A 115,343-nucleotide genomic window follows, 5' to 3' on the forward strand; every position below is an offset into this window, starting at 1 on the left:
GGATGCCCGGCCCCTCGTCCACCACTTCGAGGTTCAGCGACTCCGGCAGCGGCCCGCGCCGGGCCCGTACCGTCACCCGGCCGTGCGGCGGCGAGTGCTTCACGGCGTTGTCGATCAGGTTCGCCACCACCTGGTGCAGCCGCTCGCTGTCCGCGTGCGCCGTGAGCTCGGGCGGCGACACGTCCAGGTGCAGATGCACATCGGTACGGGTGTGGCTGCCCGAGTTGGATCCCAGTCCGCGCTGCGCGGCGGCCAGATTGGCCTCCTTCAGCACGCCCGACAGGTACGGCCACACCTCGAAGCGCTGCGACCGGAGCGGTACGACACCGTTGTCGAGCCGTGACAGGTCCAGCAGCGTCTCCACCAGCCGGCCCAGCCGCTCGGTCTGCTTCAGCGCGGTGCGCATGGTCTCCGGATCGGCCGCCGAGACGCCGTCCACGACGTTCTCCAGCACCGCGCGCAGCGCCGCGATCGGCGTACGCAGCTCGTGCGAGACATTCGCCACCAGCTCCTTGCGGTGCCGGTCCACCGCCTCCAGGTCGTCGGCCATGCGGTTGATCGTGGAGGCCAGGTCGCCCAGCTCGTCGCGGCGGTCGGCGCCACGCACCCGGCGCGTGTAGTCACCGTGCGAGATGGACTTCGCGACCGTGTTCATCTCGTCCAGCGGCGCGGTCAGACCGTGCGCCACGAACTGGGTGATCAGCAGCGTGGCGATCACCGAGAAGACGGTGATGAAGCGCAGCTCGGTCTCCGTACGCAGGGCCACCATCAGCAGGCCGGTCGTGATGAAGACCGAGACGACGACGAGGGTGCCCAGTTTGGTCTTGATCGAGATCGAGACCGAGCGCAGCCGGGACCGGAGCGATCTCATGGCGCGGGCGTCTCCAGGGCGTAGCCGACACCGTGCACCGTACGGATCCGCTCGGCGCCGATCTTGCGGCGCAGCGCCTTGATGTGGCTGTCCACGGTCCGGGTGCCCGACGCGTCCGCCCAGTCCCACACCTCGGCGAGCAGCTGTTCGCGCGAGAGGACGGCGCGGGGCGTGTTCGCCAGGCAGACCAGCAGGTCGAACTCGGTCGGCGTGAGGTGGACGTCGTCGCCCTTGACGCGTACGCGCCGCTGCGCGTGGTCGATCTCCAGCTCGCCGAGCCGCAGTATGCCGCTGCGCGGCGTGACAGCGGCCAGCGCGGCCCGCTCCACGCGGCGCAGAAGCACGTGCACCCGGGCCGCGAGCTCCCGCATCGAGAACGGCTTGGTCATGTAGTCGTCCGCGCCGACCCCGAGGCCGACCAGCATGTCGGTCTCGTCGTCGCGGGCCGTCAGCATCAGCACCGGCACCGGCCGCTGGGCCTGCACCCGGCGGCACACCTCCAGGCCGTCGAAGCCCGGCAGCATGACGTCGAGGACCATCAGGTCCGGCTGCCACGCCTCGGCGGCATCGACGGCCGCCGGGCCGTCGGTGGCCGTCTGCACCAGGAAGCCCTCGGCCCGCAACCGGGCGGAGATGGCCTCGACGATGGTGGTGTCGTCCTCGACGACCAGCACGCGGCGCTGTGTACCCGGCGCGACCGCCGTGCCGTTGTGGCTGGTGTGTGTCTGCTCCATCGCCCCGCCCCTGTCGCGTCCTGCGCGAGCGTGTAGATCCGTGTGTTCGGTCAGCAGCGTAAAGGCACCGACCGCGTCCCGGCTACGCAGGGCGAACAGCGAGGTGGACCACGTCCGGTACGCCCCGGGCAACGGGGACCTCTTCGGTTCTTACCCCGCTGAACCCGGCATTCCGCAATGACTCTTCGAAATCGGCGGACGGCTGGGCGGACCACACGGCGAGGACTCCGCCGGGGTTCAGCCGGGCCGCGCAGGCCGCCAGACCGGCCGGTGAGTAGAGGCTGTCGTTGTCCTCCGTGACGGTCCAGCCGGGGCCGTTGTCGATGTCCAGGCACAGCGCGTCGAACGTGTCGGGGGAGCTGTGGACGTACGCGACGAGGTCGTCGTGGACCAGCACCGTGCGGGGATCGGCGAGCGCCTCGCCGGAGATCCGGGCGAGCGGGCCCTCGCGGTGCCAGTCGATGATCGCCTCCTCCCGCTCGACGACCGCGATACGCCCCCAGGCGGACTGGGCGGCCGCGTTCGCCAGCGAGAACCCGACCCCGAGGCCGCCGAGGAGCACGGAGGGGTGCGGCCGGGTTCCGAGCGCCCGGAGGGCGGCGTCGACGAGCAGCCGTTCGGACCGGCCGTCGGACGTGTCCATCAGGAAGGTGCCGTTGGCGATGATCTCGAAGTCCTCACCGCGCCGGCGCAGCACCACCTCGCCGTACGGGCCCTCACGTCGGTCGAGCGTCACGGGTGTTCGCGGGTGTGTCGTCACAGCCATGATCCTCAGCGTATCGAGGGGCGGGGCCGTCGCTGTGACCTATGTCATGGGCGGGGTCGCACATGATCGTGTCGGCTGGGGCAAGGTTGATCCGGGGGCGTGTGCAGGGGGCTTGTCGACAAGAGGAAAGGGCGGCCTCGCGGTGCCTCAGCTCCGGACGCGTGGGACGAGTGACGGTGTGGAGCTGCTGAAGGGCATCCCGGCGCAGCGCACGGCCGCCGGTCCGGCCACCGCCCCCGGTCCGGCCACCGAGGGCCGGGCGGTCGGCGAGGCGGTCACCGCTCCCACCGCCACCGCCGCGGTTCCCGTGCCGGCCCGTACCCCTGCCAGGTGGCGGCGGGCGGCGCGGCTGCTGCCCACGCCCACTGGGGCACCGTTCACCTTCGGGTACACCCTCGTCCTGGTCGCCACCTCGCTCTTCGCCGAGTACGGCGACCCCGACACCGTCGCCCAACTGCTGCGCGCCTCCAGTACCGACGTCGCCCATCTGACGCGTACGCCGCTGCTCGTGCTGGTCGCCAGCGCGCTGTGGGTGGCGGGCGGGCTGTTCTCGCCGTACGCCATCGGGTTCGTGTTCGTGCTGACGGCGCTGGAGCGCCGCATCGGGGCGTGGCGGGCGGCGGCCGTGTTCCTGGTGGGCCATGTGGTGGCGACGCTCGCCACGGAGGTCCCGGTCGGGCTGTCCGTGCTGGCCGGTCACCTGCCCGACTCGTCCCTGCACCGGCTCGACTACGGCATCAGTTTCGGGCTGATGGCGTCCGTCGGCGCCCTGGCCGGGCTGCTCGCCCCGGTGGCGCGCGGCGTCGTGCTGGCGTGGGTGTCGGTGATGCTGCTCCAGGATCTGGTGGCCTTCGAGGACCCGCTCACCGACTGGGGCCACCCGCTGGCGCTGCTGATCGGCGTCGGCTGCTGGCCGCTGTTGCGCCGGACGGTACGCCGCGCCTGACCCGTACGGTCCCGGCCCTCGAAGACCCGGTCAGTACACCCGCTTGCCTCGCGGAAGTGTGACAAATGGTGCATAGGTGGTCACGCGCTGCTTCACTGACGCCGGGTGGCCGGTCGCGGCGCCCTCTTCGCCCAAGGAGAGAGAACAGAGCATGAAGATCACGAGCAGTACCCTGCAGCGACTGGCCATCCCGGCCGTGGTCGCGGGTCTCGCCCTGCCCCTGGCCGTCGCCTCACCGGCGTCCGCGCAGCCGGCGGCCTCCACGGTGGTCCGGAGCTTCGGGCAGGTCACGGTCAGCGCACGCGACGGAGGGGACGCCGGCGAGGTGCGGAACCGCGTCCGCTTCTTCGCGGTCGGTACTTATCTGCATGTCGAGGACCTCGACGGCATCACCCCGGGACCCGGCTGCGTCCGGTGGAACAACGACCCCACCGAGGCCAGGTGCGGCGGTCTCAGCGGTGTCTCCCGGCTCAGTGCCACACTCCGTGACGGCAACGACACCGCGACCGTGCAAGTGGCGCGGAACGCCACGATCGACGCCGGATCCGGCAGCGACACCGTGTCGACCAACTCCGGCAGCGACACGATCAACATCAGGGACGGTGGCGGCGGCGACGAGGTCCTGACCTGTGGTGCCGGGACGGACACGGTCTTCACGGACCCGGGCGACGTCACCACCCCGAACTGCGAGTTCGTGAACGAGGACTGAGCCCTCCTCCACATCGCCCCGGCCCGGGGCGTGGCCCTCACGCCACACCCCGGGCCGGAGGTGTTCTCACCGCTCACGGCCGGGGCGCCTTCACGCCGTGCACCGCCCGGTACTCGGCCGCCAGCCATGGCCCCAGGTCGTCGATGAGCGTGCCCAGCGCGGCCGGATCCGCGCCCTCCGCCCCGCCACGCCCCACCGCCACGGCCGTCCGCATCTGCGCCGCCCGCCGCGGGTAGTAGCCGCCGAACACCTCCGCCATCTCCTCCAGGTCACTCGTCCAGTCGCCCCAGCGCGGCATCGCCAGCGTGAAGCCGGTACGCACCAGGCGGCGGCCCACCCGGCGGCCCAGCCGTCCGCGCTCCGCGTCCGTCGTGGCCTCGGCCACCCGCTGCCGCCAGCGCGGCAGGAGCAGCGCCAGGTCGCCATTGGTCTCGCGGGCGAGCAGCGAGGTGGGCCGGTAGCGGGGCAGTCGCCCGGCGAGGTCATCGCCCAGCAGGGGGGTGCACAGGCAGGCGACGAAGAACCCGAGGTCGTGCCGTTCCAGCTCGCTCATAACCGCACGTACGCCGACCAGCAGGACCCCGGCGCCGTCGATCTGCGGGAAGCGGCGGTCCAGCTCCGCTTCCAGGTCCGCGACCGCGTCCCGGTCGGCGTCCGTCGGCTCCTCGCGCAGCACCACCAGCAGGTCGAGGTCCGAGACGCCGGGCGTGGCGGTGCCGCGCGGAATGCTGCCGTACAGGTAGGCGCTGTGGAGACGGGCGGGGCCGAAGACCTCCCCGATCCGTGCGCGCGCGGCGTCGACCACCGGTACGAACGCTTCCGGTACGCGGTCGAGCGCGCCCTCGCGTGCCAGGGTCCCGTCCTCGTTCAGCATGCGCCCCACTCTGCCCGCTCCGGGCTGCGAGAGGTTGATCGCTCAGAGCGAACACGCGTGGGGAACACCGCGGCAGTCAGAAGCATTGAGTGTGTACAGCTCAACTTGACTGCCGAAGGGGAGATCATGGCATCGACGTCCACACCGCTCACCCTGCCCGTGCTGCCGCTCGACGACGAGGTCGTGCTGCCCGGGATGGTGGTGCCGCTGGACCTGTCCGACTCCGAGGTGCGAGCCGCGGTGGAGGCCGCCCAGGCCGCCGCCCGGTCCTCGGGGGCACAGGGCAAGCCCAAGGTCCTGCTGGTGCCGCGCATCGACGGGACGTACGCGGGGATCGGCGTCCTCGGCACCGTCGAGCAGGTCGGGCGGCTCTCCGACGGCGACCCCGGCGCGCTCATCCGCGGCCGTGGCCGCGTGAAGATCGGCGCCGGTACGACCGGCCCGGGCGCCGCCCTGTGGGTCGAGGGCACCACCGTCGAGGAATCGGTGCCCGACCCGCTGCCCGGGCAGATCACCGACCTGGTGAAGGAGTACAAGGCGCTCGCCACCAGCTGGCTCAAGAAGCGCGGCGCCTGGCAGGTCGTCGACCGGGTCCAGCAGATCGACGGCGTCTCCGCCCTCGCCGACAACTCCGGCTACTCGCCCTTCCTGACCGTCGCCCAGAAGGTCGAGCTGCTGGAGACCGAGGACCCCGTGGCCCGCCTCAAGCTCGCCACCGAGCAGCTGCGCGACCACCTCGCCGAGCAGGACGTCGCCGAGTCCATCGCCAAGGACGTCCAGGAGGGCGTCGACAAGCAGCAGCGGGAATTCCTGCTGCGCCGCCAGCTCGAAGCCGTACGCAAGGAGCTGCGCGAGCTCAACGGCGAGAAGGAGGGCGAGGAGTCCGACGACTACCGGGCCCGCGTCGAGGCCGCCGGCCTCCCCGAGAAGGTGCGCGAGGCCGCCCTCAAGGAGGTCGACAAGCTGGAGCGGTCCAGCGACCAGAACCCCGAGACCGCCTGGATCCGCACCTGGCTCGACACGGTCCTGGAGATGCCGTGGAACGAGCGCACCCAGGACAGTTACGACATCAAGCGCGCCAAGGAGGTCCTCGACGCCGAGCACGCCGGTCTGGAGGACGTCAAGGAGCGCATCACCGAATACCTCGCGGTACGCAAGCGGCGCGCCGACCGCGGCCTCGGCGTCGTCGGCGGGCGGCGCGGCGGGGCGGTGCTGGCGCTGGTCGGCCCGCCCGGCGTCGGCAAGACGTCGCTGGGTGAGTCGGTCGCGCACGCGATGGGACGGAAGTTCGTACGGGTCGCCCTCGGCGGCGTACGCGACGAGGCGGAGATCCGGGGCCACCGGCGTACATACGTGGGCGCCCTGCCCGGCCGGATCGTGCGGGCGATCAAGGAGGCCGGGTCGATGAACCCGGTGGTCCTGCTCGACGAGATCGACAAGGTCGGCTCCGACTTCCGGGGCGACCCGGCGGCCGCGCTGCTGGAGGTCCTCGACCCGGCGCAGAACCACACCTTCCGCGACCACTACTTGGAGGTCGAACTCGACCTGTCCGACGTGGTCTTCCTCGCCACCGCCAACGTCCTGGAGGCCATCCCCGAGGCGCTCGCCGACCGGATGGAGATCGTCCGGCTCGACGGCTACACCGAGGACGAGAAGGTCGTCATCGCCCGTGACCACCTGCTGCCGCGCCAGCTGGAGCGGGCGGGCCTGGAGAGCGGCGAGGTGACGCTGGACGAGCCGGCGCTGCGCAAGCTCGCGGGCGAGTACACCCGCGAGGCGGGCGTACGGAACCTGGAGCGGTCGATCGCCCGGCTGCTGCGCAAGGTCGCCGCCCAGCACGAACTGGGCGAGCAGGAGCTGCCCGTCACCATCGGCGAAGGCGACCTGCGCGGGCTCATCGGGCGGCCGCACCACGTGCCCGAGTCCGCCCAGGACCCGGCCGAGCGCCGCACCTCCGTACCCGGCGTCGCCACCGGACTCGCGGTCACCGGCGCGGGCGGCGACGTCCTGTTCGTGGAGGCGTCGCTGGCCGACCCGGAGACCGGCGCGGCGGGGCTGACGCTGACCGGCCAGCTCGGTGACGTGATGAAGGAGTCCGCGCAGATCGCCCTGAGCTTCCTGCGCTCCCACGGCGCCGAACTGGAGCTGCCCGTCACCGGCCTGAAGGACCGGGGCGTGCACATCCACTTCCCGGCGGGCGCGGTGCCCAAGGACGGCCCGAGCGCGGGCATCACGATGACGACCGCCCTCGCCTCCCTGCTGAGCGGCCGCCTGGTGCGTACGGACGTGGCGATGACCGGCGAGGTCTCCCTGACCGGGCGGGTGCTGCCGATCGGCGGTGTCAAGCAGAAGCTGCTGGCCGCGCACCGGGCGGGCATCACCACGGTCGTGATCCCCAAGCGGAACGAGGCCGACCTGGACGACGTCCCGGCCGAGATCCTCGACAAGCTGGAGGTCCACCCGGTCACGGACGTCCGCCAGGTCCTGGAGCTGGCCCTCTCACCCGCGACGACGGCCCCGACCGCCGAACCCGTCGCGGCCTGACGCCCTCAGCGAGAACCCCGTGGTGCGCCGCCACCACGGGGCTCCCGTGCGCCCTCACGCACCGGAGGCCTTCACCGCCCGGTCGTACAGTGCCCTCGTCCGGGCGTCGAACAGGACCGCCGTCGATTCCGTGTCCGTGTCCCCGCCGCTCAGGACGCCGATCAGCCGGCCGTCCGCGAGCCACGGGCTGCCGCTCGTGCCGTCGAAGAAGCCGTCGCACTCCATCACCATCGAGCCGGCCAGGTCAGGGTCCCGCCGGGTGTCCGTGGTGCAGGAGATGGGGCCGTCGGCCGGATTGTGGTCCTTGTTGGGGTATCCGACGACCGTCACGCGGCGCTGCGGACCGGACGCCCACTCCGGCCGCGCCGCGCCCACCACCTGCTGCACCTGGCGGCCCCGGCTGTCCGGGGCCAGCGTCAGGAAGGCGTAGTCGTGCGCGTCCGCGTCGTCGCCGGCGGCCTTCCACGCGTCGGCCACCTGCACCGTACGCACCTTCCAGGTGCCGTACGGGGCCGGGTCGCCGGCTTTGCCCCGGTACGCCGGGGCGAACGAGAAGTCCGAGCTCGCCGCGCCGTCCGCGTACACACAGTGCGCGGCGGTCGCGACGACGTTGCCCTTCGGGCTGTCCACCACGCTCGCCGTGCACCAGTGGCCGTCCTCGTCGAGCAGCACCCCGACCGACGGCAGCCCGGCGGACGGCGCCGCGGACCGCTGCGGCGCCGTAGGCTTGCCCGCCGGGCCCTCGGTGTCCGGGCGCGGGGCGGAATGGGACGGCCCCCCGCACGCGGTGGCGGTGGTCAGGACGGCGACGATCCAGGCGACGGTCCACGGCAACGGCCTCTTGCAGCGCATGGGCCCCATCCTTGCCCATGATCACGGCCGCTCAGTCATCCAGCCATCCGCGCGACGACGCCCGCGCCCCCGCCTGGAACCGCGTCCGGGCGTCCAGCGACTCCAGCAGCCGGCTGATCCGCCGTCGCGCCGTGTGCACATGGACGCCCAGACGGCGGGCGATCGCCTCGTCCTTGAACCCCGCCGCGAGCAGCGCCAGCACCTCCTGCTGCGGTCCGGGCAGCGCGCCCGCCCCGTCCTCCTCCGTGCCCAGCGGCCCGGCCCGCTCCCACACGGCCTCGAACAGCGGCACCAGAGCGCCGCACAGCAGCCCGTCGCCGACCACCAGCGCGGACGCCCGCGGACCGGCGGCGTCCGCCGGGGGCAGCAGCGTGACCCGCCGGTCCACGGCGAGCAGCTTCGCCGGGACGTCCCCGGCGACCCGTACCCGCAGCCCCCGCCCGGCCAGGCAGGCCAGCGCCCGCGCCCGCCCCGGATCCGCCAGCCCGGCCCGGTCCAGCACGGCCCGTACCTCCACGCCCCGGGCAAGCAGCGCGCCGACGTCCGGCGAGGTGAACGGCGGCCGGTCGAGGATCACCACCTCCCGCTCGGCGGCGGCCAGCAGCCGGTCCACGCGTTCGGCGATCACCCGCCGCCCCGTCACCACCTCTACGCCCCCGCCGCTGCCGCGCGGCTCGCCGAAGTCCCCCACCAGCCGGTCGGCCGCCATCCGTAACCGCGCCAGCTCCGCCGACTTCTGGTGCAGTTCGGCCTGGCGGCGGTGGATGAGCGTACGGATCGCGGCGGCGGGCGCCGCCGGGTGCGGCAGCGCGTCGCCCTCGTCGGACGACGGATCGGGCGGCCGGGCGAAACCGTGCGCGACGAGCCGGTCCAGCGCGGCGTCCAGCCGCTCGCGCGGCAGGTCCAGCAACCGCGCCAACTCGTCCGCCCCGTCCGCCTGTTCCTTCAGCAGCGCCTCGTAGGCGCGCTCCTCGGTCCTGCCCAGGCCGAGAGTGGTCAGTTCTCCCTGGATCATGCGTCGGATTCTCACTCCGCCTTCACAGGCCACACAAGTGTGCGTGTCCACTTCTCAACCCCCCGCATCCGTTGTCGCGTTGGGCCCGCGCCGCTTGCATGGCCATGACCACCTGAACGGCTGACCAGCACGTGGGAGGGGTACGGACTGTGCGCAAACCCAGCAGGCCCGGCATACGGGCGGGGGCCCGGGGAGCGGCGCTGCTCGCCGCCGCCGGGCTCCTGATCACCGCGGTTCCGGCGTCGGCGGCGACCCCGCCGGCCACCGAACCGCCCGCCGACGTCATCCCGGGGGCGCGGACCGCGACCCCCGCGCTCGTCGACGGCATCCGGGAGGCGGCGGACGCCAAGGCGAGCCCGGCGGACGCGGCGCGGGGGCACCTGGCCGCCAAGGAGAGCCGCTACAAGATCGCCGAACCGGGGCGTGATCTCGCCCCCGTACAGACGCTGAAGCGCGGCGCGGAGGAGACCGTACGGCTCCAGCAGAAGCATCAGGGCGTGCCGGTGCTCGGCGGGCAGTACGTCGTCCGGATGGAGACCAAGGGCGGTGAACGGGTCGTCACCGGCACGTCCGGCAAGTACTTCACGGGCCTGACGACCGGGGTGACCCCGGCCGTGGCCAAGGACGTGGCGGTACGCCGCGCGGTCGCCGCGACCTTCGAGCGGCTCGGCGGCCACCGGCTCTCCAAGGCCGACGCGAAGAAGACCGCGCCACTGCACGGCACCGCCGGGGGCCTGGTGGTCATCCCGCGCGGTGAGGGCGTGCTCACGTACCACGTGACCGTACGCGGTACGCATCCGGCGACCGGCGCGCCGGTGCTCCAGCACGTGTACGTGGACGCCCGGGCCGGGTTCCCGGTGCTGCAGTTCAGCGGCATCAAGACGCTCACGCCGGCGAAGGCCGCGACGGGGACGGCCGTGAAGAAGGCGGACGCCCCGGCCGACCCGGGCACCGGGACCGTCGGCAGCGGCACGCTGCTGAACGGCGCCAAGGTGGACCTCAACGTCAGCAAGGCCGCCGACGACCGGTACGTGCTGGCCGACCGGGCCCGGATGGCGGACGGCAGCAAGGCCGCGCTCACCACGTGGGACGCGCGCGACAAGGACGTCTACGAGGTGCTGGGCGGCTGGCCGGCCGACCTCAGGGAGTTCGGCTCGCCCAGCGCGGAGTTCGGCAAGGACGCCACCGACGCGGGCGCGGTCGACGCCCACTGGGCGGCCGGGCAGGTCTACGACTACTACAAGAAGCACCACGCCAGGGACGGCCTCGACGGACGCGGCTCGGCGGTCAACAGCCTCGTGGGCGTGACCCAGTTCGGCCTGCCGTACGTCAACGCCTTCTGGGACGGCACCAAGATGGTGTACGGCTCCGGCGACAGCGAGTACAAGCCGCTCTCCGCCGATCTCGACGTGGTCGGACACGAGATGACCCACGGCGTCGTGGAGAACACCGCCAACCTGGTCTACGCGGGCCAGTCCGGCGCCCTCAACGAGGCCGTCGCCGACTACTTCGGCAACGCCATCGACGTCACGCAGGCCGGCATGGCGATGGACCACCCGGACTCGGGCCTCATCGGCGAGGACCTGTGCCGCAAGGCCACGCCCCGCGCCTGCGCGCTGCGCGACCTCAACGACGGCGCCACCACGTCCAAGGACTTCCTCGGCGCCACCTTCGGCACCGACAACGGCGGCGTGCACCTCAACTCCACCGTCTTCTCCGGCGCGCTGTGGGACATGCGCCAGGGCCTGGGCGCCGAGCAGGCCGACCGGATCGTGTACAAGGCGCTGACCGAGTACATGACCCCGCTCGACGGCTTCACCGACGGCCGCAACGCGGTCCTCGCCGCGGCCAAGGACCTCGGTGTCACCGGTCAGCGGCTCAATGCCGCCAAGCGGTCCTTCAACGCCCACGGCATCGTCGCGGGCTGGGAGGAGGCGCTGGGCGTCGACTCCGACGAGCTGCTGGGCAGGCTGAACATCACCGGCACCGGCGTGCAGGCGGGCGGCGGCTGGTGGACGGTCTCCAAGTCCAACGACGACGGCACCGAGCCGTACTCCGTCTACGCCGGCCGCGCGGACGGCAAGGGCGCCCCGAAGCTCATCAGCCCCAACGACGGCCGCTATCACGTCTACCCGGCCACGGACGGAAAGACCGTCGTCTGGGCGGCGTACGGCGCGACGAGCGTGGACATCCTGTCCCGGCCGATCGCGGGCGGGCCCATCAAGAAGCTGTACGCGTCCACGACGTCGGACGTCTCCGGGCTGCGGGTCGAGAACGGGGTGACGGTCTTCGAGACGCTCGGCCTGTTCACCCGCCACGTCGTCCACCTGCGGCCGGGCGACGTCACGCCCACGTACGTGGACGGTGGCGACGACGACGTGCTGACCGGGCTCCCGTCCCTCGCCCACGGCAGGATCGCGTACGCCAAGCTGTACCCGGAGGGCGGTGAGTACCGCCTCGGCGTGGAGCTCCTCGACCTGAAGACCGGCAAGAAGACCCTGACCGAGCGGCTGGACGAGCCGCAGACCCTGGGGCAGACCGCCCTCAACGGCAGCCACGTCTTCTGGCTCACCGACGAGAACATCGCCGACGACGGCCAGATGGGCATCCGGCGGGCGAACCTCGACGGCACCGGCGCGTACGACATCAGCGCCGAGGGCAAGCCGGGCGCGCTGATCGCCTCGGACCTGACGGTCTCGGAGTCGGCGGTCACGGTCAACGCGTCCCTGCCGGACACCGCGTACCGCAACGAGACCCTGCCGAAGCACTGGCAGCTGACCACCGACGGCACCCGCAAGGAGCGCGTCTCCTGCAACCGCGGGGAGCAGCTCTCCCCGGCGGCGCTCGAAGGCACCGGGGTCGTCTGGATCGACGGCACTACGGGCTGGACGAACCTCGTCACCCGCTCCCGCCCGGCGGGCCGCTGCGGCTGAGGCCCTTTGAGGCTGACGCCTTCCGGAGGCGGAGACCTTCCGAGGCTGAGCCTTCCCCTCCCGAACCCCCCGGCGCCCGTCCGCGCCGGGGGGTTCCCCTCATGCGCCGACCCCGTGCAGCAGGGTGTCCACCACCCGGGTGGCCAGGTGGTCGACGGCCTCGTCGTCGGCGTCCCGGCCCTCCTCCGCCGCTTCGTGGATCAGCGCGTAGTAGACCCGGCGGGCCCACTCCAGGTCGGCGTCGGGGTGCAGCAGTCCCGCGTCCCGCGCGCGGCGGAAGAGCCGGTCGCACTGGTCCAGTACGTCGGCGTGGACCCGCGCCACGTCGGGGTCCGCGGGTACCACCCGGCTCATGGCGAAGCCCCAGCCGATCTTCACCCGCAGCACGTTGGCGGTCACCTGGTACAGGGCGACCAGCGGCGGCGCGGTGTGCGGGCGGGCGGCTACCACCGCCTCGTGGAACTGCCCGGTGGCCCATGCCGTCAGGGCGGCGACCAGTGCCTCGCGGGTGGCGAAGCGGCGGTGGACGGTGGTCCGGGCGACCCCCGCCGCCGCCGCGATCTGCTCCATGGTCGCCGCCGGGTCGGCGCTCAGGACGCGCTCGGCCGCCTCCAGGATCGTCCGCACGGTCCGTTCCGCGTCGGCGCGCAATGCCTGCCGCTTGGTTTCCATGGCCAGGATCGTACGCGGGAGCCACCGTTCCCTAGCTACTTGCGACACTCATGTTGCAAGTCATACGGTGACTGCGTCAACGGAGACGCGGGTATGCGTCGTGTGGAGGGGAACGCTCATGGATCTGCACCTGACCGGCAAGACCGCCGTGGTCACCGGCGCGAGCCGCGGCATCGGACTGGCGGACGTCGAGGCGCTCACCGCCGAGGGCGTCACGGTCGTCGCCGCGGCCCGCACGATCACTCCGGAGCTGAAGGAGACGGGCGCCCTGGCCGTCCCCGTCGACCTGGCCACGCCCGACGGCCCCGCCCACCTCGTCGAGCGTGCGACCGCCGAACTCGGCGGCGACTTCGACATCCTGGTCAACAACGTCGGCGGCGGCGACGGAGGCGAGGGCCGGACCGGCGGCTTCCTGTCCTTCACCGACGAGCAGTGGCAGCAGGCGCTCGAACTCAACCTGCTCGCCGCCGTACGCACCAGCCGCGCCGCCCTCCCCGCACTGGTGCGCAAGCGCGGCGCCCTGGTCGACATCTCCTCGAACGGCGCCCGCATCCCGCACGCCGGCCCCGTCCCGTACACGGCCGCCAAGGCCGCGCTGACGGCCTTCGGCAAGGCGCTGGCGGAGGAGTTCGGCCCGCAGGGCGTGCGCGTCAACACCGTCTCCCCGGGCCCGGTCCGCACGGCCCTGTGGGAGAGCCCCGACGGCTACGGCGCGGAGCTGGCCCGCGCGATGGGCGTGACGCAGCGGGAACTGCTGGCCGGCATCCCGACGGCGATGGGGATGACGACGGGCCGGCTCGTGGAACCGTCCGAGGTCGCGGCGCTCGTCGCCTATCTCGCCTCCCCAGTGGCGGGCAGCACCAGCGGCGCGGACTTCCTCATCGACGGAGGCGCCGTCAAGACCGCGTGATCCCGACGGGTCTCGGTGCCGTCGTCGGTCCATGCCTGCGAAATACTGGTCGAGCTGCGGCAATGGCCGCCGCCGAACACAACTTTCAGGACCGGGAAACCGCGCGAGGGGTGCTGACGTGCAGGAAAGCCGTACGGGGAATGACGCCGAAGTGGACGAGGAATTCCTCGCCCTGGAGCGTGAATTGGCCGTCTTCCTGCGCCGCGCCCGCGCCTCGTCCGGCGAAATGGCCCGCGAGGTCCACCCCGAACTCGAACCCGCCGCCTATGGCCTGCTCGTCCGCCTGGAGGAGGCCGGCACCCAGCGCGCCACCGAACTCGCCGCGTACTTCGGCGTCGGCAAGGCCACCATGAGCCGCCAGCTGCGCGCCCTGGAGGACCTCGGGCTCGTCGCCCGCGACCCCGACCCCGCCGACGGCCGCGCCTCCCTCGTACGCCTCACCGACGAGGGCCGCAGCCGCTTCCGCCGCGTACGCGACGCCCGCCGCGCCCGCTACGTACGCAAGCTCGCCGGCTGGGACCGGGCCGAGGTCGCCGAACTGGCCCGGCTGCTGCACCAGCTCAACACCTCGGCCGAGAGCTGACCACCTTTTGGGAAGCCGATAACCGGCCCATGGTGGTTGGAAGCGCACCCGCCCCTCCATCATCGACCGATGATCACGAACGTTCTCAGGGCGGCCCTCGCAGGCGCCGTGCTCATCGCGCCCGGCACCGCCACCGCCGCCCACGCCCACACCCCCACCCATGAGACCGACTGGCAGCGCGTCGGCGACGACATCACCTCCGGCATCAGCGGCATCGCCGTCGACGGCGTGCACGGCGGTACGGCGGACCTGCTCGCCGTACGGGACAACAAGAAGCCCGGCGAGAACCGGCTCGTGGCTTTGCGCCACCGCGCCGGCGCCCAGCCGTCGCAGCGGCCGGTGGCCTGGGCCGGGGAGCCGGCGGTGGACCTGGAGGCGATCGACGCCGTCCCGGGCCGGCCCCACGAGTACGTCGCACTGGCCAGTGGCGGAACGGCGTACCGCATCCACTGGGAGGGGGACACCGCGCGGGTCCTGGCCGCGTTCCCCGTACCCGGCGTCTCCCCGGACGACAACTACGAGGGATTCGCCCTCACCGCCTCCCGGGACGGAAAGGTCATCGCGGTGTGGGCCGACCGCGGGCAGGACGACCGGCCCGCGACCCTGTCCGCGGCGCCGTGGGATCCGCGCGGCAACACCTTCGGTGAGCCGGTCTCCGCCGAGTTCCGCGTCCCCTACCCGGCCCACGACGTGCGGCACATATCGGATGTGGAGGTCTCCGCCACCGGCCGGGTGACGGTCTCCTCGGCGTCGGACCCGGGCGACGACGGCCCGTACGACTCCGCCCTCTTCGACGCCGGCCGCGTGACGGCGTCCGGCCACGGCGGCCTCGTCCGGCTGACCGTCCACCGCTCCCCGCACCGGGTGGCCACGTTCCCCGGCCACAAGATCGAGGCTCTGGCGTGCCTGCCGCACTCCCGTGAGGGCGTCGTGGGCACGGACGACGAGAACGACGGCGGTTCGGTCACCGCCACGGACGTCTGCCGCCCGTGACCGGGTGAACGGGGGCGGCGCCCTCAGAGTTCGACGTACACCACTGTCGCGTCGTCGTGCCGCTTCCAGCGGTACGCGTACGAGGGCGACGCCTCCAGCTCCCGCACCCGGGCGATCAGCCCGCGCGGGCCCTCCTTGGCCACCACCGCGAAGCAGTCCGCCCAGTCGCCCATCCCGAACACCTCCGTCCAGCGCGTCGCCCCGTCCGTCATCGCGACCAGGGCCCGCACCTCGGCCGCCGGAGCGCTGCCCGTGACCGCGCGGGCCGCCACCGACGGGTCGGCCGCCGCCGTGAAGAAACCGCCCTCCTTGTTCCGCACGGTCGCGTCCGTGATCGCGTGGGAGGCCAGTGAGCCGGGCGGCAGCAGGTCGAGCCGGTCGTCCACCACCGCCCGGACCGCCCCCTCCGGCGACCGCAGCAGCAGCACCGAGTCGGCCAGCACGAGGTACTCGACGCGCTCCGCGCCCCAGCGCGCCAGGACCACCGTCGCCTGGGGCGTACGCACGTGAGAAAGGTCACACGTGTCCCGGTGGGCGTCTGCGGTGCGCCGGATTGCCTCCGACAGGATCCCGGTCAACGTCAGGTCCGGGCGTGAATCGGACAGTTCGGTCAGCGCGCCCCCGAGTCGCGCCGTGAACCAGGGCACCGAATGCTCACAACCGTCGTCGTCGAGCGGGGGCGTGACCCCGTCCAGAAGCACGAGCGTGCCGCCCTGGCCGGACGCGGGAACCGCCACGGAAGCCCAGTCCTCATTGGGGCGTTCCGGCGCGCCCGGGACGGAGGAGATCTCGGTGTGCATGGGCCCAGTCTGCATGACTTCTTCACACGGCCCATAGGCGACGGGAATTGGCCTGTACCAGCAGGTCAGGAAGTGCGTAACGGCGGAATCCGGCCCTCCGGCGAGATGCGGGCGGGCATCCTGCCAAAGCCCGCGCGGATCTTTCAACCCGTCGCCCCGCGCGTCCCCGGGGCATGTGCCCGGGAGAGTTGTTCGCCAACTCAGGAGTGTTGTTCACTCGTTCGGGTGGCGGAGTGGCCGACGTGTGCCCCCCTCAACAAAAGCGCTGGAATGGTCGAGGCCGTACCAGGGGTCGGGGGGCTGTTGGCCTGCGTGAGCGGTCGTCACCTCTGCTTCATGGGCGGACGAGTTCAAGAATGTGAGCACCGGTGCAGAAGCGCAGTGAGACTCCCGGCGATCCCCAGACACCGGGCGGCCGCGGCGTACGCGTACGCAGCCGGCTCGTCGCCGGCGTCGCGCTGGTCGGGATCACCGTCATAGGGGCCGGAGCCCCGGCCGTCCTCACCGCCTCCGGCGACCTCACCGACTCCCAGCGGCTGGTGAACCTCGCCGAGCTCAACCGGCAGGCGGTCACCCTCGCGCACTCCCTCGCGGACGAGCGCGACGAGGTCACCGCGTACATCGCCGCGGGACGGGGCGCCAAGGAGGGCGAGCCCTCGGACGAGGGCGGCCAGGGCGGCGAGCCCTCGGACAAGGGCGCCGAGGCCGGCGTCGACGCCGCCCGCCGTGCCCGCGTCGACCGGCAGATCGACGAGATCCACGCCGAGGCGCCCGCCGACCTCCGCCGCGAGCTCGCGGGCCTGCCCGCCATCCGGCGCTCCGCCCTCACCGGCAAGGGCACCGCCATGGAGGCCTACCGGGCGTACACCGACGTCATCACCAGGCTCCAGGCCCTCTCCGCCGAGCTCGCCGACAAGACCCCCGCCCGCGCCGCCGACGCGGGCGCCGGCACCCGCGCCCTCGCCGAACTCGGCCGCGCCGTCGACCAGGCCTCCGCCACCCGCGGCCTGCTCCTCGGCGCGCTCGCCGTCCCCGGCAAGAAGAAGGCCGGACTCGTCTACGACCCGATCACCGGCCAGTACGTCGAGCCCGAGGACCCCGCCGGTGAGGAGGCCGACCGCACGCGCGGTGCGCTGAGCGCCGCCGCCCAGCAGGCCCGCGTCCGCGAACAGGCCGCCCTCGCGGACTTCGACCAGGCCGCCCCGCCCGCCGCCCGCGACTCCCTCGCCGCCACGGTCACCGGCCCCGAGGTCAAGAGCGCCGAGACGTACCTCGCGCGCCTCACCGACCGGCCCGAACTGTCCGACGGCGACCGCAAGACCGACCAGGAAAAGCTCCGGGCCACCCTCACCGCCCGTATCGAGCAGATGCGGGGCGTCGAGTCCTCCCTCGCCACCGGCGAGGTGCGGCGCATGGAGCAGCTGCGCGACGACGACGTCACCGCGCTCGAACTGCGCATCGCGCTCCTCGGCGGCTGCCTGCTCATCGCGATCGGCGTCTCGACCGCCGTCGCCCGCACCCTCACCCAGCCGCTCGCCGTCCTCCGCATCGGCGCCGCCCGCCTCGCGGAGTCGCCCGAGACGGAGGAGCCGGTCCGCTACACCGGCCGCAACGACGAGTTCGCCCAGGTCGTACGCTCCCTCAACACCCTGCACGGCAAGCTGCTCGACCTCGGCGCCCGCGCCGAGCGGCTCGACGCCGAGCGCACCGACGCCGTCGCCGCCCGCGACGCCCTGACCGCCGAGCTGGCGGGCGTCCGCGCCGAACTCGGCGAACAGACCGCCGAGCTCACCACCGAACTCGAAGCGCTGCGCGGCAGCGTCCACCACACGTTCGTCAACCTCTCCCTCCGTACGCTCGGGCTCGTCGAACGGCAGCTCGCCGTCATCGAGCAGCTGGAGGAGCGCGAGCAGGACCCGGAGCGGCTCGCCACGCTCTTCAAGCTCGACCACATGGCCACCGTCATGCGGCGGCACAGCGAGAACCTGCTCGTCCTCGCCGGCCACGAGCACAACCACGCCCACCAGGGCCCGGTCCCGCTGGTCGACGTACTGCGCGCCGCCGTCAGCGAGATCGAGCGGTACGAGCGGGTCACCATCCAGTCGCTGCCGCCGCACGCGTACGTGGCCGGGTTCGCCGCCGACGACCTCTCGCACCTGCTGGCCGAGCTGCTGGAGAACGCCACGTCCTTCTCGCCGCCGGACGCGAAGGTCCAGTTCTCCGGCTGGCTGCTGGAGAGCGGCGAGGTGATGCTCTCCGTCGAGGACGAGGGCATAGGGATGACGGAGGGCCGGCTCGCCGAGCTGAACGCACGCCTGGCCGACCCGGAGACGGAGTCCCCGTCGGACGCCGACCGGGACGGCGAGGGCCTCGGCATCCGGGTGACCGCGCTGCTCGCGGCGCGGCACGGGGTACGGGTCCAGCTGCGCGAGCAGAAGCAGGGCGGCGTGACGGCGGTCGTCGTCCTCCCCTCCGCCCTGCTCCCGGAAGCCCCGCCGACCGCCCTGCCCCCGTCGGTCACCGTCGCGGGCACCGCCCCCACCCTGAACCTCCCCGGCTCGGTAGCCGAGGCCAACTCCAACACCCTCCCCGGCACCCGCACGCCCCGCGACCCCCTGGTCGCCGCCGCCGAAGCCACCCTCCGCGCCACCTCGACGACCGCCCCCGAGCCGGGCGTCCCGGCGCAGGACGCCTCCGCCGGCGAGGCCCACGCCGGGGGTGCCCCGGGCAAGGACGCCCCCGCGCCGGCCGCCGCCGAGCACGGGGCCGCCGTGCAGGACGCCCCCGCCGGGGCCGACCCCGCGCCGGGCGCCCCGGAACACGAGCGTCCGGCGGGCGAGGAGCCCGTGCGAGGCGACCACGCCGGGGACACCGCCGCGCACGCGGGCGCCGAGACCACGACCCCGGCCGGGACGCCCACCGTCCACGACGCCTCCGCGCGGGGCGCCGCGGCGCACACCACCCCCGCCTCGGACGGGCATGCGCAGGACGCCCCTGCCGGGCACGCGCCCGAGCCGGGCGCCCCGGCGCGGGACCCCCACGCCGGTGACGCGCCCACGCAGGCCGCGCCCGAGCTGGACGCCCACGCCGAGCACGGGCCCACGCAGGACGCGCCCGTGCCCGACGCGGCGGAGCACCCCGCGCCCGAGACCACCCTTCAGGTCCGCGCCCCGCGCGAGCCGGAGGCCGAGCCCCAGGCCGGGCCGGAGGTCGAGCCCGGCCCCGCGCCCGGGCCGGAGGCCGAGCAGGGGGACGCGTCCGACCCCAGCCCCGCCGCCGAGGCGCATGAGCGGGCGGACGCGCAGGAGGGGGACGCGTCGCGTGTCCGGGAGCCCAAGTGGGAGCGGGTGACCGACAAGGGGCTGCCCAAGCGGACGCCCAAGGTGGTGGAGCCGACCGCGCCACCCGCCGGGCGCAAGGGCGGGGTCGACGCCGAGGCGCTGCGGCGCCGGCTCGGCGGGTTCCACCAGGGCGCCAAGGAGGGCCGCCGCGACGCGGAGGCCGAGATCGCGGAGAGCACCCAGCAGTTGGAAGCGGTACGTACCGAAGAGACGGGGGACACAGTCGAGGAGGCACGCAGTTGACTGCGACGACCGGCAGTACCACCGGCACCGCAACGTTCGGACTGAGCAGCGAGGCCAAGAACCTGCACTGGCTGCTCGGCAACCTCGTCGAGGAGGTGCCAGGAGTCCGCTCGGTAGCCGTCGTCTCGTCCGACGGGCTGATGCTGCTCTCCTCCGACCCGGCCGACCGGAAGGGCAAGGCCCCGGCCGACCGTGCCCCGTCCGACGGTCCCCGTGGCTCCAGCGCCGACCTCGCCACCATCGTCTCGGGCATCGGCAGCCTCACCATCGGCGCCGCCAAGCTCATGGACGGCGGCAACGTCAAGCAGACGATGGTCGCCATGGAGGAGGGCAGCGTCTTCGTCATGTCGATCAGCGACGGCTCGCTGCTCGGCGTGTACGCCACGCCCGACTGCGACATGAGCGTCGTCGCGTACCACATGGCGCTCTTCGTCGGCCGCGCCGGACACGTACTCACGCCCGAACTCCGCAGCGAGCTGCGCAAGTCGATGGAGAGTGCCGCATGACCTCCGCATCCGCCGCCGGCCGGCTGCCGGTCCGGGGCGGCGGACGGCGGCCCGCCCGCGTCCGCCCCTACTCGCTCACTGGCGGCCGCACCCGCTTCGGCCACGTCCTGCTCGTCGAGACGTTCGTCGCCGCGCTCGAAGCCCCCGAGGAGCGCAAGGAGCTGACCAACGGCAGCCTCGCGTCCCGCGTCATGCCCGAGATGCGGGCCATCGTCGAGATCTGCCGCCGTATGCGTACGGTGGCGGAGATCTCCGCGCTGCTGAAGATGCCGCTGGGCGTCGTCCGGGTGCTGCTCAGCGACCTGGCGGACCAGGGAAGGATCCGCGTGTACGGCACCGGTCACGGCACCGGCCAGCCCGACCGCGCACTGCTCGAAAGGGTGCTGAGTGGCCTCCGCCGTCTCTGAGATACCCGTGGACGAGCCCGAGGCCCAGGAAGAGGTCCAGTCCTGGCAGCTCGACCACACCCGCGCCCCCATCGCGACGAAGGTCGTCGTCGCGGGCGGCTTCGGCGTCGGTAAGACGACCTTCGTCGGGTCCGTCTCCGAGATCACGCCGCTGCAGACCGAAGCCCTGATGACGCAGGCGAGCGAGGAGACCGACGACCTCTCCGCGACGCCCGACAAGCTCACCACCACCGTCGCCATGGACTTCGGGCGCATCACGCTCGACGACGACCTCGTCCTGTACCTCTTCGGTACGCCGGGACAGCAGCGGTTCTGGTTCATGTGGGACGACCTGGTGCGCGGGGCGATCGGCGCGATCGTCATGGCCGACACCCGGCGGCTGACCGACTGCTTCCCGGCGCTCGACTACTTCGAGAGCTGCGGCCTGCCGTACGTCGTGGCGGTCAACCACTTCGAGGGGACCGAGCTGTTCGAGCCCGAGGACGTACGCGAGGCGCTCACGGTGCCCAAGGACGTACCGATCGTGATCATGGACGCCCGGAAGCGGATCACGGTGGTCGAGTCGCTGCTGGCGCTGGTCGCCCGCGCCCTCGAAACCACCCCTGAGTAAGGAAAAGAGACCTTCGATGCGGAAGATACTCATCGTCGGAGCCGGGCAGTCCGGACTCCAGCTCGCCCTCGGCCTCCAGTCGCAGGGGTACGAGGTCACCCTGATGTCCAACCGCACGGCGGACGAGATCCGGTCCGGCCGGGTCATGTCCACGCAGTGCATGTTCCACACGGCGCTCCAGCACGAGCGGGACCTCGGCATCAACTTCTGGGAGTCCCAGGCCCCGAAGATCGAGGGCCTCGGCGTCTCCGTCGCCGGACCGGAGTCGCAGAGGGTGATCGACTGGCTGGGCACGCTCGACGGTTACGCCCAGTCCGTCGACCAGCGGGTGAAGATGGCCGGCTGGATGGAGACCTTCGCGCAGCGCGGCGGCCAGCTCGTCATCCACGGCGCGGCGGTCTCCGACCTGGACTACTTCTCCCGTACGTACGACCTGGTGCTCGTGTCGGCGGGCAAGGGCGAGCTGGTGTCGATGTTCGGCCGGGACGCGTCCCGCTCCCCGTACAGCGAGCCGCAGCGCGCGCTGGCCGTCGCGTACGTGCACGGGCTCGGCCCGCGCCCCGAGCACCCGGACGTCGAGGCGGTCCGCTGCAACCTGGTGCCGGGCGTCGGCGAGATGTTCATCATGCCGACCCTCACCACCTCCGGCCGCGCCGACATCCTGTTCTGGGAGGGCATCCCGGGCGGCCCGCTGGACGTCTTCCAGGGCGTCAAGGACCCCTCCGAGCACCTGGCGCTGACGCTGGAGCTGATGGAGAAGTTCCTGCCCTGGGAGTACGCGCGGGCCACCAAGGTGGAGCTGACCGACGCCAACGGCACCCTGTCCGGCCGGTACGCCCCGACCGTACGCAACCCCATCGGCCGCCTCCCCGGCGGTGGCCTGGTCCTCGGCGTCGCGGACGTCGTCGTCGCCAACGACCCGATCACGGGCCAGGGCTCCAACTCGGCGTCCAAGTGCGCGGCGTCGTACCTCGCGTCGATCACCGAGCACGGTGACAAGCCGTTCGACGAGGCCTGGATGCAGCAGACCTTCGACCGCTACTGGGACACCGCCCAGCACGTCACCAAGTGGACCAACGCCATGCTCGGCGTCCCCCCGGAGCACGTCCTCAACCTCATCGGTGCCGCCGGCCAGCTCCCCCCGGTCGCCAACCGCTTCGCGAACGGCTTCAACGACCCGGCCGACTTCGAGAACTTCTTCTACGACCCGGACAGGACGGCCGCCTACCTCGCCTCCGTCACGCCCGCCTGACGGCCTCCCGCCTCGAAGGGCCCGGCCCCCGTCCTGATGGACCGGGGGCCGGGCCCGTGCCCGTAGGACGGCACCGGCGCGCCCGCCGTTCGGCCGGTGAATAGAATCGGCTCTCATGTCGAACGCTGATGAACTCCTCACTGACATCGCCACCAAGGTCGAGTCCGAGCAGAGCACCCAGATGTCGCTGACCGTGGTCATCGGCGGCGCTGTCATCACCGGACGGTTGGCCCCCGAAGCCGTGTGGCGGCAGCGGGTGTCGGAGGTCCTGCGGGATTCGGACCGCCTCGGCCCGTTCTCCGGTGTCTTCTCCGCCGACCGGCCGGGCCACGACAAGCCGCCCACGCATCTGCACTTCCACGTCGCCCGGATCCTGCAGGGCAACATCGGGATCCCCGAGACGGGCGGGATGTACCGCGTGGCCATCGAGGACGTCAGCGGCTGGACCGTCGGCGACTTCAGCTACTCCGATCACTGAGCCGGCCGTCCCGGGGCCCCGCTAGCCCTCGTCGTACCCCTCGTCGGAGCCGCCCGCCGTGCCGGTGGGGATCTCCGGCGGGGTGTACGAGCGGAGGGAGCGGGCCGTGGGGTCGGGGCGGACGGCGCCGAGGAGGGGGTTGGCGGCGATGGGGGAGACCTTGACCTGGGCGCCGGGGCGGGGGGCGTGGATGACCTGGCCGTCGCCGAGGTAGATCGCCACATGGGTGGCCTTGGGGAAGTAGACCACCAGGTCACCGGGGCGGAGGGCGCGTAGCGGCACCTTGGGCAGGGTGCGCCACTGTTCCTGGCTGGTGCGCGGGATGGGGCGGCCCGCCGTGGCCCAGGCCTGGGAGGTGAGGCCCGAGCAGTCGAAGGACCGCGGGCCCTCGGCGCCCCACACGTACGGCTTGCCGATCTGTTCGGCAGCGTACGAGAGGGCTTCGTCGCCCAGTGCGGAGGGGGTGCGGGTGCCGTCGGGCTCCAGCTCGCCGGTGGCGAGGAGTTCGCGCTGGGCGTCCGCCGTCTCGGTCTCCTCCAGGGAGGTCAGTTGCTCGACCTCCTCGTCGGAGAGCGTGGCGAGGGTTTCCTCGACCTCCTTCAGGCGGGCCGTGACGTCGTCGCGGGCCTTCTTCTGTTTCTCGGCCAGCGTCTGCTCCCGGTCCAGCGCCTTGCGCGACGCCGTCGCCAGCCGGTCCGCCCGCTTCTCCCCCTTCTGCAGCCGGACCACGATCGCCGCCCGCTCGCGGGCCGCGCGCCGCAGCAGGTGGTGCTGGTCCAGGGCGTGGTCGGGGTCGCGGGCGAGCAGCAGGCGCAGGGAGGAGGAGAAGTCGGTACGGCCCTGGTACTGGGCGCGGGCCAGCCGGCCGGCCTCCGCCCGGGCGCGGGCGAGGGAATCGCGGGTCCGGGTCAGGTCGCCGGTGAGCTTCTTCGTCTCGGCGGTGAGCGCCTTCAGCTCCTCCTCGGTGGCGTTGTACGTCTCGGTCGCCTCCTCCGCCTGCTGGTACAGCGTGCGGAGCTGGGTGAGCATCTCCGACACGGTGGATTCCGGCGGTTCGGGCGCGGCGGCGGCGGGGGCGGCCGGCAGCGCGGCCACCAGTGCGGCCACGCACACCGTGTGCAGCAGCTTTCCTGACATGTCATCACCTCCGCCCTCATCATGGGGCGGTGGATGATACGACTAACGCATAAAATGCATGAGTGGGCGGATCGGCCCACTACGGTCACCCGTCCCGGTCACTCCGCCGGCACCGCGTAGAACGTCCGGTCCCGGCGGACCACCACCCCCGCGGCGCCCGCCGCCAGCACACGGTACGACGCCGACGTGTCCTTGCCGCCCGGCTCCTGGACCCCGGCGTCCTGGAACTTCCACAGCCGCCGCCCGTCGCCCGCCCCGAACGCGGTGACCTGCGCGCCGTCCGCCACGAGCAGGGTGCGGCCGCTCGTGCTGACGGTCACGCCCGGCACGTCGCCGCCCGCCGCCGCCTCCGTACCGCGCCGCCAGCGCGGCGTGCCGGTCGCCGGGTCGACCGCGTACACCGTCTGCGAACGGTCCGCGACGTACAGCGTGCCGCCCCGCACCTCGGCCCGCCCGAAGACGCCGCCGCCCGCCAGCTGCCACAGCGGCCTGCGGGTACGGGTGTCGAAGGCGTGCAGGCCGCCCGCGACCGCCGCGTACAGCCGCCCCGACTCGTCCCCCGACACGGTGCTCCCCGGCCGTGCCGCGCCGAACGGCCGGAACCACTGGCGCGCGCCGGTGGCCCGGTCGTGCGAGTAGAAGACCGCGAGCCCCTTGGCGGCCTTGACCTGCGCCGCCGTCAGCGACCGCGGATCCTGGCGCACGACGAGGGCGTCCGGCCGCAGCGCCAGCACCTCATAGGCGGGGGTGTACGGGGCGCGGCCGTTGGGCACCTGGATCCGCCACAGCTCCTTGGACCGGGCCATGTCGTACGCGAAGAGGTACGTACGGGCCGCGAGGGTGCCGGTGAACCAGACGACGTCCCCCGAGTGCCCGGCGACCGCCGCCAGGCGGACCCCGTCGGGGTACGCCACCCGGCCCTCGACCGTGCCGTCCTTCGGCGCCAGCAGCCGGAACCCGTCGGCGCCGACGACGAGCAGCCGGTCGTTCCCGATGGTCAGGCTGCGGTGTACGGAGGCGGCGTCGGCGCGCTGCCAGAGGCGCCGGCCGGTGGTGAGGTCCACGGCCGTGGTGTGGGCGTCGGAGGTGAGGACCAGGGTCCGGCCTCGCCAGACGGCGGCGTTCAGCGTGCCGCGCGCGGTGGCGGGGTGTACGTACGCCCAGCGCGGCTTGGGCGGCACCCCCGCGACCGCGGGGCGGGGCCGGGCGGCGGGCTTGGCGTCGGTACGCGGTCCCTCGCCGCCGTCACCGGACGCGAACGCCAGCACGCCGCCGCCCCCGAGGACGGCACCGGCCGCCCCCGCGGCCAGCCCGGTCAGCAGGCCACGCCGGGACAGCCCGGGGGCGGATGCCGCCGGCGCGGGTGCCAGGACCGGCACCGGCAGCACGGGCGCCGGGGCCTGCGCCTGCACCGGCGGGGCGGGCGGGAGGAGGACGGGCTCGGCGGCCTGCGGCGCGCGTGCCGCGACGAGTTCGGTGGTGGCAGCATCCCGCCGCGCCCGGACGCGCCCGACACGCACGGTCCGCCCGTCGGAGTCCCCGCCGACGTCGCCCCGGCGACCCGAGTCGTGCGCCGCCGCCCGTGCCCCCGGGCCACGCCCGCCGACGGCGTCAGCGTCCGCGCCGTACCCGTCCGGGCCCTCGCGGCTCCCGTCGCGCCCGCCGGCGTCGGGCCTGTTGGTGTCCTGCCTGACGCCGTCCAGGCTGTCCAGGTCATGCGCATTCACGTCCTGGGCGCGCCCGTCGGCGTTCCGTCCGTCTACGGCGTGCACGTTCGCGCCGTGCCCGTCCGCATCCTCGCGGTTCGCCTCGCGTGCGGCGACGTCGCCCCCGTCGGCGTCCCGCTCCTCCGGGCCGTGCGTGACGCCGTCCAGGCGGCCCGGGCCGGCCGAGTCGGTGTCCTGCGGTGCCGCGTCGGGCCTGACCGCCTCGCGCTCTTCCTCGCCCTCCCACGCACACTCCAGCGCGGTCACCCGCGCCGCCTGGGCGTCGAGTGCCTCGACCAGCCGGTCCGGCAGCCAGCCGCCCCGGGCCAGGGCCGACGCGCCTTCCAGGGCCAGGGCCGCGGCGGCCTCTCCGGCGCCGGGGCGGTCCTCCGGGGACTTGGCGAGGCACCGGGCGATCAGCGGGCGCAGGGTTTCCGGGACCGTGCCGAGCTCCGGTTCGGCGTCCGCGATGGCCGCCGCGTCCGCGAGCGGAGGGGTGCCGGTGGCGGCGTACGCCAGCAGCAGGCCGAGCACGAAGACGTCCGACGGCGGGCCCGGCTCGTGGCCGGCGACCTGCTCGGGGGTGAGGTAGCCGAGCCGTACCGACAGCCGGCCGCCCGCACCGGACCGGGCCGACTCCGCCGCGCCCAGCGCGCCGAACGCGGTCAGCCGGGGCCCGTCGCCCGCCAGCAGCACCGTCCCGGGGGCGAGCCCGTGCAGCACGGCGCCGGTCGCGTGGACCCGCGACAGCGTCTCGGCGAGCCCCGCGCCCAGCACCCGTACCGCCCGCTCCGGCAACGGCCCGGCACCGGCGACCGCTTCGCCGAGGGTGAGCGCGGGTACGTAGGGTGCCGCCGTCCACAGCTCGGGTCCCTCGACGGCGGATTCCAGCAGCCGCGGCACCCAGCCCCCGGCCAGCCGCTCGGCCGTACGTGCCTCCGCCGCGAACCGGCGCCGGAAGGCGGGCAGTTCCGCGAGCGCGGCCGACGCCACGGTGACCACGACCGTCGTACCCTCACCGTCCCGTGCGACATACCGCGCCGCGCTCGCCGACTCCCCGAAGCGGGCGAGGACGGTGTACGGGCCGCAGCGGCGGGGGTCACCGTCCCGCAGCGGCTCGATCGGCTGGAACGGCGACGACGATTCCATGCGGAAGCTCCCCCTTTGGCGGCGTGGCGGCCTGAATGCCCGTGATCCTACGACTTCCTGGACCAGGGCCAGTTCAGCCGGCGCCGCTCGCGCCCCTCGGGGGCGTACTCGTACTTCCAGCCGCGCTGGAGCCCGAGACGCCTGGTGTAGCCGGAGGGGACCCGGCGGTAGGCGTGGACGGCCGGCGGGCCGCCGTCGTCGGCCGGGACGGGGACCGTGTACCACTTGGGCGGATGGCCGGTCAGGCCGGTGAGGACCGGCAGGACCCGGCCGTCCAGGGGTCCGCCGTAGAAGGGGGTGTTCTCGCTTCGCACCCCGCCAGTGTCACAGGAGGTGCGCGGCCTCGCTCACCACGGGGATCACCCGGCGCGCCAGCGTGCCCACCGGCCCGTCTGCGGTCTCCTGCGACAGCAGCACCGCCACCGCCCCGGCCGTCTGCCCGTCGGTCGCGGCGGTCGCCGTCAGCAGCGCGATCAGGTGGTCGACCAGCCAGGCGCGCAACTCGCCGGCCGGCGGGCGCTTGTCCTCGTCCAGCCAGATGAGTGACGCCGCCTCGACGGCCGCGATCCACGTACGCACCATCATCCGCAGCCTCGGCCCCGGGTCCGGCACACCCAGGTGCAGCAGGATCTGCTCGGCTGCCGCGCGCCGCACCTCGTCGACCATCGCGGTCGTACGGGACGTCTCCGCGACGCTGCCGCCCTGGAGCAGGGCGCTGAACCCGGCGTCGTGCTGGTCGACGAAGGCGAGGTACCGGTCGAGGACGCGCGCGAGCCGCTCGGTCGGAGGGCCCACGGGCGGTTCGGCGAAGCACAGCTCCAGCTCGTCGGCGGCCGACCGCAGCGCCGCCTCGTACAACTCCTGCTTGCCGCCCGCGAAGTAGCGGTACACGAGCGGGCGCGAGACACCGGCCGCCTCGGCGACGTCGTCGAGCGAGACGTCCTCCGGCGCCCGGTGCGCGAAGAGCGAGAGGGCGACGCCGAGGAGCTGTGTACGGCGCTCCTCGACGCTGAGCCGTCGGTACGCGGGTGCGGGCGTGGCGGCACTGGTCATGCCCGCAGCGTAGCTCCGCCCCATCCTCCGCAGCGCGGGGCTTCAGGCCAGGAGGCCGGAACTCTTCCAGAGCCTGCGGCCCACGCCCCGCAGCACCCCGATGTCGTCGAGGAAGTCCGTCAGCCGCCTGGCGCCCGACTGCATGACCTCGCGGCGGTGGCCGCTGGCCCTGACCTGGGCGACCGCCTCGCGCCGGTCGAGGCCGACGTTCTCGTACACCTGGGGGTTGACGAAGCAGACGGAGAAGACGCGCGCCGCCTCGCCGCAGCTGATCCGGGTGAACTCCTGCTCCCAGCGCGGGGCGGTCACCATCTGCCGGCGCAACTCCTCGCGCGCGTACCGGACGTGGCGGGCCTCCTCCACCACGTGGATGCGGGTCACGCCGCGCACCAGGGTCTGGACGCGCTCGTCGGGGAAGGTGAGGCGCTGCATCCAGTCGAGGATCTCCTCACCGAGCAGCGTGGCGGCGAACGAACCGGGGGTCGTCGACACGGTCTTGAGGACGCGCGCCATGTTGTGGTAGACGCGCGGCACTTGGTACGCCGGGGCCTCGCCCTTCTGGATCATCTTCGCGAACATCATCGAGTGACGGCACTCGTCCGCGATCTCGGTGAGCGCGTACCGGACATGGTTGCTGGTGACCGACTTGTCGTAGATGTGCCGGACCAGCAGCTGCATCAGGATGATCTCGAACCAGATGCCGAGCGAGGCGAGCGACGCGGCCTCGTGCCGGGCCAGGTCCATCCGCTGCTCCTCGGACATCTTCCGCCACAGCGGGGTGTCGTAGAGGGAGACCAGCTCCGGCGGCCAGAACCACTTGCCGTCCTCGACCGGGGCGTCCCAGTCGAGTTCCTTGTCGGGGTCGAAGGAGTGCTTGGCCGAGGACTCGAGCAGGCGCTCGGCGACCTGTTCGCGGTCCCGGAGCGGGCCGAGCGCGTCGCGGAGCAGACGTATGTCGCGTTCGGTCACGGTCGTCATGAGCGGGGCACCTCGCGCAGTTGGGGTTACTGGGGGTCACCCCTTATGAGACTGCTTGTCAGTAAGGCAGTCAATCCCCTGCGCCCGACTTGTTGACCCGGCGTCTACCAACGTGTGAGCCTGCCAAATACCCGTCAGCGCACAGGCGAAGGAGCCGTCCGTGTCGACGCACGACCTCTACAGCAAGGACCCGGGAGACCCGACCTGGCAGGTGCCCGCCACCGGCGCGGCCCGTTTCAGCTGGGAGTACGACGACGGCCGCGACCGGCTGCTCGCCCTCTACCAGAAGGGCAAGGACAAGCAGTGGGACGGCGCCAGGCGCATCGACTGGGACCTGGAGGTCGACCCGTACGACCCCCTCGGCACCCCGGACGAGGCGCTGACGCTGTACGGGACGCGCCACTGGGCCAAGATGACCGAGAAGGACAAGGGCGAGCTGCGCAAGCACTACGCCTCCTGGCAGTTCAGCCAGTTCCTGCACGGCGAGCAGGGCGCGATGATCTGCGCGGCCCGGATCGTGGAGTCCGTCCCCGACCTGGACGCCAAGTTCTACTCCGCCACCCAGACCATGGACGAGGCCCGGCACGCCGAGATCTACGGCCGGTTCCTGCACGAGAAGATCGGGATGCTCTACCCGATCAACGACAACCTCCAAGGCCTGCTGGGCGACACCCTCCGCGACTCCCGCTGGGACATGCCCTACCTCGGCATGCAGGTCCTCATCGAGGGCCTCGCCCTCGCCGCGTTCGGGATGATCCGGGACACGACGGACAAGCCGCTGCCGAAGCAGATACTGGCGTACGTCATGCAGGACGAGGCCCGGCACGTCGCCTTCGGGCGGATGGCGCTGCGCGACTACTACCAGCAGCTCACCGACGCCGAACTGCGCGAACGCGAGGAGTTCGTCATCGAGGGCTGCTACCTCATGCGCGACCGGCTGCGCGGTGTGGAGGTGCTGGAGAACTTCGGTGTCTCCACGAAGGAGGCGGAGGAGTACTCCGAGGAATCCGAATTCCTCCACCTCTTCCGCAAACTCCTCTTCAGCCGCATCGTCCCCTGCGTCAAGGACATCGGCCTGTGGGGCGAGCGCCTCCAGAAGGCCTATGTCGACATGGGCGTCTTCGAACTGGGCGACTCCAACCTGGACCTGCTGATGACCCAGGACGAGGAGATCGCCGAGCAGCTCGACCGGGAACGCTTCGCGGCCGAGGAGGCCGAGCGGGTCGCGGAGGTGACCGAGGCCATCGCGGAGGGCCGCTCGTGACCAGGGCCTTCGGGCCCGTGACGTAGCCTGGCGGGCATGACCATGCCGCCTCCGCCCCAGCAGCAGCCCGGCCCCTACCCGGGCCCGTACCAGCAGCAGCCGCCCGGCCCGTACCCCGGCGGGCAGCCCGGCCCGTACGGTGCCCAGCCCGGCCCCTATGGTGCGCAGCCCGGCTTCCCGCAGCAGTACCCCGGGCAGCCCGGGCCGTACGGCGGCCCGATACCCCCGCAGCCGCCGCGCAAGAAGCGCACCGGGCTGGTCATCGGCATCGTGGCCGGGTCCCTCGTCCTGCTCGGCTGCCTCGGCTACGGCGTCAAGATGGTCATCGACGGCGCCGGGGACGACACTCCCTTCCCGGAGGCCACGCACAAGCTCACCGTCCCCAAGACGCTCCTGGACGGCGAGTACACGCTCGCCCAGGACATGTCCGGGACCGAGGGCAAGAAGGTGCTGGAGGACACGTACGACCCCAACGTCCGCACGGGCGGAGCGGCCGTGGCCCAGTACACCGCCCAGAAGGACGGCGGGCTCAAGGCACTCGTCGTCTCCGGGTACTACGGCCAGATCAAGAACCCCGACGTCCAGCGGCGCAGCCTGCTGCGCGGCGCCGGCACCGCGCAGAACGCGAAGATCGAGACGCCCGCCAAGGACGTCACCCCGGCCGGCTCCGACGTCAAGGTCGAGTGCGAGGTGCTCACCAACACCGAGGCGGGCAACGAGGTCACCTTCCCCATGTGCGCCTGGGCCGACGGCAACACCGCCGCCGGTGTCGCCGTCGTCGACGCGGCGAACGTCGGCCAGAAGCCCGAGGACATCGACCTCGCCGCGGCCGCCGAGCTGACCTTGAAGGTCCGTTCGGAGATACGCCAGCCGCTCTAGCCGAGGTCCCCCGGAGGAAAGGTCTTCCGCAGCGTGAACGCGTGTGGCGTCGGGCCCTGTTCGCGCAGGTGGAGGAGGCGCTTCTCGGCCTCCTCCACCGTCGGGCGGTGCCCCGCCTCCACCCACCACAGCGCGGTCATCGCCTCCTCGACCCGCTCGAACCACTCGTGCCGGCGGCTCAGCAGCTCCCGGTGCCGGCCCTGGTACATGAACGCCGTCAGGGCGTCGATGTCCCGCCACACCGTCAAGTTGATGATCAGCCACTCGTCGCCGAACACCGGTACGTCGGTGGCGTCGCCGCTCTCGCTCTGCAGCCGCCAGACGAAACCGTCGGCGGCGTCGGCCGTGGCGTTCACGGGGTCGAGCGCGTCGACGAAGTCCTCCAACTCCGGCGAATCCAGAGGGAATCTGAGGCGGGCGATGTTCACCTGTGCGAGCTGGAAGTCCATGGGCGCACCATAATCACGGCCCGAACGGCCGCCCGCCCCGTTTCACGGACCGAGACGACCGGCGCCGCGCCGCTCCTCCTCCCGCCGCTCCTCCTCCCGCAGCGCCGCCTCCATCACCGAGCGGGCGACCGGCGCCGCGCTGCCCCCGCCACTGATGTCCTCCCGGTTCGCCGACGCGTCCTCCACGACCACCGCCACCGCGACCGCCGGCCGTCCCGTGTCCTCCCGCTGCGCCCAGCCGATGAACCACGCGTACGGGGTGCCGATGTTGCCCACGCCGTGCTGCGCCGTGCCCGTCTTGCCGCCGACCTTCGCGCCCGGGATCGCCGCGTTGCTGCCCGAGCCGCCGTCGACCACGTCCACCATCAGCTGCTGGAGCCGCAGCGCCGTCGGCGGCAGCATCGCCTGCCGGTAGGTGCGGCGGACGGCTTGCGTCACGGTGTCGCCGTCCGCCGTCGTCGTCCGGTCCACCAGATGCGGCTGGGCGATCTCGCCACCGTTGGCGACCGCCGCGGCGACCATCGCCATCTGGAGCGGGGTGGCCGTCGTGTCGTACTGGCCGATGGCGGAGAGTGCGAGCCGGTCCATCGTCATCTCGGTGTCGAAGTTGGACCTGGCCACCGCCGACGGGACGCGCAGCGAGGTGTCGTTGAACCCGAACCGCCCCACCGCGTCGAGCATCCCGGCCGCCCCCACCTTCACCCCGAGGTGGGCCATCACCGTGTTGCACGACCAGCGGATCGCGTACGCCAGTGAGGCGTTGCCGCATCCCTTCGCCTCGTTGGGCAGCGCGGTGCGCGTGCCGGGCAGCAGGTACGGGTCCGGGGTACCGGTCGGAGCGTCGACGTCCGTGACGATCCCGGCGTCCATCGCGGCCGCCGCCGTCACGATCTTGAACGTGGAGCCCGGCGGGTAGGTCTGCCTCAGCGCCCGGTTGAGCATCGGCTGGTCCACCGCCGCGTTGAGCCTCTTCCACGCCGCGGCCACCTCGCGGCCGGTGCCGGACAGCAGCCCGGGGTCGTACGAGGGGCTGCTCACCAACGCCACGATGCGCCCACTGGACGGCTCGATGGCGGCGACGGCGCCGCGCCTGCCGCTGAGCCCCTCGTACGCGACGCGCTGGAGCGGCTCGCGGATGGTGGTGACGACGTCGCCGCCCGCCGGCCGCGTACGGCTGAGGTCGTGCCAGAACGGGAAGGGCGCCAGCATCGGGCTCGTACCGGACAGGACGGGGTCCTCGGCGTGCTCCAGCAGGGTGTTTCCGTACGTCTGCGAGGAGTGCCCGGTGACCGGTGCGTACAGCGGGCCGTCGGTGTACGTGCGCTCGTGGCGCAGCTGCTCGCCGGTGTCCCTGGAGCCGGTGACGGGCGTGCCGTCGACGACGATGTCGCCGCGCGGCTCGGCGTAACGGGACATCACCAGCCGCCGGTTGGCGGGGTTCTTGTCCAGCGCCGGCGCCTCGAAGACCTGGACGCGGGCGGCGTTGACGAGCAGCGCGGCCAGCAGGAGCAGACACAGTACGGCGGCGTGCCGGATGCAGGGGATCACCGGACCTCCGTCACAACAGGCAGGATGGCGCCGGGCTCGACGCCCTCGGGCTCGGGGGAGCGCGCGGAGTCGCTGACGCGGATCAGCAGCGCGACGATGATCCAGTTGGTGACGACCGACGAACCACCCTGCGCCAGAAAGGGCATGGCCATGCCGGTGAGCGGGATCAGCCCCATCACCCCGCCCGCGATGACGAAGACCTGGAGAGCGGGGATGGAGGCCAGACCGGTGGCCAGGAGCCGGCCGAACGGATCCCGCAGCGCCAGTCCGGCCCGGAACCCGCGCGCCACCAGCAAGGCGTACAGCAGGAAGACGGCCGTCAACCCGGCGAGCCCCAGCTCCTCGCCGGCGGTGGCCAGGATGAAGTCGGACTTCGCGGCGAACCCGATCAGCACGGAGTCCCCCAGCCCCAGCCCCGTACCCAGCATCCCGCCCGCCGCGAAGGCGAACAGCGACTGCGCGAGCTGCCCCGGCCCCTGGCCCGCCTCGATCGAGGCGAAGGGGTGCAGCCAGTCCTCCACCCGGCTGTTGACGTGCGGTTCGAGGCTGCCGACCACGAACGCCCCGGCCGCCGCTAGCAGCAGCCCCACGGCGACCCAGCCGGTGCGGCCGGTGGCCACGTACAGCAGGATCACGAACAGCCCGAAGAACAGCAGCGAGGTGCCGAGGTCCCGCTCCAGCACCAGGACTCCCACGCTGACCAGCCAGATCGCCACGACCGGCCCGAGCACCCGCCCGGTGGGCACCTGCACGCCCCACACGCGGCGGCCGGTGTGGGTGAGGGCGTTGCGGTTGGCGGCGAGGTACGCGGCGAAGAAGACGGCGAGCAGGATCTTGGCGAACTCGCCGGGCTGGAAGGAGAACCCGCCGATCCGGATCCAGATCTTCGCGCCGTTGACGGCGGGGAAGAAGATCGGCACCAGCAGCAACAGCAGAGCGGCGGCGACCGACACGTACGCATAACCCTGCAAGGTCCGGTGGTCGCGGAGCAGGACGACCACCGCGATGAAGAGCCCGACGCCGAGCGTGGACCACACCAGCTGGGTGGGCGCGGCGTGGTCGGCGGGGGTCTCCAGGTCGAGGCGGTAGATCAGGACCAGCCCGAGCCCGTTGAGCAGGACCGCGATGGGCAACAGCAGCGGGTCGGCGTACGGGGCGCGGAACCGGACCGCGAGGTGCGCGAGCAGGGCGAGCAGCCCGAGCCCGGCCCCGTACGAGGCCGCGTCGGGCGGCACGGCACCGCTCCTGGCGAGACCGACGCCGACGTACCCGTACACGGCGATGAGGACGGCCCCGACGAGGAGGGACAGCTCCACGCCCCTGCGCTTGTGCGTCCTCGGTGCGGTCATGCCACGCAACGTAGCAAGCGGTGCGGCATATGTCCGTTATGCCGGGTGTGCGGCGCACCCGGACCCGGCCCGCAGTCGCCCACCGCCCGCGGCGGGGCCGCGCCCCCGCCCCCCACCAGCCCGCAGGCGGGATCCGGCCGGGGTGGGGCCGTGCCCCTGTCTCCCACCGGGCCGCAGTCGGCCGACGGCCGGGGCGGGGCCGTGCCCCTGCCCCCCACCGGCCCGCAGGCGGGATCCGGCCGGGGTGGGGCCGCGCCCCTCCTTCCCACCGGCCCGCAGGCGGCCGACGGCCGGGGTGGGGCCGTGCAGGGTCGTCCCCGCAGAGGTTGGCGGCGGCAGTCGGGCTCCCAACCCGACATACCCAAGGCCGCCGGCCTCGAGGAGACGAGCCCGGAGGGGCCACGCCCCCCACGCACCGGGGGTGTCCGCCGGTGCGGCACCGCCCCAGGGCGAACCGGGAAGGGGGCGCCGCCCCGGGTGGAGCCGCCGCAAGGGCACCGCCCCGTTCCGTTGTGCCCACCCGCTCCTCCCCCTAGGACTTCGTCCTGGGGGACCCCCAGCGGAACGACTGCCCACAACGGAGGGGGTGGCGCCCTGCGGGACGACTGCCCGCAACGGGGGGCGGGGCGCGCGGGACGACTGCCCACCGCGGGCCCCGTGAGGCGGCTGCCCGCACCGGGGCGGCGTCAGGGGGGTGTCGGCCCGGCCGGGGGGACCGTGTCGGCGAGGGCGTCCTGGTACTCGGGGAGCGTGAGGTGGGCCTCGGCGCCGCCGGAGGGGGCGTTCGTGAAGTGGAGCTCCGCGCCGATGACCGACGCCTGGCCTGCCGCGATGGTCAGCCCCAGCCCGTGGCCCTTGCTGCCGCTCTCCGTACGGAACCGCTGCGGCCCGTGTTCCAGGAGGTACTGCGGATACCCCGGCCCGTGGTCGCGGACCGTCACCACCGGGCCGTCCACCGTCAGGGCGACCGGCGGGCGGCCGTGCTTGTGGGCGTTGGCCACCAGGTTCCCCAGCACCCGTTCCAGGCGCCGCTTGTCCGTCTCCACGCGCGCGTCCCGGACGATCCGTACCTCCGTGTCGGTGCCCGAGGCCCGCACCACGCGCTCGGCCAGCGGGCCCAGCTCGTGCACATCGAGGTCGACCGTCTCGGTGCGCGCGTCCAGCCGGGAGATCTCCAGCAGGTCCTCCGTCAGCGCCCGCATCGCCTTCACCCGGTCCCGCACCATCTCCGCGGGCCGCCCGGGCGGCAGCAGTTCGGCCGCCGCCGACAGCCCGGTCAGCGGCGTACGCAACTCGTGCGCCACGTCCGCCGTGAAGCGCTGCTCGCTCTCCAGCTTGCCCTGGAGGCTGGACGCCATGGTGTCCAGCGCCCCCGACACGGTGGCGACCTCGTCCTCCGGGTGTGAAGGGTCCTTCGTGCGGGGGTCGTTGACGCGCGCGTCGAGGTCGCCCGCGCTGATCCGCCGCGCCACCTGCGCCGTCAGGTGCAGCCGCCGCGTCACCCGGGTCACCGCGAACGAGCCGACCAGCAGCGTCGCCCCGATCGCCAGCACCGACGAGCCGAGGATCGCCTTGTCCAGCCCGCTGATGGTGCTCGCGCTGAGCGAGTAGTCCACGCGCACCGCCAGCGCCCGCCCGTCGGCGGGCCCGGCCGCCCACATGGTGGGCCGGCCCGCGGGGTCGTCGGCCACCAGCGTGCCGCGCTCGCCCCGGACGGCCAGGTCCCGCAGCGAGGACGGCAGGCCGTCCGGGTCGACGCCCGCGTACGACGGCAACGGCTCGCCCGCCTCGTACGCGCGCGTGACCTCCTCCAGCCGGTCCAGCGCCTTCTCCCGGGCGGTGTCCACCGTCTGACGGGTCACCGACACATGCACCAGGGCGCCCAGCAGGGCGGCCAGGGCGCAGCACATCACCGTGATGAAGACGCCGGCCTTCCAGGTCAGCGTCGCCATCCAGGCGGGCAGCCACGGGCGTCGCGGGCGCCGCATCACGCACCACCCCCAGTAGGAGAGGGAGCCGGCGGCACCGGCTTCACCCGGATGATCTCGTCCCGCGTCGGCAGCATCGTCCGCTGCTGGGCGTCCCACGACCACGCCGTGCGGTACTCGTATCCCGGGATGCCCGCCGAGACCACCCGTACGACCAGGTCCTTGCCCGCGAGTTGCACGCCCACGACCTGGTCGACGGTCGACATGATCCGGGTCAGGCCGCCCTTCTCGGGCATGTACACACGAAGGCCCGTCTGCTGGTCGGGCATGCGGATGCCGACGACCAGCTCGTCCTTGCCGTCGCCGGTGAGGTCCCGGTAGTACGGCGTCATCACCGGGCACCGCCTCGGCTCGCGCTTGCACTCCCGGATCTGGCCGGCCGTCTCCTGGTACATCCCGTCCGGGCCGCTGTACTCGTCGGGGTGCGCCGCCACCTCGGCCTGTACGACGGCGACCGGGTCGACCCGGTGGACGTCGCCCCCCGGTACGCGCACGCCGGGCACCTGCGCGGTGTCGCTCTCGCCGTAGTCGTACGGAGGTGCCGTGACCGGCGGCAGGTCCGGCCACAGCCGCACCGGGCCGATCGCCGTCGGCGTGGGGCCCGCGCTCTGGAGCTCGCCCGCGTCGCCGCAGCCCGCCAGCACCAGCGACGCGGCCATCGCCACGCCGGGCAGCAGCAGCGCCGCGTACACGGCCGGGCGGCGGTGGGGGCTCACGGTGCTCCTGACGGGGGACGGGGTCGGTCTTCCCGTAAACCTTATTCGTACGGAAGTCCTTTTTGTCGACCCGTACGCCCGGCACCCGGCGTCACCGTGCCCGCGACGCGTCGCCCGATAGCATCCGGTCCGCCTGCTCCCGTGTGATCCGCTCCTCCGCGCCGCAGAACGTGCACTGCGTCGCGTACGACGTCGAGAACGGGAACAGCGGCACGAAGAAAAGCGTGAACTTGGTGGTCTTCTTCCGCAGCGCGTGCGCGGCCGGATTGCCGCACCGGCCGCACACCAGCGTCAGCATCGCCAGCTGCTGGAGGTACCCCTTCGTGCCGAAGATGATCATTCGCCGGTCTCCTCCCGGACGTGGCCCAGTGCCCGCCGGCACAGCGCCAGCAGCTTCTCGTCGTGGTGGACGTCGTGGTCGCCCGAGGTGCCCTCCGACACGTTGTGCCGGCGCGAGCGGGCCAGCTCCGCCCGCAGCAGCGGGGCCGCCTCCGCCGGCACGGACCCCAGCTCGGCGAGGCACTCGGCGATCTCCACGCGCGTGTGCCGGTTCTCCCTCCAGGCTCCCACCAGCACCGGCGCGGCCTCCCGGGCCTCCCCGGTCACCCGGCACAGCGCCACGGCCGCGTCCACCCGCAGCCACACCTCGGGCGCCGCCAGGCACGCCCGCAGCTCCGGCGCCGCGGCCCCGGCCGCCCGCCCCATCGCGCCGACCGCCCACGCCGCCTTCCGCCTGCGCGCCGCGTCCGGCGCGCGCAGCAGGGCGCGCAGCCCCGGCAGTACGGCGCCGACGTCGCCCTCCACGGCCCACAGGGCCCGGGCCGCCGACGTCGACACCGCCACCGAGCAGTCGTCCAGCAGCGCCCGCAGGTCACCGGCCGCCTCGCCCGCCGCCGGCCCGAACGCGGTCAGCGCCCGCAGCGCGGACCCCACCACCCACTCCCGGCGGAACGCGGGCGCCCCGCGCAGCACCCGCAGCACCTCCGGCAGCGCCTCCGCCGCGCCCAGGTGGGCCAGCGCCAGCAGCAGCGGGCTCGCCTCCTCGCCGAGCTCCTCGTCCAGCGGCAGCCCGCCGAGCCGGTGCCGCAGCGCGGGGATCAGCGGGGCGCCGTCCTTGCCCAGGTGGGGGATGGCGTAGCCGAGCCGGCTGTCCAGGTCGGGCTGGTCCAGGGCACGGGCCAGCGCCGGCACCGCCCGTGCGTCACCGGTACGGGTGAGCGCCAGCAGCGCGTTGCTCAGCCCGAACCGCCCGCCCACCCGCTCCGGCGCCCAGGGCGCCGGGTCGGCCGCCACCTTGGCCGCCAGCGCGTCCGCCGCCGGGCGGGCCACCTCGAACAGGGTCTCCAGTCTCGCCACGGCGGCCTCCCGCAGCCGCGGTTCGGGATCCGCCAGCTGCGCCCCGACGAGCCGCACGACCTCGTCGTACGCCCCCCGCCACGTACGCAGCAGGCCGCCGCACATCCACACCGCGTCCGCCCGCCGGCCCCAGTCGGGGCTGCGCAACTGGGCGGTGACCAGCGCGATCCGGTCCTCGACCCGGTCGTCCAGGGCGCTGTGCAGGGTCCGCAGCAGGTCGTCGGCCCACGCCGCGCCGCGCCCGGCCCGCTGCTCCTCGCGCAGCTCCCGCAACTGGCCCACCAGAGTGGGCGCCCCGGGCCGCGGGTCGAACGACTCCGGCAGCTCGGTGACGTCAGCGAGGTCGGCGACATCGGCGAGGTCGGCGACATCGGCGAGGTCGGCGAGGTCGGCCAGCTCGCACAGTTCGGCCAGGCCGGTCGGGTGTGCCGGCAGGGCCCACCCACCCGCCGCCGGACCTCCGTCCCGTCGTCCCGGCGCCTCCCGCAGCCGGTCCAGCAGCTCCGTCACCGTCACCACGACGTCGCCGGGCAGCCGCGCGGGGGCGCACCGCGCCAGCTGGGCGAGGGCCGCGAGACGCAGCGCCGGGTCCTGGGCGGCGCCCATCAGCCAGCCGAGCCAGTCGACGATCTCGTCGCGCAGCGACTCGTACCGCAGCGCGATCCGGCCCACGGCCTCCACCAGGGCGAGCCGCACCTCCGTGTCGGTCTCGACGGTCAGCCGCTCCCGGAGCAGGCCCAGCACCCGCGCGGGGTCCCCGTGCAGCGAGGCGAGCGCGCCGGGCGCCGCGAGGCGCACCTCCCGGTCCGCGTCGCCGACGAGCGCGAGGAACACGTCCGCGCCGGCGGCGACGGCGGCGGCCGCCATCGCGTAGTTCGCCGCGTCCTCGAACTCCTCGCCGTCCGGGTCCAGTTCGTCCAGCTCGTCGTCACCGCCCAGGTCGATGCCGCCGATGCTGGTCAGCAGCTCGACGATGCAGCCGCGGTCCTGGACCCCGGGCGTCGCCACCAGCTCCAGCAGGAAGGGGATGCAGGCGAGCGTCGAGTCGTACACATCGCCCTGGTGGTGCACCGAGCCGTACATGCCGTCCAGCGCGACCTCCCGCTCCACCGGATCGGGAGAAGCGAGCCCGCGCAGCAGCCCGGGCACATCGTCGGCCGGACCGTAGGCATGACCCAGCGAGGCCCAGTCGACCTCGTCGATCCCCGTGAACATGCCGTCCCTCCCCGCGAACACTGCATTAGGGGGCAATAGTGCACCACACCACCGACAGCCATGCCCCGGCAATCGGACACGCACCGACCGCGTCTCCGGCCCGTCTTCGCGCCCGTCCCCCGCCCTTCTCTTGCCCTTCTCTTGCCCCCGCGGGGCCCGGCTGTTCCCATGGGCGTGGGGGTGATGGGCATGACCGCGCTGCGCGTCACACCGGCCGGCCGGGGCGGCGGCCACCGGCTGTGGGTGAGCCTGCCCGACGGCCGGGACGTCGCCTGGTACGACCGGGACAGCGGCCGGATCAGCCTGCTGTCCGAGGCGTACGAGGACGGGGTGCGGGCCGCGCTCGCGCCCTACGTCACCGGCGAGGTCACCGTCGGACCGCCGCCCGTCCCCACCGCCTCCGACCTGGCCCGTCTCACCCTCCACCCCGACGACGACCTGGCCCCCAACCGCCCGGGCGAAGCCCTGCACGCCGCCGTTGACGGTGACTCCCGGCGCCGCTCCGGGCGTCTCCGGGGCCTCCCGCGCCCGGACCCGCGCCGCGCGGAGCTCGCCGCGCAGCAGCGCGTCGGCGACGCCCTCGACGGGCTGGACGCGGCGGGCTGGCGGGTCCTGCACTGCGTACCCCTGCCGGGCGCCGCCCTGATCGACCACGTGGCGATCGGCCCGGCCGGGGTGCTCGCGGTGCGCACCGTCGCGGCGCGCGGCCGGCGGGTACGGATCGCCGACCCGGCGGTCGCCACCGGCCGCGCGGAGCCGGAGCCGCTGCTGCGATGGGCCCGCCGTGACGCCGAACGGGCCGCGCACGCCCTGGCCACGGCCGTGCGCCCGGTCCTCGCGGTGACCGACCCGGGCCGCCTGGACGTGCCGGCCGGCCTCGGTGACGTACGGGTGCTGAGGGACGGCGAGATCCCGTCCCTGGCGAGGCTCGGGGGTGTACTGAAGCCGGCGGATGTGGAAGCCCTGTACGCGACGGCCCGCGACCGCCGTACGTGGCTCCGCCTCTAACGCGGCTCCTTCAGCCGCAGCACCGTCGTCACCGTGTGCCGGGTCGTGCCGGTCGCGACCTCCGCCGTCAGCTCCGGCGGTACGCGGCGGTAGGGCACCTCGCCGAGGCCCACCGCCATGGCCGTGTCCGCCTCGCCGGGCGTCAGGGCGGCGAGCGCGGCGCCCGCGCGGACGCGCAGTGCGGGTGGCAGGGGGCTGGAGACGACGGGGGTGTCGTCGTCGGGAAGGACCACGACGAGGGAGGCGGGCCGCTGCTGGGCACCGGTGAACCCGACGACCACCGCGTCCCAGGTGTCGGTGTGCCGGATCTTGCGCCACGCGCGCGTGCCCGCCTTGTACGGCTGGTCCAGGCGCTTGACGACCAGGCCCTCGATGCCGATCTCGGGCAGCGTCTCGTACCAGGTGGCGGCCAGTTCGGGGTCGGTCGTCATGGGGACGTGCTGGATCGGCGGGCCCAGCTCCGCGAGCAGCTCCACGAGCCGCTCGCGGCGGTCCGCGTACCGCCGGGGCCGCAGGTCGGCGCCGTCCGCCGCGAGCACGTCGAAGGCGGCGTACGAGGCGGGCAGCCGACGCGCCAGCCCGGGCGCCCGCCCGGGGGTGGCGGCGGCCCGGCCCTGGACGGCGGCGAAGTCGATCCGGCCCTCCCGCCAGACGACCACCTCGCCGTCCAGCACCGTGCCGTCCGGCAACTCCCGGGCGGCCGCCACCAGATCGGGGAACGCGGTGGTGACGATCCGCCCCGAGCGGGCCTGGAGGACCACCCCGGGGCCCTCGCCCTCCGCCTCCCGGAAGATCACCATCCGGTGTCCGTCGAACTTGGGTTCGTACGCCAGTCCCGCCTCGCGCGGCAGTGCGTCCACGGTCTGCGCGAGGGCCACCTTCAGGGGCGGTTTCAGCATCATGGCAGTGGCCCCGCCCGGTCCGGGTCCAGCAGCGGCGCCAGCAGGTCCCCGTAGTCCGTCAGGCGCGGGGCCATGTCCGCCATGAGGAAGACCAGCTGCGCGGGGTTGCGGCAGGCCTCGACCTCCTCCCAGGTCACGGGCGCCGAGACGGCCGGTTCGCGGCGGGCGCGCAGCGTGTAGGGGGCGGCCGTCGTCTTGGCGGCGTTGTTCTGGCTGTGGTCGACGAAGACCTTGCCGGGCCGCAGGGACTTGGTCATCCGGTGCACCACCAGCGCCGGAAGGTCCGCCTCCGCCTCGACGGCGAGCTGTTTCGCGTACGCCTGGACCCGCTCCGAGGGCGCCGGCTCCAGCGGCACGTACAGGTGCAGGCCCTTGGCGCCGGACGTCTTGGCGTACGCCTCCAGTCCGTCCGCCGCGAGCCGCTCCCGCAGCCAGAGCGCGACGCGGCAGCACTCCACGACGGTGGCGGGCGCGCCGGGGTCGAGGTCGAGGACGAGCCGGTCGGCGAGGGCGGGGGCGTCGGCCAGCCATTGGGGGGTGTGGAACTCCACGACCAGGTTCGCCGCCCACATCAGGGAGGGCAGGTCCTGGACGATCACCTGGTGGGCGTTCGTGTCCTCCGATCGGGGGACGGAGACGGTTTTCACCCAGGAGGGTGTGCCGGGCGGCGGGTTCTTGGTGAAGAACAGCTGGCCGTCGGGGCCGTCCGGGTAGCGGAGGAACGACAGGGGGCGGCCCAGGAGGTGGGGGAGGAAGGCGGGGGCGGTGGTCGCGTAGTAGTGCAGGATCTCGCCCTTGGTGGTCCCGGTGGCGGGGTGGATGACCTTCTCCAGGTTGCTGAGCGCCAGCCGCCGCCCCTCCACCTCCGTGATCGGCGTCATACGATGAGAATCCCATGAAACGGTATGAAAGGGATGAACCGTGCGATCCATATGGAATGGCGCCATCTCGTTCGGTCTGGTCAGCATCCCTATCAAGCTGGTGAACGCGACCGAGAACCGGTCCATCTCCTTCCGCCAGATCCACACGGAGGACGGCGGCCGGATCCGCTACCGCAAGGTGTGCGAGCTGGACGGCGAGGAGGTGTCGTCGGAGGAGATCGGCAAGGCGTACGAAGAGGCCGACGGGACCATGATCCCGATCACCGACGAGGACCTGGCCCAGCTGCCGCTGCCGACCGCCAAGACGATCGAGATCGTCGCCTTCGTACCGGCGTCGCAGATCGACCCGCTCCAGATCGACACGGCGTACTACCTCTCGGCGAACGGCGTGCCGGCCGCGAAGCCGTACACGCTGCTGCGCGAGGCGCTCAAGCGCAGCGACCGGGTCGCGATCGCCAAGTTCGCGCTGCGCGGGCGCGAGCGGCTGGGGATGCTGCGGGTCGTCGACGACGTGATCGCCATGCACGGGCTGCTGTGGCCGGACGAGATCCGCAGCCCCGAGGGCGTCGCCCCGGACACCTCCGTGACCGTCCGGGACGCCGAACTCGACCTGGCGGACGCCCTGATGGACACGCTCGGCGAGGTCGACATCGAGACCCTGCACGACGACTACCGGGCGGCCGTGGAGGAGATGATCGCCGCGAAGGCGGAGGGCGCCGAGGTCGCCGCGCCGAAGGAGGAGAAGCCCGGCGGCCAGGTCATCGACCTGATGGCCGCCCTGGAGGGCAGCGTACGCGCGGCCCGCGAGGCCCGCGGAGAGGGCGAGCCGGAGGCGTCCGTGCACGAACTGCCGGGCCGCAAGAAGACCGCCGCCCGGGCCGCGCCCAAGGAGAGCGGCGGGAAGAAGTCCACGGCCAAGTCGTCCGGCACCGCGAAGAAGGCGGCCCCCGCCCGCAAGTCCACCTCGAAGACGGCCGCGAGCGGAACCAAGGCGGCCGACAAGAAGACGACGGCGAAGAAGTCCACCGCCAAGAAGGCATCGCCCCGCAAGCGCGCCTCCTGACCCCTTGGCGCCGGCGACCGGAGTTCGTGGGCGGTACGGGACACCCAGGGCCTGGCACCCACGCCAGGTGGTGTCCCACACCGCCCACAACGCCGGCGCGGCGTACACGGCCTCATGTCGTCGCGGCGGCCTCTCTGACCCCGCCGTTCCGGACGCCCCCTCGTCACCGCCGCGGCGGCATCGCCGTCTCCACCGTCATCGGTGTGCCCCTCGGCACGCTGGTCGGGCAGGCAAATCGGCTGGCGCGCCGCGTTCACCGGCATCGTGGTGCTCGGCGCGCTCGCGCTCGTCGCCGTCCTCCCCCTCGTACCCGAGGCGGGCGGCAGCGGCTCCGGCTCGCTCTCGGCGCACTGCACCTCACCGGGTCCCACCCGGTGCTCACCGCGCTCGCCCTCGCCGCCTGAGGTCTCGTCGGGTTCGGCATCGTCCTGCACCCGGCGCCGTGACGGAGACCGGAGCGTGCGCCCCGTCCCGCGGGTCTTACCGCTGGACGGGGCGCGGAATCAACGGCTTCCTCACCGCCGCCGGGACGCAGGAGTTCCTCGCGGCCGTCGACAGGGCCACGGTCCAGGCGGCCCGTCGCGCACAGGCCGCCCGCTGACCCGTACCAGCAGCGCAAGGGCGCCCCGGCTCTGAGTAGCGGTACTCATGACCGGTCCCACCGCCCGGACCCAGACTGCCGGCATGACCCGAACTCACCAGCGGAACACCCGCGTCGGCCGTACCCGCAAGCCCTCCCGCGTGCGGCGCGGCGCGGCACTGGCGGCGCTGTGCGCACTCGCCCTCACCGCCTGCGGTACCGAGCGTGCGGGCGGCGGGGACGCGAAGGCCGCCGCCGGCGTCCCTGCCCCGGCCGCGTCCGCTGCCGCCGACCCCTCGGCCGAGCCCCCCGTCGACCCCGCCGACACCGCCGGCCCGGAGTTCCTCACGTTCATGGAACTCCTCCTCTCCGTCGCCGAACCGTGCGTGGGGGACGTCCCGGCCCCGAATCTGTCGGGGGAGCCGGAGCCGCCGGAGCAGGGCGGGCCGGTGCCGCCCGCCGAGCCCCGGCCCGAGGTGCCCGTCCCGGTCCCGGACGACCCGCTGCCCTCGGAGAAGCCCCGGCCCACCGAGGCCGCCACGGAGGAGGTCGAGCTGAGCCCCGTGGAGACGTGCGCGGCGTCCCACCACGCCCGCCGCATCACCAAGGCCATCGACGGTACGCCCGACCCGACGCCGTCACACGTCAAGGAGGCCCTGCGCGGTCTCGGCTACATCGACGAGCGGATCCACGGTGTGCAACGCTCCGGCGAGAAGGTGACGTTCGTCCTCGACCTGCGGGTCATGGGCGGCCAGCTGTGTCTGTCCGGCCGCACCAACGGCACACGGACCGCCATCGAACCGTATGGCGCCTCCGTGGAGGTCGACTGTACGGAGGTGCGGCGCCGCGGCTGACCATGGGACGTGCGGGCGCCGGTCCGGGCGCCCGCCCGGTCGTGGTCACTTCCGGGCACACCGTCACGCGGTGGACACGTGCGCGTTGCGAGGGACGGAGGACGCCGGGAGGCGTCTCCGCTCCGCCCGGGACAGCATGGTGATCGCGTGCGCGAGGGACACCATGGTCATGTGGTGGTGCCGGCCGCGGAACGAGCGCCCCTCGAAGTCGCGCTGCCCCAGCCGGTCGCTCACCCCCGCCTGGTCGCGTCCCACGCGCCGGCTGAGCATCGCGGTGCGGTAGACGGTCCCGAGGCGTGGCCAGGACAGGTTGGACAGCCAGTACTCGCTCGGCGCCCGCCGCCCCGGCTCGCCCCACGCCCCGAGCGGGACCAGGTCCTGCCGGCCGTCCCGGCCGCCGCCCGGGGAGCGCAACCGCACCCGGGCGGAGCACGCCCCCCGCTCATGACCGACGAGACCCGTCGTGCCGTGCTGCGCCTGGTGGTGGAGGGCTGCACCGACGCGGCGATCGCCGCACGGCTGGGCATCAGCCCCGCACCGTCTCCACCCACATCAAGAAGGCGGCCGACGCCCTCGGCGGCCGGAGCCGGGCCCATCTGGCCCACCTCCTGGCCCAGTCCGACCTTTTCGACGTCGGCCCCAGCTGACGAAGGAGCCCGACGCGACGCCCCACCCTCCACATTCCCCACACCCCTTCCACCGCCGGAAACGGGCGGTACGGTTGCGCTCACGTGGTGACGCCGGCACAGCAATTCCGCGGGACCAGCCGGCGCACGGATGACAGGAACGGCGGACGGACACGGTGTCGATGCGGCGGATGCGGCCGGGTGATCCCGAAACCAGGTCCCTGGACCTGGTGGGCGAGAACGTCACGCAGCTGAAGAAGCTGTTTCCCAGCGCCTTCACCGAGGACGGTATGGATGTCGACGCCCTGCGAGAACTCCTGGGCGGCGCCCCGGCCGAAGGCCGCGAGAAATTCGGCCTCACCTGGCACGGAAAGCAGCGGTCGGCCGAACTCGCCCGGCTGCCCAGCGACGGCACACTCCTGCCCCGCCCCGCCGAGAGCGTCGACTGGGACACCACCAGGAACCTCATGATCGAGGGCGACAACCTCGAAGTCCTCAAGCTCCTGCAGAAAAGCTGTGCCCACAAGGTCAAGCTGATCTGCATCGACCCGCCCTACAACACCGGCCGGGACTTCATCTACCCGGACAGTTTCCAGCACGGAGTACGCAACTACCTCGCACTCACCGGCCGGCTGGACGGCGACGGCGGCCGTCTGAGCAGCAACGTCGAGACCTCCGGCCGCTACCACAGCGCCTGGCTCGACATGATGTACCCGCGCCTGTTCCTGGCCCGCAACCTCCTCAGGGAGGACGGTGTCGTCTTCGTCTGCATCGACGACCACGAGGTGCACAACCTGCGTGCCGTCATGGACGAGATCTTCGGCCCGGAGAACTTCGTCGCCACCGTGATCTGGCAGAAGGTCTATTCCCCCAAGAACAGCGCCCGGCACTTCTCCGAGGACCACGACTACCTCCTCGTGTACGCGAAGGACGCCGACGCCTGGACACCGGGACTGCTGCCGCGCACGGACGAGCAGAACGCGGCGTACAAGAATCCCGACAACGACCCGCGAGGGCCCTGGAAGGCCGACAACTTCACCGCCCGCAATTACTACAGCAAGGGCACCTACCCCATCACCACGCCCGGCGGCCGGGTCATCGAAGGACCGCCGCCCGGAACGTACTGGCGGTATTCCGAGCGGACCATGCGGGCAATGGACGCGGACAACCGCATCTGGTGGGGCAGGGACGGCAAAAACAGGCCCGCCGTCAAACGTTTCCTCTCCGAGGTCAGACAGGGCCGCATTCCCCAGACGCTCTGGTCCTACGCGGAGGTCGGCCACAACCAGGACGCCAAGCGCGAGCTGCTGGAGCGCGTCACGTTCGCCTCCTCCGACAGCGTCTTCGACACCCCCAAGCCGGTGAGGCTCATCCGCCGTATCCTCACCCTCGCGACCCGGCCCGACACCGAGGACATCGTCCTGGACTTCTTCGCCGGGTCCGGCACCACCGGCGACGCCGTCCTCCAGGCCAACGCCGAGGACGGCGGCAACCGGCGCCACATCCTCGTCCAGATCCCCGAGCCCACCGGCCACACCGACCACCCCACCGTCGCCGACATCACCCGCGCCCGGCTGCGCGCGGCCGCCGCCGCCCTGCCGGCCGCCCCCGACCGGGGCTTCCGCTCCTTCGCGCTCGGCGAATCCGGCATCCTCCGCTGGGACACCGCCCGCCAGGACGTCGAACGGCAGACCCTGGAGCTCGTCGACACCGTCGCCCCCGGCCGCACCGACCAGGATGTGCTGTACGAACTCCTCCTCGGCCGGGGCCTGGACCTCTCCCTGCCCGTGGAGAGGCGCACCTTCGGCGGTGTCGCCGTCCACTGCGCCGGCGGCGGCCTGCTCTTCGCCTGCCTGCCCGCCCCGGAAACCATCGGCAGGGACCGTGTCGAGGCCCTCGCGCACGGCATCGTCGACTGGCGCAAGGAGCTGGACCCGGCGGGGGAGGTGTCCGTCTACTTCAGGGACATCGCGTTCCGGGACGACGTGGCCAAGGCCACCATGGCGGCCATCCTCGACCAGTACGGCTTCCCCTTCGTGAAGAGCCTGTAGGAGAGGGGAGCGCATGACCGGCCTCCGCCTGCACTTCAACGCCGAGCTGGACCACCAGCGCAAGGCCGTCGACGCGGTCCGCGACCTGTTCCACGGCAACGCGCGCCCGCCCGCCGCCGGACTCGCCAACCGGCTCACCCTCACCCGCGAGAGGCTCGGCGAGAACCTGCGTGCCGTCCAGCTCCGCGGCGGCCTCGCCCCCTCGCGGGACCCCGACCCCGACGACCTGAACTTCACCGTCGAGATGGAGACGGGCACCGGCAAGACGTACGTCTACCTGCGCACCATCCACGAGCTCCACCGGCACTACGGCTTCACCAGGTTCGTCGTCGTCGTCCCCTCGATCGCCATCAAGGAGGGCGTCAGCACGTCCCTGCGGATCACGGCCGAGCACTTCAGGGCCCTGTACGACGGGACGCCGCTGACGTACTTCACGTACGACTCCGCCCGGCTCGGGCAGGTGCGGAACTTCGCGTACGACACCGGCATCCAGGTGATGGTCACCACCGTGGCGGCCATCAACAAGAAGGACACCGCCCTCATCCACCAGCCCAGCGAGAAGACCGGCGGCGACGCCCCCATCGACCTGATCCGCCGGACCCGCCCCATCCTGATCGTCGACGAGCCGCAGAGCGTCGACGGCGGCCTCAACGGCAAGGGCAGACAGGCCCTGGCGGCCATGCGCCCGCTCTTCACCCTGCGCTACTCCGCCACCCACACCGACACCTACGACATGGTCCACCGGCTCGACGCCATCGACGCCCACCAGGCCGGCCTCGTCAAGCAGATCGAGGTCGCCGGTGGCTCCGTCGAGAACGCCCACAGCCGCCCGTACGTCCGCCTCCGGTCCCTCAGCACCAGGAGGAACGACTGCTCGGCCACCGTCGAACTGGACGTCGCCGCCAAGGGCGGCGGCGTACGCCGCACCGGCGTCGTCGTCCGCGACGGCGACCGGCTCGACGTGGTCACCGGGCGTTCCGTGTACGCGGGCCTCCGGATCGGCGAGATCGACAAGACCCGGGGCGAGGAGTTCCTGCACCTGCGCGGCCCCGGCGCCGGCCGCCGCCTCCGTATCGGCGAGGCCTACGGGGACATCCCGCACCTGGAGAGGGCCCGGCAGCTGATCCGCAGGACGGTCCGCGAGCACCTCGACAAGGAACTCCTGTTGCGCCCCAGGGGCATCAAGGTGCTCAGCCTGTTCTTCATCGACCGCGTCGACCGCTACCGGGCGTACGGGGACGACGGGAAGCCGGTCAAGGGCGACTACGCGCGGATCTTCGAGGAGGAGTACCTGCGGCTGGGCGGGGCGGACCCCGCCGCCGTGCACGGCGGCTACTTCGCCCGCGACAAGAAGGGCACCTGGAAGGACGTCGGCGAGGGCCGCGGCCAGGACGGGGCGGAGGCCGAGCGGGCGTACGACCTGATCATGCGGGACAAGGAGCGGCTGCTGAGCCTGGACGAGCCGCTGAGGTTCCTCTTCTCCCACTCGGCGCTGCGGGAGGGCTGGGACAACCCCAACGTCTTCCAGATCTGCAGCCTCCGCGAGATGGGCACCGAGCGCCAGCGCCGCCAGACCATCGGCCGCGGCCTGCGCCTCGCCGTCGACCAGAACGGCCGCCGCGTGCAGGGCTCCGAGGTGAACAGGCTCACGGTGATCGCCGGTGAGAGCTACGAGCAGTTCGCCGCCGGGCTCCAGACCGAGCTGCAGACCACCGAGCGGATCCGCTTCGGCGTCGTCGAGCCGCACCAGTTCGCCAACCTGCCCTCACCCGGTGACCCCGCCGTCCCGATCGGCTTCGACGCCTCCGTACGCCTCTTCGCGCACCTCCGCGCGGAGGGGTACGTCCACTCCGCGGGCGCGATCGACACCGCGGCCCTCTCGCGGGCCCGCACGGAGAACACCTTCACGCTCCCGTCCGAGTTCGCCCCCCTCACCGCCGCCGTCGCCGACCTGCTCACCCGGCGCGCCCGCGGCCTGAGGATCAGGGACCGGCGATCGGGGACCACCACCGCCGAGGCGCCCGAGCGGGCCGTCGGGAGCGAGGCGTTCGGGGAGCTGTGGGAGCGGGTCCGGCACCGCACGGCGTACCGGGTGGACTTCGACACCGAGAAGCTGATCGCGGAGTGCGTACGCGGCCTGCGTGCGGCCCCGCCGGTGACGCCGGCGCGCATGCGCTGGACCAAGGCCCAGGTCCGTGTCACCGGGGCGGGGCTCACCATCACCGCCCGCGAGACGGCCGCCGCCCCGGAAGGCGTCGACCAGGGGGACGTCCCGCTCCCGGACATCCTCGGCGCACTGGCCGACCGCACCCGGCTCACCCGCCGCACCGTCCGGCGCATCCTGGCCGAGAGCGGCCGGCTGGCCGACTTCCGTGCCAACCCGGAGGAGTTCACCGACCTGGTCGCCGGAGTCGTCACGGCCCGCAAGCGGAGGCTGCTGGCCGGCGGCGTCACGTACGCCGAAGTCGGCACGGGCGGCGTCTACGCCCAGGAACTGTCCGAGGAGCCCGATGGCCGCGAGGGCGACGACCGTGTCGTCCTCTCCACCGGGCTCCCCTCCGGGTTCCGCGTGCCGACCCCGCTGGGCGACTACAGCCCGGACCGGGCCGTGGTGCGCGAGACCACTGACGGGCGCCGCCGTATCCACCTGGGGCCGGCGGCGGAAGGGGTACGGAACCCGGTCGGGCAGGCGGACCAGGTGGGGTGAGAGCCGGTCAGCGGGCGGCGGCGAGGACCGCGCCGGCCATCGCCGCCTCACCGGCCGCGTTGGGGTGGAACGGCGCGGCGGCGTTGGTGACGAGGGGTTCCATCCACCGGGTCGCGGTCGGCTTGCAGGCGTCATGCCCGATGGACGCGGTGTAGGTGTCCACGTACACGGCGCCGTTCGCGGCGGCCTGAGCGGCGATCATGGTGTTGAGGCGCTTGTGGGTGTCTCTCAGCCAGGGGGCGTCGCCCTTGGCTATCGAGACCACGGAGGGGCAGTTGGTGCCGTCGTCGGGGAGGATCGCGGGGTATCCGGTGACCAGGACCCGTGCCCGCGGGGCGCGTTCGCGGATGCCGTCGATGGTGGCGGCGATCTTGGGCGCCGTGGCGTCGATGGTGGCGGCGAGCCGGTCGGTGCCGGTCCAGGTGTAGCTGTTCTTGCACGGGGAGCCGGCGAGGTTGAACAGGCCGAGGGTCACGCAGCGGACGATGATGCCCGCGAAGCCGATGTCGTTGCCGCCGATGGTGAGGGTGACCAGGTCGGTGTCGGCGCTCAGCGCGTCGAACTGCGGTGGCGCGGAGCTGTTCTGCGCCGAGGTCATGTGGACGGTGGTGGCTCCTCCGCACGTGACGTCCTTGTGGGCGGTGGGTGCCAGCGCGGCGTCGACCAGAGCGGGGCAGTTGCGGTTGGAGCGGGTGCAGGCGGAGTCGACCTGGTCCGGAACACCGGCTCCGGAGGCGTACGAATCGCCCAGGGCCACATAGCGGTTGACCGGTGTGTCCGCGGCCGTGGCGGGGCTCGCGCCCAGCCCCGCCGTGAGGGCGAGGGTGGCGGTGGCGGCGGCGAGAAGGGTGCGGGTACGGCGGCTCGACGAGACTGATCGCATGACGGCGCCTCTCGGGGCTCGGAGAAGGGGCGGAGCCTTCTGCCGCCGGGGAGGGCCAGAAGGCACACGAGAGCGGCGGCAGGCGGTCCCGTCCGCCTGCCGTCGATGGTGCGAGGTGCACTGCGCGCAGTTACTGGTCAGTCGTACTGGCACGTAATATGTGGCCGGACTGACGGGCCGTCAAGACGTCCAGCGTTGAATAGTTCAGTGACCGTCCCATTCCCCGTCCAGGCCTGCCACCGTCACTTGTCCCGGGTCGGCCACGCGGACGCCCCCGGGCAGGGAGCGCAGCGCGAGACGGTCGGCGGCCTGACGCAGGACCGCGCCCGAGAGGGTCCGGGGGCAGGGACGGCAGAGGACCACGCCGGCACCGGCCCCCAGGGCGTCGACGGCCGCCGCGAACACCAGAGCGGCAAGAGCCGGATCGGCCACGCCGCGCCGTACCGCCACTTCATGGATGAGCAGGACGTCGCCGTCGGCGTCGCGGACCGCCGCCGCCAGACCGGGCGTCGGGATGCCGCCGGTGAGGTAGGCGGCCCGCGCGACGGCCGCCTCCGCCCGGCCCTGCGCCTCCAGGCAGGACCGGACGTCACCGGCCCGGCCGGCGCGCACGCGGGTCACTTCCGCCATCCCGAGGAACGCGTCGTCGGGGTGTCCCCACGGCCCGGTGCACGAACAGCGACGAGCGCTGTACGCCGGGGGAGCCCGGGCCGTGGGGGGGCAGCATGGAGTGGCACTCCAGCCGCAACTGGGGCCTCATGAGACGGCCCGCGGGTACGGGACGGGCACGCGTGGTGGCGCGCCCAGGCGGCGGGCCGCGTCCAGCGGCCAGTACGGATCGCGCACCAACTCGCGTCCCAGCAGCACCGCGTCGGCTCCGCCCTCGGCGACGATCGCCGCGGCCTGCCCGGGTCCGGTGATCGGTAGACCCGCCGCGGCCCTGCCCCGGGACGCGAACGACACCTGGTACCCCGGACGGAACGGCTTGCGCACGCCGGCGGCGACACCCCCTGACGAGGTGTCGAGCAGGTCCACGCCGTGGCCCGACAGCCGCGCGGCCAGGCGTACGGTGTCCTCCGTCAATCACGCTGGTACCTGTGAAGTGCCCCCGGCAGGAAAGGCGCGCAGCCAGGTACCCGCCGTTCCCTCCTCAGGTGCGCCCGGCCTCCGCCCCGGCCCGGCCTCCGCCCCGGCGGCCGCGCGGGGCCGGAGCTTTGGAGGCTGGGCGGATCACGCGTCGGGGTTCATGCCCGCGGCGGTCTTCTTCAGCCGGTCGATCTGGAGCTTCGCGAGGTCGTTGTAGTTCGGCTTCTCCACGAAAGTGCCGTCGCCGTTCACCACGACGACGACGCTGCCGATCCGCATCATGACCATGGTCTCGCCCTCGGCATCCTCGAAGGCCTCGGTCTCCTCGGCGCCCGCGTCGATCTCCACCGGCTTCGCCTGCTTTCCGTCCTTCTCGGCCTTGCTGCGCTCCTCGGTGACCAGGGCCTTGTACGTGGCTCTGGCGTCGCCCGGGCTTTGGAAGGCCAGGATGCCGAAGACGACCTCACCGTCGTAGTCGGAGCTGTCGCCCCCGCCGCGGTCATCCGTGTCGAAGTCGGTGCCGCCCATGCTGAGCAGCCCGCCGGAGTTGGACTCGGTCGATTCGGCGCACGCCTCGACGGCCTCGTCGCCGACCTCGACCTCGATGTCGTCACCCTGGAGGCCCTTGGGGGCGCTCGCCTTGCTGGGGAGGGCGGTGCGGACCATGTCCGGCGTCAGCGTGACCGGGGGCTTGTCGCCGTCCCCGCGGAAGGCGTCCAGGCCGTCGTCCGAACCACCACACGCCGTCAGTACGGCCATCAGCACCACTCCGGCCGCGATCCCCCGTGCTGCCTTACTCAACGTCAACCCCTCGCACTCCTTGCCGATTTGACGTGGACACTCAAGCGCATGAGGACTGAGCACGCCAAATGCGTCTCACCCGTCGCCTGCCGTCGTACCCCGTTCATCTGCAGCAGCGGATTGGAGCCGGCCCGGTGATACGGGTGGCGCGAGATCCTCACCTCACGCCCGGCCCGGTGCACCTCCCAAACGCAGGAACTCGTTGAGCTCCTGGGGCGCTCGGGGCATCCCAGTCCTACCGGTCGACGCCGTGAACTGCTGCAGGTTCTGCTCGTTGCCATGCGGGGCCGGCCGGCCGTCGCTCGTACATTCGGCGTCCGATGAGCATCAGCCCGGGCAGATAGCAATCGCTCTTGTCCCGCTGATCCCGGCGTGGCACCGACGCGGACACATCCGCCACGAATCCCGCCAACTCGCCTCGCAGGACGTCGACTTGCCTCATGTCCATCGGCTCGACATGCTCCCGAGCAGCCCTAGCGGGAAGGCCTGACGGAGTCCAACTGGGGATTTGGTGCGGCGCGATTTGCTGATCAGTGCTGACGCAGGCAAGAACGCTGACAGGTCTCGGGCGTATCGTGGCGGGGTTCAGCTATCGGCCCTCTCCGACCTGGATGACACTCTGGTCGACAGGCAGGCCAGCCCCGCGACCGGGCCGACGACTTCACTGCCTCTCGCGGGCACCCCGCCGGAGCGGCCCGCCTGATCACCGACATGCTGAGCGCCAGAGCGCGTCCGGCCGACTTCGAGCGGATCAAGGCGGCACGACACCCCGGCAGCGGGGGAGACGTACAAGCGCCGTCGCCGCGGTTTCAACACGGCCATGGAGTACGCCGTCGAGTGCGGGTACCTGGAGGAGACCCCCCTCCTCTGAGCTGGCCTCGAAGAGGACCGGGCGACAGAGAGCCCGTAGCTGAGGGTCCGAGCCGCGGGGGTTCCACTCAAACCAGCGGGCCGGTCCTTGAGACGTCGAGGTATGAGCAACATGCCTCTGCGAAGCTCACACGCGACCAGTGAGAGACAACGACAAAGAGCCGGACCCAGTAGGACTGGGTCCGGCTCTCAACGTCTGGCACATGTGCAGGTCAGCGGGATGATCACGCTGTTCCGGCTTCTGTGCCCCCGGCAGGATTCGAACCTGCGCACACGGCTCCGGAGGCCGTTGCTCTATCCCCTGAGCTACGGGGGCGTCCGCCGCGTTCGGCGGCGACGGGTAGAACCCTACCAGCTCCCGGGTGGTGGCTGTGAACTGGTATTTTCTCGGAGCGCGGCAGGCCGGGTCGCCCGTGTGGGGCGGAAGTGGGGAAAACCCGGACGCAGGGCCGGGACGCGACCTACTCTCGAGTTGTGTCAGGCGTGTCCGGCCGGGTGCTCGTCGTGGACGACAACAGGGTCATCCGGCAGCTGATCAGGGTCAATCTCGAGCTGGAGGGCTTCGAGGTCGTGACCGCGGCCGACGGTGCCGAGTGTCTGGACGTCGTCCACCACGTCCGCCCCGACGTGGTGACCTTGGACGTGGTCATGCCCCGGCTGGACGGGCTGCGGACCGCCGAGCGGTTGCGGGACGATCCACGGACCAGGGACCTGCCCGTGGCGATCATCAGCGCGTGCACGCGGTACGAGGTGGAGAGCGGGCTCGCCGCCGGGGTGGACGCGTTTCTCGCGAAGCCCTTCGAGCCGGCCGAGCTGGTACGGCTCGTGCGGCAGCTCAGGCACCGGGAGGGTCCGCCGCCGCTCGACGGCCGGCGGGGTGCCGGGTGGGCCGGGAGCGCCTGGGGCTGACCAGGTGCCTGGGGCTGACCAGGTGGACGTCCGGCGCTGACCGGATGGCGAAACCGGTTCCGCCCGAAGCCTGCTCCTCCCATACGCTTGTCCCGTGACCCCCGCAGACCTCTCCCTCACCGTGCTGCACGCCGTGCGCCGCGCGGTCGGCGAGGGTGCGCTGCGGGCCCCGACGCGGGTGCCCGAGCGGGTCACGGTGGAGCGGCCCCGGCCCGGCGGGTGCGGGGACTGGGCCACCAACGCCGCGCTGAAGCTCGCCCGCGAGGCCGGGATGGCGCCGCTCCGGCTCGCCGAGGTGCTGCGGCCCCGGATCGCGGAGGCCGACGGCATCGAGCGCGTCGAGATCACCGGGCCCGGCTTCCTCAACATCACCCTGGCCGACCGTGGCCGGCACGCCCTGGTGCGGGAGATCCTCGACAAGGGGGAGCGGTACGGGCACGGTGACTCCCTGGCCGGGCACACCTTCCGGCTCACCCACCGTGGCGACGTACGCGCCACCGTCATGGCCGACGCCGTACGGCGGCTGCTGGTCGCGCAGGGGGCCGACGTACACGACGCCGGGGCCACCACCGTGACCCTGAGCCCCCTCTCCGCCGCCTACGACGTCCACGCCCTCGGCCCCGACGCCGCCCGCTGGGGCCTGCTGCGGCCCGCCGCGCACGACCGGCCCCTCCCGCCCGAGGGGCTCCTCGTGCAGAGCGAGGCCAACCCGCTGTTCACCGTGCGGTACGCCCACGCACGGGCCAGGGCGCTCCTCCGCAACGGCGCGCAGCTCGACATGAGCCCCGCGTACGAAGAGGATGTCGACGCGCCCCGCCTCCTCACCGCTCTCGGCGACCACCCCGCCGTTCTCGAAGCCGCCGCCCGCCACCGCGCCCCCGACCGGGTCGCCCGGCACCTGGAGGCGACCGCCGACGCGTTCCTGGGGTTCCAGCACACCGTGCTGCCCCTGGGCGACGAGAAACCCTCGGCCGCCCACCGCTCCCGGCTCGCCCTCGCCGAAGCCGCCGGGACGGTGCTGGCCGGCGGCCTGGCCCTGCTCGGCATCAGCGCCCCTGACTACTTGTGAGAGAGAAATGAGCCGTTCCGCACACCCCGCCGGGCCCCGTCACGCCGATGTCCTGCCCGAGGGCCACTACGCCGCCCCGCCCACCGACCTCAACGCGCTCGACGAAAAGGTCTGGGCCCGGACCGTCAGCCGAGACACCGACGGTGTCGTCCAGGTCGGCGGGATTCCCGTGACCCGGCTCGCCGAGGAGTTCGGCACCCCCGCCTACTTCCTCGACGAGGCCGACTTCCGCGTCCGCTGCCGCGCCTGGGCCGACGCCTTCGGCAAGGACGCCGACGTCTTCTACGCAGGGAAGGCCTTCCTCAGCCGGGCCGTCGTGCGGTGGCTGAAGGAAGAGGGGCTCAACCTCGACGTGTGCTCCGGCGGTGAGCTGACCACCGCCCTCGACGCCGGCATGCCCGCCGAACGGATCGCGTTCCACGGGAACAACAAGTCCGCCGAGGAGATCGAGCGGGCCGTACGCTCCGGCGTCGGGCGGATCGTGCTCGACTCCTTCCAGGAGATCGTGCGGGTGGCACACATCGCGCAGAGCCTGGGCAAGCGGCAGAAGGTGCAGATCCGGGTGACCGTGGGCGTCGAGGCCCACACCCACGAGTTCATCGCCACCGCCCACGAGGACCAGAAGTTCGGCATCGCGCTCGCGGGCGGCGAGGCCGCCGAGGCCGTACGGCGTGCGCTGAAGCTCGACGGGCTGGAGCTCATCGGCATCCACTCCCACATCGGGTCGCAGATCTTCGACACCTCCGGATTCGAGGTGGCCGCCCACCGGGTGGTCGGCCTGCTCAAGCAGGTCCGCGACGAGCACGGCGTCGAGCTGCCCGAGATCGACCTCGGCGGCGGCCTCGGCATCGCGTACACCTCCGACGACGACCCCCGCGAGCCGCACGAGATCGCCAAGGCGCTCCAGGACATCGTGACGCGGGAGTGCGAGGCTGCGGGTCTGCGCACGCCGCGCATCTCCGTCGAGCCCGGCCGTGCCATCGTCGGGCCCACCGCCTTCACGCTCTACGAGGTCGGCACCGTCAAGCCGCTCGCGGGGCTGCGTACGTACGTGAGTGTCGACGGCGGCATGTCGGACAACATCCGCACCGCCCTGTACGACGCCGAGTACTCCGTGGCGCTCGTGTCCCGGACGAGCGACGCCGGGCCGATGCTCAGCCGAGTCGTCGGCAAGCACTGTGAGAGTGGCGACATCGTGGTGAAGGACGCGTTCCTGCCGGCCGACATCGCGCCGGGGGACCTCATCGCCGTACCGGCGACCGGCGCGTACTGCCGTTCCATGGCCAGCAACTACAACCACGCCCTTCGCCCGCCCGTCGTCGCCGTCCGCGACGGCGAGGCGCGCGTGATCGTCCGGCGCGAGACAGAGGAAGATCTTCTGCGTCTCGATGTCGGTTGATGAAATAGATGTCTCATAATCCGGACGGAAGGGAGAAACTTCCGTCCGGTGAGTGAGACTGGTCCACACCGTAGAAGTATGAGAAGTGAGGTCGGATGATGCGTACGCGTCCGCTGAAGGTGGCGCTGCTGGGCTGTGGAGTGGTCGGCTCAGAGGTGGCGCGCATCATGACGACGCACGCCGACGACCTCGCGGCGCGCATCGGCGCTCCCGTCGAGCTCGCCGGTGTGGCCGTCCGCCGGCCCTCCAAGGTGCGTGCGGGCATCCCCCCGGAGCTCATCACCACCGACGCCACCGCCCTGGTCAAACGCGGGGACATCGACGTCGTCGTCGAGGTCATCGGGGGCATCGAGCCCGCCCGCACGCTGATCACCACCGCCTTCGAGCACGGCGCCTCCGTCGTCTCCGCGAACAAGGCGCTCCTCGCCGAGGACGGCCAGAACCTGTACGCCGCCGCCGAGCAGCACGGCCAGGACCTGTACTACGAGGCGGCCGTCGCCGGCGCCATCCCGCTGATCCGCCCGCTGCGCGAGTCCCTCGCCGGCGACAAGGTCAACCGGGTGCTGGGCATCGTGAACGGCACGACCAACTTCATCCTCGACAAGATGGACACCTCCGGCGCCGGGTACTCCGAGGCGCTGGACGAGGCGACCGCGCTCGGGTACGCCGAGGCCGACCCGACCGCCGACGTCGAGGGCTTCGACGCCGCCGCCAAGGCCGCCATCCTCGCCGGGATCGCCTTCCACACCCGCGTACGCCTCGACGACGTGTACCGCGAGGGCATGACCGAGGTCACCGCCGCCGACTTCGCCTCCGCCAAGCGCATGGGCTGCACCATCAAGCTGCTCGCCATCTGTGAGCGGGCCGCCGACGGCGGGTCCGTCACCGCGCGCGTGCACCCGGCGATGATCCCGCTCAGCCACCCGCTGGCCTCGGTGCGCGGCGCGTACAACGCCGTGTTCGTCGAGGCGGACGCGGCCGGTCAGCTGATGTTCTACGGCCCGGGCGCCGGCGGCTCGCCGACCGCGTCCGCCGTCCTCGGCGACCTCGTCGCCGTCTGCCGCAACCGCCTCAACGACGCGACGGGCCCCGGCGAGTCCGCGTACACCCAGCTGCCCGTCAGCCCCATGGGCGACGTGGTGACGCGGTACCACATCAGCCTCGACGTGGCCGACAAGCCGGGCGTCCTCGCCCAGGTCGCGACGGTCTTCGCCGAGCACGGCGTATCCATCGATACGGTGCGCCAGCAGGGCAAGGACGGCGAGGCGTCCCTCGTCGTCGTCACCCACCGCGCGCCCGACGCCGCCCTCTCCGGGACCGTCGAGGCGCTGCGCAAGCTCGACACCGTGCGTGGTGTCGCCAGCATCATGCGGGTCGAAGGAGAGTAACCAGCAATGACTCACCAGTGGCGCGGAATCATCGAGGAGTACCGCGACCGGCTGCCGGTCACGGACACCACCCCCGTCGTCACCCTCCGTGAGGGTGGCACGCCGCTCGTGCCCGCGCAGGTGCTCTCCGAGCGCACGGGCTGTGAGGTCCACCTGAAGGTCGAGGGCGCCAACCCCACCGGCTCCTTCAAGGACCGCGGCATGACCATGGCCATCACCCGGGCGAAGGAGGAGGGCGCGCAGGCTGTCATCTGCGCGTCGACCGGCAATACGTCCGCCTCGGCGGCCGCGTACGCCGTGCGCGCCGGGATGGTGTCCGCCGTCCTCGTGCCGCAGGGCAAGATCGCGCTCGGCAAGATGGGCCAGGCCCTCGTGCACGGCGCCAAGATCCTCCAGGTCGACGGCAACTTCGACGACTGCCTGACGCTCGCCCGCTCGCTGTCCGACAACTACCCGGTGGCGCTGGTCAATTCGGTCAACCCGGTCCGTATCGAGGGCCAGAAGACCGCCGCGTTCGAGATCGTGGACATGCTGGGCGACGCCCCCGACATCCACGTCCTGCCCGTCGGCAACGCCGGCAACATCACCGCGTACTGGAAGGGCTACAAGGAGTACGCGGCGGACCGGATCTCCACCCGTACGCCCCGCATGTGGGGCTTCCAGGCGTCCGGCTCCGCGCCGATCGTGCGCGGCGAGGTCGTCAAGGACCCGTCGACCATCGCCACCGCGATCCGGATCGGCAACCCGGCCTCGTGGACGTACGCGCTGGCGGCGCGGGACGAGTCGGGCGGGTTCATCGACGAGGTGACGGACCGTGAGATCCTGCGCGCCTACCGGCTGTTGGCCTCCCAGGAGGGCGTCTTCGTCGAGCCCGCCTCCGCCGCGTCCGTGGCCGGCCTGCTGAAGGCCGCCGAGCAGGGCAAGGTGGACCCGGGGCAGACGATCGTGTGCACCGTGACCGGAAACGGCCTGAAGGACCCGGACTGGGCGGTCGCCGGAGCGCCCCAGCCGGTCACCGTGCCGGTCGACGCGGCCACCGCGGCGGAGCGGCTCGGCCTCATCTGAGCGCCGGTCGAAGTCTGGCCGAAAACCGCAACCCGCACAGCGCCGTACACAGGAGCACAGGCAGGCTCGCGACACGCATCGTGCGCCTCCTGTGCGCCCTATGTCGCCACAGAACCTTCCTTCGATAGGCTGTACCGAACCCACCCCGCCGCATATGCCGCGGTGCTGTTGCCGTTGACGCCGCTGCGGCCCATGGGTCTTCGTACGTCTCGTAAAAACCCCGAAACCTCGAAAACCGCGACGCCTCGTCGTCAGATGCAAGGAGAGTCATCGAGCGATGGCCGGTCCCGCGTTCCGCGCCGCCGCCGTCCGGGTGCGCGTTCCCGCCACCAGCGCCAACCTCGGCCCGGGCTTCGACGCCCTCGGCCTGTCGCTGGGGCTGTACGACGACGTCGTCGTCCGGGTCGCCGACTCCGGACTCCACATCGACATCGCCGGAGAGGGCGCCGACACCCTCCCGCGCGACGAGAGCCATCTGCTCGTACGCTCCCTGCGCACGGCCTTCGACCTGCTCGGCGGGCAGCCGCGCGGCTTGGAGGTGGTCTGCGCCAACCGCATCCCGCACGGCCGCGGCCTCGGCTCCTCCTCGGCGGCCATCTGCGCCGGCATCGTCGCCGCCCGCGCGGTGACCATAGGCGGCGACGCCAGGCTCGACGACGCGGCGCTGCTGGAGCTCGCCACCGAGATCGAGGGCCACCCCGACAACGTGGCCGCCTGTCTGCTCGGCGGCTTCACGCTCGCCTGGATGGAGGGCGGTGCCGCCCGGGCGATCAGGATGGATCCCGACGATTCCATCGTTCCGGTGGTTTTCGTCCCCGGGAAGCCGGTCCTCACCGAGACCGCCCGCGGCCTGCTGCCGCGCACCGTCCCCCACGTGGACGCCGCGGTCAACGCCGGCCGCGCCGCGCTGCTCGTCGAGGCCCTGACCCGGCGCCCCGAGCTGCTGCTCGCCGCCACCGAGGACCGCCTCCACCAGGAGTACCGGGCGCCTGCCATGCCGCAGAGCGTGGAACTTGTGAACCGACTGCGTGCCGACGGCGTTCCCGCGGTCATCTCCGGCGCGGGCCCCACGGTGCTCGCGCTGGCCGAGGACGGCGCGGCGGAGAAGGTCGCGCGGCTGGCGGGCGAGGGTTGGGCGGCCAACAGGCTTGCCCTCGACGTCTCCGGTGCGAGCGTTCTGCCGCTCGCACCGTAGGTACACGGTTGCCGGTGTTGGAGAGGGGGAATGTTTGTTGGAGCCGGTAGTGTTAACCTCAAGTCTGCACCCGACGTCTTTGTGGCGCGGTGCTGAGTGTCCCCATCCGGGACCACCATTCTTCCGGGAGCCTCCTCCACTGCCTGAGCAGCCTGCCTGAGCAGTTTCGAGCACGCTCCGGAACCGGCGCGCGACACCCCTCGCTTTTCCCAGGAGCGGGCCGAGCAGGGGGCCTCGGGCCGGACCCAAGCACGTTTTTTCTCCTCCGCCGTACCCGGCGGGACCACCGCCCCGACTCGGTCCACCGATCAAGGACCGCTGTCGGACAGCACAACCGGTCGCCGAGCCAGAAGGCCGACGTCCGCTCCAGGGAAGGACCCTTCGTGAGCGACACCACCGATCTGATGGGCGTGACTGCCGACAACAGTGTCGACACCGCCGCGCCCGCCGCAGGTGCTGCCACTGGCACCACGTCACGGCGCCGCCGCTCCGGCACCGGCCTCGAGGGCATGGTCCTGGCCGAGCTGCAGCAGGTCGCGTCAGGCCTCGGCATCAGGGGCACCGCGCGGATGCGCAAGAGCCAGCTGATCGAGGTCATCAAGGAGGCGCAGGCCGGCGGCGGCGCATCCGCGCCCAAGACCGCCGACGCGGCCGGAGGCGCCGAGACCAAGCCCAAGCGCCGCACCACCTCCAAGGCCCGCACGGGCGAGGAGGCCGCCGACAAGGCCGTCGACAAGAGCGCCGACAAGGCCGAGAAGGCCGCCGGGAAGGCCGACAAGGCCGACAAGGTCGTGGCGCAGCAGCAGATCGAGATCCCCGGTCAGCCCTCCCCCAAGCTCTCGGCCTCGCCGGAGCAGGGCGGTGCCCCCGGTGACGACCAGCCCGCGGGGGAGCGCCGCCGACGCCGCGCCACCGCGCCCGCCGGCAGCCCCGAGGGCGACGTCCGCACCGAGGCCCGCGCGGACGTCCGTACGGAGGCCAGGACCGACACCAAGACCGACGGGCAGCCCGAGGCCAAGGCCGAGGCGTCCCTCGACACCGCCGAGGGCAGCCGGGGCCGCCAGCGCGACCGCGGCGAGCGGGGCGGCGACCGTGGCGAGCGCCGGGACCGTCAGCGTGACCGCCAGCGCGACCGCGGCGGCAAGGGCGACGACCAGCAGGGCGGCGGCCAGCGCCAGCAGCGCCAGGGCGGCCAGCAGGGCCAGGGCGGCCCGCAGGACGACTTCGACGACGAGGGCGGCCGCCGGGGCCGTCGCGGCCGCTACCGCGACCGCCGTGGCCGTCGTGGCCGCGACGACTTCCAGGCCGGCGAGCCGCAGGTCTCCGAGGACGACGTCCTGATCCCCGTCGCGGGCATCCTGGACATCCTCGACAACTACGCGTTCATCCGGACCTCCGGCTACCTGCCCGGCCCGAACGACGTGTACGTCTCCCTCGCCCAGGTCCGCAAGAACGGCCTCCGCAAGGGTGACCACGTCACCGGTGCCGTGCGCCAGCCGAAGGAGGGCGAGCGCCGCGAGAAGTTCAACGCGCTGGTCCGCCTGGACTCCGCCAACGGCATGGCCGCCGACTCGGGCCGCAACCGCCCCGAGTTCAACAAGCTGACCCCGCTCTACCCGCAGGACCGCCTCCGCCTGGAGACCGACCCGGGTGTGCTGACCACGCGGATCATCGACCTCGTGTCGCCGATCGGCAAGGGCCAGCGAGGCCTGATCGTGGCCCCGCCGAAGACCGGCAAGACCATGATCATGCAGGCGATCGCCAACGCGATCACCCACAACAACCCCGAGTGCCACCTGATGGTCGTCCTGGTCGACGAGCGTCCGGAAGAGGTCACCGACATGCAGCGGTCGGTCAAGGGCGAGGTCATCTCCTCGACCTTCGACCGCCCGGCCGAGGACCACACCACCGTCGCCGAGCTGGCCATCGAGCGCGCCAAGCGCCTCGTGGAGCTGGGTCACGACGTGGTCGTCCTGCTCGACTCGATCACCCGCCTGGGCCGCGCGTACAACCTCGCGGCTCCCGCCTCCGGCCGCATCCTGTCCGGTGGTGTCGACTCGACCGCGCTCTACCCGCCGAAGCGCTTCTTCGGTGCCGCGCGCAACATCGAGGACGGCGGCTCGCTGACCATCCTGGCCACCGCGCTGGTCGACACCGGCTCGCGCATGGACGAGGTGATCTTCGAGGAGTTCAAGGGCACCGGCAACATGGAGCTCAAGCTCGACCGGAAGCTCGCCGACAAGCGCATCTTCCCGGCGGTGGACGTCGACGCGTCCGGCACCCGCAAGGAGGAGATCCTGCTGGGCAGCGACGAGCTCGCCATCGTCTGGAAGCTGCGCCGGGTGCTGCACGCGCTCGACCAGCAGCAGGCGATCGAGCTGCTGCTCGACAAGATGAAGCAGACCAAGTCGAACGCCGAGTTCCTGCTCCAGATCCAGCAGACGACCCCGTCGGCCGGCAACGGCAAGGACTGACGTCCGCGGCACAACGGCACACGGAACACGGCACAAAGGGGCCGCTCCGTCACTTCGGTGACGGGGCGGCCCCGTTTTTCACTGTTTTCTCACCCGCCGCTGGTCAAGCGGCAGTTGACAGCTGTAGCATCAGCGCCCTGAGGTGGGGGGATTCCGCCGCGCAGCACGAGCCGAGGCCAGGGGGGTTTTCCGGCTCGCTGCCCGCACACCAGCCGTACCCCGCCATCGTCATGGACTTTTCCGGCGTGGCAACCGCGCTTCGCCGGGTCGACCCAAGGGGTTTACTCAGTGCAGATACGCACGCGCGGCGGCCGTCACCGGCGCCGTATGACACTGGCGCTGCCGGCCGCGGCCGCAGTCGTCGCCCTGGTGGGAGCGGGAATCGCGGTCACCGGTTCGGACTCCGCGGAGGCGGGTGAGGGCCCGCGGATCAGCACGGACGCGCAGAAGCCCGCCGAACCGTCGAAGAGCGAGCTGGACAGGCGCGTCGCCGAGGCCATGAAGGCCGACGCCAAGAGCGAGCGGTCCCTGGTCAAGGACCCGGACGCCGCGGCGTCCGACAGTGACGGCGCGCCCAGCGCTCGCATCATCGGCGGCTCCGAAACCACCATCTCCACCGCGCCCTGGATGGCGCAGCTCCACTTCAAGGACAGCACCGGCGCGGGGTACTTCTGCGGCGGCGCCGTGATCGCCCCGACCAAGGTCGTCACCGCGGCGCACTGCGTCAAGGGCATCAAGTGGTACGAGAGCGGCGTGGTCGTCGTGGGGACGGATCAGCTGCCCACGGACACGGGGCAGAAGGACGCCAATGGCAACCCCGTTATGGACTACCACGGCGGTCAGACGGCCATCGCGTACCGGCAGTGGAACCACCCGGCCTACAGCCCGTACACCCTCCACGCGGACGTGGCCGTCCTCACACTGACCTCTTCGGTCTCCGTCAAGCCGCTGCCGCTCGCGCAGCCGACGGACGGCGCGCTGTACCAGGCGGGCCTGGACGGCAAGGTCTACGGCTGGGGCCGCACCAGCTCCACCGAGCCCAACAGCGCCTCGCAGACGCTGAAGGTGGCCGACGCCGACATCGTCTCGGACACCAACTGCGCCGCCGCCTACCCGGACGGCTTCATCAAGGGCCACATGCTGTGCGCCGGCGCCGCGCCGACCGGCAGCGACGAGACCAGCGAGACCACCTGCAACGGTGACTCCGGCGGCCCGCTGGTCGTCAGTGGCCGGCTCGTCGGCATCGTGTCGTGGGGCGACGAGAACTGCTCGGCCGCCGGCAAGTACGGCGTGTACGCGAAGGTCTCCACGTACTCCGCGCCGATCCAGTCCCGCGTCGACGACGCCAACTGGAACTACGACCACACCGCGGACCTGCTGGCCCGCCGTGCGTCGGACTCGACCATGTTCGCGTGGACGTCGAGGGTCACCTCGCTGAGCCGCACGGAGAACATGGGCAACTTCGGCGGCTACACGCTGGCGCTGCAGAACGACCTCGACCGGGACGACTACGCGGACATCCTGAACCGCTACAACGGTGACGTCTACTGGTCGCACTTCGTCCCCACCGCCGAAGAGTGGCAGCACAAGCTCGTCGCGAAGGGCTGGGGCAAGCACAAGGCGATCCTCACCCCCGGTGACGTCACCGGGGACGAGCTGCCCGACATGGTCGCGGTCGACTCGGCCGGCACCATGCGCGTCTACCCGGGCCGGGGCAACGGCGGCTTCAACGCCCCCGTCTCCGTCGGCACCGGCTGGGGCAAGTTCACGATGATCCGCGGTCACGGTGACTTCACCAACGACGGCAAGGCCGACATCTTCGCCCGCGCCTCGGACGGCAAGACCTACCTGTACAAGGGCACCGGCGTCGCCACCAAGCCGTGGTCCGCGCCCGTCCTGGTCGCCGCCTTCGGCTCCATGAACGCCCTGGTCACCACCGGTGACGTCAACAGCGACGGCGTCGCCGACGTCCTCGCCCGCGACACGGCCGGCAAGCTCTGGCTGTACCCGGGCAACGGCAAGGGCGGCTTCCTCGCCCGCAAGGACTTCGGCACCGGCTGGCAGGCGTACAACCTGCTTGGCTGACGCCTTTTCACCGTGCTGATCGGTGCCCACCGCCTCGCAGGCGGTGGGCACCATTCGTTTTGAGAAGTCTCAACCTGTTGCAAGGGGCGGGTGCTTCTAGGCCTGTACCGGAAGCTCAGTTAATGCTCAAATCTTGATCATTAACCGGCGGAGGGTCGGCGAAGGTGCTTAGGTATACGTGAGTCCGCAAGGGCTCGCGTATATCCCTTGGGGGGATTCATGAAGAGACCTTTTCCCAAGAGCGGCAGATCTGCGCTCGTGGGAGCATGTGCTGTTTCCCTGCTTGTCGGATCGACATCCGTGGCACGAAGCGATGCGGATTCGCCGGCAATGGCTTCGGTTGCTGACTCAGTCACCGCTTCGTGCCCTTACGCTGTGCCCTCTTATGTGGTGACGGTCGCCAGCTACGCCTGGCCCACCATTCACAGGTATGTGGATTGGGATCCGGCGAGTGCGGAGGGCAGTTTCTTCAGTGCGGAGCAGAGTGCGAAAATGGACTTCGGGACGAGGGCCTTCTCGGGAGGAGGTGGCAGGATCTTCGTGACCGGAGAGCCCTCTACGGCGGGGGAGTACGGTCTCAAGTCACATCAGGACAAGTCTGAATTGGGCGGAAATCTACTCACTCCGGAGTACAAATTCGAGCTCCGAGCCGGCCAGAACTTCTCCAAATCCACGCACCTCTGGTCGGACCGGAGTGGCCGAGTCGTCAATGTGGACAGCGCAGGCGCCGTCAACGTCTACGTGATGCAGTTCCCCGACGGAACTCCGGATTCTGCCCGCATGTCGCGGCTGGCGCAGATGCCCGCCGACCACCCGGCTGCGGTGGAACTGAGGAAGTCCACTCAGGTGTGGGCAGCCGGAGACAAAGTCTACGGATTGCTGAACGGAACAATACGTTCCTGGGATTACAGCGCCGCATTGAACAGCATCACTCTGGGGCCCGGCCCGTCCGGGACGGTGGTGCTCACCGGGCTGACCGACGCGGTCAGCGCCTGGAGCTCCGCCCCTGGAGTCTTCAACACGCGAACAGCCGGCGGAACGGTGAGGAGACTGGCAGGAACGCCTACCGCGCTCGTCAATGACGACGTCGCGGTCGGTCTGAAGGGTTCCGTCTTCGCGGGTGCGGCTGCCTGCCTCTCCAGGCCTGGTGACGAGAAGCCTTACTTCGGCCAGCCCGTGGACGACTCCGACGTCCCTCCCGTGCCGGCCGCTCCCACGCCATCCGAGCCTCCGACCGGTCCCGAGGTGGTCTCGGGCAGGTTCCTGCTCCCGAACGGCACCCCGGCCGTCGGTATGAAGGTCCTCGTGGAAGCCGCTGATCTCATGCCGGAAGACGACTCCACGGTCAACCTTCCTGACCTCGGCACGGCTATGACCGACGCGAACGGCAATTGGTCCCTCACCCTGCCGGACACGTTGCCGGCCGCCGTGCAAACAGCCGTGGACAACAACGGTGGCGCGCTCAACGTCACGGCCACCACCGTGGCGACCACGGAATCGGGCGTCACTCTCGTCGGCACCAACAACATGACAGCGGCCCCGAAGAACCCCAGCACGGGGGCGCGCTCGACGTTCGCCGTCACCGCAAGTGCAGCGGCTCCTCCCACGGCGGAACTTCTTCCGACCGGAGGCGGTGATTCTGTCGCCACCGATCCGACGCCGGAGCAGGAGAAGACGACACACGCCGCTCGCGTCGAGGCCGAGCCGCGGTACGACGCCGCGTCGCAGGCGGCTCCGCTATGGCAGAACGACCGTGGTTCGTCGGCGGAAGAGTACAACCCGTATCTGGTCGACGGTGTCGACATCAGGTCTCAGCGTGTGACGCCGCGCATTGATACCTGCTCTGCCACAGCGCGGGTCGTCTCGCGCCAGATCTCCTACACGGTCGCAGGCGAATCCCATGCGTATTGGGACGCTGCTGGAAACGTTGAGTACACGTCGAAGCTGTCCAACTCCATAGATGTCGGGTACAGCGTTTCAGGACAGTTCTGGAAGGTAAGCGGCTCGATGTCGATCGCGAGCAGTGCTTCCGGGGTGTCGGGTTTCAGTTGGCGTGGCCCTTACTTTGCCAAGCAGTGGAAGGTGCCGATCGAGTACAACAAGATCAGAAAAGTCACCACGTGCGGTGGACTCGAGGTGACTGATCCTTACTACGAGATCCGTCCGTCCAAGTTCAAAATCCCGGCAGGCGGCGCTCCCGGAGTATTTGGCAAGGACGCGCGACACCTGGATGGTCCCACTCGTTACGCCGCCTCAAATCCGAGGTATCGCAGCCACTTGACGGCGACGGCCACCTGGGCGCTCGAAGTTGGGAAAAGCGTCAAGTACTCTGGAGCCGCTGAAGTTTTCGGATTTTCTCTCGGCGGTTCGGTCATGTACGACCATGATCACAAGCAGAACATCAGGGCTGGCGGCCGTACGGCCAGGAAACACTACATCTGGGGTTACAGTGCGCCTCCCGGTGCTCAAATGGGTGTCATTTACTCGAACTAGCGTCATATGGTTCCTCTTCCCCCCCGTAATCCTGATGGTTGCGGGTTGCAGTGAAGAGGAAATGCAAGAGAAGGCGCGAGTCGGTAAGGCGCTCAACGGTGGGAATCACTCGGCAGGTACTGTTGGTTATCCTCATGCATCCGTGGGCGACATTTTCTGGTACGCGCTGCCGCTGCCGACGAACATGTCGGATCAGGATGTGAAGGTAGTGGGAGCCGAAATATCTGACGTACCGCCGGGTGTGGAAGTCGTCGGATACGGCGCCTATCACCTGGACGACACGGAGGGAATTCCCCTGCTCTACACGGACAAGGATCCGAACGGTCCGAAGTTCCGAGAGCTGAAGGACTACTCGAAGGGGTTCAACGTGAAGGCCAAGGCAGTGAGCGACTTCGTCTACGTTGCCCAGCTCCGCATCACCGGGAAAGTGCAGAAGAACCCAACGGAATGCAGGTACGGCTACCGGCAGGGCGGGAAGCTGTACAAACAGCCCCTTCGATGCTCGTTCGAGTTGCGCTTGAAGAAGTAGTCACTGCGTCCGTCGGTGCGATCTCCGTCACTCGGACCCGAGTGTCTGCGCTCTCCGTATCGCTCTGGCTGCTGCCGCGTCGCCCCAGGTGAGACACCGTCTGTGCCCATCGCGCACCCGCGCGGTGGGCACAGCGCGCTCTCAAGGACTTCTTATCCGGCCGTGCAACCCTTTGGGCCGCCTCCCCGTCTGACAGGCCGGCAGCGCCTGATCACCACGGCTGGGGGTAGCGGAACCAGCGAGGGACTGAGGAGAGCATGGCAGAGCAGGGCAGGACCAGCCGAATACGCGCCACCGGACGCCGACGTCGCGAACCCGCCAAGGGACGCAGGGCGCTCACCGTCGCCGCGTGGTCCGCCGCCGGACTGGTGCTGGTCAGCGGCTGCGGGCTCGGGTACGTCTACTTCACGCTCAACGGCAACATCCAGAGCGTCGACATCAACGCCCAGCTGCGTGACGACGACCGCCCGCAGAACGTCGACAACGGCTCCATGGACATCCTGGTCCTGGGCTCCGACTCCCGGTCCGGCGCCAACGGCGAGTACGGCAGGGACGAGGGCGCCGCCCGCTCCGACACGGCGATGATCCTGCACCTGGACGAGGGCCACCGGAAGGCCAGTGTCGTCTCCGTACCGCGCGACACGATCATCGAGCGGCCCGACTGCACCGACAAGACGGGTGCGAGGGTCCCCGGCGAGCGCAAGGCCATGTTCAACACGGCGTACGAGGTCGGCGGCCCGGCCTGCGCGGTGAAGACGGTCGAGAAGATGTCCGGCATCCGCATGGACCACTACATCGAGGTCGACTTCACCGGCTTCAAGAAGCTCATCGACGAGCTCGGCGGTGTCAAGGTCACCACCACCGAGGCGATCAAGGACAAGAGCAGCCACCTCGACCTGGCGCCGGGCACCCACACCCTCACCGGCGAGCAGGCCCTCGGCCTCGTACGCACCCGCAAGGGCGTCGGCGACGGCAGCGACCTCGGCCGTATACAGCTCCAGCAGGCCTTCATGAAGGCCTTCATCGAGCAGGCCAAGAGCGTCGGCGTCTTCACCAACCCCAAGAAGCTGTGGGACCTGGCCGACACCGCCACCAAGGCGATCACCCCCGACTCCGAGCTCGACTCCGTCAAGGAGCTCGCCGACTTCGCGGGTGGCCTGAAACAGCTCGGCGCCGACGACGTCCACATGATCACGCTGCCGGTGCGGTACGACCCCGCCGACCTCAACCGCGTCGTCCCCCTGCAGGCCCAGTCCCAGCAGGTGTGGGCCGCGCTCAAGGCGGACCGGCCGATCCCCGCCTCCGCCACCAAGGACGCCGCCAAGGGACACGCCGACGGCGTGGTCAAGTAACCCGGAATAGATCCGGCCACCCCCCGGTTTTGGGAGATACGGCCGGTCCTGGCAGACTGGTACGTCGGCCCCGGTTCACGCACGCGCAGCCCGCACGTGCGACCCGGCGCCCTCCCGAAACTAGGAGACACCTTGAAGCGCGACATCCACCCCGAGTACGTCGAGACGCAGGTCAGCTGCACCTGTGGCGCGTCGTTCACCACCCGTAGCACGATCCAGGGCGGCAACATCCGTGCCGAGGTCTGCTCCGAGTGCCACCCGTTCTACACGGGCAAGCAGAAGATCCTCGACACCGGTGGCCGTGTGGCCCGCTTCGAGGCCCGCTTCGGCAAGAAGGCCGGCTCCGCCAAGTAGCGAGCCATTGCGCCGGTCTCCGGCCGCCCCGCGTCGCCGGGGTGGCCGGGACCGGCGCTTTGCCGTCTTCCACAGCAGCCATTTCGTTTGAAACCAGGAGCCCCCGATGTTCGAGGCGGTCGAGGAACTGATCGGCGAGCACGCCGATCTCGAGAAGAAGCTTGCCGACCCTTCGGTCCACGCCGATCAGGCCAACGCCCGCAAGCTCAACAAGCGCTACGCCGAGCTGACCCCGATCGTCGCCACGTACCGCTCCTGGAAGCAGACCGGCGAGGACATCGAGACCGCCCGTGAGTACGCGCAGATCGACCCCGACTTCGCCGCCGAGGTCAAGGAGCTGGAGAAGCAGCGCGAGGAGCTGACCGACAAGCTGCGGCTGCTGCTCGTCCCGCGCGACCCCAGCGACGACAAGGACGTCATCCTGGAGATCAAGGCGGGCGCCGGCGGCGACGAGTCCGCGCTGTTCGCCGGAGACCTGCTGCGCATGTACCTCCGGTACGCCGAGCGCGTTGGCTGGAAGACCGAGATCATCGACGCCACCGAGTCCGAGCTGGGCGGCTACAAGGACGTCCAGGTCGCCGTGAAGACCAAGGGCGGCAACGGGGCCACCGAGCCCGGCCAGGGCGTCTGGGCGCGGATGAAGTACGAGGGCGGGGTGCACCGCGTGCAGCGCGTGCCCGCCACCGAGTCGCAGGGCCGTATCCACACCTCCGCCGCCGGTGTCCTGGTGACGCCCGAGGCCGAGGAGATCGACGTCGAGATCCACGCCAACGACCTGCGCGTCGACGTCTACCGGTCCTCCGGGCCCGGCGGCCAGTCCGTCAACACCACCGACTCCGCCGTACGCATCACCCACCTGCCGACCGGCATCGTCGCCTCCTGCCAGAACGAGAAGAGCCAGCTCCAGAACAAGGAGCAGGCCATGCGTATCCTGCGCTCCAGGCTGCTCGCCGCGGCCCAGGAGGAGGCCGAGAAGAACGCCGCCGACGCGCGCCGCAGCCAGGTGCGTACGGTCGACCGGTCCGAGAAGATCCGGACGTACAACTTCCCGGAAAACCGGATCTCGGACCACCGGGTCGGCTTCAAGGCGTACAACTTGGACCAGGTGCTCGACGGGGAGCTCGACGCGGTGATCCAGGCGTGTGTCGACGCCGACTCCGCCGCGAAGCTCGCTGCCGCCCAGTAACACTCGATATTCGCTCAGCCCGGAGGACCAGCGTGCAGCAACATTTTGGGGGGCGACCCCCAAGCCCCCGCAGTGTGCTGCTTGCCGAAGTGGCCCAGGCCACCCAGCGGCTGGCCGACGCCGGCGTGCCGTCGCCGCGCTTCGACGCGGAGGAGCTCGCCGCGTTCGTGCACGGCGTCAAGCGGGGAGAGCTGCACAACGTCAAGGACGCGGACTTCGACGCCCGCTACTGGGAGGCCATCGCCCGCCGCGAGGCCCGCGAGCCGCTCCAGCACATCACCGGGCGGGCGTTCTTCCGCTACCTGGAGCTCCAGGTCGGGCCCGGTGTCTTCGTGCCCCGCCCCGAGACCGAGTCGGTCGTCGGCTGGGCCATAGACGCCGTACGGGCGATGGACGTCGTCGAGCCGCTCATCGTCGACCTGTGCTCCGGCTCCGGCGCCATCGCGCTCGCCATGGCCCAGGAGGTGCCGCGCTCGCGCGTGCACGCCGTGGAGCTGTCAGAGGACGCGCTGGTGTGGACGCGCAAGAACGCCGAGGGGTCCAGGGTCACGGTCCACCAGGGCGACGCCCTGACGGCCCTCCCCGAGCTCGACGGCCAGGTCGACCTGGTCATCTCCAACCCCCCGTACATCCCCCTCACCGAGTGGGAGTACGTCGCGCCCGAGGCCCGCGACCACGACCCGGAGATGGCGCTCTTCTCCGGCGAGGACGGCCTCGACACCATCCGCGGCATCGAACGCACCGCCCACCGGCTGCTGCGCCCCGGCGGCCTCGTCGTCGTCGAGCACGCCGACACCCAGGGCGGCCAGGTGCCGTGGATCTTCAACGAGGAGGCCGGCTGGGCGGACGCCGCCGACCACCCCGACCTGAACAACCGCCCGCGCTTCGCGACCGCGCGCAAGGCGACGCCATGACGGCACGGTGCGCGGCGGCGCCGGAGGCGCCTCCCACGCCCGAAGGGCGTAGGGGGCGATCGACCGTCGGCGCGCGCTCGAGCGTTTCGGCGATGATCCGAGTGACCATGAAAAGGGAGGCCCGCTGATGGCACGGCGATACGACTGCAACGACGCGACCGACCGCACGACCGGCCTGCGTGAGGCCGCGTCCGCCGTCCGACGTGGCGAGCTCGTCGTGCTGCCCACCGACACCGTGTACGGGATCGGTGCGGACGCCTTCAGCGCGGAGGCCGTCGCGGACCTGCTGGCGGCCAAGGGGCGCGGCCGCAATATGCCCACCCCTGTCCTGATCGGCTCCCCGAACACCCTGCACGGCCTCGTCACGGACTTCTCCGAGCAGGCCTGGGAGCTCGTCGACGCCTTCTGGCCCGGCGCCCTGACGCTGGTCGCCAAGCACCAGCCGTCGCTCCAGTGGGACCTCGGCGACACGCGCGGCACCGTCGCGATCCGGATGCCGCTGCACCCGGTCGCCATCGAGCTGCTCACCGACGTCGGCCCGATGGCCGTCTCGTCCGCCAACCTGACCGGCCACCCGGCGCCCGAGGACTGCGACGCCGCGCAGGGCATGCTCGGCGACTCCGTCTCCGTGTACCTGGACGGCGGCCCGACGCCGGGCAACGTCCCGTCGTCGATCGTCGACGTCACCGGCAAGGTCCCGGTCCTGCTGCGCGCGGGCGCCCTGTCCGTGGACGAGCTGCGCAAGGTGGTACCCGATCTCGAGGTGGCCAGTTGACCGCCCCTGAGGGGCGTGGCATAGGCACGGAGAACTCGTTCCGCATCCTCCACGTCAGCACCGGCAACGTCTGCCGCTCGCCGATCACCGAGCGGCTGACCCGCCATGCCCTGTGCTCCCGCCTGGGCGACCCCATGGGCGGCGGGCTGATCGTGGAGAGCGCCGGCACCTGGGGCCACGAGGGCGCCCCCATGGAGGCCAACGCCGAGCTCGTCCTCGCCGACTTCGGCGCGGACGCGAGCGGCTTCGTCGGCCGCGAGCTGCTCGACGAGCACGTCATCCGCGCCGACCTGGTGCTGACGGCGACCCGCGACCACCGCGCCCAGGTCATCTCGATGGGCCACTCGGCGGGCCTGCGCACGTTCACCCTGAAGGAGTTCACCCGCCTCGTACGGGCGATAGATCCGGCCACCTTGCCGGACCCCCTCAGCGACGGCATGGTCGAACGCGCCCGCGCCCTGGTCCGCGCCGCCGCCGCGCTGCGCGGCTGGCTCCTCGCCCCCAGCGCCGAAGCGGACGAGGTCAACGACCCTTACGGCGCGCCGATCACCTTCTTCCGCTCGATCGGCGACGAGATCCAGCAGGCCCTGGACCCGGTGGTCACGGCCCTGACCGGGGTGCCCACCCGGCGGTGACCGCTTCGGCGGACGGAGTCCGGCGCAGCGGCTCGAAGCCTGTGAGGCCCCCTGGGGCCGAGCAGTGCGAGGGGCGCGTCGGGGATTGGGCCCCGGTGGTCACGGCCCTGACCGGGGTGCCCACCCGGCGCTGAAGCGGCGTTGACGGGGCGCGGAGCGGTTCGCGGGCCTACATTGGGGGAGACGGGGCCCGCCCACGCATGGAGCCACTGATGCCGGTCACCGCTGCTGCTGCTGCCGATGTGCGTGATGCCGACGTCCTGCGACGGCAGGATCCGGAGATCGCCGACGTACTGTCGGGGGAGGGGCGGCGGCAGGCCGACAGCCTGCAGCTGATCGCCGCCGAGAACTTCGCCTCACCCGCCGTGCTCGCCGCGCTCGGCTCGCCGCTCGCCAACAAGTACGCCGAGGGCTACCCCGGCACCCGGTACCACGGGGGCTGCGAGTACGCGGACGCCGCCGAGCGGATCGCCGTCCAGCGGGCCACCGCCCTCTTCGGCGCCGATCACGCCAACGTCCAGGCCCACTCCGGCTCCTCGGCCGTCCTCGCGGCGTACGCGGCGCTGCTGCGGCCGGGTGACACGGTGCTGGCGATGGGACTGGCGTACGGCGGCCACCTCACGCACGGGTCGCCGGCGAACTTCTCCGGCCGCTGGTTCGACTTCGTCCCGTACGGCGTCGACGCCGAGTCGGGCCTCCTCGACTACGAGCAGGTCCGCGTCCTCGCCCACGAGCACAAGCCGAAGGCGATCGTGTGTGGCTCGATCTCGTACCCCCGGCACATCGATTACGCCGAGTTCCGCGAGATCGCCGACGAGGTCGGGGCGTGCCTCATCGCCGACGCCGCCCACCCCATAGGGCTCGTCGCGGGCGGGGCCGCGCCCAACCCCGTCCCGTACGCCGACGTGGTCTGCGCGACCACGCACAAGGTGCTGCGCGGCCCGCGCGGCGGCCTCCTGCTGTGCGGCGGCGAGCTGGCCGAGCGCATCGACCGCGCGGTGTTCCCGTTCACGCAGGGCGGCGCCCAGATGCACACGATCGCCGCCAAGGCGGTGGCCTTCGCGGAGGCGGCAACGCCGGCGTACGCGGCGTACACCCATCAGGTGGTGGCCAACGCGCGCGCCCTCGCCGACGCGCTCGCCCAGGAGGGCTTCGCCATCACCACCGGCGGTACCGACACCCACCTGATCACCGCCGACCCGGCGCCCCTGGGCATCGACGGGCGCGCCGCCAAGGCCCGCCTCGCGGCCGCCGGCATCGTGCTGGACACCTGCGCCCTGCCGTACGGGGACGGGCGCGGCATCCGGTTCGGTACCGCCGCCGTGACGACCCAGGGCATGGGCGCCGCGGACATGGAGCGGATCGCCGCGCTGTTCACGGCGGCGCTGCGCGACGAGGAGGCGGCCGGAAAAGTCCGGTCCGACGTACGTGATCTGGCCGAGCGATTTCCCCCGTATCGGGGGTAGAAGAGCGGCCGTGCAACCGCCCGCGGCACCCGTGTGTCCTCAACCATGGGGAGAGCAGAGCTAGGGTGTGGGGCTGAGATGGCCAGCGATTCCTGTGGGGCAGCCCGTGCGTGATTACCTGCTGACGCTCTGTGTCACGGCCGCGGTGACCTATCTGCTGACCGGTCCGGTGCGGAAGTTCGCCATCGCGGCCGGAGCGATGCCGGAGATCCGCGCCCGCGACGTGCACCGAGAACCGACGCCGCGGCTCGGCGGCATCGCCATGTTCTTCGGGCTGTGCGCGGGGCTGCTGGTCGCCGACCACCTGACGAACCTCAACAGCGTCTTCGAGCTGTCCAACGAGCCGCGCGCGCTGCTCTCCGGCGCGGCCCTGATCTGGCTGATCGGCGTCCTGGACGACAAGTTCGAGATCGACGCCCTGATCAAGCTCGGCGGCCAGATGATCGCCGCGGGCGTGATGGTCATGCAGGGCCTGACGATCCTGTGGCTGCCCATCCCGGGCATCGGGACGGTGGCGCTCACCCAGTGGCAGGGCACGCTGCTGACCGTCGCCCTGGTCGTCATCACCATCAACGCGGTGAACTTCGTCGACGGCCTCGACGGCCTTGCCGCCGGCATGGTGTGCATCGCCGCCGCCGCGTTCTTCCTGTACGCCTACCGGATCTGGTACGGCTTCACCATCGAGGCCGCCGCGCCCGCGACGCTGTTCGCGGTGATCCTGATGGGCATGTGCCTGGGCTTCCTGCCGCACAACATGCACCCGGCGCGGATCTTCATGGGTGACTCCGGCTCGATGCTGATCGGCCTGGTGCTGGCCGCCTCCGCGATCTCGATCACCGGCCAGGTCGACCCGGACGCGCTGAAGATCTTCGAGGGCTCGACCCGTGAGGCCACGCACGCCGCACTGCCGGTCTTCATCCCGCTGCTGCTGCCGCTGACGATCATCGCGATCCCGGTGGCCGACCTGGTACTGGCGATCGTGCGCCGGACGTGGAACGGCCAGTCGCCGTTCGCGGCCGACCGGGGGCACCTGCACCACCGGCTGCTGGAGATCGGGCACTCGCACAGCCGGGCGGTGCTGATCATGTACTTCTGGTCGGCGCTGATCGCCTTCGGGACGCTGGCGTACTCGGTGCACTCGGCGTCGATGTGGATCGTGCTGGTCATCGTCGCGCTGAGCGCCATCGGACTCGTCCTCCTGCTGCTGCCGCGCTTCACACCGCGCGCCCCGCGCTGGGCGGAGGCCTTCGTCCCGCCGCGCTACCGCCGCCGCAGGGTGCAGCCGGCGGCCGGGACGACCGAGGCGCCCGCGCCTTCGCCCGCGTACGAGGAGGAGGAGCGTGTACCCGTCCCGGCGGGGGTCAACGGGGCGACCGCCCTCAGCGCCCTTCCCGAGCTCCACGACCGGCGGAAGGCCGGAACGCGCGGTTGACGGACCTCACCAACGCGGCCATTACCACGCAAACCGGCCCGCTGTCCTGCACACACGCGCAGGGTCACTCTCATGTGTGAGAGTCAGCACACCTCAGGGTAAAGACCTCATCAAATAGTTTGTGATACGGTTCACGAGACCCGGCGACAGAGCCGAAGGACCGTAGTGCGACGGTTCCTCGGCCACCGAGAGCACGCCTCGGACCGGGCATACGCTCGTCCATGACGACACCACTGCCCCCACCAGCAAGCGGAGATGCCGCCATGCCGTCCAACGACGCACGCACCCTGCTGTACGCCGCCGTACCCACCCTCGCCACCGGCGCTGTCGCCACCGTGGTGAGCGGTGTGGTCGCCGGCGGCAAGGGGGCTCTCGGCGCCGTGGCCGGCACGCTCGTGGTCGTCCTCTTCATGGGGATCGGGCTGGTGGTGCTCCAGCGGACGGCCAAGTCGCTGCCCCAGCTCTTCCAGGCCATGGGGCTGATGCTCTACATGGCCCAGTTGCTGCTGCTGTTCATGATCATGGCCCTGCTGAAGAACACCTCTCTGTTCGACTTCAAGGCCTTTGCCTTCACGCTGCTCGCGGCGACCATCGTCTGGGTCGCGGCCCAGGCCCGCGCCTACATGAAGGCCAAGATCCTCTACGTGGATCCCGCGTCCGACAAGGGTGACAAGCCCGAGAAGACGGGGCCGTCGACGTGAGGAGTAGGGCCGGGATAAATGCGCGTTCACGATGCTGCTATCGTCCGGTGCCAACTGCGGCACTGCGGGCGCGGGCATCCGAGCTGACGCCTGTCCCAGCGCGAGGCTCGACGCCGAACCGCCGCCCCCCCATCCGTAAGACCAGTCCAGTGCCGACCCGCGGCTGCGTGCCGCGCCGACACAACGAGGTTGCCGTACCTATGCGCCACGCTGAAGGAGCCCGCGGTGAGTGCTGACCCGACTCAGGTGCTCGCTTTCGAGACCGACTGCCACATCTTCGACGGTTGTGGGTTTCCGGGCCCGGGCCTGCACTCGTTCATGTTCGAGCCGCTCTGGGGCAATGCCGACGGTGATGGCCTTTACTTCAACAAGGTGATGTTGCTGGCCCTGCTCGGCAGCGTCATCATCGTGGGCTTCTTCTGGGCGGCCTTCAGGAAGCCGAAGGTTGTTCCCGGCAAGCTCCAGATGGTCGCCGAAGCGGGCTATGACTTCGTCCGACGCGGCATCGTCTACGAATTCATCGGCAAGAAGGAGGGGGAGAAGTACGTCCCCCTCATGGTCACCATCTTCTTCTTCGTCTGGATGATGAACCTTTGGTCGGTCATCCCGGTCGCGCAGTTCCCGGTGACGTCGATCATCGCCTACCCGGCTGCGTTGGCGGCGCTCGTCTACATCCTGTGGATGAGCCTGACCTTCAAGAAGCACGGCTTCGTCGGTGGGCTCAAGAACCTCTCCGGCTACGACAAGTCGCTCGGTCCGGTTCTGCCGCTGGTGATGAGCATCGAACTGCTCTCGAACGTGATCCTGCGGCCCTTCACCCACGCCGTACGACTCTTCGCGAACATGTTCGCCGGCCACACGCTGCTGCTGCTGTTCACCATCGCCAGCTGGTACCTGCTGAACGGCATCGGTATCGCCTACGCGGGCGTGTCGTTCGTCATGGTCCTCGTGATGACTGCCTTTGAGCTTTTTGTGCAGGCGGTCCAGGCGTACGTCTTCGTCCTCCTGGCCTGCAACTACGTTCAGGGTGCGCTCGCCGAACACCACTGAGCCCTCCTGTTCACCGCCCCAACGTCCGGTGGCCAACCCCCACCGGTTCTGAAAGAGAAGGAAGAACTGGCATGTCCCAGACCCTTGCTGCCGTCGAAGGTTCCCTCAGCTCGGTCGGTTACGGCCTCGCCGCCATCGGCCCCGGCGTCGGCGTCGGCATCATCTTCGGTAACGGCACGCAGGCCCTGGCCCGTCAGCCCGAGGCTGCCGGTCTGATCCGCGCCAACCAGATCCTCGGCTTCGCCTTCTGTGAGGCCCTCGCCCTCATCGGCATGGTCATGCCGTTCGTCTACTCCTAAGACGAGCAGCGACGACCAGCCTCTTTAGACGAAAGGCTCTGATGTGAACCTCGCCATGATCCTGGCGCAAGAGGGTGAGAAGGAGAATCCCCTCATCCCGCCGTGGCCTGAGGTGGTCATCGGTCTGATCGCCTTTGCCATCGTCTTCGGCTTCCTCGCCAAGAAGCTCCTCCCGAACATCAACAAGGTTCTGGAAGAGCGCCGTGAGGCCATCGAGGGTGGCATCGAGAAGGCCGAGGCGGCTCAGATCGAGGCCGAAAGCGTTCTCGAGCAGTACAAGGCTCAGCTCGCCGAGGCACGGCACGAAGCTGCCCGCCTGCGTCAGGAGGCGCAGGAGCAGGGCACCGCGATCATCCAGGAGATGAAGGCGGAAGGCCAGCGCCAGCGCGAGGAGATCATCGCGGCCGGCCACGCCCAGATCGAGGCCGACCGCAAGGCCGCGGCGACCGCGCTGCGCCAGGACGTGGGCAAGCTCGCCACCGACCTGGCCGGCAAGCTGGTCGGCGAGTCCCTCGAGGACGTCGCCCGCCAGAGCCGTACCATCGACCGCTTCCTCGACGAGCTCGAGGAGAAGGCCGAGGCCGCCCGATGAACGGAGCGAGCCGCGAGGCACTGGCTGCCGCGCGCGAGCGTCTCGACGCGCTGACCGACAACACGTCGGTCGACGTGGCGAAGCTCGCCGGTGAGCTGGCCGCCGTTACCGCGCTGCTCGACCGCGAGGTGTCGCTGCGTCGGGTCCTGACCGACCCGGCGCAGGCCGGTGAGGCCAAGGCCGAGCTGGCCACGCGACTGCTGAGCGGTCAGGTGGGCGGGGAAGCCGTCGACCTGGTCTCCGGCATGGTCCGGTCCCGCTGGTCGTACTCGCGTGACCTCGTCGACTCCCTCGAGGAGCTGGCGAACACCGCGGACCTCACCGCGGCGCAGCAGGCCGGCGCGCTCGACGACGTCGAGGACGAGGTGTTCCGGTTCGCCCGGATCGTCCAGTCGAGCACCGAGCTGCGGGCCGCGCTGACCGACAAGGCGGCCACCGTGTCCGCCAAGAGCGAGCTGCTGCGCAGCCTGCTCGGCGGCAAGGCCAACCCGGCCACGGAACGGCTGATCGTCCGTCTCGTCACCCAGCCCCGGGGACGTAGCCTGGAAGCGGGACTCGAGTCCCTGTCCAAGCTCGCCGCGGCGCGCCGGGACCGGATGGTCGCGGTCGTCACCTCGGCGGTGCCGCTCAGCGACCAGCAGAAGCAGCGCCTCGGCGCCGTGCTGGCCAAGCTGTACGGCCGCCAGATGCACCTGAACCTGGACGTGGACCCCACGGTCCTCGGCGGGATCTCGGTGCGGGTCGGCGACGAGGTCATCAACGGCACCGTCGCAGGCCGCCTCGACGAGGCTGCCCGGCGACTGGCCGGCTGACCAGCACCAACTCAACAAGCGTTACCTACGGCCCGGTTGGGCCGTGCAGAGGATGCAGAAGTTCTGGGGGGAGCCCCCAGATCCCCCAAAGAAACTTCGGGCCCAACAAGGAGAGCAGGGAACCCAGATGGCGGAGCTCACGATCCGGCCGGAGGAGATCCGGGACGCGCTGGAGAACTTTGTCCAGTCGTACAAGCCGGACGCGGCCTCGCGCGAGGAGGTCGGTACGGTCAGCCTTGCCGGCGACGGCATCGCGAAGGTCGAGGGTCTGCCCTCGGCCATGGCGAACGAGCTGCTGAAGTTCGAGGACGGCACCCTCGGCCTCGCCCTCAACCTCGAGGAGCGCGAGATCGGTGCCATTGTCCTCGGTGAGTTCAGCGGCATCGAGGAGGGCCAGCCGGTCACCCGCACCGGCGAGGTCCTGTCCGTCGCTGTCGGCGAGGGCTACCTGGGCCGGGTCGTCGACCCGCTCGGCAACCCGATCGACGGTCTCGGCGAGATCGCGACCGAGGGCCGCCGCGCCCTCGAACTGCAGGCACCCACGGTCATGCAGCGCAAGTCGGTGCACGAGCCGATGGAGACCGGCTACAAGGCCGTCGACGCCATGACCCCGATCGGCCGTGGTCAGCGTCAGCTGATCATCGGTGACCGTCAGACCGGCAAGACCGCCCTGGCCGTCGACACGATCATCAACCAGCGCGACAACTGGCGCTCGGGCGACCCGAAGAAGCAGGTCCGCTGCATCTACGTCGCCATCGGCCAGAAGGGCTCCACCATCGCGTCCGTGCGCGGCGCGCTGGAGGAGGCCGGTGCCCTGGAGTACACGACCATCGTCGCCGCCCCGGCGTCCGACCCGGCCGGCTTCAAGTACCTGGCGCCCTACACCGGCTCCGCCATCGGTCAGCACTGGATGTACCAGGGCAAGCACGTCCTGATCATCTTCGACGACCTGTCGAAGCAGGCCGACGCCTACCGTGCCGTCTCCCTGCTGCTGCGCCGCCCGCCGGGCCGCGAGGCCTACCCGGGTGACGTCTTCTACCTGCACTCGCGTCTGCTGGAGCGCTGCGCCAAGCTCTCCGACGACATGGGCGCCGGTTCGATGACCGGTCTGCCGATCGTCGAGACCAAGGCCAACGACGTCTCGGCGTTCATCCCGACCAACGTCATCTCCATCACCGACGGCCAGTGCTTCCTGGAGTCCGACCTGTTCAACGCCGGTCAGCGCCCGGCCCTGAACGTCGGTATCTCGGTCTCCCGAGTCGGTGGCTCCGCCCAGCACAAGGCGATGCGCCAGGTGTCCGGCCGGCTGCGCGTGGACCTCGCCCAGTTCCGTGAGCTGGAGGCGTTCGCCGCCTTCGGTTCCGACCTGGACGCCGCGTCGAAGGCTTCGCTGGAGCGCGGTAAGCGCATGGTCGAGCTGCTCAAGCAGCCCCAGTACCAGCCGATGGCGACCGAGAACCAGGTCGTCTCCGTCTGGGCCGGCACCACGGGCAAGATGGACGACGTTCCGGTCGCGGACATCCGCCGCTTCGAGACCGAGCTGCTGGACTTCCTGAACCGCGAGCACAAGCCGCTGATGACCTCGATCCGCGAGGGCGCGAAGATGTCTGACGACACCCTCACCGCCGTCGCCGACGCCATCGCCGCGTTCAAGAAGCAGTTCGAGACCTCGGACGGGAAGCTGCTGGCCGAGGACGCCCCGGCCACCGCCAACGTCTCGAAGTGACGACGGAAGGGACCTGACTCATGGGAGCGCAGCTCCGGGTCTACAAGCGTCGCATCAAATCCGTCACGGCGACCAAGAAGATCACCAAGGCGATGGAGATGATCGCCGCCTCGCGCATCGTCAAGGCGCAGCGCAAGGTGGCGGCCTCCACGCCGTACGCGACCGAGCTCATCCGCGCGGTCACCGCGGTGGCCACCGGGTCGAACACCAAGCACCCGCTGACCACCGAGACGGACAACCCGACCCGGGCCGCGGTCCTGCTCATCACGAGCGACCGCGGTCTGGCCGGCGGCTACTCGTCCAACGCCATCAAGGCCGCGGACCAGCTCACCGAGCGGCTGCGCGGCGAGGGCAAGGAGGTCGACACGTACATCGTCGGCCGCAAGGGTGTCGCCTACTACGGCTTCCGCGAGCGCAAGGTCGCGGAGTCGTGGACCGGCTTCACCGACAGCCCGAGCTACGCGGACGCCAAGGCGGTCGCCGCGCCGCTCATCGAGGCCGTCACCACGGAGACGGCCAAGGGCGGGGTCGACGAGCTGCACATCGTCTTCACGGAATTCGTGTCGATGATGACGCAGACGCCCGTACAGAACCGGATGCTCCCGCTCAGCCTTGACAAGGCCGCGGAGGAGACGGGGACCAAGGGCGAGATCCTTCCGCTGTTCGACTTCGAGCCGTCGGCCGAGGACGTCCTCGACGCCCTGCTGCCGCGGTACGTCGAGAGCCGTGTCTACAACGCACTGCTGCAGGCCGCTGCTTCCGAGCACGCCGCCCGCCGCCGCGCGATGAAGTCGGCGACCGACAACGCCGGAGACCTGATCCACAGCCTCTCCCGGCTTGCCAACGCGGCCCGCCAGGCCGAAATCACCCAGGAAATCAGCGAGATCGTCGGTGGCGCGAGCGCCCTGGCCGACGCGACCGCGGGGAGTGACAAGTAATGACCACCACTGTTGAGACGGCCACGGCGACGGGCCGCGTCGCGCGGGTCATCGGCCCGGTCGTCGACGTGGAGTTCCCCGTCGACGCGATGCCGGAGATCTACAACGCGCTGCACGTCGAGGTTGCCGACCCGGCCCAGGAAGGCGTCAAGCGGACGCTGACCCTGGAGGTCGCCCAGCACCTGGGTGACGGCCTGGTCCGCACGATCTCGATGCAGCCCACCGACGGTCTGGTCCGCCAGGCCCCGGTGACCGACACGGGCAACGGCATCTCGGTGCCGGTCGGCGACTTCACCAAGGGCAAGGTGTTCAACACCCTCGGTGAGGTGCTGAACATGCCGGAGGAGAACGCCAACGTCGGTGAGCGCTGGCCGATCCACCGCAAGGCCCCCGACTTCGACCAGCTCGAGTCCAAGACCGAGATGTTCGAGACCGGCCTGAAGGTCGTCGACCTTCTCACCCCGTACGTCAAGGGTGGAAAGATCGGTCTGTTCGGTGGTGCCGGTGTCGGCAAGACCGTGCTGATCCAGGAAATGATCATGCGTGTCGCCAACCTCCACGAGGGCGTCTCCGTCTTCGCGGGCGTCGGCGAGCGCACCCGTGAGGGCAACGACCTCATCGCGGAGATGGAAGAGTCCGGCGTTCTGGACAAGACCGCCCTGGTCTTCGGCCAGATGGACGAGCCCCCGGGCACCCGTCTGCGCGTCGCCCTGGCCGGTCTGACCATGGCGGAGTACTTCCGCGATGTGCAGAAGCAGGACGTGCTCTTCTTCATCGACAACATCTTCCGGTTCACCCAGGCCGGCTCCGAGGTGTCCACCCTGCTCGGCCGTATGCCGTCCGCGGTGGGTTACCAGCCGAACCTGGCCGACGAGATGGGTCTGCTGCAGGAGCGCATCACCTCGACGCGTGGTCACTCGATCACCTCGATGCAGGCGATCTACGTCCCCGCGGACGACCTGACCGACCCGGCCCCGGCCACCACCTTCGCCCACCTCGACGCGACGACGGTTCTCTCCCGTCCGATCTCCGAGAAGGGCATCTACCCGGCCGTGGACCCGCTGGACTCCACGTCCCGGATCCTGGACCCGCGCTACATCTCCGAGGACCACTACGCCGCGGCCACCCGCGTCAAGGGGATCCTGCAGAAGTACAAGGACCTCCAGGACATCATCGCGATCCTCGGTATCGACGAGCTGGGCGAGGAGGACAAGCTCGTTGTCCACCGTGCCCGTCGCGTCGAGCGCTTCCTGTCCCAGAACACCCACGCCGCCAAGCAGTTCACCGGCGTGGACGGCTCGGACGTGCCGCTCGACGAGTCGATCACCGCGTTCAACGCGATCTGCGACGGTGAGTACGACCACTTCCCCGAGCAGGCCTTCTTCATGTGCGGTGGTCTTGAGGACCTCAAGAAGAACGCCAAGGAGCTCGGCGTCTCCTGAGTCCCGTGACTCATGAAAGGGGGCGGGTCTCGTCCCGCCCCCTTTCGTACGCCTCCGTATGACCGAGGGACCCGGCGTTTTCCGCGTCGGGTGCCCTACTAGACTTATGACCCAACACCCGGCACACGCCGGGTGGTGACCCGAGGAGCCACCCTTGGCTGCTGAGCTGCACGTCGAGCTGGTCGCCGCGGACCGGAGTGTCTGGTCCGGCGAGGCCACCCTGGTCATCGCGCGCACCACGTCCGGCGACATCGGCGTCATGCCCGGCCACCAGCCGCTGCTCGGTGTGCTGGAGTCGGGCCCGGTGACCATCCGTACGAGTGAGGGCGGGACTGTCGTCGCCGCCGTGCACGGCGGTTTCATCACGTTCGCCGACAACAAGCTGTCGCTGCTCGCCGAGATCGCCGAGCTGGCGGACGAGATCGACCCCCAGCGCGCCGAGCGTGCGCTGGAGCGCGCGAAGGCCGAGTCGGACGCCGCCGCCGAGCGGCGCGCCGAAGTCCGGCTGCGCGCGGTAGCGGTGCACTAGGTCCCGGCCGGTCGATCGACTGGGCGGGGCCTGAGCACCGCGCCGACACGTTGTGCCCTCAGCCGCGGTCCGGTCTGGAATCATCCAGATCGTGCCGCGGCTGAGGTCGATGCAGGTGCAGGGTGTATTTCGTTGAACGAACGATGCGAGGAGGTCGGTGGAGATGTTCCTCGCTCTGCTGGTGAGCGCCCTGGTCGTCGCACTGGTGGTGATCGCGCTCTTCGTGTTCGGACTGCGCCGGCGGCTGATCCAGCGCTCCGGCGGCACCTTCGACTGCAGCCTGCGCTGGAACGTGCCGGACGACGGTGACGTCTCCGGCAAGGGATGGGTGTACGGCGTCGCCCGCTACAGCGGCGACCGGATCGCCTGGTTCCGGGTCTTCTCGTACGCGCCCCGCCCGCGCCGCACCCTGGAACGCTCCGGCATCGAGGTGCTCGCGCGCCGGATGCCCGAGGGCGAGGAGGAGCTGGCGCTGCTCTCCGACTCGGTGGTGCTGGGGTGTCTGCATCACGGGCGGCATGTGGAGCTGGCGATGAGCGAGGACGCGCTCACCGGTTTCCTCGCCTGGCTGGAGGCGGCTCCTCCCGGACAGCGTGTCAATGTGGCCTGACATACCCCGGGTGGGGGCGGGGGAGTGCCATGTCTGGATCGCCGACGCCGTCCGCGTACCGTCGCAGCAGCCACTGCTGGAGCTGCTCGACGCGCGCGAGCGGGCACGCCATGACGCTTACGTACGGGAATCGGATCGCGCGCTGTATCTGACCGCGCACGCCCTGCTTCGGCAGGTCGTCGCCGCGCAGCTCGGGGGCGACCCGCGCGAGGTGCGGTTCACGCACGAGTGCCGGCACTGCGACCGGCCGGAGCCGCACGGGAAGCCGGGGCTGGTGGACTCGGCCCTGGAGCTGTCGTTGTCGCACTCGGGGGACCGGGTGGCGGTCGCGCTGTCGCTCCCCGGGCCGGTCGGCGTGGACATCGAGCGGGTGGCGGACGACGGCCGGGCGGCGGACCTCGCGCCGGTGGTGCTGGCCGCGGCCGAGCGGGATGAGCTGGAGCGGCTGTCGGCGGGGGAGCGGGCGTGGGGTTTCACCCGCTACTGGGCGCGGAAGGAAGCGGTGCTCAAGGCGACCGGGGACGGGCTGATGGTGGAGCCCGCGCTGGTGACGGTGAGCGCGCCGGGGGCACCGGCCGCGCTGCTGGAGTGGCGGGAACGAGCGGAGCCGCACCTGCCGGTGCGGCTCCATGATGTCGACGCGGGTGACGGCTACCGGGCAGCGGTCGCCGTCCTGGGCGATCAGTGCCGCGTGGTGCGGCACGAGGTGGGCCTCTCTACTTGAGGCCGTTGCTGATGGCGCTCACCAGCTCCCCGTTCGCGGTGTCACCGCTGAACTCCCAGAAGAACGCGCCGCCCAGGCCCTGGTTCTTCGCCCAGCCCATCTTGGACGTGACGGTGGCCGGGGTGTCGTAACTCCACCAGTTGGTGCCGCAGTGCGCGTACGCGGTGCCGGCGACCGTGCCGTTGGCGGGGCAGGAGTTCTTGAGGACCTTGTAGTCCTCGATGCCCTGCTCGTACGTGCCGGCCGCCGGGCCCGTGGCGGTGCCGCCCGGCTCCTTCTGCGTCACGCCGGTCCAGCCGCGGCCGTAGAAGCCGATGCCGAGGAGCAGCTTGGCCGACGGGACGCCCTTGGCCTTGAACTTGGCGATCGCCTCGGCGGAGTTGAAGCCCGCCTGTGGGATCCCCGGGTACGAGGTGAGCGGGGAGTGCGGGGCCGTCGGGCCCTTGGCGGCCCAGGCGCCGAAGAAGTCGTACGTCATCACGTTGTACCAGTCGACGTAGCTCGCGGCGCCGCCGTAGTCGGCCGCGTCGATCTTGCCGCCGGAGGAGGCGTCGGCGGTGACGGCCGCGGTGACCAGGTTGTTCGTACCGAACTTGGCGCGCATGGCCTTCATCATGTTGGTGAAGGCCGCCGGGCCGCTGGTGTCGCAGGACAGGCCGCAGGCGTTGGGGTACTCCCAGTCCAGGTCGATGCCGTCGAAGACGTCGGCCCAGCGCGGGTCCTCGACCAGGTCGTAGCACGACTGGGCGAAGGCGGCCGGGTTCTGCACCGCCTGGCCGAAGCCGCCGGACCAGGTCCAGCCGCCGAACGACCACAGCACCTTGATGTGCGGGTACTGGGCCTTCAGCTTGCGCAGCTGGTTGAAGTTGCCGCGCAGCGGCTGGTCCCAGGTGTCGGCCTTGCCGTCGACGGACTGGTCGGCGGTGTAGGCCTTGTCGTAGTCGGCGAAGGCGTCACCGATGGTGCACTTGCCGTTCTGGACGTTGCCGAAGGCGTAGTTGACGTGTGTGATCTTCTGCGCGGAGCCGGACGTCACCAGGTTTTTGACGTGGTAGTTGCGCCCGTAGACGCCCCAGTTGGTGAAGTAGCCGAGGTTGACCTTGGCGCCGGGGCCAGGTCCCGGGCCGGGGCCAGGTCCCGGGCCGGGGTCGGTGCCGCCGCCGGTGGTGCGCACGGCGCGGGAGCCGCTGACCGGTCCGGTCTGGTCGGCGGTGTCACGGGCCTGGACGGCGTACGAGTAGTCGGTGCCGGCCGTCAGCCCGGTGTTGGTGTACGCCAGCCCCGTCACCGTGGCGACCTTGACGCCGTCGCGCAGCACGTCGTAGTTCTTGACGCCCTTGTCGTCGGTGGCGGCGGTCCACGTCAGCTTCACCGAGGTGTTGGTGATCTCGGAGGCACTGGGGGTGCCGGGTGCGGAGGGCGGCTTGTCACCGGGGACGGTGGGGCCGCCGTCGCACGATCCGCCGTTGATCTTGCAGCCGGAGGGGGATCCGGTGCCCGTGCCGTTGAACCCGAAGGAGACGGAGGCGCCGGGGGCGAGGGTGCCGTTCCAGCCGACGTTCTTGGCGGTCCAGTGGGTGCCGCTGCTGGTGACGGTCGCGTCCCAGGCGGAGGTGACCGACGTACCGGAGGGGAAGTCCCACTCGACGGTCCAGGAGGAGAGGGAGGTGGTGCCGGTGTTCTTCACCGTCCACTTGCCCTCGAAGCCGGAGCCCCAGTCGGAGACCTTGGTGTACGTGGCGGTCGCCGAGGTCGCGGCCTGGGCGGGGGACGCGAGGCCGACCATGGCGGCCAGCGGCAGCAGCAGGGCGGTGAGTCCGGCCGTGGCTCTGGCCCGGAATCTCGTTCTGCGTGGAAGTGCTTGAGTGCTCAACGGTGCTCCTCAAGATGCGGACGGACAACGGTGGGGGTCCGTGAAAGGTGCGCGCCGTGAGCGTAGGAAGGTCTGGACCAATCGTCAATAGGTCCAGACCATAGGTGCGTCGGTTGGTGTCACACTCCCAACTCCTGCGCCAGCACCGCCGCCTGCACCCTGCTGCGCAGCTCCAGTTTCCCCAGCAGCCGGCTCACATGGGTCTTCACCGTCGCCTCCGCCATCCGCAGCCGTACCGCGATCTCCGCGTTCGACAGCCCCTCGCCCAGGCACGACAGCACCTCCCGCTCCCGCCTCGTCAGCACGTCGAGCACCGACGGATCGGGCGCGTTCTCCCCCCGTACCGGCCGCGCCGGCGCCGCGAACTCGGCGATCAGGCGGCGCGTCACCGCCGGGGCGATCAGGCCCTCGCCGCGCGCCACCGTCCGTACCGCCTCGATCAGGTCCTTCGCGTCGGTGTTCTTCAGCAGGAACCCGGCCGCCCCGGCGCGCAGCGCCCCGAAGACGTACTCGTCCAGATCGAACGTCGTCAGGACCAGAACGTCGGCGAGGGAGTCGGCAACCACCTGACGGGTCGCCGACACACCGTCCAGGCGCGGCATCTGAACGTCCATCAACACCAGGTCCGGCCGCAGCTCGCGCGCGAGCCGCACCGCCTCCTCGCCGTCCCCGGCCTCGCCGACCACCTCGATGCCGGGCGCGCTGCCCAGGATGAGGACCAGCCCGGCGCGCACCGCGCTCTGGTCCTCGGCGACGAGCACACGCACCTGTGGGGTTCCGGTCATGCCGACGGCTCCTTGTCGTCCTCCGCCACGGGCAGCTCCGCCCGTACCCGCCAGATCTTCTCGCCCCGCTCCTCGACCGGGCCCGCCTCGAACACGCCGCCCAGCAGCGCGATCCGCTCCCGCATCCCCACCAGACCGGCCCCCGACCCGGGCGCGCGGGGCCCCGGCCTCGTGGTGCCGTACGGGCTGGTCACCTCGACCGTCAGGGCGTGGTCGGCCGCGTGCAGCGTGACGGTCACCTCCCCCGCGTCCGCGTGCTTGAGCGTGTTCGTCAGCGACTCCTGCACGATGCGGTACGCCGCGAGCTCGACGGGCGCGGGAAGCCCGGTCCCGGCTCCCGGCGACCGGTCGTCGACCAGCCGGAACGTCAGGCCGCTCGCCGAGCCGTTCATCCCGGCCTGCCGCACCAGGGCGTCCAGGCCGTCGAGCGTCGGGGCGGCGGCGGGCTCGTCGTGGCCGCCGCTGTCGCGCAGCAGGCCGATCAACCGGCGCATCTCGGCCAGGCCGTCGACGCTGTTCTCCCGGATGACGCCGAGCGCGTCGCGGGACGTCTTCGGGTCGTCCAGCGAGAGCGCGGCGGTGGAGTGGATGGCGATCGCGGACAGGTGGCCCGCCACCAGGTCGTGCAGCTCCCGCGCCATCCGGGACCGCTCGGCGATCACCGCCTGCCGGCGGTCCATCTCCGCCAGCAGCGCGGTCTGCTCGGCCCGCAGCCGAGCCGCGTCGGCGGCTTCGCGGTGGTTGCGGACGACCGCGCCGGTGATGGCCGGGAAGAACGTGATCAGCGCGGTTACCACGCCGATCAGCAGTGCCTCCGGCTCCCGGAACCAGGCCAGGAAGCCGAGCGTCACCGCGATCGTGATCAGCCCGGTGGTCACGGGGATCCGGCGGGCGGAGGCGGGCGGCCCGTACACCACGGCGGCGTACACGATGTCGGCGAACATCACGACCGTCATGAGGTTGCCCCGGGTGAACTGGTCCGCGACCACCGCGACCGTCCCGGCGAGCAGCGCCGTACGCGGCATGGTCCGGCGTACGAACGCCAGCGCGGTCATCGCCAGCAGCGGCACCAGCACCACCGGACCGGCGGGCACCCGCGCCCGTGGGCCCTGTGTGTAGAGCCCGAACGACCACAGCAGCAGGCCGCAGGCCAGCCCGGCGGCGCCGATCAGCACGTCGTCGCGGTGCGTACGGGGAAGTCTCACCCGTCCATCCAACACGGTGCGCGCCGCCCGGACCTCGCCGTGCGGTCGGAGCGCCGACTACATCGAAAGATGCAGTACCGATTCGTCACCGGTGACGACGCCGCGGCGCGCGGCGGCCGCAAGGCTGGAGCGGTACCGAAGGGAGAGTGCCGTGGTCGTCGCGCTCATCGTGATCTGCGAGGTCGGCTTCTGGGTGCTGCTGGCCGCCGGCCTCGCCACCCGCTACCTGCTGAAGATGCCCCGCACCGGCGCGGCGCTGCTGCTGTGCGAGCCGCTGCTGGAGGTCGTCCTGCTGGTCGTCACCGCGATGGACCTCAAGAACGGCGCCGAGCCCAGCGCGAGGCACGGCGTGGCCGCGCTGTACATCGGCTACACCGTGGGCCACGGCCACCGCACCGTGAAGTGGCTCGACGGCCACGCCGCCCACCGCCTCGCGGGCGCCCCGCGCCCGGTGGGGCCGCCCCGCTACGGCATGGCCCGCGCCCGCCACGAGGGCCGCGTCTGGCTGGGCACGCTGGTCGCGGCGGCCGTCGCCACCGCCCTGCTGTGGCTCGCGATCCTGTACGTGGACGACGCGGCCCGCACCGGTTCGCTGGAGAGCTGGATGGGCGCGGCGTGGCGGACGGCCGGCATCCACGGCCTGATCGCCCTGTCGTACGCGATCTGGCCGCGGAAAGCTCCTGTGGACGAGGCATCGGAACCTGTGGGCGTACGCGAATGACTACGCTCAGGGGAATGGACGACTCCGTACCCGCGCGCGACGTTCACCCCGCGTCCGACGCCCTGGAGGCCGCCGCCGACGAACATCTCGCCCGGCGGGCCCTGCGGAGCCTCGCCGAGGAGGGCGCCGCGCCCCGCGCCACGATGGCCGACGTGCTCGCCGATCTCGCGGACCGCTTCAGCGCTCCCCGCCCGGCACCCACAGCACGTCCCCGACCTCCTTGTTCGCCGTCCGCGCCAGGATGAACAGCAGGTCGGAGAGGCGGTTGAGGTACGTCGCCGTCAGGGCGTTCATCGTGTCGCCGTGGACCTCCAGTGCCGCCCACGTCGAGCGCTCGGCGCGGCGGACGACCGTGCAGGCCTGGTGCAACAGGGCCGCGCCGGGCGTGCCGCCCGGGAGGATGAAGGAGCGCAGCTTGTCGAGGTCCTCCAGGAACCGGTCGCAGTCCGCCTCCAGCTTGTCGACGTACGACTGCTCCACCCGCAGCGGCGGGTACTTCGGGTCCTCGACCACCGGCGTCGACAGGTCCGCACCCACGTCGAACAGGTCGTTCTGGACGCGGACGAGGACCTTGACGACCGACTCGTCGAGGCCGCCCAGCGCGATCGCGGTGCCGATGACCGCGTTGGCCTCGTTGGCGTCGGCGTACGCCGCGATCCGCAGGTCCGTCTTGGCGGTGCGGCTCATGTCGCCGAGTGCCGTCGTGCCCTTGTCGCCGGTGCGGGTGTAGATGCGCGTCAGATTGACCATGCGGCCAGCCTAGTTACGCGCGGGCCCTCCGGAACACACCTGTGCCCACCGTCACGGCCAGGCCCGCGAAAGCGGCCGCGACCAGCACCCCGTACAGCAGGTAGCGGAACGGCATCAGGTGCGAGAGGGCGTCGAGCCAGGCCGGGGCCAGCGCCATCGGCAGCATCAGGCCGGACAGCAGCATCGACGGCATGGCCACGGCGTTGATGGCCGGCCCGAACTCCTGCGGCTTGGGCAGCTTCAGTGCCGGCGCGTACGACAGCGACGCCGGCGCGACCGTCAGGACGGCGACGAACCCGAACCCGATCAGGATCCCGCCCAGCGGCGCCCGCAGCCCCACCGCCACGGCGGCCAGCACGAGCACCGCCTGGAAGACGAAGAGCGCGGCGTCCCGCAGGACCCGCCCCAGCAGCAGCGCCAGCCGGCTGACCGGGGTGACGCATCCGCTCGACGACCCCCATCTGCTTCTCGATGATGATCGCGAACCCGGCGGACGACGCGCCGAAGAGGCCGAGCTGGAGCAGCTGCCCGGGGACGAGGACCTGCCAGGAGTCGCCGTCCGAGGCGAGCGGCAGGCCGGTGAGCAGCGGGCCGAAGAAGACCAGGTACAGCAGCGGCATCAGGACACCGAAGAGCAGCTGGAACCTGGAGCGCAGCGTCTGGCGGGCGTACCGCCCGAAGACGAGCGCGGTGTCGTGCAACAGCATCCGGATCTCCTGGACGGCGATGGGCGTGGTGTCGACGGGCGCCGGGCCGCGCCCGGTGATGGCGAGGAAGGTGTCCTGGAGCGACGCGCCGGCCGACCCGGCGTACCGCTCCTTGAGCGCGGCCGGGGTGCCCTCCGCGACGACCGCGCCCTTGTCGACGACGACGAGCCGGTCGGACACGGCCTCGTCGAGGTGGTGGGTGGTGAGGAAGACGGTCGTGCCGTACGCGTCGCGCAGCCGCCGCACCAGCTGCCCCAGGTCGGCGCGGCTGCCGGGGTCGAGGCCGGTGGTCGGCTCGTCGAGGAAGAGGACCTCGGGGCGGTGCGGGAGCCCCATCGCGATGTCCAGGCGCCGCCGCTGCCCACCGGACAGCGCCGCGCACGGGCGGTCCAGCAGCCCGGCCAGGTCCAGGTCGCGCGCCAGTTCGCCGGCGCGGGCGGCCGCCTCGGCCCTGGAGAGCCGGTAGAGCCGGCCCCTGGGTGACCAGTTCCTCGCGTACGGAGACGGACAGGTCGACGCCGCCGGACTGGGCGGCGTACCCGGTCCGCTGCCGCACACCGGCGGGCTCGCCGACCAGGTCGCGGCCGGCGACCGTGGCGGCGCCGCCGATCGGCGGGAGGAGCGTGGTGAGCATGCGCAGCGTGGCGGTCTTCCCGGCGCCGTTGGGGCCGAGGAGACCGCGGCCGCCGGCGACGACCCGATGCCGACGCTCGTCGCCGGACAGCTCTCCTGGATCCACAGCACGCTCATGGCCTGGATCGGCATTCGAGATGGTCAAGCGCCGCGACATCGGCGAGGTCGCCCGCTAAGCCCTCGGCCTGCTCGACGAGATGGAGGAGCTGATGGGGCGCAAGGTGCTGGAGTACGCGGTACGGCCGGCCGGGTGAACCGGCTCACCGGTCCGTGGGAACTCACCCCGCGGCCCGTATCGGTGTGATGTCCGTCATTCGAGACGTGACGCGCATCTCTTCGGCGCCACACGGCCGCGCGCGCCCGCTAACCTCCGCGAAGAGCCGAAGAGTAAACGGGTGTTAAGGGGAAGATCGTGGCCAGGAAGCTCGCCGTCATCGGGGCCGGACTCATGGGGTCCGGAATCGCGCAGGTCTCGGCCCAGGCGGGCTGGGAGGTCGTGCTGCGTGACGTCACCGACGCGGCCCTGACCCGCGGCACCGACGGCATCAAGGCCTCGTACGACAAGTTCGTCGCCAAGGGCAGGCTCGAAGCCGCCGACGCCGAGGCCGCCCTGGCCCGGATCACCACGACCACCGACATGGACGCGGCCGCCGACGCCGACATCGTCGTCGAAGCCGTCTTCGAGAAGCTGGACGTCAAGCACGACATCTTCCGTGCGCTCGACAAGCTCGTACGCGACGACGCCGTCCTCGCCTCCAACACCTCCGCCATCCCGATCACCAAGATCGCGGCCGTGACGGAGCGTCCGGAGCGCGTCGTCGGCACCCACTTCTTCTCACCCGTCCCGATGATGCAGCTGTGCGAACTGGTACGCGGCTACAAGACCAGCGACGAAACCCTCGCCACCGCACGCGAGTTCGCCGAGTCGGTCGGCAAGACCTGCATCGTCGTCAACCGTGACGTCGCCGGGTTCGTGACGACCCGTCTGATCTCCGCCCTCGTCGTCGAAGCGGCGAAGCTGTACGAATCGGGCGTCGCCTCCGCCGAGGACATCGACATCGCCTGCAAGCTGGGCTTCGGCCACGCCATGGGCCCGCTCGCGACCGCCGACCTCACCGGCGTGGACATCCTGCTGCACGCCACCAGCAACATCTACACCGAGTCCCAGGACGAGAAGTTCGCCCCTCCGGAGCTGATGCGCCGGATGGTGGACGCGGGTGACATCGGCCGCAAGAGCGGGCAGGGCTTCTACAAGCACTGAGCCGTATCGACCGTTTCGCCATCACCCCTCGGGGTGAATTCGGTATCGGTTCGCTTACAAGGCGCAACTGGTCCGCCGGTCAGGCAGTCAGTTGTTGCATAGAAGTACGTGACGACGAAAGACGTGCACGACGCACAGACGTGACGACAACGCACTCTCGGGGAGCGCATATGCACATCAGGGGCGACCACGCCGAGCTGGTCGTCGGGGGCCGCCTCGACGTCCGCAGCGCGGCGGACGCCCGTACGGTCCTGCACTCGGCCGTCGACGACGGAGCCGGCGACCTGGTGCTCGACCTGACCGGCCTCGACTCCTGGGACGCCACCGGCCTCGGAGTCATCATGGGCGCCCACCGGCGAGCGGGCCGCTGCGGCCGCCGGCTGGTGCTGCGGGGCGTACCGCCCCAGATGCAGCGCCTGCTGGTGGCCACCCGGCTGCACCGCATCCTCGCCATCGAGGGCGGCATCGCCGCCGAAACGTTGCCCCGGGTGTAACGGTACGGGCCTGGTAAACCGCACCAGGCGCCCAATCCTCACAAGACCGTGACGTCTTGGGCGCCGTGCCACCCCGGCTCTTCATTCATACTGAGCGAAGGTCTAGGGTTCGGTCGCCTGCCGATTGACGGACCCACCCGGCAGGCACCGGACCAGAAGCGACAGCGGGCGTGCAAGGCCGGGAGGGGCTTCGGCGCAGCACGCTTTTGGGAGCTTTCACATGGACCCGATCAACCGGGGACCGGAAGACTTCGGCCACGACGACGACCGCGGCGGCGACAGCGACGGCCGGCCGCGCACCACGCGCGACGACGGCCCGACGCCCGCCCACGGGCAGGGCGGCGCACCACCGGGCAAGGCCCGTACCGCCCAGCTCGTCTCGGGCGACCTCCTGCTCACCATCAACCCGATAGACGGCAGCGAGATCGAACCGTGCCCGCCCGGGCGCCTGCCGGAACCGCCCGGCCGCCACACCCCCGAGGAGCGCGCCGACCTCACCCGCGCGGCCGGCCCGCCCGTACCGCCCGGCCCCGCGGCCCCGCCGCTGCCCCTCCTGGAGCGCCAGGAGGAGCGCGAGCGGCTGGTCCGGCTGCTGTCCCGCGGCCGCTCCGTACGGCTCACCGGACCGGCCGGCTCCGGGCGCACCTCGCTGCTCGCCGCCGTCGCGTCCGACTGCGCCGGCCTCGCGCCCGACGGTGTCGTCCGGCTCTCCGGCCACCACCGCACGCCCACCGAGCTGCTGTACGAGCTGTTCGCCACCGTCCACCGCGCGCCGGCCCACCGCCCCGACCGCGCCGGGCTGCTGGCCGCCGTCCACGAGATCGGCGCGGTCGTCGTCCTGGACGACCTGGAGTTCGGCGGCGCCGCGCTGGACGAGCTCCTCGCCGCCACCCCCGAGTGCGCGTACCTGCTCGCCGCCACGCCCGACGTCGCCGCGCCCTCCGCCGACTCCCACCTCGAAGAGGTGTTCCTCTCCGGGCTCGACCGCAGCTCCGCGCTGGAGCTGCTGGAGCGCGGCGTCGACCGGCCGCTCACCGACGACGAGGCCAACTGGGCCGGTGACCTCTGGTTCGAGTCCGAGGGCCTGCCGCTGCGGTTCGTCCAGGCCGGCGCCCTGCTGCGGCAGCGCGACGAACTGCGCGCCGGCCCGTCGGGCGACGAGGACGACGACAACGTCTTCGCCGACGGCCGCGAGGCACCGCTGCCTTCGCTCGGCGACGGCGCGGCCCCCGCCCCGCTGCTCGCCTCCCGGCTCTCCGAGTCGGCCCGCGAGACCCTGCGCTTCGCCGTCGCGCTCGGCGGGGAGGTGCCGCACCAGGCGCACCTGCCGGCGCTCGTCAACGACACGCACGCGGACGCCGCCCTCGGCGAGCTGCTGCGCTGCGGACTGCTCACCCCGGTCGGCACCCGCTACCGGCTCGCCGCCGGGGTCATGGCGCAGCTCGCCGCCAAGGGCTACGACGAGGGCGCCGCCGACCGCGCCCACACCGCCGCCCACCACTACGCCTGGTGGGTCGGCCACCCCTCGGTCAGCCCGGAGCGGGCGGCCGCCGAGGCGGACGCCGTACTGGCCGCGCTGACCGCGCTGGTGCAGGCCGCCGCGGACAGCGGCTCGGGCGGCTCGGGAGTACCCGCCGTGGGGAGTGCCTTCGGCGGCCCGGGCGGCTCCGACACCCCTGGCGGCTCGGCCGGCCTGGTCTCCGCGTCCTCCGCCGACGAGGAGGAGGGGTACGCCGACACGGCGGTCGTGCTGGCCCGCAGTGCGGCGCCCGCGTTCGCGGCCGGGCTGCACTGGGGCGCCTGGGAGCGGGCGCTGCGGACCGGCGCGGAGGCGGCCCGGCACGCCGGCGAGGTGGCCGAGGAGGCCTACTTCCATCACGAGTTGGGCGTCCTCGCGCTGTGCGCCGGGAACCTGGACCGGGCCCGCGCCGAGCTGGAGGCGTCCATCGCCATGCGCGGCGCCCTCGCCGACAAGCGCGGCACGGTGGCCGGCCGGCGGGCCCTGGCCCTGGTCGCCGACCGCGAGCGCGGGCCGCTGCTGGGCGGCAGGACGGCGGCGGGCGAGGAGGTGCCCGCGGCGCGGTACGAGGAGTCGGCGTCCCCGCCCGGCGGCGTACCGGCGGCCACGCCCACGCCCAAGCCGAAGCCGGCCGCCTTGCCGGGCCTCAGCGGTGACACCGAGACGCTCATCGCCCCCCAGAGCCCGCCAGCCCCGGCGGCCAAGGCCGGGCCCACCGCGCGGCGCACCATCCTGAACGGGGCCCGGCGCAACCTGGTGGCGGCCGGCGCGGGCGCCATCCTCGCGGCCGTCCTGGGCACGGTGGTGACCCTGGGCGCGACCTCGGGCGGTGACGACGGCAAGGGCGGCTCGGGCGGGGTCACGTCCGACCAGTCGGCCAACGAGGACGGTGGCGACGGCGGCCTCGACGCGGACGAGCCGGACCAGGGCTCCACCCGCGACCCCGGTGACGACGGCGGGGACAGCGGCGGCACGGGCGGTTCCGGCTCCGGTTCCCCCGGTACGCCCGGCTCCTCGGCCCGCCCGGGCGAGACCGGCTCCGCCGGCACCCCGTCCACCCCGTCGGGCGACCCGTCCACCACGACGGGCGGCACGACCCCGACTACGTCCGGGCCCAGCACGGGCAGCCCCACCAGCAGTGGGCCCACCACGGGCGCCCCGACGACGGGTGGCACGACGTCCGGCGGTACGACGAGCGGGTCCACGTCAGGTGAGACGACGACGGGATCGACGTCCGGCGAGACGACGACCGGTGAGACGACGAGCGGGTCCACGTCAGGTGAGACGACGACGGGATCGACGTCCGGCGAGACGACGACCGGTGAGACGACGACCGGGTCCACGTCCGGTGAGACGACGACGGGCGAGACGACGTCCGGTGCGGGAGGCGGCACCACCAGCGGTGAGACCGACGGCGGCACCGAGACCACCGGCGGTGCCGGCGGCGCCACCCAGAGCGCGCCCGCCACCAGCAGCGACCCCACCCCGACCGGGACGGCCGCCTGAGACACGCGTACGGCCCCGGGATCCCTGACGGAACCCGGGGCCGTACGCGTACCGAAAACGGCTCAGAACAGCCGCAGCTTGTCGTCCTCGATGCCGCGCAGCGCGTCGTAGTCCAGCACCACGCACCCGATCCCGCGGTCCGTCGCCAGGACGCGGGCCTGCGGCTTGATCTCCTGGGCCGCGAAGACGCCCTTCACCGGCGCCAGATGGGGGTCGCGGTTCAGCAGCTCCAGATAGCGGGTGAGCTGCTCCACGCCGTCGATCTCGCCACGCCGCTTGATCTCCACGGCCACGGTCGCGCCGTCCGCGTCGCGGCACAGGATGTCGACCGGCCCGATGGCGGTCGGGTACTCGCGGCGGATCAGTGTGTACCCGTCGCCGAGTGTCTCGATCCGGTCGGCGAGCAGCTCCTGGAGGTGTGCTTCCACGCCGTCCTTGATGAGGCCGGGATCGACACCGAGTTCGTGCGACGAGTCGTGGAGGATTTCCTCCATCGTGATGATCAGTTTCTCGCCCGCTTTGTTCACGACCGTCCAAACACGGTCATCACCCTCCTTGAGGGTGCACGGCGGCGACATCCAATTGAGCGGTTTGTACGCCCGGTCGTCGGCATGGATGGACACGCTGCCGTCTGCCTTGACCAGGATCAGACGGGGTGCGGAGGGCAGGTGGGCGGTGAGCCGGCCCGCGTAGTCCACGGAGCAGCGGGCGATGACGAGACGCATGGTCGGCAACGCTACAAGACACACGCTCTTCCGCGCGATTCGGTCCTAAACTCCCGTTCTCCCATGGCCGGTTGTCCACCCAATCTCCTGGTGCGGTCCGGACAGCGCGCTTACCGTGGAAGCGGGAGGTTGTCGCTCGTGCACGCTGCGTGTCGTTCGGGGGGCGTCCTCCTTCCCTGCCCGTAAGACCCCGGTGACCGGGGTCGCGAGAGGAGAACCCATGTCGCTCGACGTCTCACCGGCGCTGTTGGAACAGGCCGAGCGAGGCGAGGTCGACGAAGCCGACTTCGTCGACTGCGTCCGGACCTCCCTGCCCTACGCGTGGGAGATGATCAGCTCTCTGGTGGCCCAGCTGAAGGTGGACGGCGGTGCGTTCGCCGACAACCAGACGCCGCCGCCGGACGAGCAGGCGCGCGGCCAGCTGCTGCGCGCGCTGGCGAGTGACGCGATCCGGGGTGCGCTCCAGCGGCACTTCGGCGTGCGTCTGGCGTTCCAGAACTGCCACCGCGTCGCGGTGTTCCCGCTGGACTCCTCGGTCGACGAGCGGCTTGCCCGCTTCACCTCCGTACGAGCCCAGCTGCTGAACCAGTCGCCGACTCTGCGCGACTGCTGACGCCTTGTGCTGCCGCTCCGCATCGCGGGAGGTGCAACTGGTGCAGGGGCGGCAGCATGGTGGCCATCATTCGAGCCGGGGTACCACCTCCGCCCCCAGCCGCCGGACGTTCTCCTCCGTGGCCGCGACGTCGCCGGAGCCCTCGACGAGCAGTGCGAAGCGCGTGATGCCCGTACGCTCCGAGGTCGCCGCCAGCCGGTCCGCCGCCACCCGCGCCGACCCCACCGGATGGAGCCGGCACAGCAGCTCCGTGTAGGCGACGGGGTCGCGCATCGCGCGGTGCCTGCCGTCGACCGTGACATGGGCGTCCAGCCCCTGTTTCAGCCAGCCGGGCATCGCCTTCACCAGCATCTCCGCCGCGTCCGCCGTCCGGTCCGCGATCTGCGCGACCCCCGCCGACACATGGCCGCCCGCCGCCCGCGCGACCGCGTCCGGGGTGTGCCCGGCGGCCAGCGCCTCACTCCGCCACAGGGCGACCATGCCGGCCTTCTCCTCGTCGCCGCAGTGCATCCCCAGCAGCATCGGCAGGCACCGCTCGGCGGCCAGCTTCACACTCCGCGGCGAGGTGCAGGCGAGGACCGTCTCCGGTACGGGATCGCCGTCGATGAGCTCCTGCGGCCTCGGTACGACGGCCACCTCACGGAACCGGTGGCGGGGCCCGTCCGCCGCGACGCGCGGCTCGCGCAGCCAGCGCAGCAGGAGGTCCAGCGATTCGGGGAACCCCGTCTCGTACGCCGCCAGGCCCGCGCCGAACACCTCCAGGTCGACCCACGGCCCGCCCCGGCCCACGCCGAGCGTGAACCGCCCGCCGGAGGTGAGGTGCAGCAGCGCCGTCTGCTCGGCGAGCGCGACCGGATGGGTCGTCGGCAGTACGCTCACGGCGGTGCCGACCCGGATGCGACGCGTCCGGCCGAGCAGCAGCGCGGCGAGCGTCACGGCCGAGGGACACACCCCGTACGGTACGAAGTGGTGCTCGGCCAGCCACACCGAGTCCAGCCCGGCTTCCTCGGCCACCTCCGCCGACCGCACCGCACGGTGCAGCGTCTCCCCCTGCCCCTGGCCGGGAAACTGCGCCGCCAGTACAAAAGCTCCCACACGCATCGCCTTATGCCTCCTTGACCGGCCGACGCGGCTCCCCTCACTGGCAACAACGCCTGGCAGGTGCCAAAGGCAACGGCCCCAGGGCAAGTTGTTGCGATTTTCCGGTAACTCGGACCGAACGGTGCGAGTACCCACAGTCGCGACCCTTAGGCTGGACGGGCAGAAGTCCGCGCCCGCCCCAGTGAGGTGTTCCGTGTCCCCGCGCCGCAACCGCCCCCGTGGCGGCGAGAAGCCGAACGAGAACAGCGGCGAGTCGGGCGACAGGTACGGCGGCTTCCAGCGCACCGAGTCCTGGCAGGACGAGGGATGGTCCGTCCGTCATGTGGCGGGCGCGAGCGCCGCCGGCAAGCGGTACCGCTGCCCGGGCTGCGACCAGGAGATCCCGGCGAGCGTCCCGCACGTGGTGGCCTGGCCCGAGTACGGCGGCGTGGACGACCGGCGGCACTGGCACAAGGCGTGCTGGAACGCGAAGGACCGCCGCACCACGCGGGTGCAGCGGTCCCGTAACGCGCCCCGCCACTGACCGCTGAGGCGCATCCGGCTGGATTTCTCCGTCGGTTCTGCCTGTTCCCCGGCTGGAGAACCGGTGGATCATCGAGGTGAAACGGTCGGCGACAGGGGCCGGCAGTGACGCCACCGACGGGGGACAACGACGTCCGGCTGGCGGGACTACGTCATCTTCCGCAGCGTAAACGGAGCGCCCGTGACGAACCTTCAGCCCTACGACATCGATGCCATCCGGGCGCAGTTCCCCGCCCTCAAGGCCGGGTCCGCGCACTTCGACGGCCCCGGGGGCACGCAGATACCGCAACCCGTGATGGACGCCATGGTGGACGCGCTGTCCGACCCGCTCTGCAACCGGGGGACCATGACGGCCGGGGAGCGCAACGCCGAGGCGATCGTCGTGGAAGCGCGCCGGGCCCTCGCCGACTTCCTCGGCGCCGACCCGGTCGGCATCGTCTTCGGGCGCAGTTCCACCCAGCTCCTCTACGACTTCTCCCGCACCCTGGCCAAGACCTGGCGGCCCGGCGACGAGGTGGTCGTCACCCGCCTCGACCACGAGGCCAACATCCGGCCCTGGGTACAGGCCGCGGAGGCCGCCGGGGCCGCCGTCCGGTGGGCCGACTTCGATCCGGCCACCGGGGAACTCACCCCCGACCACATCCGCGAGGTGCTCTCCGAGCGCACCCGCCTGGTCGCCGTCACCGCCGCGTCCAACCTGATCGGCACCCGCCCCGACATCCCGGCGATCTCCGAGCTGGCCCACGGCGCGGGCGCCCTGCTCCACGTCGACGCGGCCCAGCTCAGCGCACACGCCCGCGTCGACCTCGACGCGCTCGGCGCGGACTCCCTCAGCTGCTCCGCCTACAAGTTCCTCGGACCGCACCTGGGAGTCCTCGCGGCCCGTCCGGAGCTGCTGGAGAGGCTCAGCCCCGACAAACTGCTCGCCTCGACCGACACCGTCCCCGAGCGGTTCGAGCTCGGCATCCTGCCGTACGGCGTGCTCGCCGGCGTCCGTGCCACGGTCGACTTCTGGGCCGGTCTCAGCGGACTGCGGCCCGCCGACGCCACGCGGGGTGAGCGCCTGACGGCGGCGATGGCCGCGGTGGAGGAGCACGAGGACCGGCTCCGGCTGCGGCTCGAACGGGGGCTGGCCGCGCTCGACGCCGTGACGGTGCATTCGCGGGCCTCGTTGCGGGCGCCCACCCTGCTTCTCACCTTCCGGGGGCACGACCCGCGCGAGGTGCACCGCCATCTGGCCGGCCACGGGGTCGACACCGGTGTCGGGACCTTCTACTCGGCGGACGCCGCCCGGCACCTCGGTCTGGGTGAGGAGGGCGGTGTGCGCGTGGGGCTGGCGCCCTACACCTCCGAGGAGGACGTCGAACGGCTGCTGGAATGCCTCGCCGCATTCCCCGGCCTGGAGGCCGGCGCGGGCCGGCCGCTTGCCGGGCACCTGTGATCCCCGGCCGGCGGGCAGATTCCGCCGCGCCGTTTGCGAAGGAACGGAACCTGCAATGACCGAGATCGTGTTGGACGACGTATGGATTCGCCAATTCACCCCGGCGCCCACCGGTGCGACACCCCTGGTGTGCTTTCCGCACGCCGGCGGATCGGCGAGTTACTTCCGTCCTCTTTCCAATTCCCTGAAGAACCGGGCCCAGGTTCTCTCGATTCAGTATCCCGGGCGGCAGGACAGGATTAAGCACCCCTTTCTGACCACCATCGATGAATTCGCCGACGCCGCGTACACCGCGCTGGAACCACTGCTGAAAGGGGCCGTCGCGTTCTTCGGTCACAGCATGGGTGCGGCCATCGCGTTCGAAGTGGCGAACAGGATGAAGGAGCGCCTCGGCGCGGCGCCTTCGACGCTCTTCGTTTCCGGCCGGCGGGCGCCTTCCAAGGACAGGGAGAGCCGTATCCACCTGCTCGACGACGAGGGCCTCGTGGAGGTGCTGCGCAGTCAGAGTGGCACCGACGCGCGCATCCTGGAGGACAAGGACGTGCTGCGCATGATCCTGGGGCCGCTGCGCGCCGACTACACTGCTATCGAGACCTACCGGTACGACCCTGCCCGTCCGAAGCTGGACTGCCCCGTGGTCGCCCTGGCCGGCGAGGACGACGAGACGCTCACCTCCGACGAGGCGCGGGCGTGGGCGGACCACACGACCGGGGCGTTCTCCCTGGAGACGTTCCCGGGCGGCCACTTCTACCTGGCCGAGCACATCGACGGCGTCGCCGGCGTCGTGGCCCGCGAGCTTCCGCTCCGGTAGCGCGCGCGTACGCATGCCTTCAGGGGCGTACCGGAGGACGGACTCCTCCGGTACGCCCCTGAACGCACGTACGACGTACGTGCCTGCGAGGTACCCGCAGCGGGCCGATGGCCGTCCGCGCGCGGGGCGCGGGAGGACGGCCACGGCCCGGCCCCCTCAGGCTCCCCGTACGTCCGCGTCCTCGTCCTCACCGGCGGGCGCGGGCTCCAGGCCCAGGCCGTCGCGCCCGGCGAGCATGTCCTCGATGACCCGGTGGAAGTGCGTGATGATGCACTCCCGCTCGCTCAGGATGTTCGTCCGGTACGCGGACGAGTGCGTCGTGGCGGCGACGTCGGTCCATTCGTCGATGTCCTGCTGCACGACCGCCTTGTAGATCTCCCAGAAGAAGTCGACCTGGCGCAGGTACTCCGGGTCGTCGTTCTCCTCCATCTCGTAGCGCAGCTCCCACGCCTCGAAACGGGTCTTGGTCACGCTCAGCGGGACGGCCCGGAACACCTGGGTGTGCAATGCCTGGCAGTTGGCCACGGCGGTGGGGAAGAGCTGGTAGTTGCAGATGGCGTACCGCGTGTGGTCCAGGGTGCGGAGCAGGTCGTCCAGCACGCCGAGGAACGGGACGAAGTACATGCCGTTGCGTCCGTACACGTGCATCGTCGAGTGGCGGGCGTCCTTGGCCTCCTTGCCGCCCATGCCGTGCAGCGCCTGCGCGTGGTAGTACTCGCTGAAGGCGTCGACGGCGACCTTCCAGTTGACGTCCACCTCCCACTCGACCTTCTCGACGAGCTTCATGTCCTCCATGCGGAAGGCCGCCAGGTCGTCCCTGACCTCGGGGGCGATCCAGTCCTTCAGCGGGCCGGCCACACCCGGACCGGCCAGCACCGCCCACACCCAGCCGCCCCACTCGTCGACGTCGATGGCGGGGGAGCACAGGCCGGCCAGCATCTTGGCGTCGAAGTCCGGCCGGTCGGGGACGCCGGTCACCTTGCCCTCGGTGTTGTACGCCCAGTTGTGCCACTTGCAGGTAAAGCGGCGGGCATTGGTGCCGCTCTCGGCGACGATCCGGGCGCCGCGGTGCGCGCAGACGTTGTGGAAGCCGTCGAGGCCGCCGTCCTCGCGCCGGGTGATGACGATGCTCTCGCCGTGGCCCTCCCAGACGTGGTGGTCGCCCGGCTCGGCAATCTGCTCGGACCGGCAGATGATCTGCCAGCTCCGGTTGAGGACCTTGATCCGTTCCTGCTCGTAGCGCTCCGGGTCGCGGTAGACCTCGGCGTCGAGTGTCGAGGGCCCGATGGCGGGAACGCCGGGGACGCCGGGGCCGAAGCGGGCGGGCAGGTTACCTCGGGTGGGCTTGAATACCACGGTCGACCTCCGTCGGTCAGTGCAATTTCCGAGTGTGGGTTCCGCGTCAGAAAAAAATGGACGGGAAGCAAGGCGGAGGCCCGCGCAGAAGCGATACGCGAATTTCCCCCGACGGGCAGGCTAGCCCTCGCTGTCAAGATAACTCAAGTGACCTCCGGGCGGCTGGTCTTCAGGGGGATCCGAAGGGTCGCCGGAACACAACTGGAATGTTCTATTCCGAATTCCTGTGGTTTTTGCCGCCGGTTCTGCCTGTTCCGGTACTTCCCCGACGTGGAGGGTTAAGGGGAAGGATTCCTTGCCATGCGGTCACCACGGGGGACGAGGTTTTGGTGAGCACAGAGGACAAGCTCCGCGGCTATCTCAAGCGAGTCACCGGGGAGCTGCTGGAGACCCGCGAGCGGCTGGTCGCCGTGGAGAGGCGCGAACCCGTCGCGATCGTCGGCATGGCCTGCCGCTTCCCGGGCGGCATACGGACCCCCGAGGACCTGTGGCGGCTGCTGGTCGAAGGCGGCAACGTGGTGTCCGGCACCCCGGAGGACCGCAACTGGGACCTCGACGAACTGACGGTGCAGGGCCCGGACGGGACCGCCACCGTACGTACCTTCGGTGCCTTCCTCGACGACGCCACCGACTTCGACGCCGACTTCTTCGGGATCTCACCGCGCGAAGCCGTCGCCATGGACCCGCAGCACCGGCTGCTGCTGGAGACCACCTGGGAGGCGCTCGAACGGGCCGGGATCCCGGCGGACTCCCTGCACGGCAGCCGCACCGGCGCCTACATGGGCATCATCAGCGGCGACTACGCCGCGCACCTCACCGCCTCTGGCTCCGCCGGCCTGGACGGCTACTTCATCAACGGAGCCGGAGCCGCTTTCGCCTCGGGCCGCATCGCCTACACCCTCGGCCTCCAGGGCCCCGCCGTCACCATCGACACCGCGTGCTCGTCGGCGCTGGTCGCCCTCCACGACGCCTGCCAGGCGCTGCGCAGCGGCGACTGCACCACCGCCCTGGTCGGCGGCGCGGCCGTCGTGTCGACCCCCGCGATGCTCGTCGAGTTCGGCCGGCAGGGCGGTCTGGCCCCGGACGGGCGGTGCAAGCCCTTCGCCGCCGGCGCGGACGGCACCGCTTTCTCCGAGGGCGTCGGCGTGCTCGTCCTCGAACGGCTCTCCGACGCCCTGCGCGCCGGACACGAGGTGCTGGCGGTCGTACGCGGTACGGCCGTCAACCAGGACGGTGCCTCCAACGGCCTCACCGCTCCCAACGGCGCGGCCCAGGAGCAGGTGATCCGCCAGGCTCTCGCCAATGCCCGGCTCACTCCCGACCAGGTCGACGCCGTCGAGGCGCACGGCACCGGAACGACCCTTGGTGACCCGATCGAGGGACAGGCGCTGCTGGCCACCTACGGTGCCCAGCGCCCCGCCGGACGCCCCCTGCTGGTCGGCTCGGTGAAGTCCAACATCGGCCACACACAGGCCGCGGCCGGTCTCGCGGGCGTCATCAAGACGGTGCTCTCCCTCCGCGGCGGCGTCCTGCCGGCCAGCCTCGGGATCGACGAGCCGACCCCGCACGTCGACTGGGCCTCCGGCGGTCTCACGTTGCTCACGGAGACGACGCCGTGGCCCGAAACCGGGGAACCGCGCCGGGCCGGGGTCTCCTCGTTCAGCCTCAGCGGCACCAACGCCCACGCCCTGATCGAGCAGGCGCCCCTCCGGGACCGTCCCGCCGGCGACGCCCACGACGGCACGGCCGGCACCGGCACGGAGAGCACCGGGTCCACCGACCGCCCCGCGCCGCTGTCCACCGCGCCCCTTCCGGCCGTCCCCTGGGCGCTGTCCGCCAAATCCGCGCCCGCCCTGCGGGCCCAGGCCGCCCGGCTGCTCGCCCACCTCGAGGCCGAACCGTCCCTCGCGGACGGCGACATCGCCCTCACCCTCGCCACCGGCCGCTCCGCCCTGAAGTACCGTGCCGTCGTCGTGGGCGCCGACCGGCGCCAGCTCACCGCCGGGCTGACGGCGCTCGCGGCGGGGGAGACAGCACCCCAGCTCGTCCAGGGTGTGGCACCGGCGGCCGGCGGCGGGTCCGGCGCCGTCTTCGTCTTCTCCGGCCAGGGGCCCCAGTGGGCGGGCATGGGGAAGCGGCTGATGGACACGTCCCCCGTCTTCGCCGCCCGGGTGGGGGAGTGCCTCGAGGAGTTCGACCGCCACCTGGTCTGGTCGCTCTCCGACGTGCTGCGCGGAGTGCCGGGAGCTCGCAGTCTGGACGAGGACGAGGTCATCCAGCCCGCCCTGTTCACCATGATGGTCTCCCTCGCCGCACTGTGGGAGTCCTGCGGCGTCCGGCCCACCGCGGTGGTGGGCCACAGCCAGGGCGAGATCGCCGCCGCCTGCGTGGCCGGGGCGCTGTCCCTGCCCGACGCCGTACGGATCGTCGCCCTGCGCAACCGGCCCATCAGGGCCGCGATCACGGGCCGCGGCGGCATGGCCTCCCTGCCGCGTGCGGTCGCCGAGGTCGAGGAACTGCTGGAGCGATGGGAGGGGCGGCTCACCGTCGCGGCCGTCAACGGCCCGTCGTCCACGGCGGTCTCCGGTGATCTGGATGCCCTCGAGGAGCTGCTCGCCCTGTGCGAGGGCGACGGGATGCCCGTGCGCCGCATCCCCATCGACTACGCGTCCCACTCCGCCCACATCGACGAGGTCCGGTCGGAACTCCTCGACACCATCGGCGCGTTCCACCCCGGCGAGTTGCGAGTTCCGTTCTACTCCACCGTGACCGGCGGCCCCCTCGACGGCCGTGAGCTGACCGCCGAGTACTGGTTCGAGAACCTGCGCCGCCCCGTGGACTTCGCGGGCGCCGTACGGGCGCTGCTGGCCGACGGCCACCGCGCCTTCGTCGAGTGCGGCGCCCACCCGGTGCTGACCTACGGCCTCGAGGAACTCGTCCAGGAGGCGGGTGTCGAAGCGACCGTCGTCCCGAGCCTGCGGCGCGACCAGGGAGGGCCGGACCGCTTCCTCACCTCCCTGGGTCTGCTCCACGCGGGCGGTGGCCAGGTCGACTGGCACGCCCTCCTGGCGGGCGGCGGAGCCCGTCACGTCTCTCTCCCCACCTACGCCTTCCAGCGGCGGCGGTTCTGGCTCGACGCCCCGGCCCCCTCCGCCGGGGACGTCCGCGCCGCCGGACTGCGCGCTGTGGACCACCCGCTGATCGGCGCCACCGTCGACCTCGCGGACGACCGGGATACGGACGGCGCGGCCGTCCACACCGGGCGGCTCGCGGCGGACACCCACCCCTGGCTCGCCGACCACGCCGTGGCCGGCACACTGCTGCTGCCCGGAACCGCCACCGTCGAGCTCGCCGCGCACCTGGCCGGCCGCGGCGGCGTCGAGGAGCTCATGCTGCACGCTCCCGTCGTCGTACCGGACGACGGTGCCCTCACGCTCCAGGTGGCCGTCGGCTCCCCGGACGACTCGGGCCGCCGGGCGCTCACCTTGTACTCCCGCCCCGAGGACGGCCCCGCCGGTTCGCCGTGGACCCGGCACGCCCAGGGCACCCTACGGCCCGAGGAGACCGGCCGCCCCGGAGGCGCCGCCGGGGACCAACTGCGCGGCGCCTGGCCCCCGCCCGGGGCCGCCCCGGTGGACATCGACGCCCTGTACGGACGGCTGGCCGCCCTCGGCCTGTCGTACGGGCCCGCCTTCCGCGGACTGCGTGCCCTGTGGAGGCGCGGCGACGAGCTGTTCGCCGAGGTCGCTCCGGAAGCCCCCGTGCTCACCGACGCGGCGGCGTTCGGCCCGCACCCCGCGCTGCTCGACGCCGCCCTCCACGCGGTGCTCGCCGACCGGCTCGCGCGGGACACCGGCCCCGCACCCCTCCGGCTGCCCTTCGCCTGGCGCGGGGTCACGGTGCACGCCACCGGCGCCACCGCCCTTCGGGTGGTACTGCGCCACGAGGGCGACGAACTCAGGCTGCTGGCCGCCGACTCCACCGGGGCACCGGTCATGTCCGTCGAGGCCCTGACCGTACGGCCCGTGACCGTCGAGCAGTTGCGCACCGCGGGCGATCCCCACCGGGACTCGCTCTTCCGGCTGGACTGGACGGTCGCCGCACCGGCGGACGAGCCGACGCGTCCCCAGCGGTGCGCGGTGATCGGCGGCACCGGGGCCCTCACCGGCGCCGTCGGTCACCGGTACGCCGACCTGGCCGGGCTCGTAGCCGCCACGAAGACCGGAACCCCGCTGCCGGAGCTCGTGTTCGCCCCGGTGGACGCCGTCACCGCGGACGACGCGGCCCACGAACAGGACGGTACGGCGACGGACACGGCCGCAGCGGTCAGGGCGGTCGCCGACCACGTGCTCGGCCTCGTGAAGGACTGGGTCGAGGACGACCGTCTGGCCGACTCGCGCCTGGTGGTCGTCACCCGCGGCGCCGTGTCACCGGCCGGCGACGAGGTGCCGACCGACCTCGCGGGCGCGGCGGTGTGGGGCCTGGTGCGCTCCGCACAGGCCGAACACCCCGGACGGATCGTCCTGGTGGACGCCGCCAGCCCGGCCCCCGTACCGGCCGAGGCGCTGCTGGCCGCCGTGGCGACCGGTGAACCCGAGACGGCCGTCCGCGCCGGCACCGTCCTCGTGCCCCGGCTCGTCCGCGTCCCCGCCGCGCAGGCCCCCGACTCCCGCCCGGCCGACGGCTGGGGCACCACGCTGGTCACCGGCGGGCTCGGCACGCTCGGAGGCCTCGTCGCCCGTCACCTGGTGACCGAGAAGGGCGTCCGCGACCTGCTGCTCCTGGGCCGCCGGGGTGCCGACACCCCCGGTGCCGACGAACTGGTCGCGGAACTGACCGCCCTGGGCGCGCACGTCACCGTGGCCCACTGTGACGTGGCCGACCGCGACGCGCTGGCCGCACTGCTCGACTCCCTGCCCGCCGAACGGCAGCTCACCGCGGTCGTCCACACGGCCGGCGTGGTCGACGACGGCATCGTTACCGCGCTGACCCCCGAGCGGCTCGACCGGGTCCTGCGCCCCAAGGTGGACGCGGCGATCAACCTGCACGAACTCACCCGTGACCGGAAGCTGTCCGCGTTCGTGCTGTTCTCCTCGCTGTCGGGTGTGCTCGGCCGGGCCGGTCAGGCCAACTACGCCGCCGCCAACGCCTTCCTGGACGCCCTCGCCCGGAACCGCCACCGGCTAGGTCTGCCCGCCACGTCGCTGGCGTGGGGCCTGTGGGCCGAGAGCAGCGACATCACCGGCGACCTCGGCGAAGCCGACCTGCGGCGGCTCGCCGCCCCCGGCATCACCGCCATGCCGGCCGGGGAGGCCCTGGCGCTCCTCGACGTGGCGCTCGACGCCGCGCACGTCCACGACACACCCGCGCTCGTCACCGCCCGCCTCGACCTGCCCGCGCTGCACAGCGAGGCCCAGACCCGCGGCCTGGCACCGGTGTTGCGCTCACTGGTGCGCGTACGGCCAGCCGCCACCGACCGGGACGGCACCGGACGGGGTGAGCCCGCGGACGCCGACGGCCCCCTGCGCGACCAGCTCGCGCGGCTGCCCGCCCCCGAACGGCTCGAAAGGCTCACCACGCTCGTCCGCGCCAAGGCGGCGGCCGTGCTGGGCCATGACGGGACCGGCGGTGACGTGATCGACGAGGACCGCGCCTTCAAGGAGCTGGGCTTCGACTCGCTCACGGCGGTCGAACTGCGCAACCAGCTTGGCACGGTCACCGGCATCCGCCTCCCGGCCACCCTGGTTTTCGACTACCCGACCCCGGCGGCGCTCGCCGGGTTCCTGGACACGCACTTCCCGGAGGACGGGAAGGAGGCGACGGACGGGCCGGCCACGGCCGGTGCCACCGCCGCGGAGGGCGCCGTGCGCGCGGCCCTCGACCATCTGAGCGCAACCCTGTCGGCCACCTCGCTGGACGACACCACGCGTGAGGACCTCGTGGCCCGGCTCAAGGAGCTGACGCGCGCGTGGTCCGGGGCCCCCCGGGACCACGCCGCCCCTCTGGAGTCCGCCACACCGGACGAACTCTTCAACCTGCTGGACGAACAGCTCGGAAACGCGTGACAGCGCCCCGACCCACCAGGCCGTACGACACATCATGTGGGAGTGAGACAGCATTGGACACCTCTTCCGACTCGCTGGTCGAGGCGCTTCGGGCTTCGTTGGTCGAGAACGAGCGGCTTCGCCGGCAGAACGAGCAGTTGACCGACGAAGCCGGTGAACCGCTGGCCGTCGTCGGCATGGCCTGCCGCCTCCCGGGCGGCGTCAGCACCCCCGAGGGCCTGTGGCGACTCGTCGCCGAGGGGCGGGACGGCGTCGGGCCGTTCCCCGAGAACCGCGGCTGGGACACTGAGGCGCTCTACCACCCGGACCCGGCTCACCCCGGCACCTCGTACGTCCGTGAAGGCGGGTTCCTCTATGACGCCGCCGACTTCGACGCGGCCTTCTTCGGGATCTCGCCGCGCGAGGCGATGACGATGGACCCCCAGCAGCGGCTGCTGCTGGAGTGCTCCTGGGAGGCGCTGGAGCGTGCCGGGCTCAACCCGAAGACGCTCGCGGGCAGTGACTCCGGTGTGTTCGTCGGCCTCATGTACCACGACTACCTGGGCAACACGAGCTCCGGCAGCCTCGCCTCGGGCCGGATCTCCTACACCCTCGGCCTGTCCGGCCCAGCCATGACCGTCGACACCGCCTGTTCGTCGTCGCTCGTGGCGCTGCACCAGGCGGGCCGCGCGCTGCGCTCGGGCGAATGCTCGCTGGCCCTCGTCGGCGGCGCCACGGTGATGGCCACGCCGCAGGCGTTCGTCGAACTGTCGCGGCAGCAGCTGCTCGCCCCCGACGGGCGGTGCAAGCCCTTCTCCGCCGCCGCCGACGGCGCCGGCTGGTCCGAGGGCGTCGGCGTCATCGCGCTGGAGCGGCTGTCCGACGCGCGGCGCCTGGGGCACCGCGTGCTGGCCGTCGTCCGTGGCTCCGCGCTCAACCAGGACGGCGCGAGCAGCGGCTTCAGCGCCCCCAACGGGCCGGCCCAGCAGCGCCTGATCCACCAGGCCCTGGACAACGCCCGCCTCACGCCGGCCGACGTCGACGTCGTCGAGGCGCACGGCACCGGTACGACGCTGGGGGACCCGATCGAGGCCCAGGCGCTGCTCGCCACCTACGGGCAGCACCGCCCGGAGGACCGCCCGCTGCTGCTGGGCGCCCTGAAGTCCAATGTCGGCCACACCCAGGCGGCGGCCGGTGTCCTCGGCGTGATGAAGATGGTCCTCGCCCTGCGCCACGGCCAGGTGCCGGGACTGGTGCACCTGGACGGTCCCACCCCGCAGGTGGACTGGTCCGAGGGCGCCGTCGAGCTGGTCGCCGAGACCCGGCCGTGGCCGGAGACGGGCGCCCCGCGCCGCGCCGCCGTGTCGTCGTTCGGCATCAGCGGCACCAACGCGCACGTGATCCTGGAGCAGGCGCCCGAGCCGGAGGCTGTATCCGGCGCCGCAACCGCCGCCGACGACCGACCGCTGCCCTGGATGCTGTCGGCCCGTTCCCCGGCCGCCCTGCGGGACCAGGCCACCCGTCTGCTGGAGTTCGCCGAGGCCCACGAGGAGGCGGCGCCCGCCGACGTCAGCCGTGCCCTCGCCGCACGCACCGTCTTCGAGCACCGCGCGGTCCTCGTGGCTGAGCACCGCTCCGCGTTCCTCGACGGGCTGCGCGAGCTCGCCGCAGGCGGCCAGGACGCGGCCACCGTGACCGGCCGGGCCCGTACCACCGGCCGTACCGTCTTCGTCTTCCCCGGACAGGGCTCGCAGTGGGCGCGCATGGGGGTCGAACTGCTGGAGACGGAACCCGTCTTCGCCCGTGAGATCGAGGCCTGCAACGAGGCCCTGCGCCCCTACGTCGACTGGTCGCTGCTCGACGTCCTGCGCGAGGCGCCCGGTGCGCCCGGCCTCGACCGGGACGACGTCGTCCAGCCCGCGCTGTTCTCCGTCGCCGTGTCCCTGGCCGCAGTCTGGCGCGCCCGTGGGGTCCGGCCGGACGCCGTGATCGGCCACAGCCAGGGCGAGATCGCCGCCGCGTACGTGGCCGGCGCCCTCAGCCTGCAGGACGCGGCCCGCGTCGTCGCCCTGCGCAGCCAGGAGATCGTCCGGAACATGGCCGGTGGCGGCGGTATGGCCGCCGTGGCGCTGCCCGCCGACGAGCTGACCGACCGGCTCGCGCCGTGGGCCGGCCGGCTGGCCGTGGCCGCCGTCAACAGCCCCACGTCCTCGGTCGTCGCCGGTGAGGCCGCCGCCTTGGACGAGCTGGTCGAGCGGTGCAAGGCCGACGGCGTGCGCGCCCGTCGTGTGCCGGTCACCTACGGCTCGCACACCCCGCAGGTCGACGCGTTGCGCGACGTACTGCTGGAGCGGCTCGCCCCGGTGCGCCCGCAGCGCTCCAAGGTGCCGTTCTTCTCGACCGTCACCGGCGACTGGCTGGACACCGCCGGCGCCGACGCCGAGTACTGGTTCCGCAACCTGCGCCGCCAGGTCCGCTTCGCCGACTCCGTCGCCGCTCTCGCCCGCCAGGGATTCGACTCCTTCATCGAGGTCAGCCCGCACCCCGTGCTCGTCCCCGCCATCGAGGAGACCCTCGCCGGCCAGGACACGCCGTTCTGCGCGCTGGGCACCCTGCGCAGCAAGCAGGGCGACCGCGCGCAGCTGCTCACCGCGCTGGGCGAGGCCTTCGCCGGCGGCGTCGCCGTGGACTGGACGTCGGTGCTGCCCGAAGGCCCCGGCGCACCGGTCGAGCTGCCGACGTACCCGTTTCAGCGCAAGCGGTTCTGGATCAACACGGTCACCTCCGGAGACACGGCGGACGAGCCCGACGCCCTCGCGGCCCTGCCGGAGGAGGACGACCGGGACGAGACCCGTGCCGGACTCCTCTCCGGGACGGACGAGGAGCGCAACGCCGCCGCGCTCGACCTGGTCCTCAGGACCGTCGCATCCGTCCTCAAGCACGGCTCGCCCGACGACATCGCGGTGGACGGCGCTTTCCTCGACCTCGGCTTCGACTCCCTGACCGCGCTGGAGGCGCGCAACCGCCTCAACCGGGCGACCGGGCTGAGCCTGCCCGTGAGCATGGTGTTCGAACAGCCCACCCCGGCGGACCTGGCCCGCTACGTCGCGGAGCAGGTCGCGGCCCGTGCCGGCGGCGACGCACTGGACGATGGCCTGCTACGGGTCGCCGCCGAGCGGCGCCGGGACGGGACCGCCGAGCGCCTCCCGCTCTCCTTCGGCCAGCAGCGTCTGTGGACCCTCGACCAGCTGGTGCCCGACAGCCCCGCGTACAACGTGGTGATGGCGCTGCCCCTGCAGGGCGCGCTGCGGCCCGAGGTGATGGAGCGGGCGGTCAACGAGATCGTCAGGCGGCACGAGGTGCTGCGCACCACGTTCCCCAGCGCCGACGGCATGCCCTGGCAGGAGATCGCGCCCAGCCTGACCCTGCCGGTGCCGGTCGTCGACGTGCCGGGATCGACCGGTGAGGAGCGGGAAGCCGCGTACGAGCGGCTCGTCGGTGAGGAGGCCCGGCATGTGTTCGACCTCGTCCGGGGACCGCTGACGCGTGTGACGCTGTTCCGGCTGGGCGACGACGACCACCGGATGGTCGTCAACCTGCACCACATCATCGCCGACGCATGGTCGGGCGGTGTGTTCGGCCGCGAGATCGAGGCCGTCTACCGCGCCGTCGCGGAGGACAAGGCACCCGAACTGCCGGACCTGCCCGTCCAGTTCGCCGACTTCGCCCTCTGGGAGCGGCGCTCCCTCGACGACGACCGGCTCGCCGCCCGCCTGGCGAACCTCCGTGCGCTGCTGGGCGACGTCACCTCCAGCTCGAAGATGCCGACGGACCGGCCGCGCCCGGCCGTCCAGCGCTTCCGAGGCGGTGCGACCAGCTTCCGGGTCGAGGGCGAACTCGCCGCCACCCTACGCTCCTTCAGCGCCGAGCGCGGCGTGACGCTCTTCACCACGCTGCTGTCCGCGCTCAAGGTCATCCTGCACCGTTACGCGGGTGACACCGGTGACACCGGCGACGTCGTGGTCGGCAGCGCGATGGCGAACCGCCAGCACGAGGCCGTCCAGGACCTGATCGGCTTCTTCGTCAACACGGTCGTCCTCAAGACCGGGCTGGGCGACGACCCCACGGTGGGTGAGCTCCTCGGCCGGGTCGGCGACACGGTCAAGCAGGGCTTCGAGTACCAGGACATCCCCTATGACGCACTCGTCGCCGAGCTGAGCCCGGAGCGCGGCGCTTCCGCCAACCCCCTGTTCCAGGTCGTCTTCGACATGAAGCGGCACAGCGGGGGCTCCGGTCCCGGTGGTGCGGCCTTCGCCGACGTCATGGAGGTCCACAACGGCACGGCCAAGTTTGACATCGAGATCTCGGTGACCGAGCTGCCCGACGCGCTGCTCGTCGACGCCGAGTACGACAGCGACCTCTTCGACCACGCCACCATCGAGCGGCTGCTCGGCGGGTATCGCGTGCTGCTCGAGGCGTTCGCCGGATCGACGGAGCGGCGGGTCTCCGAGCTGCCGATCCTGCCGGCGGAGATCGAGCACAGGATCCTCGTCGAGTGGAACGACACCGCCCGCCAGTACCCGGAGGAGCAGATCCGCTGCCTCCACACCCTGATCGAGGACCAGACCGACCGTACGCCGGACGCCGTCGCGGTGACCTTCGAGGGCGAGGACGTCACCTTCGCCGAACTCGACCGCCGAGCCAACCAGGTGGCCCACCGGCTGCGAGCCATGGGCGTCGGCCCCGACCAGCCCGTGGCCATCTCCGTGGAGCGGTCGGTCGAGATGGTCGTGGGACTGCTCGGCATCATGAAGGCCGGCGGCGCCTACCTGCCGATCGACCCGACGTACCCGCGCCAGCGGGTGGCGTTCATGCTGGCCGACGCCGACCCGGGGATCCTGCTGACCCAGCGGCACCTGGCCGACCGGCTGCCCGAGCACCAGGCCCGGACGCTGCTGCTGGACCGGCCCGAGGAGTTCGGCACCCAGCCGGACA

General features: G+C 71.8%; 94 protein-coding genes, 1 tRNA gene and 3 pseudogenes (2 of these 98 cut by a window edge). 60 read left to right on the forward strand and 38 right to left on the reverse strand.

Translation table 11 applies throughout. The features are described from left to right. From BKD26_RS04605 to BKD26_RS04615, 3 genes are all read right to left on the reverse strand, one after another. Positions 1 to 871, reverse strand: partial view of an ATP-binding protein gene (locus tag BKD26_RS04605; protein ID WP_084896003.1) — the 5' portion only. 212 nt of this gene lie to the left of the window's left edge; only the first 871 of its 1,083 coding nucleotides appear in the window; it begins with the start codon at positions 869 to 871; the stop codon falls past the left edge of the window. Then, positions 868 to 1,605, reverse strand: coding sequence for a response regulator transcription factor (locus BKD26_RS04610; protein ID WP_084896005.1), 738 nt, complete (start codon positions 1,603 to 1,605; stop codon positions 868 to 870). The genes BKD26_RS04605 and BKD26_RS04610 overlap by 4 nt, the downstream gene beginning before the upstream one ends. 82 nt (positions 1,606 to 1,687) lie before the next feature. Beyond that, positions 1,688 to 2,371 (reverse strand): hypothetical protein, encoded by a 684-nt coding sequence (locus tag BKD26_RS04615; protein WP_084896008.1) that lies wholly within the window; start codon positions 2,369 to 2,371, stop codon positions 1,688 to 1,690. A gap of 307 nt (positions 2,372 to 2,678) precedes the next feature. Here BKD26_RS04615 and BKD26_RS04620 point away from each other — a divergent pair, with 307 nt between their 5' ends. Continuing rightward, complete coding sequence (locus BKD26_RS04620) at positions 2,679 to 3,317, forward strand: rhomboid-like protein (RefSeq protein WP_084896233.1); 639 nt, start codon at positions 2,679 to 2,681, stop codon at positions 3,315 to 3,317. A gap of 151 nt (positions 3,318 to 3,468) precedes the next feature. Next, positions 3,469 to 4,026 (forward strand): hypothetical protein, encoded by a 558-nt coding sequence (locus tag BKD26_RS04625; RefSeq protein WP_084896010.1) that lies wholly within the window; start codon positions 3,469 to 3,471, stop codon positions 4,024 to 4,026. Positions 4,027 to 4,099: 73 nt separating this feature from the next. Here the strand turns inward: BKD26_RS04625 and BKD26_RS04630 are convergent, their stop codons facing one another. Beyond that, positions 4,100 to 4,900 carry a nucleotidyltransferase domain-containing protein gene (locus tag BKD26_RS04630; RefSeq protein ID WP_084896013.1) on the reverse strand — a complete coding sequence of 267 codons (801 nt, stop codon included), beginning with the start codon at positions 4,898 to 4,900 and terminating at the stop codon, positions 4,100 to 4,102. Between the two features lie 126 nt (positions 4,901 to 5,026). On the opposite strand from BKD26_RS04630, the gene lon reads away from it, so the two are divergent. Continuing rightward, entirely contained in the window at positions 5,027 to 7,444 is a 2,418-nt protein-coding gene (lon, locus tag BKD26_RS04635) for an endopeptidase La (RefSeq protein ID WP_084896015.1), read from the forward strand. Positions 7,445 to 7,498: 54 nt separating this feature from the next. On the opposite strand, the gene BKD26_RS04640 is transcribed toward lon, so the two are convergent. Further along, a complete protein-coding gene (locus BKD26_RS04640) occupies positions 7,499 to 8,296 on the reverse strand; it encodes a trypsin-like serine protease (RefSeq protein ID WP_084896018.1) in 798 nt (265 codons plus the stop codon). Between the two features lie 31 nt (positions 8,297 to 8,327). Then, the gene (locus BKD26_RS04645; RefSeq protein WP_084896020.1) at positions 8,328 to 9,311 is read right to left on the reverse strand and encodes a LuxR family transcriptional regulator; all 984 of its coding nucleotides are present in this window, start codon (positions 9,309 to 9,311) and stop codon (positions 8,328 to 8,330) included. A gap of 149 nt (positions 9,312 to 9,460) precedes the next feature. On the opposite strand from BKD26_RS04645, the gene BKD26_RS04650 reads away from it, so the two are divergent. After that, on the forward strand, positions 9,461 to 12,244 hold the full coding sequence (locus tag BKD26_RS04650; RefSeq protein WP_084896023.1) for a M4 family metallopeptidase: 2,784 nt from the start codon (positions 9,461 to 9,463) through the stop codon (positions 12,242 to 12,244). Positions 12,245 to 12,343: 99 nt separating this feature from the next. Here BKD26_RS04650 and BKD26_RS04655 read toward each other — a convergent pair whose 3' ends face one another. Then, positions 12,344 to 12,916, reverse strand: a complete 573-nt coding sequence (locus BKD26_RS04655) for a TetR/AcrR family transcriptional regulator (protein ID WP_084896025.1) — start codon at positions 12,914 to 12,916, stop codon at positions 12,344 to 12,346. Between the two features lie 118 nt (positions 12,917 to 13,034). Here BKD26_RS04655 and BKD26_RS04660 point away from each other — a divergent pair, with 118 nt between their 5' ends. From BKD26_RS04660 to BKD26_RS04670, 3 genes are all read left to right on the forward strand, one after another. Continuing rightward, entirely contained in the window at positions 13,035 to 13,826 is a 792-nt protein-coding gene (locus BKD26_RS04660) for an SDR family oxidoreductase (RefSeq protein ID WP_084896027.1), read from the forward strand. A gap of 118 nt (positions 13,827 to 13,944) precedes the next feature. Further along, the gene (locus BKD26_RS04665; protein WP_084896029.1) at positions 13,945 to 14,409 is read left to right on the forward strand and encodes a MarR family transcriptional regulator; all 465 of its coding nucleotides are present in this window, start codon (positions 13,945 to 13,947) and stop codon (positions 14,407 to 14,409) included. A 69-nt stretch (positions 14,410 to 14,478) separates the two neighbouring features. Beyond that, positions 14,479 to 15,402 (forward strand): hypothetical protein, encoded by a 924-nt coding sequence (locus BKD26_RS04670; protein ID WP_084896031.1) that lies wholly within the window; start codon positions 14,479 to 14,481, stop codon positions 15,400 to 15,402. A gap of 23 nt (positions 15,403 to 15,425) precedes the next feature. Here the strand turns inward: BKD26_RS04670 and BKD26_RS04675 are convergent, their stop codons facing one another. After that, a complete protein-coding gene (locus BKD26_RS04675; RefSeq protein WP_084896032.1) occupies positions 15,426 to 16,202 on the reverse strand; it encodes a hypothetical protein in 777 nt (258 codons plus the stop codon). A gap of 368 nt (positions 16,203 to 16,570) precedes the next feature. Here BKD26_RS04675 and BKD26_RS04680 point away from each other — a divergent pair, with 368 nt between their 5' ends. The 6 genes from BKD26_RS04680 to BKD26_RS04705 all read left to right on the forward strand — a co-directional run bounded on the left by BKD26_RS04680 (position 16,571) and on the right by BKD26_RS04705 (position 23,039). Further along, a complete protein-coding gene (locus BKD26_RS04680) occupies positions 16,571 to 19,786 on the forward strand; it encodes a nitrate- and nitrite sensing domain-containing protein (protein WP_084896034.1) in 3,216 nt (1,071 codons plus the stop codon). Next, the gene (locus BKD26_RS04685) at positions 19,783 to 20,292 is read left to right on the forward strand and encodes a roadblock/LC7 domain-containing protein (protein ID WP_084896036.1); all 510 of its coding nucleotides are present in this window, start codon (positions 19,783 to 19,785) and stop codon (positions 20,290 to 20,292) included. Before BKD26_RS04680 ends, BKD26_RS04685 begins: the two co-directional genes overlap by 4 nt. Next, complete coding sequence (locus BKD26_RS04690; protein WP_073754307.1) at positions 20,289 to 20,699, forward strand: DUF742 domain-containing protein; 411 nt, start codon at positions 20,289 to 20,291, stop codon at positions 20,697 to 20,699. The genes BKD26_RS04685 and BKD26_RS04690 overlap by 4 nt, the downstream gene beginning before the upstream one ends. 7 nt (positions 20,700 to 20,706) lie before the next feature. Next, positions 20,707 to 21,309, forward strand: a complete 603-nt coding sequence (locus tag BKD26_RS04695; RefSeq protein ID WP_241518533.1) for an ATP/GTP-binding protein — start codon at positions 20,707 to 20,709, stop codon at positions 21,307 to 21,309. 16 nt (positions 21,310 to 21,325) lie between these two features. Then, on the forward strand, positions 21,326 to 22,561 hold the full coding sequence (locus tag BKD26_RS04700; protein ID WP_084896040.1) for a styrene monooxygenase/indole monooxygenase family protein: 1,236 nt from the start codon (positions 21,326 to 21,328) through the stop codon (positions 22,559 to 22,561). A gap of 115 nt (positions 22,562 to 22,676) precedes the next feature. After that, positions 22,677 to 23,039: a hypothetical protein gene (locus BKD26_RS04705; RefSeq protein ID WP_084896042.1), complete on the forward strand. Its 363-nt coding sequence runs from the start codon at positions 22,677 to 22,679 to the stop codon at positions 23,037 to 23,039. A gap of 21 nt (positions 23,040 to 23,060) precedes the next feature. On the opposite strand, the gene BKD26_RS04710 is transcribed toward BKD26_RS04705, so the two are convergent. From BKD26_RS04710 to BKD26_RS04730, 5 genes are all read right to left on the reverse strand, one after another. After that, entirely contained in the window at positions 23,061 to 24,176 is a 1,116-nt protein-coding gene (locus tag BKD26_RS04710) for a C40 family peptidase (RefSeq protein WP_084896043.1), read from the reverse strand. Between the two features lie 98 nt (positions 24,177 to 24,274). Continuing rightward, positions 24,275 to 27,031, reverse strand: coding sequence for a PQQ-binding-like beta-propeller repeat protein (locus BKD26_RS04715; protein ID WP_107417757.1), 2,757 nt, complete (start codon positions 27,029 to 27,031; stop codon positions 24,275 to 24,277). A 47-nt stretch (positions 27,032 to 27,078) separates the two neighbouring features. Then, positions 27,079 to 27,345 carry a hypothetical protein gene (locus tag BKD26_RS04720; protein WP_084896045.1) on the reverse strand — a complete coding sequence of 89 codons (267 nt, stop codon included), beginning with the start codon at positions 27,343 to 27,345 and terminating at the stop codon, positions 27,079 to 27,081. Between the two features lie 10 nt (positions 27,346 to 27,355). Continuing rightward, positions 27,356 to 28,084, reverse strand: a complete 729-nt coding sequence (locus tag BKD26_RS04725) for a TetR/AcrR family transcriptional regulator (protein ID WP_084896047.1) — start codon at positions 28,082 to 28,084, stop codon at positions 27,356 to 27,358. A 42-nt stretch (positions 28,085 to 28,126) separates the two neighbouring features. Further along, positions 28,127 to 29,062 (reverse strand): diiron oxygenase, encoded by a 936-nt coding sequence (locus BKD26_RS04730; RefSeq protein WP_084896049.1) that lies wholly within the window; start codon positions 29,060 to 29,062, stop codon positions 28,127 to 28,129. 160 nt (positions 29,063 to 29,222) lie between these two features. On the opposite strand from BKD26_RS04730, the gene BKD26_RS04735 reads away from it, so the two are divergent. Next, positions 29,223 to 30,326, forward strand: coding sequence for a ferritin-like domain-containing protein (locus BKD26_RS04735; protein WP_084896051.1), 1,104 nt, complete (start codon positions 29,223 to 29,225; stop codon positions 30,324 to 30,326). Positions 30,327 to 30,362: 36 nt separating this feature from the next. Then, the gene (locus tag BKD26_RS04740; protein ID WP_084896053.1) at positions 30,363 to 31,205 is read left to right on the forward strand and encodes a hypothetical protein; all 843 of its coding nucleotides are present in this window, start codon (positions 30,363 to 30,365) and stop codon (positions 31,203 to 31,205) included. On the opposite strand, the gene BKD26_RS04745 is transcribed toward BKD26_RS04740, so the two are convergent. From BKD26_RS04745 to BKD26_RS04775, 7 genes are all read right to left on the reverse strand, one after another. Beyond that, complete coding sequence (locus BKD26_RS04745; RefSeq protein WP_084896055.1) at positions 31,202 to 31,654, reverse strand: DUF3291 domain-containing protein; 453 nt, start codon at positions 31,652 to 31,654, stop codon at positions 31,202 to 31,204. The genes BKD26_RS04740 and BKD26_RS04745 overlap by 4 nt on opposite strands. 42 nt (positions 31,655 to 31,696) lie before the next feature. Beyond that, positions 31,697 to 33,202 (reverse strand): penicillin-binding transpeptidase domain-containing protein, encoded by a 1,506-nt coding sequence (locus BKD26_RS04750; protein WP_084896057.1) that lies wholly within the window; start codon positions 33,200 to 33,202, stop codon positions 31,697 to 31,699. Beyond that, positions 33,199 to 34,551, reverse strand: coding sequence for an FtsW/RodA/SpoVE family cell cycle protein (locus tag BKD26_RS04755; RefSeq protein ID WP_084896059.1), 1,353 nt, complete (start codon positions 34,549 to 34,551; stop codon positions 33,199 to 33,201). The genes BKD26_RS04750 and BKD26_RS04755 overlap by 4 nt, the downstream gene beginning before the upstream one ends. 686 nt (positions 34,552 to 35,237) lie before the next feature. Then, the gene (locus tag BKD26_RS04760; RefSeq protein ID WP_084896064.1) at positions 35,238 to 36,539 is read right to left on the reverse strand and encodes a HAMP domain-containing sensor histidine kinase; all 1,302 of its coding nucleotides are present in this window, start codon (positions 36,537 to 36,539) and stop codon (positions 35,238 to 35,240) included. Continuing rightward, positions 36,539 to 37,198 (reverse strand): hypothetical protein, encoded by a 660-nt coding sequence (locus BKD26_RS04765; RefSeq protein WP_084896238.1) that lies wholly within the window; start codon positions 37,196 to 37,198, stop codon positions 36,539 to 36,541. Before BKD26_RS04765 ends, BKD26_RS04760 begins: the two co-directional genes overlap by 1 nt. 148 nt (positions 37,199 to 37,346) lie before the next feature. Beyond that, positions 37,347 to 37,595 (reverse strand): zinc-ribbon domain-containing protein, encoded by a 249-nt coding sequence (locus BKD26_RS04770; RefSeq protein WP_073754322.1) that lies wholly within the window; start codon positions 37,593 to 37,595, stop codon positions 37,347 to 37,349. Further along, the gene (locus BKD26_RS04775; RefSeq protein WP_084896066.1) at positions 37,592 to 39,826 is read right to left on the reverse strand and encodes a PBS lyase; all 2,235 of its coding nucleotides are present in this window, start codon (positions 39,824 to 39,826) and stop codon (positions 37,592 to 37,594) included. The genes BKD26_RS04770 and BKD26_RS04775 overlap by 4 nt, the downstream gene beginning before the upstream one ends. A 189-nt stretch (positions 39,827 to 40,015) precedes the next feature. Here BKD26_RS04775 and BKD26_RS04780 point away from each other — a divergent pair, with 189 nt between their 5' ends. Then, entirely contained in the window at positions 40,016 to 40,834 is an 819-nt protein-coding gene (locus BKD26_RS04780; protein WP_084896068.1) for a nuclease-related domain-containing protein, read from the forward strand. Here BKD26_RS04780 and BKD26_RS04785 read toward each other — a convergent pair. Together BKD26_RS04785 and ligD are read right to left on the reverse strand one after the other, a co-directional pair. Further along, on the reverse strand, positions 40,831 to 41,736 hold the full coding sequence (locus BKD26_RS04785; protein WP_179166407.1) for an ATP-dependent DNA ligase: 906 nt from the start codon (positions 41,734 to 41,736) through the stop codon (positions 40,831 to 40,833). The two genes, BKD26_RS04780 and BKD26_RS04785, sit on opposite strands and share 4 nt — an antisense overlap. Next, a complete protein-coding gene (ligD, locus tag BKD26_RS04790) occupies positions 41,733 to 42,617 on the reverse strand; it encodes a non-homologous end-joining DNA ligase (protein ID WP_084896071.1) in 885 nt (294 codons plus the stop codon). Before ligD ends, BKD26_RS04785 begins: the two co-directional genes overlap by 4 nt. A 40-nt stretch (positions 42,618 to 42,657) precedes the next feature. Between ligD and BKD26_RS04795 the strand changes: the two genes are divergently transcribed. From BKD26_RS04795 to BKD26_RS41050, 3 genes are all read left to right on the forward strand, one after another. Next, a complete protein-coding gene (locus BKD26_RS04795; RefSeq protein WP_084896073.1) occupies positions 42,658 to 43,680 on the forward strand; it encodes a Ku protein in 1,023 nt (340 codons plus the stop codon). 442 nt (positions 43,681 to 44,122) lie between these two features. Then, entirely contained in the window at positions 44,123 to 44,281 is a 159-nt protein-coding gene (locus BKD26_RS40085) for a hypothetical protein (protein WP_179166408.1), read from the forward strand. Between the two features lie 83 nt (positions 44,282 to 44,364). After that, positions 44,365 to 45,114 (forward strand): hypothetical protein, encoded by a 750-nt coding sequence (locus BKD26_RS41050; RefSeq protein WP_241518534.1) that lies wholly within the window; start codon positions 44,365 to 44,367, stop codon positions 45,112 to 45,114. A gap of 63 nt (positions 45,115 to 45,177) precedes the next feature. Here BKD26_RS41050 and BKD26_RS40090 read toward each other — a convergent pair whose 3' ends face one another. Continuing rightward, on the reverse strand, positions 45,178 to 45,534 hold the full coding sequence (locus tag BKD26_RS40090) for a hypothetical protein (protein ID WP_179166409.1): 357 nt from the start codon (positions 45,532 to 45,534) through the stop codon (positions 45,178 to 45,180). Positions 45,535 to 45,922: 388 nt separating this feature from the next. On the opposite strand from BKD26_RS40090, the gene BKD26_RS04810 reads away from it, so the two are divergent. Together BKD26_RS04810 and BKD26_RS04815 are read left to right on the forward strand one after the other, a co-directional pair. Continuing rightward, complete coding sequence (locus tag BKD26_RS04810; protein WP_084896077.1) at positions 45,923 to 47,791, forward strand: site-specific DNA-methyltransferase; 1,869 nt, start codon at positions 45,923 to 45,925, stop codon at positions 47,789 to 47,791. 13 nt (positions 47,792 to 47,804) lie between these two features. Further along, positions 47,805 to 50,498, forward strand: coding sequence for a DEAD/DEAH box helicase family protein (locus tag BKD26_RS04815; RefSeq protein WP_084896078.1), 2,694 nt, complete (start codon positions 47,805 to 47,807; stop codon positions 50,496 to 50,498). 7 nt (positions 50,499 to 50,505) lie between these two features. On the opposite strand, the gene BKD26_RS04820 is transcribed toward BKD26_RS04815, so the two are convergent. The 6 genes and pseudogenes from BKD26_RS04820 to BKD26_RS04845 all read right to left on the reverse strand — a co-directional run bounded on the left by BKD26_RS04820 (position 50,506) and on the right by BKD26_RS04845 (position 54,454). Further along, positions 50,506 to 51,381 (reverse strand): SGNH/GDSL hydrolase family protein, encoded by an 876-nt coding sequence (locus BKD26_RS04820; RefSeq protein WP_084896080.1) that lies wholly within the window; start codon positions 51,379 to 51,381, stop codon positions 50,506 to 50,508. Between the two features lie 204 nt (positions 51,382 to 51,585). After that, complete coding sequence (locus BKD26_RS04825; protein ID WP_143662605.1) at positions 51,586 to 52,002, reverse strand: hypothetical protein; 417 nt, start codon at positions 52,000 to 52,002, stop codon at positions 51,586 to 51,588. 135 nt (positions 52,003 to 52,137) lie between these two features. Further along, positions 52,138 to 52,464, reverse strand: coding sequence for a hypothetical protein (locus BKD26_RS04830; protein WP_084896084.1), 327 nt, complete (start codon positions 52,462 to 52,464; stop codon positions 52,138 to 52,140). A 147-nt stretch (positions 52,465 to 52,611) separates the two neighbouring features. Continuing rightward, complete coding sequence (locus tag BKD26_RS04835) at positions 52,612 to 53,268, reverse strand: hypothetical protein (protein WP_143662606.1); 657 nt, start codon at positions 53,266 to 53,268, stop codon at positions 52,612 to 52,614. A 252-nt stretch (positions 53,269 to 53,520) separates the two neighbouring features. Next, positions 53,521 to 53,716: pseudogene (locus BKD26_RS41055) on the reverse strand (IS701 family transposase); the annotation flags it as partial. A 666-nt stretch (positions 53,717 to 54,382) separates the two neighbouring features. Then, positions 54,383 to 54,454: transfer RNA gene (locus BKD26_RS04845), tRNA-Arg, on the reverse strand. A gap of 110 nt (positions 54,455 to 54,564) precedes the next feature. Between BKD26_RS04845 and BKD26_RS04850 the strand changes: the two genes are divergently transcribed. The 29 genes from BKD26_RS04850 (at position 54,565) to BKD26_RS04990 (ending at position 86,281) form a co-directional block, all read left to right on the forward strand. Further along, positions 54,565 to 55,047: a response regulator gene (locus BKD26_RS04850; RefSeq protein ID WP_084896088.1), complete on the forward strand. Its 483-nt coding sequence runs from the start codon at positions 54,565 to 54,567 to the stop codon at positions 55,045 to 55,047. 94 nt (positions 55,048 to 55,141) lie between these two features. After that, complete coding sequence (gene nrtL, locus BKD26_RS04855) at positions 55,142 to 56,116, forward strand: ArgS-related anticodon-binding protein NrtL (RefSeq protein ID WP_084896090.1); 975 nt, start codon at positions 55,142 to 55,144, stop codon at positions 56,114 to 56,116. 7 nt (positions 56,117 to 56,123) lie between these two features. Then, positions 56,124 to 57,515, forward strand: coding sequence for a diaminopimelate decarboxylase (lysA, locus tag BKD26_RS04860; protein ID WP_084896091.1), 1,392 nt, complete (start codon positions 56,124 to 56,126; stop codon positions 57,513 to 57,515). A 98-nt stretch (positions 57,516 to 57,613) separates the two neighbouring features. Next, entirely contained in the window at positions 57,614 to 58,903 is a 1,290-nt protein-coding gene (locus BKD26_RS04865; RefSeq protein WP_084896244.1) for a homoserine dehydrogenase, read from the forward strand. A 6-nt stretch (positions 58,904 to 58,909) separates the two neighbouring features. Further along, positions 58,910 to 59,968 carry a threonine synthase gene (thrC, locus tag BKD26_RS04870; RefSeq protein ID WP_084896093.1) on the forward strand — a complete coding sequence of 353 codons (1,059 nt, stop codon included), beginning with the start codon at positions 58,910 to 58,912 and terminating at the stop codon, positions 59,966 to 59,968. Between the two features lie 277 nt (positions 59,969 to 60,245). After that, positions 60,246 to 61,163 (forward strand): homoserine kinase, encoded by a 918-nt coding sequence (gene thrB, locus BKD26_RS04875; RefSeq protein WP_084896095.1) that lies wholly within the window; start codon positions 60,246 to 60,248, stop codon positions 61,161 to 61,163. Positions 61,164 to 61,546: 383 nt separating this feature from the next. After that, entirely contained in the window at positions 61,547 to 63,637 is a 2,091-nt protein-coding gene (gene rho, locus BKD26_RS04880) for a transcription termination factor Rho (protein ID WP_084896096.1), read from the forward strand. Positions 63,638 to 63,925: 288 nt separating this feature from the next. Beyond that, positions 63,926 to 65,722, forward strand: a complete 1,797-nt coding sequence (locus BKD26_RS04885) for a trypsin-like serine protease (protein ID WP_241518535.1) — start codon at positions 63,926 to 63,928, stop codon at positions 65,720 to 65,722. Positions 65,723 to 66,109: 387 nt separating this feature from the next. Continuing rightward, positions 66,110 to 68,215, forward strand: coding sequence for a hypothetical protein (locus BKD26_RS39680; protein ID WP_143662607.1), 2,106 nt, complete (start codon positions 66,110 to 66,112; stop codon positions 68,213 to 68,215). A 142-nt stretch (positions 68,216 to 68,357) separates the two neighbouring features. After that, positions 68,358 to 68,744 carry a hypothetical protein gene (locus BKD26_RS04895; RefSeq protein WP_143662608.1) on the forward strand — a complete coding sequence of 129 codons (387 nt, stop codon included), beginning with the start codon at positions 68,358 to 68,360 and terminating at the stop codon, positions 68,742 to 68,744. Between the two features lie 257 nt (positions 68,745 to 69,001). Further along, positions 69,002 to 70,096, forward strand: a complete 1,095-nt coding sequence (locus BKD26_RS04900; RefSeq protein ID WP_084896105.1) for an LCP family protein — start codon at positions 69,002 to 69,004, stop codon at positions 70,094 to 70,096. 132 nt (positions 70,097 to 70,228) lie between these two features. Further along, positions 70,229 to 70,450, forward strand: coding sequence for a 50S ribosomal protein L31 (gene rpmE, locus BKD26_RS04905; RefSeq protein WP_073754354.1), 222 nt, complete (start codon positions 70,229 to 70,231; stop codon positions 70,448 to 70,450). A gap of 106 nt (positions 70,451 to 70,556) precedes the next feature. Continuing rightward, a complete protein-coding gene (prfA, locus tag BKD26_RS04910) occupies positions 70,557 to 71,636 on the forward strand; it encodes a peptide chain release factor 1 (protein ID WP_084896107.1) in 1,080 nt (359 codons plus the stop codon). A gap of 32 nt (positions 71,637 to 71,668) precedes the next feature. Next, the gene (gene prmC, locus BKD26_RS04915; RefSeq protein WP_179166411.1) at positions 71,669 to 72,550 is read left to right on the forward strand and encodes a peptide chain release factor N(5)-glutamine methyltransferase; all 882 of its coding nucleotides are present in this window, start codon (positions 71,669 to 71,671) and stop codon (positions 72,548 to 72,550) included. Positions 72,551 to 72,677: 127 nt separating this feature from the next. Beyond that, entirely contained in the window at positions 72,678 to 73,325 is a 648-nt protein-coding gene (locus tag BKD26_RS04920; protein WP_084896109.1) for an L-threonylcarbamoyladenylate synthase, read from the forward strand. Further along, on the forward strand, positions 73,322 to 73,960 hold the full coding sequence (locus BKD26_RS04925) for a protein-tyrosine-phosphatase (RefSeq protein ID WP_084896112.1): 639 nt from the start codon (positions 73,322 to 73,324) through the stop codon (positions 73,958 to 73,960). Before BKD26_RS04920 ends, BKD26_RS04925 begins: the two co-directional genes overlap by 4 nt. A 212-nt stretch (positions 73,961 to 74,172) precedes the next feature. Next, positions 74,173 to 75,426, forward strand: a complete 1,254-nt coding sequence (glyA, locus tag BKD26_RS04930; protein ID WP_084896114.1) for a serine hydroxymethyltransferase — start codon at positions 74,173 to 74,175, stop codon at positions 75,424 to 75,426. 106 nt (positions 75,427 to 75,532) lie between these two features. Further along, positions 75,533 to 76,858: an MraY family glycosyltransferase gene (locus BKD26_RS04935; protein ID WP_084896246.1), complete on the forward strand. Its 1,326-nt coding sequence runs from the start codon at positions 75,533 to 75,535 to the stop codon at positions 76,856 to 76,858. A gap of 263 nt (positions 76,859 to 77,121) precedes the next feature. Continuing rightward, on the forward strand, positions 77,122 to 77,559 hold the full coding sequence (locus BKD26_RS04940) for a hypothetical protein (RefSeq protein ID WP_084896116.1): 438 nt from the start codon (positions 77,122 to 77,124) through the stop codon (positions 77,557 to 77,559). A gap of 210 nt (positions 77,560 to 77,769) precedes the next feature. Beyond that, positions 77,770 to 78,609, forward strand: coding sequence for a F0F1 ATP synthase subunit A (gene atpB, locus BKD26_RS04945; protein ID WP_084896249.1), 840 nt, complete (start codon positions 77,770 to 77,772; stop codon positions 78,607 to 78,609). Positions 78,610 to 78,680: 71 nt separating this feature from the next. Next, positions 78,681 to 78,908 carry a hypothetical protein gene (locus tag BKD26_RS04950; protein ID WP_084896118.1) on the forward strand — a complete coding sequence of 76 codons (228 nt, stop codon included), beginning with the start codon at positions 78,681 to 78,683 and terminating at the stop codon, positions 78,906 to 78,908. A gap of 43 nt (positions 78,909 to 78,951) precedes the next feature. Then, positions 78,952 to 79,500 (forward strand): F0F1 ATP synthase subunit B, encoded by a 549-nt coding sequence (locus tag BKD26_RS04955; protein ID WP_084896120.1) that lies wholly within the window; start codon positions 78,952 to 78,954, stop codon positions 79,498 to 79,500. After that, the gene (locus BKD26_RS04960; protein ID WP_084896122.1) at positions 79,497 to 80,312 is read left to right on the forward strand and encodes a F0F1 ATP synthase subunit delta; all 816 of its coding nucleotides are present in this window, start codon (positions 79,497 to 79,499) and stop codon (positions 80,310 to 80,312) included. The genes BKD26_RS04955 and BKD26_RS04960 overlap by 4 nt, the downstream gene beginning before the upstream one ends. A gap of 127 nt (positions 80,313 to 80,439) precedes the next feature. Then, positions 80,440 to 82,038: a F0F1 ATP synthase subunit alpha gene (atpA, locus tag BKD26_RS04965; RefSeq protein ID WP_084896124.1), complete on the forward strand. Its 1,599-nt coding sequence runs from the start codon at positions 80,440 to 80,442 to the stop codon at positions 82,036 to 82,038. Positions 82,039 to 82,058: 20 nt separating this feature from the next. Continuing rightward, complete coding sequence (locus tag BKD26_RS04970) at positions 82,059 to 82,976, forward strand: F0F1 ATP synthase subunit gamma (RefSeq protein ID WP_084896126.1); 918 nt, start codon at positions 82,059 to 82,061, stop codon at positions 82,974 to 82,976. Beyond that, positions 82,976 to 84,418, forward strand: coding sequence for a F0F1 ATP synthase subunit beta (gene atpD / locus BKD26_RS04975; protein WP_084896128.1), 1,443 nt, complete (start codon positions 82,976 to 82,978; stop codon positions 84,416 to 84,418). Before BKD26_RS04970 ends, atpD begins: the two co-directional genes overlap by 1 nt. 154 nt (positions 84,419 to 84,572) lie before the next feature. Beyond that, positions 84,573 to 84,947 carry a F0F1 ATP synthase subunit epsilon gene (locus BKD26_RS04980; RefSeq protein ID WP_073754366.1) on the forward strand — a complete coding sequence of 125 codons (375 nt, stop codon included), beginning with the start codon at positions 84,573 to 84,575 and terminating at the stop codon, positions 84,945 to 84,947. A gap of 163 nt (positions 84,948 to 85,110) precedes the next feature. Then, positions 85,111 to 85,557, forward strand: a complete 447-nt coding sequence (locus BKD26_RS04985) for a DUF2550 domain-containing protein (RefSeq protein WP_084896130.1) — start codon at positions 85,111 to 85,113, stop codon at positions 85,555 to 85,557. Then, positions 85,547 to 86,281: a 4'-phosphopantetheinyl transferase superfamily protein gene (locus BKD26_RS04990; protein WP_084896132.1), complete on the forward strand. Its 735-nt coding sequence runs from the start codon at positions 85,547 to 85,549 to the stop codon at positions 86,279 to 86,281. Before BKD26_RS04985 ends, BKD26_RS04990 begins: the two co-directional genes overlap by 11 nt. On the opposite strand, the gene BKD26_RS04995 is transcribed toward BKD26_RS04990, so the two are convergent. The 3 genes from BKD26_RS04995 to BKD26_RS05005 all read right to left on the reverse strand — a co-directional run bounded on the left by BKD26_RS04995 (position 86,274) and on the right by BKD26_RS05005 (position 90,144). Continuing rightward, entirely contained in the window at positions 86,274 to 88,154 is a 1,881-nt protein-coding gene (locus BKD26_RS04995; protein ID WP_084896135.1) for a glycoside hydrolase family 18 chitinase, read from the reverse strand. The two genes, BKD26_RS04990 and BKD26_RS04995, sit on opposite strands and share 8 nt — an antisense overlap. 119 nt (positions 88,155 to 88,273) lie before the next feature. Continuing rightward, complete coding sequence (locus BKD26_RS05000; protein ID WP_084896137.1) at positions 88,274 to 88,939, reverse strand: response regulator transcription factor; 666 nt, start codon at positions 88,937 to 88,939, stop codon at positions 88,274 to 88,276. Then, positions 88,936 to 90,144: a histidine kinase gene (locus tag BKD26_RS05005; protein ID WP_084896139.1), complete on the reverse strand. Its 1,209-nt coding sequence runs from the start codon at positions 90,142 to 90,144 to the stop codon at positions 88,936 to 88,938. Before BKD26_RS05005 ends, BKD26_RS05000 begins: the two co-directional genes overlap by 4 nt. Before the next feature lie 151 nt (positions 90,145 to 90,295). On the opposite strand from BKD26_RS05005, the gene BKD26_RS05010 reads away from it, so the two are divergent. Beyond that, positions 90,296 to 90,865: a hypothetical protein gene (locus BKD26_RS05010; protein ID WP_084896141.1), complete on the forward strand. Its 570-nt coding sequence runs from the start codon at positions 90,296 to 90,298 to the stop codon at positions 90,863 to 90,865. 177 nt (positions 90,866 to 91,042) lie between these two features. Here BKD26_RS05010 and BKD26_RS05015 read toward each other — a convergent pair whose 3' ends face one another. The 3 genes and pseudogenes from BKD26_RS05015 to BKD26_RS41065 all read right to left on the reverse strand — a co-directional run. Then, the gene (locus tag BKD26_RS05015) at positions 91,043 to 91,615 is read right to left on the reverse strand and encodes a cob(I)yrinic acid a,c-diamide adenosyltransferase (protein WP_084896143.1); all 573 of its coding nucleotides are present in this window, start codon (positions 91,613 to 91,615) and stop codon (positions 91,043 to 91,045) included. Between the two features lie 13 nt (positions 91,616 to 91,628). Beyond that, positions 91,629 to 92,322: pseudogene (locus BKD26_RS41060) on the reverse strand (ABC transporter permease). Between the two features lie 12 nt (positions 92,323 to 92,334). Further along, a pseudogene (locus BKD26_RS41065) lies at positions 92,335 to 93,001 on the reverse strand (ATP-binding cassette domain-containing protein); the annotation flags it as partial. Positions 93,002 to 93,367: 366 nt separating this feature from the next. On the opposite strand from BKD26_RS41065, the gene BKD26_RS05030 reads away from it, so the two are divergent. From BKD26_RS05030 to BKD26_RS05040, 3 genes are all read left to right on the forward strand, one after another. Next, positions 93,368 to 94,216 (forward strand): 3-hydroxyacyl-CoA dehydrogenase family protein, encoded by an 849-nt coding sequence (locus BKD26_RS05030; protein ID WP_084896146.1) that lies wholly within the window; start codon positions 93,368 to 93,370, stop codon positions 94,214 to 94,216. A 170-nt stretch (positions 94,217 to 94,386) separates the two neighbouring features. Beyond that, complete coding sequence (locus BKD26_RS05035) at positions 94,387 to 94,710, forward strand: STAS domain-containing protein (RefSeq protein ID WP_031073773.1); 324 nt, start codon at positions 94,387 to 94,389, stop codon at positions 94,708 to 94,710. A gap of 220 nt (positions 94,711 to 94,930) precedes the next feature. Beyond that, positions 94,931 to 97,735 carry an AAA family ATPase gene (locus BKD26_RS05040; protein ID WP_084896148.1) on the forward strand — a complete coding sequence of 935 codons (2,805 nt, stop codon included), beginning with the start codon at positions 94,931 to 94,933 and terminating at the stop codon, positions 97,733 to 97,735. Positions 97,736 to 97,797: 62 nt separating this feature from the next. Here BKD26_RS05040 and nucS read toward each other — a convergent pair whose 3' ends face one another. After that, complete coding sequence (gene nucS / locus BKD26_RS05045) at positions 97,798 to 98,460, reverse strand: endonuclease NucS (protein WP_179166412.1); 663 nt, start codon at positions 98,458 to 98,460, stop codon at positions 97,798 to 97,800. Positions 98,461 to 98,680: 220 nt separating this feature from the next. Here nucS and BKD26_RS05050 point away from each other — a divergent pair, with 220 nt between their 5' ends. Continuing rightward, positions 98,681 to 99,073, forward strand: a complete 393-nt coding sequence (locus BKD26_RS05050) for an SCO5389 family protein (protein ID WP_064071815.1) — start codon at positions 98,681 to 98,683, stop codon at positions 99,071 to 99,073. A 66-nt stretch (positions 99,074 to 99,139) separates the two neighbouring features. On the opposite strand, the gene BKD26_RS05055 is transcribed toward BKD26_RS05050, so the two are convergent. Then, positions 99,140 to 100,174 (reverse strand): LLM class flavin-dependent oxidoreductase, encoded by a 1,035-nt coding sequence (locus BKD26_RS05055; RefSeq protein ID WP_084896150.1) that lies wholly within the window; start codon positions 100,172 to 100,174, stop codon positions 99,140 to 99,142. A gap of 193 nt (positions 100,175 to 100,367) precedes the next feature. On the opposite strand from BKD26_RS05055, the gene BKD26_RS05060 reads away from it, so the two are divergent. The 3 genes from BKD26_RS05060 to BKD26_RS05070 all read left to right on the forward strand — a co-directional run bounded on the left by BKD26_RS05060 (position 100,368) and on the right by BKD26_RS05070 (position 102,948). Next, positions 100,368 to 100,697 carry an ATP/GTP-binding protein gene (locus BKD26_RS05060; RefSeq protein WP_084896153.1) on the forward strand — a complete coding sequence of 110 codons (330 nt, stop codon included), beginning with the start codon at positions 100,368 to 100,370 and terminating at the stop codon, positions 100,695 to 100,697. Positions 100,698 to 100,877: 180 nt separating this feature from the next. Beyond that, positions 100,878 to 102,137 (forward strand): cysteine desulfurase-like protein, encoded by a 1,260-nt coding sequence (locus BKD26_RS05065; RefSeq protein ID WP_084896156.1) that lies wholly within the window; start codon positions 100,878 to 100,880, stop codon positions 102,135 to 102,137. 55 nt (positions 102,138 to 102,192) lie between these two features. After that, complete coding sequence (locus tag BKD26_RS05070; protein ID WP_084896158.1) at positions 102,193 to 102,948, forward strand: alpha/beta fold hydrolase; 756 nt, start codon at positions 102,193 to 102,195, stop codon at positions 102,946 to 102,948. A 156-nt stretch (positions 102,949 to 103,104) separates the two neighbouring features. Here the strand turns inward: BKD26_RS05070 and BKD26_RS05075 are convergent, their stop codons facing one another. Then, positions 103,105 to 104,304 carry an SRPBCC family protein gene (locus BKD26_RS05075; protein WP_084896161.1) on the reverse strand — a complete coding sequence of 400 codons (1,200 nt, stop codon included), beginning with the start codon at positions 104,302 to 104,304 and terminating at the stop codon, positions 103,105 to 103,107. A gap of 329 nt (positions 104,305 to 104,633) precedes the next feature. On the opposite strand from BKD26_RS05075, the gene BKD26_RS05080 reads away from it, so the two are divergent. Together BKD26_RS05080 and BKD26_RS05085 are read left to right on the forward strand one after the other, a co-directional pair. Further along, positions 104,634 to 110,369: a type I polyketide synthase gene (locus BKD26_RS05080; protein ID WP_241518536.1), complete on the forward strand. Its 5,736-nt coding sequence runs from the start codon at positions 104,634 to 104,636 to the stop codon at positions 110,367 to 110,369. A gap of 53 nt (positions 110,370 to 110,422) precedes the next feature. After that, positions 110,423 to 115,343, forward strand: partial view of a hybrid non-ribosomal peptide synthetase/type I polyketide synthase gene (locus tag BKD26_RS05085; protein ID WP_084896165.1) — the 5' portion only. It continues 3,902 nt past the right edge of the window; 4,921 of the gene's 8,823 nt are visible here — the first part of the coding sequence; it begins with the start codon at positions 110,423 to 110,425; its stop codon lies beyond the right edge, outside the window.

It is taken from the genome of Streptomyces sp. CB03238 (assembly GCF_002099185.1).
Taxonomy (GTDB): Bacteria; Actinomycetota; Actinomycetes; order Streptomycetales; family Streptomycetaceae; genus Streptomyces.

Excerpts from the sequence above, each read along its gene's own strand:
- BKD26_RS04655 (WP_084896025.1), bottom strand. The coding sequence starts at position 12,916 with ATGGAAACCAAGCGGCAGGCATTGCGCGCCGACGCGGAACGGACCGTG.
- BKD26_RS04765 (WP_084896238.1), bottom strand. The coding sequence starts at position 37,198 with ATGGCCGCGTCGCTGGTGCTGGCGGGCTGCGGCGACGCGGGCGAGCTC.
- thrB (WP_084896095.1), top strand. The coding sequence starts at position 60,246 with ATGGCCGGTCCCGCGTTCCGCGCCGCCGCCGTCCGGGTGCGCGTTCCC.
- BKD26_RS04705 (WP_084896042.1), top strand. The coding sequence starts at position 22,677 with ATGTCGAACGCTGATGAACTCCTCACTGACATCGCCACCAAGGTCGAG.
- BKD26_RS04755 (WP_084896059.1), bottom strand. The coding sequence starts at position 34,551 with ATGACCGCACCGAGGACGCACAAGCGCAGGGGCGTGGAGCTGTCCCTC.
- BKD26_RS05035 (WP_031073773.1), top strand. The coding sequence starts at position 94,387 with ATGCACATCAGGGGCGACCACGCCGAGCTGGTCGTCGGGGGCCGCCTC.
- BKD26_RS05040 (WP_084896148.1), top strand. The coding sequence starts at position 94,931 with ATGGACCCGATCAACCGGGGACCGGAAGACTTCGGCCACGACGACGAC.
- BKD26_RS04950 (WP_084896118.1), top strand. The coding sequence starts at position 78,681 with ATGTCCCAGACCCTTGCTGCCGTCGAAGGTTCCCTCAGCTCGGTCGGT.
- BKD26_RS04900 (WP_084896105.1), top strand. The coding sequence starts at position 69,002 with ATGGCAGAGCAGGGCAGGACCAGCCGAATACGCGCCACCGGACGCCGA.
- BKD26_RS04660 (WP_084896027.1), top strand. The coding sequence starts at position 13,035 with ATGGATCTGCACCTGACCGGCAAGACCGCCGTGGTCACCGGCGCGAGC.
- thrC (WP_084896093.1), top strand. The coding sequence starts at position 58,910 with ATGACTCACCAGTGGCGCGGAATCATCGAGGAGTACCGCGACCGGCTG.
- BKD26_RS04625 (WP_084896010.1), top strand. The coding sequence starts at position 3,469 with ATGAAGATCACGAGCAGTACCCTGCAGCGACTGGCCATCCCGGCCGTG.
- BKD26_RS04760 (WP_084896064.1), bottom strand. The coding sequence starts at position 36,539 with ATGCGGCGCCCGCGACGCCCGTGGCTGCCCGCCTGGATGGCGACGCTG.
- BKD26_RS04690 (WP_073754307.1), top strand. The coding sequence starts at position 20,289 with ATGACCTCCGCATCCGCCGCCGGCCGGCTGCCGGTCCGGGGCGGCGGA.
- BKD26_RS05050 (WP_064071815.1), top strand. The coding sequence starts at position 98,681 with ATGTCGCTCGACGTCTCACCGGCGCTGTTGGAACAGGCCGAGCGAGGC.
- nucS (WP_179166412.1), bottom strand. The coding sequence starts at position 98,460 with ATGCGTCTCGTCATCGCCCGCTGCTCCGTGGACTACGCGGGCCGGCTC.
- BKD26_RS04970 (WP_084896126.1), top strand. The coding sequence starts at position 82,059 with ATGGGAGCGCAGCTCCGGGTCTACAAGCGTCGCATCAAATCCGTCACG.
- BKD26_RS04615 (WP_084896008.1), bottom strand. The coding sequence starts at position 2,371 with ATGGCTGTGACGACACACCCGCGAACACCCGTGACGCTCGACCGACGT.
- BKD26_RS04785 (WP_179166407.1), bottom strand. The coding sequence starts at position 41,736 with ATGATGCTGAAACCGCCCCTGAAGGTGGCCCTCGCGCAGACCGTGGAC.
- BKD26_RS04940 (WP_084896116.1), top strand. The coding sequence starts at position 77,122 with ATGCCGTCCAACGACGCACGCACCCTGCTGTACGCCGCCGTACCCACC.
- BKD26_RS04610 (WP_084896005.1), bottom strand. The coding sequence starts at position 1,605 with ATGGAGCAGACACACACCAGCCACAACGGCACGGCGGTCGCGCCGGGT.
- BKD26_RS04670 (WP_084896031.1), top strand. The coding sequence starts at position 14,479 with ATGATCACGAACGTTCTCAGGGCGGCCCTCGCAGGCGCCGTGCTCATC.
- BKD26_RS04675 (WP_084896032.1), bottom strand. The coding sequence starts at position 16,202 with ATGCACACCGAGATCTCCTCCGTCCCGGGCGCGCCGGAACGCCCCAAT.
- BKD26_RS41050 (WP_241518534.1), top strand. The coding sequence starts at position 44,365 with ATGACCCGAACTCACCAGCGGAACACCCGCGTCGGCCGTACCCGCAAG.
- lon (WP_084896015.1), top strand. The coding sequence starts at position 5,027 with ATGGCATCGACGTCCACACCGCTCACCCTGCCCGTGCTGCCGCTCGAC.
- BKD26_RS04990 (WP_084896132.1), top strand. The coding sequence starts at position 85,547 with ATGTGGCCTGACATACCCCGGGTGGGGGCGGGGGAGTGCCATGTCTGG.
- BKD26_RS04645 (WP_084896020.1), bottom strand. The coding sequence starts at position 9,311 with ATGATCCAGGGAGAACTGACCACTCTCGGCCTGGGCAGGACCGAGGAG.
- BKD26_RS04810 (WP_084896077.1), top strand. The coding sequence starts at position 45,923 with ATGCGGCGGATGCGGCCGGGTGATCCCGAAACCAGGTCCCTGGACCTG.
- BKD26_RS04715 (WP_107417757.1), bottom strand. The coding sequence starts at position 27,031 with ATGGAATCGTCGTCGCCGTTCCAGCCGATCGAGCCGCTGCGGGACGGT.
- BKD26_RS05070 (WP_084896158.1), top strand. The coding sequence starts at position 102,193 with ATGACCGAGATCGTGTTGGACGACGTATGGATTCGCCAATTCACCCCG.
- BKD26_RS04745 (WP_084896055.1), bottom strand. The coding sequence starts at position 31,654 with ATGGACTTCCAGCTCGCACAGGTGAACATCGCCCGCCTCAGATTCCCT.
- BKD26_RS04985 (WP_084896130.1), top strand. The coding sequence starts at position 85,111 with ATGTTCCTCGCTCTGCTGGTGAGCGCCCTGGTCGTCGCACTGGTGGTG.
- BKD26_RS04640 (WP_084896018.1), bottom strand. The coding sequence starts at position 8,296 with ATGCGCTGCAAGAGGCCGTTGCCGTGGACCGTCGCCTGGATCGTCGCC.
- BKD26_RS04865 (WP_084896244.1), top strand. The coding sequence starts at position 57,614 with ATGCGTACGCGTCCGCTGAAGGTGGCGCTGCTGGGCTGTGGAGTGGTC.
- BKD26_RS04730 (WP_084896049.1), bottom strand. The coding sequence starts at position 29,062 with ATGACGACCGTGACCGAACGCGACATACGTCTGCTCCGCGACGCGCTC.
- BKD26_RS04920 (WP_084896109.1), top strand. The coding sequence starts at position 72,678 with ATGGCACGGCGATACGACTGCAACGACGCGACCGACCGCACGACCGGC.
- BKD26_RS04815 (WP_084896078.1), top strand. The coding sequence starts at position 47,805 with ATGACCGGCCTCCGCCTGCACTTCAACGCCGAGCTGGACCACCAGCGC.
- glyA (WP_084896114.1), top strand. The coding sequence starts at position 74,173 with ATGCCGGTCACCGCTGCTGCTGCTGCCGATGTGCGTGATGCCGACGTC.
- BKD26_RS05000 (WP_084896137.1), bottom strand. The coding sequence starts at position 88,939 with ATGACCGGAACCCCACAGGTGCGTGTGCTCGTCGCCGAGGACCAGAGC.
- BKD26_RS04725 (WP_084896047.1), bottom strand. The coding sequence starts at position 28,084 with ATGACCAGTGCCGCCACGCCCGCACCCGCGTACCGACGGCTCAGCGTC.
- prfA (WP_084896107.1), top strand. The coding sequence starts at position 70,557 with ATGTTCGAGGCGGTCGAGGAACTGATCGGCGAGCACGCCGATCTCGAG.
- BKD26_RS04780 (WP_084896068.1), top strand. The coding sequence starts at position 40,016 with ATGACCGCGCTGCGCGTCACACCGGCCGGCCGGGGCGGCGGCCACCGG.
- BKD26_RS04740 (WP_084896053.1), top strand. The coding sequence starts at position 30,363 with ATGACCATGCCGCCTCCGCCCCAGCAGCAGCCCGGCCCCTACCCGGGC.
- lysA (WP_084896091.1), top strand. The coding sequence starts at position 56,124 with ATGAGCCGTTCCGCACACCCCGCCGGGCCCCGTCACGCCGATGTCCTG.
- BKD26_RS04630 (WP_084896013.1), bottom strand. The coding sequence starts at position 4,900 with ATGCTGAACGAGGACGGGACCCTGGCACGCGAGGGCGCGCTCGACCGC.
- BKD26_RS05015 (WP_084896143.1), bottom strand. The coding sequence starts at position 91,615 with ATGGTCAATCTGACGCGCATCTACACCCGCACCGGCGACAAGGGCACG.
- BKD26_RS04775 (WP_084896066.1), bottom strand. The coding sequence starts at position 39,826 with ATGTTCACGGGGATCGACGAGGTCGACTGGGCCTCGCTGGGTCATGCC.
- ligD (WP_084896071.1), bottom strand. The coding sequence starts at position 42,617 with ATGACGCCGATCACGGAGGTGGAGGGGCGGCGGCTGGCGCTCAGCAAC.
- BKD26_RS04960 (WP_084896122.1), top strand. The coding sequence starts at position 79,497 with ATGAACGGAGCGAGCCGCGAGGCACTGGCTGCCGCGCGCGAGCGTCTC.
- atpD (WP_084896128.1), top strand. The coding sequence starts at position 82,976 with ATGACCACCACTGTTGAGACGGCCACGGCGACGGGCCGCGTCGCGCGG.
- BKD26_RS04820 (WP_084896080.1), bottom strand. The coding sequence starts at position 51,381 with ATGCGATCAGTCTCGTCGAGCCGCCGTACCCGCACCCTTCTCGCCGCC.
- BKD26_RS04770 (WP_073754322.1), bottom strand. The coding sequence starts at position 37,595 with ATGATCATCTTCGGCACGAAGGGGTACCTCCAGCAGCTGGCGATGCTG.
- BKD26_RS04710 (WP_084896043.1), bottom strand. The coding sequence starts at position 24,176 with ATGTCAGGAAAGCTGCTGCACACGGTGTGCGTGGCCGCACTGGTGGCC.
- atpA (WP_084896124.1), top strand. The coding sequence starts at position 80,440 with ATGGCGGAGCTCACGATCCGGCCGGAGGAGATCCGGGACGCGCTGGAG.
- BKD26_RS04700 (WP_084896040.1), top strand. The coding sequence starts at position 21,326 with ATGCGGAAGATACTCATCGTCGGAGCCGGGCAGTCCGGACTCCAGCTC.
- BKD26_RS05055 (WP_084896150.1), bottom strand. The coding sequence starts at position 100,174 with ATGCGTGTGGGAGCTTTTGTACTGGCGGCGCAGTTTCCCGGCCAGGGG.